The organism is Paraburkholderia ultramafica, assembly GCF_902859915.1.
GTDB classification, from domain to species: Bacteria; Pseudomonadota; Gammaproteobacteria; order Burkholderiales; family Burkholderiaceae; genus Paraburkholderia; species Paraburkholderia ultramafica.
Window position 1 is genome coordinate 1 of record NZ_CADIKK010000012.1, and the last position, 115,343, is coordinate 115,343.

At 62.4% G+C, this 115,343-nt stretch carries 92 protein-coding genes and 3 pseudogenes; 64 read left to right on the forward strand and 31 right to left on the reverse strand.

Annotation, left to right across the window (positions count from 1 at the left end; genetic code table 11):
• Window positions 1–247: 247 nt before the first annotated feature.
• From HV744_RS14170 to HV744_RS14180, 3 genes are all read right to left on the reverse strand, one after another.
• Window positions 248–1,318: a lipocalin-like domain-containing protein gene (locus HV744_RS14170; protein ID WP_246279041.1), complete on the reverse strand. Its 1,071-nt coding sequence runs from the start codon at window positions 1,316–1,318 to the stop codon at window positions 248–250.
• Between the two features lie 302 nt (window positions 1,319–1,620).
• The gene (locus HV744_RS14175; protein WP_175150117.1) at window positions 1,621–4,191 is read right to left on the reverse strand and encodes an FtsX-like permease family protein; all 2,571 of its coding nucleotides are present in this window, start codon (window positions 4,189–4,191) and stop codon (window positions 1,621–1,623) included.
• Entirely contained in the window at window positions 4,181–4,930 is a 750-nt protein-coding gene (locus tag HV744_RS14180) for an ABC transporter ATP-binding protein (protein ID WP_175150118.1), read from the reverse strand. Before HV744_RS14180 ends, HV744_RS14175 begins: the two co-directional genes overlap by 11 nt.
• 685 nt (window positions 4,931–5,615) lie before the next feature.
• Here HV744_RS14180 and HV744_RS14185 point away from each other — a divergent pair.
• The 5 genes from HV744_RS14185 to cyoD all read left to right on the forward strand — a co-directional run bounded on the left by HV744_RS14185 (window position 5,616) and on the right by cyoD (window position 11,366).
• Window positions 5,616–7,175, forward strand: coding sequence for an NADH-quinone oxidoreductase subunit M (locus tag HV744_RS14185; protein ID WP_175150119.1), 1,560 nt, complete (start codon window positions 5,616–5,618; stop codon window positions 7,173–7,175).
• A 368-nt stretch (window positions 7,176–7,543) separates the two neighbouring features.
• Window positions 7,544–8,437, forward strand: a complete 894-nt coding sequence (gene cyoA, locus HV744_RS14190; protein WP_175150282.1) for a ubiquinol oxidase subunit II — start codon at window positions 7,544–7,546, stop codon at window positions 8,435–8,437.
• A gap of 2 nt (window positions 8,438–8,439) precedes the next feature.
• Window positions 8,440–10,425, forward strand: coding sequence for a cytochrome o ubiquinol oxidase subunit I (gene cyoB / locus HV744_RS14195; RefSeq protein WP_175150120.1), 1,986 nt, complete (start codon window positions 8,440–8,442; stop codon window positions 10,423–10,425).
• A complete protein-coding gene (gene cyoC, locus HV744_RS14200; RefSeq protein WP_175150121.1) occupies window positions 10,425–11,033 on the forward strand; it encodes a cytochrome o ubiquinol oxidase subunit III in 609 nt (202 codons plus the stop codon). The genes cyoB and cyoC overlap by 1 nt, the downstream gene beginning before the upstream one ends.
• A complete protein-coding gene (gene cyoD / locus HV744_RS14205; RefSeq protein WP_175150122.1) occupies window positions 11,034–11,366 on the forward strand; it encodes a cytochrome o ubiquinol oxidase subunit IV in 333 nt (110 codons plus the stop codon).
• A 153-nt stretch (window positions 11,367–11,519) separates the two neighbouring features.
• Here cyoD and HV744_RS14210 read toward each other — a convergent pair whose 3' ends face one another.
• Together HV744_RS14210 and HV744_RS14215 are read right to left on the reverse strand one after the other, a co-directional pair.
• Window positions 11,520–13,544, reverse strand: coding sequence for a capsular polysaccharide export protein, LipB/KpsS family (locus tag HV744_RS14210; protein ID WP_246279042.1), 2,025 nt, complete (start codon window positions 13,542–13,544; stop codon window positions 11,520–11,522).
• A 33-nt stretch (window positions 13,545–13,577) separates the two neighbouring features.
• Window positions 13,578–14,726 (reverse strand): glycosyltransferase family 4 protein, encoded by a 1,149-nt coding sequence (locus HV744_RS14215; RefSeq protein WP_175150283.1) that lies wholly within the window; start codon window positions 14,724–14,726, stop codon window positions 13,578–13,580.
• Between the two features lie 153 nt (window positions 14,727–14,879).
• Here HV744_RS14215 and HV744_RS14220 point away from each other — a divergent pair, with 153 nt between their 5' ends.
• The 13 genes and pseudogenes from HV744_RS14220 (at window position 14,880) to HV744_RS14280 (ending at window position 28,299) form a co-directional block, all read left to right on the forward strand.
• A complete protein-coding gene (locus tag HV744_RS14220; protein WP_175150124.1) occupies window positions 14,880–16,046 on the forward strand; it encodes a polysaccharide biosynthesis/export family protein in 1,167 nt (388 codons plus the stop codon).
• A gap of 243 nt (window positions 16,047–16,289) precedes the next feature.
• Window positions 16,290–16,658: pseudogene (locus tag HV744_RS14225) on the forward strand (FkbM family methyltransferase); the annotation flags it as partial.
• Window positions 16,659–16,728: 70 nt separating this feature from the next.
• A complete protein-coding gene (locus HV744_RS14230) occupies window positions 16,729–19,161 on the forward strand; it encodes a DUF4214 domain-containing protein (RefSeq protein WP_175150125.1) in 2,433 nt (810 codons plus the stop codon).
• 261 nt (window positions 19,162–19,422) lie between these two features.
• Complete coding sequence (locus HV744_RS14235; protein WP_175150126.1) at window positions 19,423–20,400, forward strand: glycosyltransferase; 978 nt, start codon at window positions 19,423–19,425, stop codon at window positions 20,398–20,400.
• Between the two features lie 65 nt (window positions 20,401–20,465).
• Complete coding sequence (locus tag HV744_RS14240) at window positions 20,466–21,620, forward strand: glycosyltransferase family 4 protein (RefSeq protein WP_175150127.1); 1,155 nt, start codon at window positions 20,466–20,468, stop codon at window positions 21,618–21,620.
• 120 nt (window positions 21,621–21,740) lie between these two features.
• Window positions 21,741–22,847, forward strand: a complete 1,107-nt coding sequence (locus HV744_RS14245) for a WcbI family polysaccharide biosynthesis putative acetyltransferase (protein ID WP_175150128.1) — start codon at window positions 21,741–21,743, stop codon at window positions 22,845–22,847.
• A 63-nt stretch (window positions 22,848–22,910) separates the two neighbouring features.
• Window positions 22,911–23,672, forward strand: a complete 762-nt coding sequence (locus HV744_RS14250) for a glycosyltransferase family 2 protein (RefSeq protein WP_175150129.1) — start codon at window positions 22,911–22,913, stop codon at window positions 23,670–23,672.
• A complete protein-coding gene (locus tag HV744_RS14255; protein WP_175150130.1) occupies window positions 23,669–24,298 on the forward strand; it encodes a PI-PLC domain-containing protein in 630 nt (209 codons plus the stop codon). The genes HV744_RS14250 and HV744_RS14255 overlap by 4 nt, the downstream gene beginning before the upstream one ends.
• Complete coding sequence (locus HV744_RS14260; protein ID WP_175150131.1) at window positions 24,291–24,923, forward strand: HAD family hydrolase; 633 nt, start codon at window positions 24,291–24,293, stop codon at window positions 24,921–24,923. The genes HV744_RS14255 and HV744_RS14260 overlap by 8 nt, the downstream gene beginning before the upstream one ends.
• Entirely contained in the window at window positions 24,920–25,648 is a 729-nt protein-coding gene (locus HV744_RS14265; protein ID WP_175150132.1) for a glycosyltransferase family 2 protein, read from the forward strand. The genes HV744_RS14260 and HV744_RS14265 overlap by 4 nt, the downstream gene beginning before the upstream one ends.
• Window positions 25,645–25,965, forward strand: coding sequence for a cupin domain-containing protein (locus HV744_RS14270; protein WP_175150133.1), 321 nt, complete (start codon window positions 25,645–25,647; stop codon window positions 25,963–25,965). Before HV744_RS14265 ends, HV744_RS14270 begins: the two co-directional genes overlap by 4 nt.
• A gap of 113 nt (window positions 25,966–26,078) precedes the next feature.
• Window positions 26,079–27,119 carry a GDP-mannose 4,6-dehydratase gene (gmd, locus tag HV744_RS14275; RefSeq protein WP_175150134.1) on the forward strand — a complete coding sequence of 347 codons (1,041 nt, stop codon included), beginning with the start codon at window positions 26,079–26,081 and terminating at the stop codon, window positions 27,117–27,119.
• A gap of 67 nt (window positions 27,120–27,186) precedes the next feature.
• Window positions 27,187–28,299 carry a glycosyltransferase family 4 protein gene (locus HV744_RS14280; protein WP_175150135.1) on the forward strand — a complete coding sequence of 371 codons (1,113 nt, stop codon included), beginning with the start codon at window positions 27,187–27,189 and terminating at the stop codon, window positions 28,297–28,299.
• A gap of 7 nt (window positions 28,300–28,306) precedes the next feature.
• On the opposite strand, the gene HV744_RS14285 is transcribed toward HV744_RS14280, so the two are convergent.
• The 4 genes from HV744_RS14285 to HV744_RS14300 are packed head-to-tail and all read right to left on the reverse strand — an operon-like array spanning window position 28,307 to window position 32,244.
• Window positions 28,307–29,593 carry a glycosyltransferase family 4 protein gene (locus HV744_RS14285; protein ID WP_175150136.1) on the reverse strand — a complete coding sequence of 429 codons (1,287 nt, stop codon included), beginning with the start codon at window positions 29,591–29,593 and terminating at the stop codon, window positions 28,307–28,309.
• A gap of 39 nt (window positions 29,594–29,632) precedes the next feature.
• Complete coding sequence (locus HV744_RS14290; RefSeq protein ID WP_175150137.1) at window positions 29,633–30,286, reverse strand: ABC transporter ATP-binding protein; 654 nt, start codon at window positions 30,284–30,286, stop codon at window positions 29,633–29,635.
• Complete coding sequence (locus HV744_RS14295) at window positions 30,283–31,074, reverse strand: ABC transporter permease (RefSeq protein WP_175150138.1); 792 nt, start codon at window positions 31,072–31,074, stop codon at window positions 30,283–30,285. Before HV744_RS14295 ends, HV744_RS14290 begins: the two co-directional genes overlap by 4 nt.
• 15 nt (window positions 31,075–31,089) lie before the next feature.
• Window positions 31,090–32,244: a KpsE/RkpR family capsule polysaccharide export protein gene (locus tag HV744_RS14300; RefSeq protein WP_175150284.1), complete on the reverse strand. Its 1,155-nt coding sequence runs from the start codon at window positions 32,242–32,244 to the stop codon at window positions 31,090–31,092.
• Between the two features lie 454 nt (window positions 32,245–32,698).
• Between HV744_RS14300 and HV744_RS14305 the strand changes: the two genes are divergently transcribed.
• From HV744_RS14305 to HV744_RS14340, 8 genes are all read left to right on the forward strand, one after another.
• On the forward strand, window positions 32,699–33,907 hold the full coding sequence (locus HV744_RS14305) for a capsule biosynthesis protein (RefSeq protein ID WP_175150139.1): 1,209 nt from the start codon (window positions 32,699–32,701) through the stop codon (window positions 33,905–33,907).
• Window positions 33,900–34,685: an SDR family NAD(P)-dependent oxidoreductase gene (locus HV744_RS14310; protein WP_175150140.1), complete on the forward strand. Its 786-nt coding sequence runs from the start codon at window positions 33,900–33,902 to the stop codon at window positions 34,683–34,685. The genes HV744_RS14305 and HV744_RS14310 overlap by 8 nt, the downstream gene beginning before the upstream one ends.
• A complete protein-coding gene (locus HV744_RS14315; RefSeq protein WP_175150141.1) occupies window positions 34,686–36,218 on the forward strand; it encodes an LTA synthase family protein in 1,533 nt (510 codons plus the stop codon).
• Window positions 36,218–43,894: a type I polyketide synthase gene (locus HV744_RS14320; protein WP_175150285.1), complete on the forward strand. Its 7,677-nt coding sequence runs from the start codon at window positions 36,218–36,220 to the stop codon at window positions 43,892–43,894. Before HV744_RS14315 ends, HV744_RS14320 begins: the two co-directional genes overlap by 1 nt.
• A complete protein-coding gene (locus tag HV744_RS14325; RefSeq protein ID WP_175150142.1) occupies window positions 43,894–44,808 on the forward strand; it encodes a UDP-3-O-acyl N-acetylglycosamine deacetylase in 915 nt (304 codons plus the stop codon). The genes HV744_RS14320 and HV744_RS14325 overlap by 1 nt, the downstream gene beginning before the upstream one ends.
• Before the next feature lie 40 nt (window positions 44,809–44,848).
• A complete protein-coding gene (locus HV744_RS14330) occupies window positions 44,849–46,186 on the forward strand; it encodes an aminotransferase class I/II-fold pyridoxal phosphate-dependent enzyme (protein WP_175150143.1) in 1,338 nt (445 codons plus the stop codon).
• Window positions 46,187–46,211: 25 nt separating this feature from the next.
• The gene (locus HV744_RS14335) at window positions 46,212–46,895 is read left to right on the forward strand and encodes a GNAT family N-acetyltransferase (protein WP_175150144.1); all 684 of its coding nucleotides are present in this window, start codon (window positions 46,212–46,214) and stop codon (window positions 46,893–46,895) included.
• Window positions 46,896–46,971: 76 nt separating this feature from the next.
• A complete protein-coding gene (locus HV744_RS14340; RefSeq protein WP_175150145.1) occupies window positions 46,972–48,402 on the forward strand; it encodes a mannose-1-phosphate guanylyltransferase/mannose-6-phosphate isomerase in 1,431 nt (476 codons plus the stop codon).
• A gap of 104 nt (window positions 48,403–48,506) precedes the next feature.
• On the opposite strand, the gene HV744_RS14345 is transcribed toward HV744_RS14340, so the two are convergent.
• The 3 genes from HV744_RS14345 to HV744_RS14355 all read right to left on the reverse strand — a co-directional run bounded on the left by HV744_RS14345 (window position 48,507) and on the right by HV744_RS14355 (window position 52,484).
• Window positions 48,507–48,752, reverse strand: a complete 246-nt coding sequence (locus HV744_RS14345) for a hypothetical protein (protein ID WP_175150146.1) — start codon at window positions 48,750–48,752, stop codon at window positions 48,507–48,509.
• A 296-nt stretch (window positions 48,753–49,048) separates the two neighbouring features.
• The gene (locus HV744_RS14350) at window positions 49,049–50,491 is read right to left on the reverse strand and encodes a cytochrome-c peroxidase (RefSeq protein ID WP_175150147.1); all 1,443 of its coding nucleotides are present in this window, start codon (window positions 50,489–50,491) and stop codon (window positions 49,049–49,051) included.
• Window positions 50,492–50,687: 196 nt separating this feature from the next.
• Complete coding sequence (locus HV744_RS14355; protein WP_175150148.1) at window positions 50,688–52,484, reverse strand: phospholipase C; 1,797 nt, start codon at window positions 52,482–52,484, stop codon at window positions 50,688–50,690.
• A 391-nt stretch (window positions 52,485–52,875) separates the two neighbouring features.
• Between HV744_RS14355 and HV744_RS14360 the strand changes: the two genes are divergently transcribed.
• From HV744_RS14360 to HV744_RS14385, 6 genes are all read left to right on the forward strand, one after another.
• A complete protein-coding gene (locus tag HV744_RS14360) occupies window positions 52,876–53,196 on the forward strand; it encodes a YXWGXW repeat-containing protein (protein ID WP_175150149.1) in 321 nt (106 codons plus the stop codon).
• A gap of 376 nt (window positions 53,197–53,572) precedes the next feature.
• Window positions 53,573–54,208 carry an RNA polymerase sigma factor gene (locus HV744_RS14365; protein WP_281363646.1) on the forward strand — a complete coding sequence of 212 codons (636 nt, stop codon included), beginning with the start codon at window positions 53,573–53,575 and terminating at the stop codon, window positions 54,206–54,208.
• Window positions 54,205–54,630, forward strand: coding sequence for a hypothetical protein (locus HV744_RS14370; protein ID WP_175150150.1), 426 nt, complete (start codon window positions 54,205–54,207; stop codon window positions 54,628–54,630). The genes HV744_RS14365 and HV744_RS14370 overlap by 4 nt, the downstream gene beginning before the upstream one ends.
• Entirely contained in the window at window positions 54,627–55,166 is a 540-nt protein-coding gene (locus tag HV744_RS14375; protein ID WP_175150151.1) for a periplasmic heavy metal sensor, read from the forward strand. Before HV744_RS14370 ends, HV744_RS14375 begins: the two co-directional genes overlap by 4 nt.
• Window positions 55,167–55,238: 72 nt before the next feature.
• Window positions 55,239–56,840, forward strand: coding sequence for a DUF1800 domain-containing protein (locus HV744_RS14380; protein ID WP_175150152.1), 1,602 nt, complete (start codon window positions 55,239–55,241; stop codon window positions 56,838–56,840).
• A 5-nt stretch (window positions 56,841–56,845) separates the two neighbouring features.
• Entirely contained in the window at window positions 56,846–58,006 is a 1,161-nt protein-coding gene (locus tag HV744_RS14385) for a DUF1501 domain-containing protein (protein ID WP_175150153.1), read from the forward strand.
• A 59-nt stretch (window positions 58,007–58,065) separates the two neighbouring features.
• Here HV744_RS14385 and HV744_RS14390 read toward each other — a convergent pair.
• Window positions 58,066–58,281: pseudogene (locus tag HV744_RS14390) on the reverse strand (flavin reductase family protein); the annotation flags it as partial.
• Here HV744_RS14390 and HV744_RS14395 point away from each other — a divergent pair.
• On the forward strand, window positions 58,226–58,696 hold the full coding sequence (locus tag HV744_RS14395; RefSeq protein ID WP_175150154.1) for a cupin domain-containing protein: 471 nt from the start codon (window positions 58,226–58,228) through the stop codon (window positions 58,694–58,696). The pseudogene HV744_RS14390 and the gene HV744_RS14395 overlap by 56 nt on opposite strands.
• A gap of 109 nt (window positions 58,697–58,805) precedes the next feature.
• Here the strand turns inward: HV744_RS14395 and HV744_RS14400 are convergent, their stop codons facing one another.
• Window positions 58,806–59,177: a BON domain-containing protein gene (locus HV744_RS14400; protein WP_175150155.1), complete on the reverse strand. Its 372-nt coding sequence runs from the start codon at window positions 59,175–59,177 to the stop codon at window positions 58,806–58,808.
• Window positions 59,178–59,555: 378 nt separating this feature from the next.
• Here HV744_RS14400 and HV744_RS14405 point away from each other — a divergent pair, with 378 nt between their 5' ends.
• A complete protein-coding gene (locus tag HV744_RS14405; RefSeq protein ID WP_425497722.1) occupies window positions 59,556–60,392 on the forward strand; it encodes an IclR family transcriptional regulator in 837 nt (278 codons plus the stop codon).
• A gap of 10 nt (window positions 60,393–60,402) precedes the next feature.
• On the opposite strand, the gene HV744_RS14410 is transcribed toward HV744_RS14405, so the two are convergent.
• On the reverse strand, window positions 60,403–62,208 hold the full coding sequence (locus HV744_RS14410) for an acyl-CoA dehydrogenase (RefSeq protein WP_175150157.1): 1,806 nt from the start codon (window positions 62,206–62,208) through the stop codon (window positions 60,403–60,405).
• Between the two features lie 266 nt (window positions 62,209–62,474).
• Between HV744_RS14410 and HV744_RS14415 the strand changes: the two genes are divergently transcribed.
• The 4 genes from HV744_RS14415 to HV744_RS14430 all read left to right on the forward strand — a co-directional run bounded on the left by HV744_RS14415 (window position 62,475) and on the right by HV744_RS14430 (window position 68,212).
• A complete protein-coding gene (locus HV744_RS14415; RefSeq protein WP_175150158.1) occupies window positions 62,475–63,248 on the forward strand; it encodes an SDR family oxidoreductase in 774 nt (257 codons plus the stop codon).
• A 90-nt stretch (window positions 63,249–63,338) separates the two neighbouring features.
• Window positions 63,339–64,562, forward strand: coding sequence for an acyl-CoA dehydrogenase family protein (locus tag HV744_RS14420; protein WP_175150159.1), 1,224 nt, complete (start codon window positions 63,339–63,341; stop codon window positions 64,560–64,562).
• A 258-nt stretch (window positions 64,563–64,820) separates the two neighbouring features.
• Window positions 64,821–66,545, forward strand: coding sequence for a long-chain fatty acid--CoA ligase (locus tag HV744_RS14425; RefSeq protein ID WP_175150160.1), 1,725 nt, complete (start codon window positions 64,821–64,823; stop codon window positions 66,543–66,545).
• Complete coding sequence (locus tag HV744_RS14430) at window positions 66,542–68,212, forward strand: class I adenylate-forming enzyme family protein (protein ID WP_175150161.1); 1,671 nt, start codon at window positions 66,542–66,544, stop codon at window positions 68,210–68,212. Before HV744_RS14425 ends, HV744_RS14430 begins: the two co-directional genes overlap by 4 nt.
• Window positions 68,213–68,320: 108 nt before the next feature.
• On the opposite strand, the gene HV744_RS14435 is transcribed toward HV744_RS14430, so the two are convergent.
• The 5 genes from HV744_RS14435 to HV744_RS14455 all read right to left on the reverse strand — a co-directional run bounded on the left by HV744_RS14435 (window position 68,321) and on the right by HV744_RS14455 (window position 72,904).
• A complete protein-coding gene (locus tag HV744_RS14435) occupies window positions 68,321–69,505 on the reverse strand; it encodes an ABC transporter substrate-binding protein (protein WP_175150162.1) in 1,185 nt (394 codons plus the stop codon).
• Window positions 69,506–69,582: 77 nt separating this feature from the next.
• Complete coding sequence (locus tag HV744_RS14440; protein WP_175150163.1) at window positions 69,583–70,290, reverse strand: ABC transporter ATP-binding protein; 708 nt, start codon at window positions 70,288–70,290, stop codon at window positions 69,583–69,585.
• On the reverse strand, window positions 70,277–71,041 hold the full coding sequence (locus HV744_RS14445) for an ABC transporter ATP-binding protein (RefSeq protein ID WP_175150164.1): 765 nt from the start codon (window positions 71,039–71,041) through the stop codon (window positions 70,277–70,279). Before HV744_RS14445 ends, HV744_RS14440 begins: the two co-directional genes overlap by 14 nt.
• On the reverse strand, window positions 71,034–72,044 hold the full coding sequence (locus HV744_RS14450) for a branched-chain amino acid ABC transporter permease (protein WP_175150165.1): 1,011 nt from the start codon (window positions 72,042–72,044) through the stop codon (window positions 71,034–71,036). Before HV744_RS14450 ends, HV744_RS14445 begins: the two co-directional genes overlap by 8 nt.
• The gene (locus HV744_RS14455; RefSeq protein WP_425497723.1) at window positions 72,041–72,904 is read right to left on the reverse strand and encodes a branched-chain amino acid ABC transporter permease; all 864 of its coding nucleotides are present in this window, start codon (window positions 72,902–72,904) and stop codon (window positions 72,041–72,043) included. Before HV744_RS14455 ends, HV744_RS14450 begins: the two co-directional genes overlap by 4 nt.
• Window positions 72,905–73,358: 454 nt before the next feature.
• Here HV744_RS14455 and HV744_RS14460 point away from each other — a divergent pair, with 454 nt between their 5' ends.
• A complete protein-coding gene (locus HV744_RS14460) occupies window positions 73,359–74,126 on the forward strand; it encodes a class II aldolase/adducin family protein (protein WP_175150167.1) in 768 nt (255 codons plus the stop codon).
• 99 nt (window positions 74,127–74,225) lie between these two features.
• Here HV744_RS14460 and HV744_RS14465 read toward each other — a convergent pair whose 3' ends face one another.
• Entirely contained in the window at window positions 74,226–75,317 is a 1,092-nt protein-coding gene (locus HV744_RS14465) for a porin (RefSeq protein ID WP_425497718.1), read from the reverse strand.
• 698 nt (window positions 75,318–76,015) lie between these two features.
• On the opposite strand from HV744_RS14465, the gene HV744_RS14470 reads away from it, so the two are divergent.
• A complete protein-coding gene (locus tag HV744_RS14470; RefSeq protein WP_175150168.1) occupies window positions 76,016–76,327 on the forward strand; it encodes a DUF4148 domain-containing protein in 312 nt (103 codons plus the stop codon).
• A gap of 44 nt (window positions 76,328–76,371) precedes the next feature.
• Here the strand turns inward: HV744_RS14470 and HV744_RS14475 are convergent.
• Both HV744_RS14475 and HV744_RS14480 read right to left on the reverse strand, forming a co-directional pair.
• A pseudogene (locus tag HV744_RS14475) lies at window positions 76,372–76,551 on the reverse strand (LysR family transcriptional regulator); the annotation flags it as partial.
• Between the two features lie 85 nt (window positions 76,552–76,636).
• Window positions 76,637–76,918 carry a hypothetical protein gene (locus HV744_RS14480; protein ID WP_175150169.1) on the reverse strand — a complete coding sequence of 94 codons (282 nt, stop codon included), beginning with the start codon at window positions 76,916–76,918 and terminating at the stop codon, window positions 76,637–76,639.
• A 291-nt stretch (window positions 76,919–77,209) separates the two neighbouring features.
• Between HV744_RS14480 and HV744_RS14485 the strand changes: the two genes are divergently transcribed.
• Window positions 77,210–78,340 carry a VIT1/CCC1 transporter family protein gene (locus HV744_RS14485; RefSeq protein WP_175150170.1) on the forward strand — a complete coding sequence of 377 codons (1,131 nt, stop codon included), beginning with the start codon at window positions 77,210–77,212 and terminating at the stop codon, window positions 78,338–78,340.
• A gap of 53 nt (window positions 78,341–78,393) precedes the next feature.
• Here the strand turns inward: HV744_RS14485 and HV744_RS14490 are convergent, their stop codons facing one another.
• On the reverse strand, window positions 78,394–78,699 hold the full coding sequence (locus tag HV744_RS14490) for a hypothetical protein (RefSeq protein ID WP_175150171.1): 306 nt from the start codon (window positions 78,697–78,699) through the stop codon (window positions 78,394–78,396).
• Window positions 78,700–79,030: 331 nt separating this feature from the next.
• Between HV744_RS14490 and HV744_RS14495 the strand changes: the two genes are divergently transcribed.
• From HV744_RS14495 to HV744_RS14515, 5 genes are all read left to right on the forward strand, one after another.
• Entirely contained in the window at window positions 79,031–79,177 is a 147-nt protein-coding gene (locus tag HV744_RS14495) for a hypothetical protein (RefSeq protein ID WP_175150172.1), read from the forward strand.
• A gap of 491 nt (window positions 79,178–79,668) precedes the next feature.
• Window positions 79,669–80,847, forward strand: coding sequence for a quaternary amine ABC transporter ATP-binding protein (locus HV744_RS14500; protein WP_175150173.1), 1,179 nt, complete (start codon window positions 79,669–79,671; stop codon window positions 80,845–80,847).
• Window positions 80,840–81,742, forward strand: coding sequence for a choline ABC transporter permease subunit (choW, locus tag HV744_RS14505; RefSeq protein WP_175150174.1), 903 nt, complete (start codon window positions 80,840–80,842; stop codon window positions 81,740–81,742). Before HV744_RS14500 ends, choW begins: the two co-directional genes overlap by 8 nt.
• A gap of 7 nt (window positions 81,743–81,749) precedes the next feature.
• Window positions 81,750–82,748 carry a GlxA family transcriptional regulator gene (locus HV744_RS14510; protein WP_175150175.1) on the forward strand — a complete coding sequence of 333 codons (999 nt, stop codon included), beginning with the start codon at window positions 81,750–81,752 and terminating at the stop codon, window positions 82,746–82,748.
• Window positions 82,749–82,840: 92 nt separating this feature from the next.
• Window positions 82,841–83,776 carry a choline ABC transporter substrate-binding protein gene (locus tag HV744_RS14515; RefSeq protein WP_175150176.1) on the forward strand — a complete coding sequence of 312 codons (936 nt, stop codon included), beginning with the start codon at window positions 82,841–82,843 and terminating at the stop codon, window positions 83,774–83,776.
• Between the two features lie 109 nt (window positions 83,777–83,885).
• Here HV744_RS14515 and HV744_RS14520 read toward each other — a convergent pair whose 3' ends face one another.
• Window positions 83,886–84,968, reverse strand: a complete 1,083-nt coding sequence (locus HV744_RS14520; protein ID WP_175150177.1) for a GlxA family transcriptional regulator — start codon at window positions 84,966–84,968, stop codon at window positions 83,886–83,888.
• A gap of 342 nt (window positions 84,969–85,310) precedes the next feature.
• Between HV744_RS14520 and HV744_RS14525 the strand changes: the two genes are divergently transcribed.
• From HV744_RS14525 to HV744_RS14550, 6 genes are all read left to right on the forward strand, one after another.
• Window positions 85,311–86,705, forward strand: a complete 1,395-nt coding sequence (locus tag HV744_RS14525; protein WP_175150178.1) for an L-serine ammonia-lyase — start codon at window positions 85,311–85,313, stop codon at window positions 86,703–86,705.
• 76 nt (window positions 86,706–86,781) lie between these two features.
• Window positions 86,782–88,026, forward strand: coding sequence for a sarcosine oxidase subunit beta family protein (locus tag HV744_RS14530; protein WP_175150179.1), 1,245 nt, complete (start codon window positions 86,782–86,784; stop codon window positions 88,024–88,026).
• Between the two features lie 9 nt (window positions 88,027–88,035).
• Window positions 88,036–88,362, forward strand: coding sequence for a sarcosine oxidase subunit delta (locus HV744_RS14535; protein ID WP_175150180.1), 327 nt, complete (start codon window positions 88,036–88,038; stop codon window positions 88,360–88,362).
• Window positions 88,359–91,361: a sarcosine oxidase subunit alpha family protein gene (locus HV744_RS14540; RefSeq protein WP_175150181.1), complete on the forward strand. Its 3,003-nt coding sequence runs from the start codon at window positions 88,359–88,361 to the stop codon at window positions 91,359–91,361. Before HV744_RS14535 ends, HV744_RS14540 begins: the two co-directional genes overlap by 4 nt.
• On the forward strand, window positions 91,351–92,007 hold the full coding sequence (locus tag HV744_RS14545; protein ID WP_175150182.1) for a sarcosine oxidase subunit gamma: 657 nt from the start codon (window positions 91,351–91,353) through the stop codon (window positions 92,005–92,007). Before HV744_RS14540 ends, HV744_RS14545 begins: the two co-directional genes overlap by 11 nt.
• Window positions 92,008–92,085: 78 nt before the next feature.
• A complete protein-coding gene (locus HV744_RS14550; protein WP_175150183.1) occupies window positions 92,086–92,349 on the forward strand; it encodes a hypothetical protein in 264 nt (87 codons plus the stop codon).
• Between the two features lie 91 nt (window positions 92,350–92,440).
• Here the strand turns inward: HV744_RS14550 and betA are convergent, their stop codons facing one another.
• From betA to betI, 3 genes are read right to left on the reverse strand one after another with little or no spacing between them, the layout of a single operon-like run.
• Window positions 92,441–94,126, reverse strand: a complete 1,686-nt coding sequence (gene betA, locus HV744_RS14555; RefSeq protein ID WP_175150184.1) for a choline dehydrogenase — start codon at window positions 94,124–94,126, stop codon at window positions 92,441–92,443.
• Window positions 94,127–94,138: 12 nt separating this feature from the next.
• Window positions 94,139–95,608 (reverse strand): betaine-aldehyde dehydrogenase, encoded by a 1,470-nt coding sequence (gene betB, locus HV744_RS14560; protein WP_175150185.1) that lies wholly within the window; start codon window positions 95,606–95,608, stop codon window positions 94,139–94,141.
• Window positions 95,609–95,638: 30 nt separating this feature from the next.
• Complete coding sequence (betI, locus tag HV744_RS14565) at window positions 95,639–96,226, reverse strand: transcriptional regulator BetI (RefSeq protein ID WP_175150288.1); 588 nt, start codon at window positions 96,224–96,226, stop codon at window positions 95,639–95,641.
• A 239-nt stretch (window positions 96,227–96,465) separates the two neighbouring features.
• Here betI and fdhA point away from each other — a divergent pair, with 239 nt between their 5' ends.
• Window positions 96,466–97,665, forward strand: coding sequence for a formaldehyde dehydrogenase, glutathione-independent (fdhA, locus tag HV744_RS14570; RefSeq protein WP_175150186.1), 1,200 nt, complete (start codon window positions 96,466–96,468; stop codon window positions 97,663–97,665).
• A gap of 155 nt (window positions 97,666–97,820) precedes the next feature.
• On the opposite strand, the gene HV744_RS14575 is transcribed toward fdhA, so the two are convergent.
• On the reverse strand, window positions 97,821–98,816 hold the full coding sequence (locus HV744_RS14575) for a GlxA family transcriptional regulator (protein WP_175150187.1): 996 nt from the start codon (window positions 98,814–98,816) through the stop codon (window positions 97,821–97,823).
• 432 nt (window positions 98,817–99,248) lie between these two features.
• On the opposite strand from HV744_RS14575, the gene HV744_RS14580 reads away from it, so the two are divergent.
• The 10 genes from HV744_RS14580 to HV744_RS14625 all read left to right on the forward strand — a co-directional run bounded on the left by HV744_RS14580 (window position 99,249) and on the right by HV744_RS14625 (window position 111,770).
• Window positions 99,249–100,523 (forward strand): serine hydroxymethyltransferase, encoded by a 1,275-nt coding sequence (locus HV744_RS14580; RefSeq protein WP_175150188.1) that lies wholly within the window; start codon window positions 99,249–99,251, stop codon window positions 100,521–100,523.
• An 18-nt stretch (window positions 100,524–100,541) separates the two neighbouring features.
• Complete coding sequence (locus HV744_RS14585) at window positions 100,542–101,513, forward strand: dipeptidase (RefSeq protein ID WP_175150189.1); 972 nt, start codon at window positions 100,542–100,544, stop codon at window positions 101,511–101,513.
• 52 nt (window positions 101,514–101,565) lie between these two features.
• Window positions 101,566–102,102 carry a DUF5943 domain-containing protein gene (locus tag HV744_RS14590; protein WP_175150190.1) on the forward strand — a complete coding sequence of 179 codons (537 nt, stop codon included), beginning with the start codon at window positions 101,566–101,568 and terminating at the stop codon, window positions 102,100–102,102.
• Window positions 102,103–102,159: 57 nt separating this feature from the next.
• Window positions 102,160–104,223 carry an NADH:flavin oxidoreductase gene (locus HV744_RS14595; RefSeq protein WP_175150191.1) on the forward strand — a complete coding sequence of 688 codons (2,064 nt, stop codon included), beginning with the start codon at window positions 102,160–102,162 and terminating at the stop codon, window positions 104,221–104,223.
• A gap of 2 nt (window positions 104,224–104,225) precedes the next feature.
• A complete protein-coding gene (locus tag HV744_RS14600) occupies window positions 104,226–106,139 on the forward strand; it encodes a (Fe-S)-binding protein (protein ID WP_175150192.1) in 1,914 nt (637 codons plus the stop codon).
• Between the two features lie 4 nt (window positions 106,140–106,143).
• Window positions 106,144–107,316 (forward strand): electron transfer flavoprotein subunit alpha/FixB family protein, encoded by a 1,173-nt coding sequence (locus HV744_RS14605; RefSeq protein ID WP_175150193.1) that lies wholly within the window; start codon window positions 106,144–106,146, stop codon window positions 107,314–107,316.
• Window positions 107,313–108,107 carry an electron transfer flavoprotein subunit beta/FixA family protein gene (locus tag HV744_RS14610; protein ID WP_175150194.1) on the forward strand — a complete coding sequence of 265 codons (795 nt, stop codon included), beginning with the start codon at window positions 107,313–107,315 and terminating at the stop codon, window positions 108,105–108,107. Before HV744_RS14605 ends, HV744_RS14610 begins: the two co-directional genes overlap by 4 nt.
• Window positions 108,108–108,180: 73 nt before the next feature.
• Window positions 108,181–109,494 carry an aromatic ring-hydroxylating oxygenase subunit alpha gene (locus tag HV744_RS14615; RefSeq protein ID WP_175150195.1) on the forward strand — a complete coding sequence of 438 codons (1,314 nt, stop codon included), beginning with the start codon at window positions 108,181–108,183 and terminating at the stop codon, window positions 109,492–109,494.
• 33 nt (window positions 109,495–109,527) lie between these two features.
• The gene (locus HV744_RS14620; protein ID WP_175150196.1) at window positions 109,528–110,775 is read left to right on the forward strand and encodes an FAD-binding oxidoreductase; all 1,248 of its coding nucleotides are present in this window, start codon (window positions 109,528–109,530) and stop codon (window positions 110,773–110,775) included.
• A 137-nt stretch (window positions 110,776–110,912) separates the two neighbouring features.
• Window positions 110,913–111,770 (forward strand): glycine betaine ABC transporter substrate-binding protein, encoded by an 858-nt coding sequence (locus HV744_RS14625; RefSeq protein WP_175150197.1) that lies wholly within the window; start codon window positions 110,913–110,915, stop codon window positions 111,768–111,770.
• 130 nt (window positions 111,771–111,900) lie between these two features.
• On the opposite strand, the gene purU is transcribed toward HV744_RS14625, so the two are convergent.
• Window positions 111,901–112,776 carry a formyltetrahydrofolate deformylase gene (gene purU, locus HV744_RS14630; protein WP_175150198.1) on the reverse strand — a complete coding sequence of 292 codons (876 nt, stop codon included), beginning with the start codon at window positions 112,774–112,776 and terminating at the stop codon, window positions 111,901–111,903.
• Between the two features lie 433 nt (window positions 112,777–113,209).
• Here purU and HV744_RS14635 point away from each other — a divergent pair, with 433 nt between their 5' ends.
• A complete protein-coding gene (locus HV744_RS14635; protein WP_175150199.1) occupies window positions 113,210–114,358 on the forward strand; it encodes a porin in 1,149 nt (382 codons plus the stop codon).
• A 23-nt stretch (window positions 114,359–114,381) separates the two neighbouring features.
• On the opposite strand, the gene HV744_RS14640 is transcribed toward HV744_RS14635, so the two are convergent.
• Window positions 114,382–115,290: a LysR family transcriptional regulator gene (locus HV744_RS14640; RefSeq protein WP_175150200.1), complete on the reverse strand. Its 909-nt coding sequence runs from the start codon at window positions 115,288–115,290 to the stop codon at window positions 114,382–114,384.
• Window positions 115,291–115,343 lie beyond the last annotated feature (53 nt).

Here is a 115,343-nt window from a genome sequence, read left to right on the forward strand (position 1 = left end):
CGTGAAACGACTCCACGCCGATGATAGTGCGGATTGCCCGTGTGAAAGTAGGTAATCGTCAGGCTCCCCAGCAGCAAGCACAAACCCCACCTGACCCGGTGGGGTTTTTGCCGTTTACGCGTGCATGAGAACCGCGCACATCTCATTTCACGCGTACATGCGATTCGCGTGCCGGTTGCCGCGCCCACATTCCCCGAAAAACAGAAAGCGGCCGTGAAAGCGCCTCTCACGGTTCCTCCTCCGGTCTTCAGTTCTTCCCGACCCGCAACGCGTTCGCGTAACCGGTCAGCTCCAGATAACCCCGTCCCACCTCCGCACCTTCGCGACTCACCCGCACCGCACCCTCCCAGTACACCGCGCCGGTTGATTGCCGTGAATCGAGCTCCTGATCGTCCATCAGCGGATCGAGTTGCCACATCAGCGCGCCCGTCTTAACGGTCATCGAGACAGGATACGAAGTGTTAGTGCGCGGCGAGCGCCATGTGCGAACCGGCGTAAAGTCGACCTGATCGGGGCCGAACGTCATCACCCGGCCAGCGGTGTTGCGAAGGGCGGCATGTGCCCACATCGCGTGTCCATCGCGGCTACGCACCTTGAACGCCATCAGGGCCGAGCCGTCAGTGAGGTTGGCGCCCAGCCAGTCCCATCCGACCGCATTGGTGTCGAGCAGCGTGCTCGACCACTCGTGATCCAGCCAGGCCATACCAGTCACCGCAGTCTCGCCGTGCGATGAACTCCCCACAGCGTTCGGACGTACCACGCTGCCAGTCACGCGTAATTGCGGCTCGCTGTAGTAATAGCTCGCCTGTTCCGGCCGCGGACCTTTGCGCGAATAGCCGCGTTCGCCCTGGATCAGCGGCGCTTGCGTCGGCGTCAGCGTGAGATGCAGCGAGAATCCGTTCGCATCGACATTGACGTCGTAGTGACCGTCCGCAGCGCGAATGATTTTCCATGCGTCGAGCTTGACGTCAGTAGTGGACGGCCGCGCATAAACGAGCCCGAAACCTTGACGGGCAATGCGCTGATCATGAGCGAGGTGCCCGAGAGCAGGATCGCTTAACGCGGCATGTGCAATGATCAATTGCGAAGGCGCGAAAGCACTCGGATCGGCGGCGTCGTGACCCGTTGCCGAGCGGAAAAAAGTGATCTGAAAGCCAAGCGGTTGATTGTCCGGTGTCGTGAGCCACCCCGTCGCATACCACCACTCGGTGCGAAATGCCGCGTGCGCGCCACTGTCCTGCGGCAGCGCGATCGGGTGGTCTGGCGTGACCGCTGCGAATTCGGCAGGCGCGGCGAATCCGGACGACGCAGCGAGCATGCCGACGCAAAGCAGGCAGCGAAGGCGAGGGCGGAATCGCCCCAGACTTGTCACGCCGCGAAGGCGAGGGCGCGATCGCCACAAACTCGTCATGCACGCGAAAGCGGTTGTCGACTCGCACGGCAGCTCGCGCGGCGGGACCGCCTTAACGTAAGCGGCGCTTATCTTCCGCACTGCGAGCGCAACCCGAGGCGCGAGTCGATGCAGCGTGACGCAAGATCCGCGGGCCGCATCAAAGCACGCTATCGCGTTGCGCATCGACTCATCAGCCAAATCAGCCAACTCACGCGACCAATGCCACATCACCAATCCTCCTTCACCGCGCGCACCGCATCCACCGACACCGCGCCGCGTCCCGCGATCACCGCCGTCGAGCACGACGACGCCAGCATCACCAGCGCGACCGTACCGAGCACCGTCCATGGCACGTGCAGCGACATGCTCCAATGAAACGACTGCGGATTGACGACGAACACGAGAATCAGGCTGATCGCAAATCCGAGCAGGAAGCCCATCGCGATGCCGCAAGCCGTGAGCATGCCACCTTCGAGCGCAAGGATCGCGAGAACCTGCGTGCGGGTCACACCGACGTGCCGCAGCATGCCGAACTCGCGGGCCCGCGCGAGTGTCTGCGCAGAAAACGTCGCCGCGACGCCGAACAAGCCGATCACGATAGCGACCGCCTCGAGAAGATAAGTCACCGCAAAACTCCGATCGAAGATCACCAGCGTACGCGCGCGAATCTCGCCCGGTTGCGACAGGTCCAGCGACGCGCCGAAGGGCAGTGCACGCAGCCCGGCAATCACACTTTCAACGCGCGTCCCCGGCTGAATGGTAATGGCGACATCGGTCGCGCTCGTGTCGGCGGTCAGGCGCCGGTAGTCGGCGAGCCGTATCTGGATCGCGCCGCTCTGCCGCACGTAATCGCGCCACACGCCGGCCACGACGAACACATGGCCGTTGTCGCCAAGCGGCAACTGCACACGCTGACCAAGCCTGTATCCATACAGATCGATCATTGCTTCGGATACCCAAACAGGTGTTTCGTTGCTACGAAGCTCGGAGGGCGACAGTACCGTGCCAGTCATCTGCAGTTTCGCACCCGGATCGGCAGCGTCAATTTCACGCGCCAGCACGGCAACGTCCGGCCGCGCGGGATCGAGCGTGAGACGCGACGTGCGGGCAAGCGCGGCGTTCTTGATGCCGGGCACGGCTGCCAGCAGGCTTTGCTCGCCGGGCCGCAAGCCACCGGTATCGCCGTTCGGTGCCACCCGTACGTACAGATCGGCGTAGAGCAGATGAACCAGCCAGTCTTCGACGGACACGCGGAAGCTGGCCACCATGATCGCCATCGCGACGATCAGCGCGAAGCTCGACAACACGCCGCCCATTGCGATCGACGCGTGGCCCGGCGCATTCGCGAGGCGCGCCAACGCGAGCGTACTGGCTGCGCCCGCGTGGCGTCGCGCGGCGAACGCACGGCTTGCCGCGCCGAATATCAGCGCAGTCACACGCGGCATCAGCGCGATCCCGCCGACCAGCAGCAGCGCGACGGCGGCATAGCCGGCAATCGGCGCGTCGAACCACGGCGGTAACTGTGTGAGAGCAGCCGCGGCCAGCAGGCAAATCAAAGCGGGCCAGGGCGTGGCGAGCCGAGCCAGCGCGCCTTCTTCGGCGCCTGCCTTGAGCGCCGTCGCGGGTCTTGCGCGTGCCGCTTCCAGCGCGGGCGCAAGGCTGCCCAAGACCGACACCGCGATGCCGAGCGTCAGAAACAATGCGCTAGCCAGCGGTTCGAAACCGACCTGCGGTTGCACGCCGGGAAAGTAGCCACCGCCCAGGTCGCTGCCGAAAAAGTGCAGCGCGCCGCGTGCCATCGCATAACCCAGCGCGAGCCCGGACAGCGAGCCGAGCAGCCCCAGCAGCGCGCCTTCCAGCAGGATCTGACGCAACAGCTGGCCGCGCGTCAGTCCGAGCACGCGCAGCATCGCGAACTGCGCGCGACGCCTCACGACCCCCAGCGCCTGGGTCGAAAATACCAGGAACGCGCCGGTGAAGAGCGCGACCAGCGCGAGCACATTCATGTTGATCCGATAGGCGCGCGACAGACGATCGGTGCGGCTTTCGGCGTCGCGCGTTTCGGCGACCACCCACTGATTGCCAAGCCGCGCTTGCAGATCGCGCTTGAAGCGTTCCCGGTCGACGCCGCGCTCGAGCTGCACGTCGATGCGCGAGAGCTTGCCCACCTTGCCGAACTTCCACTGAGCGGCGGCGATATCCATCACCGCGAGCCGCTGACCCGGGCGGGTCCTCACGAGGCCGCCCGCGACGCGCAAACGGACGATCGACGTGCCGCTTTGCAGCGCCACGTCGTCGCCGGTTTTTACGTTCAGCCATTGCTGGGCAGCCGACGAGAGAAACACCGTATCGGACGCGAGCGTATCGAACGGACGGTCCGGCGACGGCACGCCCATCAGATCGGGCGCAATCCTGCTTGCCTTGAACACGTCGATGCCGAGAACCGGCAGCGCGGCGTTCTGGCCCGGCACGCTGACGTCGAGTGCGAGCACGGGGCTGGTCAACGCCACACCAGCTTCAGTCGACAGACGTGGATAGATGGACTCGCCGAACCAGGGCTGTGCGCCGCGCACTTGCAGGTCGGCTTCGCCGGAGAGACTGCGGGCCGCCGCCGAGAATTCGTTGAAGGCCGCGCTGTTGATCAATTGCACCGCGTAACCGAGCGCGACGCCGAGTGCAATCGTCGCGATGGCAACCAGTGCGCGTCCACGATGACTGCGCCATTCGGAGCCCAGCAGCCAGCGCGCGAGCACGCGATGTCCCCGCGTGCGTAGCAGTGGGCGGAAATCAGCGCGCATCGTCGGCTGAGCGTGCGGGGGATCCGCGCGCGAGATGCTGGCCGGAAAGCGCGCGCTCGACGGAGGGCTCGTGCAAACCGCCGTCGCTCAGAATCAGGATGCGGTCGGCAACGGCCGCCGCGGCTTCCGAGTGCGTCACCAGGATCGTGGCCGCGCCGGTTGCCTTGCTCTGCGCGCGAAACAGGCCGAGAACGTCGTGTGCGGTAGCGGGGTCGAGGTTGCCCGTGGGTTCGTCGGCGAGAATCAGTTTGGGACGATGCACGAGCGCTCGCGCAATCGCGACGCGCTGCAGTTCGCCACCCGAGAGTTGCCGCGGAAAGTCATCGCCGCGGCCGCTGAGGCCGACCGCCGCGAGCATGTCGAGCGCGCCGAAAGTGGGCAGATCGTTGAGCAGCAGCGGCAGCGCCACGTTCTGCGCGAGCGTCAGATGAGGCAGCACGTGAAAAGCCTGGAAGACGAAGCCGAGTTTGCGCCGGCGCAGACGCGTCGCCGCATTGTCGTCCAGCCGCGCGACGGCGCTGCCGTCGATGATCACGTCGCCGCTATCCGCGCTGTCGAGGCCGGCGATCAGATTGAGCAGCGTCGATTTGCCGACGCCCGAGTCGCCCATGATCGCGACGAATTCACCCGGCCCGAGTGTGAAGTCGAGCTGCGCGAGCACGATGCGGCCCGCGCCGTACTGCTTGCTCAGCCCACGGCATTCGAGTGCGGGAACGACAACTTCGTCACGAAGCGCCATGCGGTATCCGAAAAGTTTGGCGGGCGTTGGGCGGTGTCCGGGCAGACGGATTGAGTGTGCTCTGTCGCGTGCAAGTCCGCCGGCGAACCGCCGAAGTATATTCGGCTTCTGTAAGGCGCGCGGAAGCGGCGCGCGTCGCGTGGCCGTGAACCGGGCAATCTGGCAGCTGAATAAAGCAGCCTTTTTCAGGCGGCCGCCACCGCTAATTTAGAGTGCCGGACCAAAAAAATTTTCTGTTCGCAAACGGACGAAATTCTTGCCTGCGGCCCGAAATCGGCGTTCAGCGGAGCGCCTGCGCCCGCATGATCTATTCGAGCGCGAAGCGTGGACGGAACCGCTCACGCAACGGTCGCTAATTCGCGGCCAATTGTTATCTTCTGTTTGTAAAATTGCTTGCATATATTGAGCGCAAATGAGTTTGTGCAAATGCACATTTTTATGCGTTCCGCAAGCTTGTGTGCGGCAACAATATATTGTCGAGCGCGTTGCAGCGATGTTGCGCTGCAAAAGTATTCTTATCTTGGTAATCTCCCACCCTTGATCATTCGACTGCGGGTAAACGTGTAGCGGGGACCACCGCTTGCACGTCAATTTCAGCGAAATCCGGCTTACATATCCATTTCAATGCCTTCTGTTTTGAAGGCATTGAAGCGGCGTTTTGTACTTCAAGTTTTTGACAGAGCACATGCCATTGCCTCTTCTTAGCCTTCTCATCTGGATCCCTATTGTCGCCGGGCTCGTCGTTTTGCGTGGCGGATCTGACGCGGCGCGTAGTCGCACCCGTTGGCTCGCGCTGACCGGCGCGGTTGCAGGCTTCCTGCCGGTGATTCCGCTGGTCGCGAATTTCCGCAACGACGTCACGTCGATGCAGTTCGTCGAAAACGTTCGCTGGTCGCCGACGTTCGATATCGCATGGCATGTGGGGGTGGACGGGATTTCGCTTTGGCTCGTCGCGCTGACCGCGCTCACCACGATCATCATCGTGGTCGCGTCGTGGGAATCGATTACCGAGCGCACCGCGCAGTACTTCGGCGCGTTCCTGATGTTGTCGGGCTTCATGCAGGGTGTCTTCACGTCGCTCGACGGCATGCTGTTCTTCATTTCGTTCGAAGCGACGCTGATTCCGCTGTATCTGCTGATCGGCACGTGGGGACACTCGAACCGCTCGTACGCCGCGGTCAAATTCTTCTTCGTGTCGTTCCTCGGCTCGCTGATGATGCTGATGTCGATGCTGTACCTGTATAGCCAGACGCACAGCTTCGACCTCGCGCTGTGGCGTGAAACGCACCTCGGCACGCTGCCGCAGGTTCTGATCTTCCTCGGCTTCCTCGCTGCGTTCGGCGTGAAGGTGCCGATGTGGCCGCTGCATACGTGGCTGCCCGACGTCCACCTCGACGGCCCGACCGGCGCCGCCGTGATGATCGGCATGCTGAAGCTGGGCGGCTACGGTCTGCTGCGTTTCGCGTTGCCGATCGCCCCGCAAGCGAGCCACTTCTTCGCGCCGATGATGATCACGCTGTCGCTGATCGCGGTGATCTATTCGAGCCTGCTGGCGCTCGTGCAAACCGACATGCGCCGCCTGCTCGCGTATTCGACGGTGGCGCACATGGGCCTCGTGACGCTGGGTCTGTTCGTCTTCAACCGCATCGGCCAGGCCGGCGCGATCGTGCAGATGCTGTCGTACGGCGTGGTGTCCGGCGCGATGCTGCTGTGCACGGGCATGCTCTACGACCGCACGAAGACCGCGTCGATCGCCGAGTACGGCGGCGTCGCCAATACGATGCCGCGCTTCGCCGCGTTCGTGATGCTGTTCTCGATGGCCAATATCGGCCTACCGGGCACGTCGGGTTTTGTCGGCGAGTTCATGGTGCTGATGGGCGCGATCCGCTTCAACTTCTGGATCGGCGCAATCGCCGCTTCGACGTTGATCCTGAGCGCGGCCTACACGCTGTGGTTGTACAAGCGCGTGATCTTCGGTGCGATCGCCAATGCGCGCGTCGCTAAACTGAAGGATCTCGGCAAGCGCGAATTCGCGCTGCTCGGCGCGATGGCGTTGCTGGTGCTCGCGATCGGCATCAATCCGAAGCCGTTCACCGATGCGATCGATCCGTCGGTCGGCACGCTGCTCGCTCAATCGGAGCGCTCGGCTCATCCTTCGGACGACTCGGCGCCGGCTGACGGTGGCGGGCATCTTCAGGCAGCGGCGCCCGCCCCGCTCGCTGCCGCGGTCCGCACGCCGGGCTGAATGCGGAAAGTGTGGTGCAAATGCAGCATGCGCGTTCACGAATGCTGCTTTGCTCACGCGTCTTCACGCATCGACTTCAATTCCTTGCAAGCATCTTGAGCGGCGTAACGATCCAGGTCATGCCGCGTTTTAGCGCTTTTTTAAGGGACTTTTGTGATGCGTCAAGTTTTAATTGCTTTGCAATAGAGCATTGCAAACCGCCGCTTGCGCGCAACGTGTGCGGCAACGTGTCGCACACGTTGCGACGCAATAGATCTTTGCAAAATCGAGGGTTTATCGTCGTCTGGCGTGCCCCTACTATGCGAGCGCTTATTAAAGGAGAGCCGTCGAATGACGTTCGTTGAAGTCGTAAAGAAGAGGCAATGGATATGAAAGGAAGGACTCTGCGAGGGTCGATAAGTTTCCTTTCCGCCGGCCTCGCGTTGTTGCTCTCGGGTTGCAGCAACCTCGATATCTTGAATCCGAAGGGGAGTGTGGGACTGGCGGAACGTGATCTGATTGCCACGTCTGTCTGGGCCATGCTGATCGTGGTCGTTCCGGTGATTGCGCTGACGCTGCTGTTCGCATGGCGTTATCGCGCGTCGAACAAAAGCGCTGAATACCGTCCGAAGTGGGTTCACTCGACCGGTATCGAAATCGCCGTCTGGACGATTCCGACGCTGATCATTCTGTTCCTGGCCGTGTTGACGTGGAAGAGCACGCATGAGCTCGATCCGTATCGTCCGCTCGAGTCGCAGGTCAAGCCGATCAACGTCGAAGTCGTCGCGCTCGACTGGAAGTGGCTGTTCATTTATCCCGACCTCGGTATTGCGTCGGTGAACCAGCTGGCGATCCCGGTCGGCACGCCGGTGAACTTCCTGATCACCTCCGACACGGTGATGAACTCGTTCTTCATCCCGCAGCTCGGCGGCCAGATCTACGCGATGGCAGGCATGCAAACGCGTCTGCATCTGATCGCGGACGAAGCCGGCGACTACGCCGGTACCTCGGCCAACTTCAGCGGCAAGGGCTTCTCGGACATGAAGTTCCGTACGCTCGCCAAGTCGCCGGAAGAGTTCAACGCATGGGTTGCGAAAGTGCGCGCGTCGTCGGACACGCTCAGCATGGACCGTTACCACGCGGTATCGGAGCCTAGCGAGAAGGATCCAGTGCGCTACTTCTCGACGGTTGATCCGAAGCTCTTTCACAACATCATCGCCCGATATAACAACGGCAACGTCATGGACAACATGAAGGATGCCAACTGCGGGCCGAAGGGATAAGCATGTTCGGAAAACTCTCACTAGACTCGATTCCGTACCACGAGCCGATCATCATGGTGACGGCCGCGGGCATCGCTATTGGCGGTGCGCTGGTCCTGGGTCTGATCACCTATTTTGGCAAGTGGCGTTACCTGTGGACCGAGTGGCTCACGTCGGTCGACCACAAGAAGATTGGCGTGATGTACATCGTGCTTGCGCTGGTCATGCTGTTCCGCGGCTTCGCGGACGCGATCATGATGCGTACCCAGCTTGCGCTGTCGTATAACGCGCCCGGTTTTCTGCCGCCGCATCATTACGACCAGATATTTACCGCGCACGGCGTCATCATGATTTTCTTCATGGCGATGGTGTTCATGGTCGGCCTGATGAACCTGATTGTGCCGTTGCAGATCGGTGCGCGCGACGTGGCTTTCCCGTTCATCAACTCGCTGAGCTTCTGGATGACGGCTGTCAGCGTGATCCTGATCAACATCTCGCTGGTGATCGGTGAATTCGCGCAGACCGGCTGGCTGGCTTACCCGCCGCTGTCCGAATTGCAGTTCAGTCCGGGTGTCGGGGTCGACTATTACCTGTGGAGTCTGCAGCTCTCCGGTGTCGGCACCTTGCTGACGGGCGTGAACTTCTTCGCGACCATCGTGAAGATGCGCGCGCCGGGCATGACGTTCATGAAGATGCCGGTGTTCACGTGGACCGCGCTGTGCACGAACGTGCTGATCATGGCGTCGTTCCCGATCCTGACCGTCACGCTCGCGCTGCTGGGTCTGGACCGCTACCTCGGCATGCACTTCTTCACGAACGATGCCGGCGGCAACGCCATGCTGTACCTGAACCTGATCTGGGCCTGGGGTCACCCCGAGGTGTACATCCTGATCCTGCCGGCGTTCGGTATTTTCTCGGAAGTCGTGGCGACCTACGCGAAGAAGCCGCTGTTCGGCTACAAGACGATGGTGTGGGCGACCTGCGCGATCATGGTGCTGTCGTTCCTCGTTTGGCTGCACCACTTCTTCACAATGGGCTCGGGTGCGGACGTCAATGCGTTCTTCGGTATTGCAACGATGGTGATTGCGATTCCGACCGGTGTGAAAGTGTTCAACTGGCTGTTCACGATCTACAAGGGCCGTCTGGAATTCACGACGCCTATTCTGTGGACCATCGGTTTCATGGTCACCTTCACGATCGGCGGTATGACCGGTGTGATGTTGGCGATTCCGGGCGCGGACTTCATGCTGCACAACAGCCTGTTCCTGATCGCTCACTTCCACAACGTGATTATTGGTGGCGTGGTGTTCGGGTATCTGGCCGGTTTCAACTACTGGTTCCCGAAGGCGTTCGGCTTCAAGCTGAACGAGAAGTTGGGCAAGGCAGCGTTCTGGTTCTGGCAGATCGGCTTCTGGGTTGCGTTCACGCCGCTGTACGTGCTGGGCTTCATGGGCATGACGCGCCGTCTGAATCACTATGACAATCCGGATTGGCATCCGTGGCTGGTCTTCGCTGTGTTCGGCGCGGTTTTGATCGCTATCGGCATTGCTTGCCAGGTGTTGCAGTTGTACGTGAGTATCCGCGACCGCAATTTGCCGGAAAACCGTGACTTCTCGGGCGATCCGTGGAATGGCCACACGCTGGAATGGGCAACGAGTTCGCCGCCGCCGGTGTACAACTTCGCGATCATCCCGACGGTGCACAAGCTGGACGCGTTCGCCGACATGAAGTCGCAAGGCAAGCAGGCGAAACCGGTGTATCGCGACATTCACATGCCGTCGAACACGTCCGCGGGTCTGCTGGTGGGTCTGTTCTCACTGGTGCTCGGTTTTGCCGCTGTGTGGCACATCTGGTGGCTGGCGATCGTCGGCCTGGTCGGCGCGATCGGCACCGTGATCGTCTACAGCTTCCAGAAGAACGAAGGCTATTACATCCCGGCCGCCACGGTCGCGGCGATTGAAGAAAAACGCTCCGGCGCCCGTGCGCAGGTCGCGTTGGAGGTGGATTGATGTCAAACAACACTCTTACGGCGGACTCGCATCACCACGATGCAGATCACCCGCCGTCGCATTCGGTATTCGGCTTCTGGCTGTACCTGATGACCGACTGCATCATCTTCGCGGCGCTGTTCGCGGTGTTCGCGGTGATGCAGCATCAGTTTGCGGGCGGTCCGAGCGGTAAGGATCTGTTCGAGATTCCGGGCGTCGCGCTCGAGACGACGATGCTGCTGCTGAGCAGTATCACCTACGGATTCGCGATGCTGGGCGCACACAAGAACCGCAAGGGCGCATTGCTCTTCTGGCTCGGCGTGACGTTCCTGCTGGGTCTCGCGTTCCTCGTGCTGGAACTGCGCGAGTTCTCGCACCTGATCGCCGAAGGCGCAGGTCCGGGCCGCAGCGCGTTCCTGTCGTCGTTCTTCACGCTGGTCGGCACGCACGGTCTGCACGTCACGTTCGGCCTGCTGTGGATGGTGGTGCTTGCCGTCCAGGTGTTGGGTCACCGCGACCTGACCGAACGCGACATGATTCGCCTGACGTGCCTGAGCCTTTTCTGGCACTTTCTGGACGTCGTGTGGATCGGCGTCTTCACCTTTGTCTATCTTGCGAGCGTGATCTAAATGGACCATAGCCATAACGCACACTCGGGTGAAGGTCACGGCAGCCTCGGCAGCTATATGACGGGTTTTGTTCTCGCCGTCATCCTGACTGTCGCGGCGTTCGGCCTCGTGATGACCGGAACGTTGACGGGCCAGAACGCGCTGTTCGCAATTGCGGGCCTCGCGTTCGTGCAGATCATCGTGCACCTGGTGTTCTTCCTGCACATGAATACGTCGTCGGCGCAGCGCTGGAATGTGACGGCGTTCGCGTTCACGGCGCTGACTGCTGTGATCGTGATCGGCGGCACGTTGTGGGTCATGCATAACGTCAGCATGAATATGATGTCGCGCTAATGCGCACAACGCTTTAGGCTGGAAAAAAGCCCCGCAAGATGGAAATCTTGCGGGGCTTTTTTTTTGTGTTTTTTTGCGTCTTATTGGCTGTGGTGGTGATTGTCTCCGGCTCGCGCCGCGCACGCATTCGCCGTGCGGGAAGACTTTCTTATTTCACTCCGAGCAACGCGTGAGCTTTTGCTGAAAGCGCCATGCCGCATGCAGGAGTCCGTTGCGAGTCCAGCGAATTGCCTTGAGTAGTGGCCGCATCCGGTTGCCGCGCACCTTTTCGAGCGGCCGTGCGGCTTGCGGCGCGAGCTGTTCGACTACGGCCTCCGGTGTTGTGAAAAGACGCGTGTTCCAGTCGAAATAGAGCGGGTAGCGCAACAGCACGCCCGCGCACAACATGTCCAGCGTCAACGTGCGATGCCGCCATGGCACCGGCGCGAGCGCGTCATGTGTCAGTCCCCAGCCGGCATAGAACGGCAGCCCGTACGTGAAGACCGCCTTGCCGCGCAATAACGCGTCGAAGCCTGCGAGCGACGACAGCGTGTGGACTTCGTCCGCGGCGTCGACGAGCGACAGCAGGTCCGCTTCGGTGTCGACGATATCCGCGAGTTGTTGCGCGTCGATCAGGCCATTGCGATTGCCCGAAAGAACATCGGGATGTGGCTTGTAGACCACGAATGAATCGGGACGCAGTCTGCGCACTTCGCGCAGCAGCGCATCGGCGGTGCCGATCGCGCGCGTGCCCAGGCGAATCGACGCATCGTCGGCGACCTGACCGGGGACCAGTACCACCTGCTTGCCGGCAGGCGCGGTCCAATCGGGGCGATGGCGGCCGAGGTTGTATTTGGTGACGCCGAGTTGCACAACTTTGCTGCGTAACGCCGCCGCGCGAGCCAACTCTGCTTCGCTGAACTCGGTGTCGTTGAGCAGCACGCTGAGATCGCTCGGCTGGCTGGCGTCGAAGTAAAGGCCGCGGCGATCGATCACCTGGCTGCGCGGAGCGATCATGTCGGAGCCAAGGCCCGTTGAATGAAAGAAGCCGTCTTCGATTCTGACGCGGCGCACTTCGGGGGCAAGGCCGTCCGCGCTGCGCGCGCCCCACAGTACCGCGCATTCGTGTGCTTGCACGGATTGCGGCTCGTGTGTCCAGCGTAGTGCGGTGTCGCCGGCGCTGATGTATGGCGTCGCGAATGGGCGCTTCCACCACTGGAAGCGGATTGCCGCCACCTGTCGCAGATCGGCGAAGCGTTGTTGGACTGCTTGCTGCAACTCGATGCTGTCGAGCAGATCGTCGAGCGTGCCGGGCGCGTGCGTGGCCGGATTCAGGTAGCGGGTGAAGCGCAGGAACACCACGTCGAATAACACGGCGAGCGTGGGGCGGGCGGTGCGGTTCGGCAAGGGCAGATCGTCATCGGTCAAGCCCCAGCCGGCGTAGTACGGCGCGCCGAACACGTGCACTGGCACGTTGGCAAGCAGTGCGTGCATGCCCTCCGACGCGCCCAACGTATAGACGTGATCGACATGATGCAGCGCGGCGCACAATGATTCGTGTTCGGCGATACGACGGGTGCCGGGTGGCATGGCGTCGACCGATGCGGAAAGCCAGTGCCCGCTGCCAGGGTCATTCGATCGCGCGATCCAGAATTCGGCTTGCGGATGGGCCTTACGCGCGGCTTGCAGCATTCGCGTGAAGGCCTGCCGCGAGTTGCGTGTTGGGATGGCGCCAAGCCCATTCGATCGTGCGCGCTCGTCGATCAGCAGGACGCGCGTTGTGCTTTTGGTTTCAAGCAATGCGGCGGGGCAGGCAGTTTGCGATTGACGCAGCGTCGATGCCTGGTTGCGTGCGAACCGCTGCATAAGTCGCTCGACGTCTACCTCGGGCGAAGTGCTGATGTTGCGGTCATGTTCGAGCGCAGTGGCAAGCGCCGAATTGAGTGCTGTGGCAAACGCCTCGGCGCTGGCATCGGTAACCGGCACGCAGAGCCACGACAGCAACGGCGTGCCTGCAGGGCCGCGTGACCAAACCGGTCCGGGCCACGCAGCAGTCACACGCTTGCTGCATACGCGAGCGAAGCGCAGTGCGACGCGCCCGTGCCACCGATCAATCCACAGATGTTCTGAACTTTCGCGGAACCCGCTTAGCGTGCGTGAGCCGCGTGTGAGGCTGCGCAGATCGATCGCGAGGCTCATGGGCGCTTTGTTTCCAGCGACGCGTTGCTTCATTTAACGCAGCGTCTCAAGAAAGCCGTCGACGTGCTCGAAATGCTCCGCCCAGGTCGGTTCGCGAAAACGTTCGATGCGCGTCAGCTGCGCATCGCGCTCGGGGCTATTCGCACAAGCGTATGCCTGAATGCGGGAGAGCCAGCCGGGGCCGTCGAGCGGGTCGAGGTAGTCGGGAATGTCGTCCGCGATTTCGTGAAAGACATCGAGATCACTCGCGAGTACCGGTACTTTCAACGCGAGCGCTTCGGCGAGTGGCATGCCGTAGCCTTCGACGAACGACGGAAATAGCAGCGCCTGTGCGTGCTGCAAATAAGCGTGCAACTGTTCGTCGGAACAGTGCGCTTCTTCTATCACGACGCCCTTCAGATTCTCGCAGCGCTCCAGCATGTCGACGACGTTTTCACATTCCCAGCCGCGGCGGCCGATCACGACAAGCTTCGGTGCCGCCGCGCCGAGTTGTTCGACGAGACGCCGCCAGACGTGCAGGATGAACCAGTGGTTCTTGCGCGGCTCGATGGTGCCGAGCATGACGAAGTAAGGTGTGGGCAGAGGGCGCTCGGCGAACGGGCGTTGCGTGACGCCGGAGGCGAGGCGTGCGACGACGGTCGGCGGCAAAGGAAGATTGGCGCGCCGCGCTTCGGCTGCGAGCGAGTCGAGAGTGGCCTGGGAGTTCATGATTAACCCGCTCGCGTGCTTCAGCGCCGTGTGCATGCGGTGCCGATGCGTTGCGTCGACGCCTGGGCGGCAATACTCGGCGTGGGTGAGTGGGATTAAATCGTGGACCATGAACACGGGGCGAATTTGGCGTTGTGCCATTGCGCTGTAATAGCGACTGAATTCCATCCCGTTGTGACTTGTGTGCAACAGAATTCCGCTGAGTCTTGTTTCTCGCAGGCGATTAAGGCACGCGCGGGCGACTAATGCGCGAATAGCATTTCTATTACATGCGGGTGAAAGAAGTGCTGCAAACGTTTGCAGCGAGTCTCGTTCGCTTAATACCGTGGAAAAACCGCGCTCGCTGAGAACTGCGCGCGCTTTTTCGCCGTACTTCTGAATATATGCGAGGCCGACGCGGTCCACGCCCGTAGGCAAAAGCCCGTCGTAAAGGCGCGTGAGGAGGCGTGTGACGTCCAGGAAGAGGGTTGGCACGAGAGTGTGAGTCGATTTGTTAGCTGGCGCGCAGAATTTTCTGAAATTTCTGGTGTGGATTTTTTGACTACAGCGTGCCATTCTACCCGAGTGCATGAGACAATTCGCGCCGAGGTTTTACTCGCTAACTTTTTTTGTCAAAAGTAGTTATAAATGCCGCGTCTGTCTCGTTGTACTGTTTTCACCGCAGTCGTCTTTGGGGCGATTTCACTTGGCGGGTGCTCGAGCATTCCGACTTCCGGGCCTAGCCGTTCGCAAATTAGCAGCGCTGGAGCGGCCGCAAATCCGGCCGGTATCCAGATTGTCGATGTCACGGACGACGTCGCGCGCAAGCTCTTTGCAGAACGTAGTGTCGGCGATTTCTCGGCTACGCTGGGCAATAGCACCTCGTTCCAGCAGCAGCTAGGTGTCGGCGACACGATTGAAGTGTCGATTTGGGAGGCGCCTCCCGCGACGCTCTTCGGCGCAGCGCAAATCGATTCGAAAGGCGGCACGACAAACGCGCGTGTGACCGTTCTGCCGGATCAGACGATCGATGGCGACGGCAAGATCAACGTGCCATTCGCAGGTGAATTGAGAGCGGTCGGCCGTACGCCGAATGAGTTGCAGCGAGATATTGCTTCGCGCCTGAAGAATATCGCTCACGATCCGCAAGTGCTGGTGAAGCTTTCGCGCAACGCCACATCGTATGTCACCGTGGTGGGTGACGTCGCGAGTAGCAACCGGATGGCGCTGAGCGCGCGTGGTGAGCGTTTGCTCGATGCGCTGGCAGCCGCGGGAGGCGTGAAGCAGCCGGTCGACAAGATCACGATTCAGGTGACGCGTGGCGACACCGTGGCTTCGTTGCCGCTCGAGACGGTGATTCGCGATCCTCGCCAGAATGTGCCGCTGCATGCTGGCGATGTGGTGACGGCACTGTTCCAGCCGTTCAGCTTCACGTCGCTCGGGGCGACCGGTAAGAATCAGGAAATCAATTTTGAGGCACAGGGGATCACGCTTGCGCAGGCGTTGGCTCGCGCAGGCGGTCTGGAAGATTCGCGCTCGGACGCACAGGGCGTGTTTATTTTCCGACTCGAAGATGCGAAGGCGTTGCCATGGCCGAATACGCCTGTGCGTACTACGGCGGACGGCAAGGTGCCGGTGGTTTACCGCGTGAATCTTCGTGACCCGAACTCGTTCTTTGTGGCGCAGAGCTTCATTATGGATAACAAGGATCTGCTGTATGTGTCGAATGCGCCGATCGCCGAGGTGCAGAAGTTCTTGAATGTGGTGTTCTCGGTGGCGTATCCAGTGATTACGGGAGTTCAGACGTTTAGGTAAGCAGAGTAAGCGTCTTTCCACATCCGTCAAGTGCTGACGGCGAACGCGCACGTTGCGATAGGTAAGAGCAAAACGGCGTGCGTGTTTCGTGCAATCTGACTTGCGTGGTGTCGACACTGTAAGCTTGCGCACCGCCTTCGGGGATGCCATGTGTAACTGTTTTTTTGACTTCGGTTTGGCGATTTCTGCGTGTTCGCAATTGCGATGCCGCGCCTGTTTGCGTCTGATTTTGCGAGTCGCGCCATGAGCATTACGTCCTATGCGCAGAATTTCGAAGACGTTATGCTTTGGCGGGCGGTAGGGCATGTCGAGCACGGCCGATATATTGATATTGGTGCCCAGGATCCGATCATCGATTCGGTTTCACTCGCGTTCCACGAGCGTGGGTGGCACGGGGTGCATGTCGAACCGACGTTTCACTATGCCCAGTTGCTCAGAGAGCAGCGGCCTGGCGATACGGTTATTCAGGCTGCGGTTGGAGATAGTTCAACGCTGCTGCCGTTCTTTGAGATTCCTGGTATAGGCATCTCGACGGCAGATGCCAAAATTGCGGAGCAACATCGTCAGCGAGGGTTCGATATTCGTGAAGTCACCGTACCCTGCATTACGCTAGCCGATTAAACATTGGCGTCTTATCAAACCAATCAATCAAGCAATTTCGGTGGGTATTCGGAAAGTAAAAATGTCAAGCAATCCCTTCGCTGGCGCAGCGTTCGATCTGAGTTCATTGTTGTCGACGGACGATATCCAGTTTATCGAAAGCTCTTATTTCACGTTGTTGAAGAGGGCGCCTGATATCGACGGAATGAACTATTATCTCGCCCGTTTGCGCAATGGCGCGCCGAAAATTCAAATCCTTGCGCAACTATCTAATTCTGGCGAGGCGCGGGCGACTGGCGTTGATCTCCCCGGGCTTAAAGAGGCTATCCGCATTTATGAGCTTACGCGATTCCCTATAGTCGGGCGTCTGCTCAGGCCGGTATTCAGGCTCGATAGCGGCGCAAAATCGACTTTCGTTAGCCAGTACGCAAACGGGAAGTCCACGGCCAAAGGAATCTTTACGCGGGCAAAGTATTCTCCGGAACAAAAAAGGGAAACGTCGGTAGCTCAGCAGGGCACGACGGCTCCTGCTGCGGCACTGGAACTCGACAATTCGTTGAAAGAACTGCTGGGCAAGTCATCGGAAGTATTCTGGGCTGGTGATCGTCCTCCCCTTGGTTGGATGAAGTCGAGCTCTCGCATCTATAATCCGAAGTCCGATTTTCGACTTCCCGCTGAGTTTCACCAGAGCTTCGATGTGGTCTATCTGACGGAGCGCGATCTTGGCTCTATTAAGGCGTGGCCCCTCGTAGTCGATGAAGCACTGCGGTTGCTTGCGCCCGGCGGGAAATTGCTGATTCGCATGTCGAATACGGCATTGCTAACTATTTTTGAACTCAAAAATCTTATCGCGGAATGGGGTGATACGAAGATTGTCTTCGAACATACCTACGATGCCGGGTCATGCCTGTTCGCGGTAGTGAACACTCGCACGATTCGCCGCACAAATGACCTCGCCGGGTTCTCCTTCGGTGTGGTAACCGACGGCAAGCGTCCAGAGTTATTACGAGCTTTCATTGAGAGCGTGGAAAACGTCGAACGTGTCGCCGGTCAGACGGTGGAGTGCATTGTCTGCGGGCCGGAGTCGTTGAAGACCGACTTGGGTGAGACATACAAGCATGTGACGTTTGTTCGTCAGCCCGATGAATTTCCGACTCTCGGCTGGATCACGAAAAAGAAGAACCAGATTGTCGATGCCGCTACGACTGAAAATCTGGTCATTGCTCACGATCGCTACACGATTCCGTCGGATTTCATCAAGAATCTCAGCGCGTACGGTTCCGACTATTCTGTTCTCGTTTGTCGGCAATCTCGGCCGGATGGTCGCAGGATGCCAGATTGGGTTACGTTGGGGGGTGAATGGTCGCTTACGTCACCGGCGACGCTTGAATACGGAGATTGGTCACGTCACGTTTTCATCAATGGCGGAATCATGATCGCCAAAGCGGAAGTGTTGAAACGTGTGCGCTGGAACGAACTCCTGTTCTGGGGGCAGGCCGAGGACGTCGAACTGACGCGCCGCCTCCGTGCCGCCGGCTACGTGGCTCGTCTTGCGAGAAATGTGCACGTCATATCGACGACGATGCGTAAAGGCTTGATGGACGGCTTTGAGGCGATGCCGGTGGTTGGCGACAAGCATATGGTGCCCGGTGGCGGCAATCCCACTGCGGAACAGACCACCCCGGCGGTTGGTTTTGGAAGGAAAGTCAATTTTGGCGGCAAATGGGGGCAAAAAGCAGTCCAGATGGGGGTCTACGTGGACTCCGCCTGGGAAGTGAACGTAGAAGCGATTGTCCTCACGGCTGAGACATACGGCGAAATCACATTCAAGCTACCCGTGACGCCTACTGATGCGATCCTTGTTCAGATTGAGGTCGAGGACACTCAAGTTCTGCCCACCATCCTGGCAAACGACGTCCCTGCGACGGTGACGCCGATGTCCGGAACGCTGTTGCGCGTCGAATTGCCGAGAGAGGTATTTCTCACGAACAATATTTTGCGGATGCACTTCCTTGTGCCTCGTGATGAAATGAAGCTCCGCCACATTCTGGTAGAGCCGCCGCCTATCGTCCGCACGCCGCAGGCGGAAGGCAAGCAGTTGTTTTCTAGCGGAGGAACTGGCATTGCTGCGCTGGGTTCGGGTTGGTCCCAGCCGGAACCGTGGGGCTGCTGGATGCTAGGGGATGAAGCGCAACTCGTTCTTCACTCCAACTACCCGGGATGCGACCTGGTCGTCGAGGGCTACGCCAAAGGGTTTGTAAGACCTCCCGCGTCAAGGACGGTAATCAGTGTGACAGTCAACGGAATGGCCGTGGGCCATTTCGCCCTCAACGCGAGTTTCGACGATCAGCCGTTCCACTTTAGTGTGCCGAAGGAGCTATTGAACCGAACTGCAGTACTTCGAATTTCGTTTACCCCTCAAGATCCTTGTTCTCCGCAAGAAATCGGCATGGGCTCGGATCCGCGGCTGCTAAGTCTTGGACTGGTAAGCCTTGAGGTCTTCAAAAAGTCGTAAAGAACGATCAATAACTTAGACAGTCCTGGTGGCGTCGCCTTCCTGCAGGCACTACCAGCAAATCGTCCAGGAACTTAGAGGGTGGTCATCATTAGGACCTTATTTATTGTAGAACCGGATTTCTTGAGCCTTCACGTCGGAGTAAGGCGAGTCATTCTCTACTACGCGGGGAAGCTTGAAAGTCGCGGTTGGCGCGTAACATTCGGCGCGCCGAAAGAAGGAAAGATATATCTGGGACGCTTTAGTGCAAGGACAAAGTCTGTGAAAACGCAGGCTTCGCGCGGCCCTTATTGGTCTTCGCGATCGGGTGCTTCCACCACCGGCGCATCGATGGGCAAGACAGAACAGCCTTTTGCCGTCGAATGGACTTCCGAAACGATCAATCCGGATGATTTTGACGTTAACGTGGTGACCGCGCCCTGGATATGTGATTTGGGTGTTCCGCCTATGCCGCGCGTGGTTGGCATCGTCTATGACCTCGTACCGAATTTGCTGGCAACTGCTTGTCTGCGTTTTCCAAACGAGTTGGACGTCTACGACTTCGCTCGACAGCACGATCTGGGATTCCGGTACTACCTCGCAAATGCGGAGCGGGTAGTGTGCATCAGTGAATCCACGCGGGTGGACTTCATGAATCTCTATCGCACTGCGGATCAGGTGCCATCGACCATCACGGACATTCCTTTCGAATGCCAGGCCACCACGCTAGCGGGTTCGGCAACGCGGACCGTCTTGCTAGTGAACGTGCTGGATTGGCGTAAGAATCTCAAGAACATCGAATTGGTCCTGACGGCGGCGGCAAAGCTGACCTCTTTCCGTTTGAAAGTAGTCGGTAAGGAACGGATCAGCATTAACGACGCTTTGCGCTTCTTCTCAAACATGGAACGGTTGGGGCTCGACGTGGAGTGGCATCGCGATATCGACGACGAGGTATTGGCTAGCCAATACGCCCAAGCTTCGGTCCTGTTATTTCCATCTGTGTATGAGGGACTTGGATTGCCGATTCTGGAGGCCCAGGAGTACGGTGTCCCGGTCATTACATCTAACGTGTCGTCATGCTCCGAGGTCAACATGAATGCGAGCATCTGCTTCGATCCAAGTGACGTGGCTGGTATGACGGCCTCGTTGGTCGACATTGTGAACGGAAAATCTGGTGTGCTTAGTGGAGCATCATTGAAGGCTACTCTGGACAAGTACCTTGCGTCGAATTGCCGTCCGGTAGAAGCGTTTACATTTTAATGGCCCGTCAGCGCTAACCTGAAGGCGTTGTGCCTGACGGAAGGCCGGTATCTTCTTCGAACGAAATGAGCAATTCCAAGCTTAAGAACATCAGAATTTCCATTGTTTGTCCGTGGTTTCTGCGAGGTGATGCCGTTGGGCATTCTGCGAATGACTACTACAATGCATTGCGCGAAACCGGCTTTAGCAATGTGCGTGCGCTCGGCGTTCGCAACGATTTTCCGGACATGAACTTCGAGCTGTGTGAAGATGCGAAAAGTCTTGAGGAGAATCGTTGGTTCAGGCAATCGGACTTGATTGTTTATCATTTTGCGATTCATCACGAACTTTTCGAGGCGTTGGGCAACCCGAAGAAGACGGGAAAACATGTGGTGTGTTTTCATAATGTAACGCCAAAGCACCTGATGCCCAAACGGATTTGGGATGTGATTGACAGGTCGTTTGCGCAAATAGCGCTGTTCAAGAACGCTGATGCCATCTGGGTCGACAGCCGGGAAAACTCGGAAGAATTAACTCGACAAAGCATCAAGGATCTGCCGTTCATTGAGTTGCCGATAGCTGTTGATCGTCCCGCGATCGGCGCTCTGGAAGACAAACCCACCCGACAAATCGATTTAATGTGCGTTGGACGGTTCTTTTCGTCGAAGGGCATTCTGGACATTGTCGATGCCCTTGCGAAAGTGAAGAGAATGACGAATCGGCACTTCGTTCTGCGACTCGTGGGTAATACCGACTTCTCAGACCCGGAGTACATTCGGGAAGTCAAGGAAAGAGTGTGTCTGTACGGACTCGGGGAAAATGTCGACTTCATCGGCAAAGTCGACGAGGTGACATTGGCGCGAGTCTTCCGGCAGTCTCACGTTCTGGTTTCCGCTTCGTATCACGAGGGATTTTGCGTGCCGGTTATCGAAGGGTTGCGGGCCGGCATGATCCCTGTGACGTATGACGCGGGCAATTTGCGTTGGATTGCAGGAGGGCGTGGACGTACCGTCACGACCGGCAATGTCGATGGCTTGGCGGACACGCTGGTTGAGATCATTGAAGGCGTTGCCGAATCCTTTGATGATCCAGCGGCCCCGGTTTTGCCGTTGGACGGTGGTATGAAGTCGGCTCAGCAATTCTCGAAAGATGCTAAGACTTACGCCTCAAGTTTCAGCTTTGACAATTTCACGGGAAGATTGGAAAGAGCAGTTACGCATGTGTTTGAGACGAATGCTTAACGATCGCGCCCTGCGGTGGGATCTCATTTGACAGGGTGCGTGGCTCCCGCTTTCGATTGACATTGCGTGAATCGATGCAGCAGATATTGACTGGCAAGCTCGAAAAGTCAGGTACAAATTTTGAAAATATACATACACGCAAACTGTCAAGGTGGCGCGCTGGCAAAGCTGATGGCCGAGACTCGGCCGAATGATGTTCAAATCAAATATCGAGAAGTTTTCAGCGTAGATGTCAACACGGAATTTGAGAGCTTCAAGTCGGATATTGAGGAAGCTGACGTCATTATCTCGCAGCCTGTGGCGGATAACTATCGGGATGTGGAATGGCTGGCTACGGATTGGATAAGGAAGAATAGATCGCCGAAATCCCGGCTGATCATATTTTCGGCGGTCTATCACCGTGGTCAGATTCCCCAGTGCTTTCCGCTCAGAGATCTCTATGACGGGCGCCTTGCTTATCATGATGCCCACGCGATCGACTACTTTTTCGCCGGAAAGGACGTCAGCGAATTCCTGCGCGATACGCAGAGAAGCGATTTCTTTCCTCCCGACTTTGTTCGATCGGAAGCGTTTCTGACGACGAGAGAACTGCTTCGCCGTGAGAGGGCCGCTGGCTGCGATGTGATGGTTTCGGACATCATCGAGGCGTACTCAACCACAGACCAACCATTATTTACCGTTAACCATCCGTCGCGAGCTGTGTTGGCGACGCTTGGCAATCGCATGCTAAGCCTTCTTGGCATCGAATGGCGAATCTCACTGACCGGACCTGAGGTTCTCGACCAGATCGTTATTGCTCCCTATCTGTCGACCGCGTTGGCGCTGGGACATGAGGGGACCGGCCTGCGCCTCGATGAAATGCGCTCTGCAAATATTTGGGAAAGTCGCGCCGAATATTTTGCTCAAGTATTCGATGCTTATAGGTCGATTGGCGCAGACAGGCTTCGGGAAGCGATTTTGAAACACGGCGAGCTCACGGCCTATTTGCAGCGGTTCAAGCGATCCAAAGGTGTCGTTGATTTCGAAGATCAACGAAAACTCGTTGAATCGCTGTACACGACATTCCTTGGCCGCGATCCCAATTCTGGCGAGGTGTTGCATCACTTGAAGTCATTGGAATTGCGAGGTTTTGACGCAGTGGTGAAGACGTTTCCTACGTCGACGGAGTTTCATAAGGCAGGAGGTGGCAAGACTCTCGACACAAGGTTTCCTTTCAACGGCGACTAATTTTGTGTGTTAGCGCGGCAAAGAAATATCTCCTAGAAGAGACAATCGATCTGGATTAATAGAATGCTCAATATAGTGATTCCCATGGCGGGGGCCGGCAGTCGTTTTGCAAAAGCAGGATACGTGGACCCGAAGCCACTGATTCGCGTTCACGATGTTCCAATGATCAGACTGGTGATCGAGAACCTCCGTCCGACGGTGGAGCACCGGTTCATCTTCATTTGCCAGGCCGAGCACATTGCTGCTTACGGGCTGAAGATGCGGCTCGAGGCATGGGTGCCCGGATGTAAGATTATTGCCCTGAACGGCATAACGGAAGGGGCCGCGTGCACAGTGTTGGCGGCAAAGGATCTTATCGATACCGACGAAGCACTGATGATCGCCAACAGTGATCAATACGTAGACGTTTCCATTGACGCCTATGTGGATCAACTACCGGTGCACGCCCTCGACGGTCTGATTATGACCATGACAGCAGATGACCCGAAATGGTCCTTCGTCGGTTTCGATGAAAACGGCAAAGTTTCGCGGGTGGTGGAGAAGGAAGTTATCTCAAGCGAAGCTACCGTTGGAATCTATAATTTCAGACGAGGTTGCGATTTCGTGCGCGCGGCGGAGTCGATGATCGCTAAAGACCTTCGTGTTAATGGCGAGTTTTATGTCGCGCCGACTTATAACCAGCTGATTGAGGAGGGTCAACGGATTGGCGTTCATAACATTGGAAGTGAAGGTGCGGGTATGTATGGACTTGGCATCCCTGCCGACCTCGACACTTTTCTGGCGCATCCCGTCTCGAATCGCGCAGTGCAAAAGGTGGCATCATGATAGTACTCAGTCATCGAGGCTACTGGCAGGATGCCAAAGAGAAGAACCGAGAGATCGCATTTTGTCGTTCCTTCGATCTCGGATTCGGCACGGAAACGGACATTCGGGACAGAAACGGGTCGCTCGTCATCTCGCACGACATGCCGACCGGAGATGAAATCTCGTTTTCCGATCTTCTTCGAATTCTGAGAAACCGTGACTTGCCTTTGGCACTGAACATCAAGGCTGACGGTCTCGTCGGAGCGCTAAGGGAGACCCTGATAAGCAGATCTCTTGGCAAATGGTTTGTATTCGACATGGCCGTACCGGACATGCGGGCTTATCTGGAGGCAGGTATTCCTGTATTTACGCGAATGAGTGAAGTCGAAAGGCAGTCAGCCTGGTTGGAGCAATCGGATGGCGTATGGCTCGACGCATTCTCAGACATTTGGTACGACGCCCGTACGATTGAAACCCTATTGCGTGCCGGTAAGAAGGTTTGTGTCGTTTCATCCGAGTTGCATGGCCGAGACGCCGAGGCGCAATGGCATATGTTACGTGAATTGCCGACACATCCTGATCTGATGCTGTGTACCGACCATCCAGAGAAGGCAAAGAAATTTTTTGGAGACCGTTTAAATGATTAAAGCTGTAATTTTCGATATGGATGGGGTCCTTATCGAGGCAAAAGACTGGCATTACGACGCGCTCAATAGGGCACTGCGTCTGTTCGGGTTTGAAATCAGCCGGTATGCGCACCTGACCACCTACGACGGTCTGCCGACGAGCAAGAAGTTGGAAATGTTATCTATCGAGAGTGGTCTGCCGCGCGAACTGCACGGGTTCATCAACGAGATGAAACAGGCATACACGATGGAGCTGGTCCACTCACTGTGCAAGCCGCGCTTCGTTCACGAGTACGCGCTGTCAAAGTTGAGCGCGATGAACTACAAGCTGGCCGTCGCGTCGAATTCGATTCGGCAGAGTATGGAGGTGATGTTGAAAAAGGCGCGTCTGGATGTCTATCTCGACCATGTCATGTCCGCCAGCGACGTCAAGCAGGGCAAGCCGTCTCCAGAGATCTATCTGAAGACGATTGAGCGTCTGGGTCTTGAGCCTCATGAGTGTTTGATTGTCGAAGACAACGAAAATGGTATTCGTGCTGCAACTGCTTCAGGTGCGCACGTACTTGCAGTTCGCGAAGTTGAAGACGTCAACATTTCGAATATCCTTAGTCGCATTCGGCAGGTCAATGAGGGCACACGTGCATGAATATTTTGATTCTGGCCGCCGGTGGCGTTGAATTGCATGATGGTGACTATCCTCTTTGCATTGCTGAAATCGACGGTAGGCCACTTCTCCAGTGGGTGATTGATGCTTGCAGCGGAATTCGCGGCGCGAAGTTCATCGTTGCGTTGCGCGAGCAGGACATCCGGCGTTATCACCTTGGCAACATGGTCGGCCTTCTCGCTCCGCGCGCGACAGTTCTTTCCGTGCCGGAAAATACACAAGGCGCGGCGTGTACAGCGTTACTGGCTACACCGCATATCGATACGGACGATGAACTGCTGATTCTGAACGGAAACGACTTGCTGGAAGCGGACTTTAGCGCCGTGGTTTCGGATTTCCATCACCGTGATCTGCATGCTGGGACTGTCACGTTTGCTTCCGTACACCCGCGCTACTCATACGTACGTTGCGGTGAAGATGGGCTGGTTGTCGAGGCCGCCGAGAAGAACCCCATCAGCCGCGCGGCAACCGCAGGCTTCTACTGGTTCAAACGCGGTACGGACTTTGTTCGGGCAGTCCAGAACATGATCCGAAAGAACGCGTCTGTTAACGATCTTTTCTACATCTGCCCATCTCTTAACGAGTTGATCTTGGAACAACGACGCATCGGTACATACACGGTGGAGCAGAATCATTATCACCCAATGAAAACACTGCAGCAGGTATCCCAGTGTGAAAGTCTGATTCTTCAAAGGCGTGCGGAATGAATAGCGCAAAACTGGATGACATGGTAAAGGGGTGGTTTGTCGGTGCGTTTTCACCAACTGCTTATAGCACGGACAATTGTGAGGTTGCGGTCAAGCGCTACAAGGCGGGCGACAAGGAAGGCGCACATTACCATAAGGTGGCCACGGAAATTACGCTTGTAATGTCAGGAAAGGTCCGGATGGCTGGAAAAGAGTGGGGAGCGGGTGACATCGTCGTGCTTGAACCAGGCGATGTGACGGACTTTGAAGCGCTAACTGATGCAGTCAACGTTGTTGTCAAGACGCCAGGTGCGCTCAACGACAAGTTCGTTTTGTAGAGCTTTGGTTCCGCATGGTTAACCTGTGGGCGACGCAGTATGTGTCGGCAGTAAAAAACTTCGCTTACTAGCATTTCCCGAAAAAATCGATTGGAATTGGGCATCTGAGAGCCATGAATAAGAATGTTGCGGTGGTTACTGGTATCACGGGGCAAGATGGGGCATATCTCGCTGAACTTCTGCTAAACAAGGGCTACGTTGTGTACGGAACGTACCGGCGCACGAGCTCGGTGAACTTCTGGAGAATTGCCGAGGTGGGTGTTTCGGAGCATCCGAATTTGCATCTAGTCGAATACGATCTGACCGATCTTTCGTCAAGCATTCGCTTGCTTCAACAGTCAGGGGCTACAGAGGTTTACAACCTTGCGGCTCAAAGTTTTGTCGGCGTATCGTTTGATCAGCCTGTGACGACAGCCGAGATCACGGCGATTGGTCCGCTTAATCTTCTGGAAGCAATCCGAATCGTCAATCCGGCGATTCGCTACTACCAGGCAAGCACGTCGGAGATGTTTGGAAAGGTGCAAGCGATTCCGCAGGTGGAAAACACACCATTTTATCCGCGTAGTCCGTACGGTGTTGCCAAGCTGTACGCACACTGGATGACGATCAATTACCGTGAAAGTTACAATATCTTCGGATGTAGCGGTATTCTTTTCAATCATGAATCCCCGCTTCGCGGTCAGGAGTTCGTTACGCGTAAAATTACTGACAGCATTGCCAAGATCAGTTTAGGCAACCTGTCAACGCTTGAGCTCGGCAATCTTGACGCGAAACGTGATTGGGGTTTTGCCAAAGAATACGTCGAAGGCATGTGGCGCATGATGCAGGCAGACCGACCCGATACCTATGTGTTGGCCACGAACCGCACTGAGACTGTTCGGGACTTCGTTTCCATGGCCGGCAAGGCCGCAGGCCTCGACATCCGATGGGAAGGTCATGGCGAGAACGAAGTTGGCTATCACGTATCTTCCGGAAAGACGATTGTCAAGATCAACTCGAAGTTCTACCGACCTGCTGAGGTTGAATTGTTGATTGGCGACCCCGCAAAGGCACGAACTGAACTGGGCTGGGAGCCTAGGACTAATCTGGAGCAGTTGTGCCAGATGATGGTGGAAGCAGATATTCGTCGCAACAAGAGCGGATTCTCGTTTTGAGCATGATGAATACCTCGCGGATCGGCGTTGCGGAAACTGCAGGAGAGGTAATGCTGGAGAGTGACGGGTGAAGTTAATCCTTTCAGTGGATGCTTTGGTGCCACCACTCACTGGCATCGGGCGTTACACGTGGGAGCTTGCGCGCTACTATCAGTCGCGGGATGGACGTGTCGACTCCGTGAGGTTTTTTCGTGTTAATGAGTGGGTTGCCGACCCTGCGAACATGTTGCGGATACCTGCGCTTCGCAAGAAACAGGGATATTTCCGCCGACAGATACCAAAATGGTGGCGTGCATGGGCGTTACGTAGACAAATGGCTGACGCCGTTTTTCACGCGCCCAACTACTTTTTGCCTGAATGTGTGGATTCGGGAATAGTGACTGTTCATGATCTCTCTGTATTCAAGTATCCGGAAACCCATCCGGTGCAGAGACGTCGACATTTCGAGGTTGCGTTCGGCTCGACGCTTGCGCGTGCCAATCACATCATTACAGACTCCGAGGCGATCAGGCTTGAGGTGGCGGAATTTTTCGGCTGGTCAATGGACAAGATTACGGCCATACCGTTGGGCGTTAGTGGAAAGTTTCGACAAAGATCGGAATCGGAACTCGCTGGGTCGCTACGGGACCATGGCCTTGTTTACGGAAACTATTCGTTATGCGTATCTACCTTGGAGCCGCGCAAACGGGTGGATCAACTAGTCCGCGCCTACAGCCGTCTGCCAGCCACATTGCGGCAAAGGTTTCCGCTGGTGCTCGTTGGTAGCAGGGGGTGGCTGAGTGATGATCTGCATACCGATCTGGAACGCGGTGAGCGGGAAGGGTGGCTTCGCTATCTGGGATTTGTGCCTGAGGCGCAGCTGCCTTTCTTATATGCTGGTGCACGTGCGTTCTTTTTTCCGTCAACCTATGAGGGTTTTGGACTGCCTGTGCTTGAAGCGATGGCGAGTGGTGTGCCGACATTGACGTCCAACAGCTCTTCATTGCCAGAAGTAGCGGGCGACGCAGCGTGGCTCGTTCGATCTGACGACACTGATGCGCTAATGGATGGTATCAAAAGTGTCCTGCTGGATGAATCGTGGCGAACAGCGGCAGTAGCGCGCGGTCTACGTGTTGCGGGACGGCGAAGCTGGGAGGCTTGCGCGCGTCAGACCTTTGAACTCTGTCGTAGTTTCGCCTGAATGCGCGTCATGCAAGATCGGCAAGCAAATGCTTGAGCTGTTCCGCACTTTCAGACCAGGTTAGACGTTGCATTGCTTCGCTTGAGGGCGCCTGGCGAGTTGCCAAGCGCGCAAGCCATTCGTTTATTTCTGGGGCAAGCTCCGCTCCTGATCTTGCGGCGAAATAGGTTGCATGTTGCTCCGCGACTTCTCGGAATACAGGTATGTCACGTGCGAGGATCGGCAATCCAAATGAGGCTGCCTCGATTAGCGGCAAGCCAAAGCCTTCGGCTTCTGACGCGACGATAAGACCATCAACCGATAAATACATTTCCGATAACTCGTCGTCAGTCGCGCCGCTTTGCCAAATAAGGTGCTTTCCCCATTGCTGGTGGGTACGCAAGCGCTCAACCAGATTTTCGACATGCCAACCCATCTTGCCGATGATCACGAGAGTGGCGCTGCAGCCATTCGCCCAGAGGATGTCGAACGCATCCAGCACTAACGTGTGACCCTTGCGGGGCTCAAGCGTGCCGACCATCATGACCGTTTGCCGTAGCGAATTCTGACTGGATACGGACAAGCCGGCGGGGAGGCGCATCTGGAGGGGGCTTGCGTGGGTGTGCAAATCTGCGCCTAGATGAAACCACCGAACGGCTAGGTTATGCGCGGCTGTTCCCAGTTTGTCATCGAGCCACGTTCGAGTTTCTTCGGCGACGGTACGGGAAATGCAAAAGACGGCGTCCGCGTGAACGCTCAGTGTCTGCAACCAAAGCCGAAATGACTTCTGTGCGACGGTCGTGAACCACTTCGCGCTAGTGAGAGGAAGCAAGTCGTAGACTACAAAGCATAAACGGACGCCCTGACCACGCCATTTAAGCAGATCGGATTGTCGGCGAGGAATGATTCGACCGGCTAGATCCAGCCCGAGGAAGATATCTCCTTCTGTGACGCGGATGCATTGATCTGCTACCAATGGCTTGACGCCCCTCAGTGAGCAGAGGTACGCGTCCGCATATTCGTATGTTCGTCTGCGGGTAGCCCGGACTGGGCGAACTTCGAATCCGTCGGGAGGCGCGGCAATGAGACGAACGAGCAATGAACGAACAGCGCGCTGAATGCCAGTGCCGGCATCGTGCGAAGCGATGACTGACACGTCGACAAGCAATTGCCGCTGCGGGTTTTGCGCGATGCGTTCGAAAGTTGCCGCTTTGCTGCGGTGGCCAAGTACCAGATTCCGGGCGACTGCCAGTAGTCGCTGGGATCCTAGAATGATGGCGAGCCGGAGCAGAGCCAATTGGAGTTGATTGCTCAAGCGATGTCTCCGAAGAGGCGGATCATTGCCGTTCCGGGGCTAGCCGGCGCTTTCTTGGTAGAAAGCGTAGGCTTCTTCAATATTCTCGAACGTGTGCAGTTTGCCACGCACCAAAACGGCGGCACTGTCGCAGTGCTCCCGTATGTACCCGGCGTCGTGACTGACAATAATCAAGGAGCGGTCGGTGCGCTTCTCGAAGAGTTCTTGGTGGCACTTCGCATGGAAGCGGCTATCGCCGACGGCGATGATTTCGTCGATCAGAAAACAATCGAATTCGATTGCCATCGAGATAGCAAACGCCAGTCTCGCGCGCATGCCAGCGGAGTAGGTCTTTACAGGCTCGCGCAAGTAGTAACCTAGTTCGGAGAACTCTTGGACGAACGGTTCGGCAGCCTTTGCGTCGGCGCCATAGACTCTGCAGATGAAGCGCAGATTATCCATGCCCGTCAGACTACCCTGAAAAGCACCACCGAATGCAAGGGGCCATGACACGCTCATATCACGCAGAATTCGCCCGGAGGTTGGCAACTCCGCGCCGCTAATCATCCGGATAAGGGTAGATTTACCCGCGCCGTTTCGACCGAGAATTCCGATGTTTTCGCCTTTGGCAACGCGCAGATTGACATCGTTAAGTACTCGCTTGCGTCCCTGCCGGGTATGATAATCCTTGCAAAGTTTCTGCAGTTCGATCATTCCGGCTCCACACGTTTGCTTGCGTCGGCTACGAGGAACAGTCCGCAAACCAGAAGCGTTAGATCTGAAAAGATCATATACTCGACGTCATAGTGCGGCTTCACGAGTGAACCAAAGTAGCCACCTCGCAACATTTCCACTCCGTGCACCATCGGCAGCAGAAGGGCTAGTCTTTGCACTCCCTCTGGTAGCCAGTTCACCATGAAAACTGCGCCGGAAAGGGGAAACATCAGATATGCAATGGTGTGCCAGACACGTTCCACGACTTCGCTTCGCTCGCTTAGCGCTCCAATGGTCAGTCCCATGCCGGTTCCGAAAATGCACAGGAACAGCCAGCCGAAGATCATCAGCGAAATATTTGCGGGCGGCGCCATCATTCCCAAGGTGACAAAGAAAACGGTAAGAAACAGAAATGAAAGCGAGGCGCCAGTTACCTCGAGGATAATTCGAGAAAAGAACAAGTCGATTACGCGAACATTGCGGTGATACAACAGGCTCTGATTTGGCATGATTGCAAGCGAGCATCGGTTCGCACAATTTCGCCATACAAGGACCGACGAATATCCCGTCACCGCAAACGCCGTAATGGGAAGGTTGGACCCATGGACCGACTTGGATGCTGTCCAGAGTGCCGTGATGCCGAGGGTGAACACCATTGGCTCGAAGAAGACCCAGAGAAATCCGATGTTGTGCCGTCCATAACGAGTAAGGATCTCGCGCATCAGGAGCGCCCCAACTACGCGCAGCTGAATCTTCATCGATCTGATGAGCGGGGTGTTATGTTGCATGGTTGCCCCAATTTGTCAGTCGTGGTGCTCGCGGACGCCAGCGAGCAGCAAGCTCAGAACGCCCCAAACGAGCATTCCCAACGCAAACACTTCAAAAATCGATTTCAGTCGTTTCGGTTCGATTGCGATGTCAGGCGTATTTGGCTCAACCAGTCTTTCCAGATAAAGCTGCTTTCGTTGGGCTTCAGAGCGCGCGCTTTCAAGTGCCGCCATGGCTGACGCCAATTGTTTGTCGGCAAATTGTGAGTCGAGTTGCAGCCGCGCGTAAGCCGCCGCCTTGTTCGACAGAGAGTTCTTTCCTCCCGTCACGCCACCCGTTGCCGCTTCAATCTGCTTTTGAAGTGTTGCAATACTGGTCTTCAGAACAGGAATTTGCGGGTTTTGCGGGGCAATTGATTGCAATTGCATCAGTTGCGTCTGTGCCGCAAACATTTGAGTCTGAAGCGCAGTCACTTGCTGCAACTGCAGTGCAGATTGCTTTTCCGGATCGAACACCGTGTACGAGTCTCGGTACGTCGCTAGCGCCGCAGCCGCATCCTTGGCCTTGGCAGCTGCTATGTCAACTTCGTGCTGGGCAAATTGAACCGTGTCCGTAGCAGCACGTTTGTTCATGCGGTTGACCAGGCGCTCACTCATTTCAAGTAGCGTCTCATTGATTTTCTGAGCGTCTTTGGCGGTATAGCCGCGAACCTGCAACGTTGTAATGGCCGACGTCGAGTCAAGATCAACCGAGACAATATGCTTGCTGTAATATTTCCACAGCGCTTCGAAGCTGTCGTCTAAGCTTCGGGGGAAATGGCTCAAAAAATCGCCGTGGTTACCATATGCGTCCGCAATATAGTCGTTTTGGTTCAGTTCCTTGAGGGCGTCGCGCGACTGAATGTAATCGATCACCGGATAAGTGTCGTCTTGCGCGCGGGAAAATCCGGTGCCTTGCAGCAGGGCGCCCACCACGCTCGTCTGGCTTTGCCGTTGTGGGCTGCGAACGACGAAGCGGGACTCCGAGACGTAAACGTCCGATGCGATCAGCCCGAAATACGCAATCGCAATGGCAGTCGGGCCGACGACAGTCAACGCAAAGATGCGATTAACTCCCTTGATTCGTTCGACCAGCCCTTTCTTTTTCCCCGAGGGCGGCAGCGCCGCGTTGTTGCTAGATACTGTTTCCAACGTCTTATCCAACTTGAATGGTTCTTTCAATTCCCTTGTCGCCGGCCGAGCGAACAGAGGGAAGAACGGAAGCGCCCGCAAAGTGTTTGCGACTAAACAGGCCGCAAACGTTTTACGTGAGCCAATACGAATCCTTACGCGATGTTTTTGCCAGGATTGCAAACGCGTTTTATGCTTGGCAATCCTTACGTGGAAGATATCGACGTACGCCTACCCGATACAGCGAGGCCGGCCGATTATAGCCACCCGATATGGCTGGCGCCATCCACCTTCGTATCCTTCCAACAAATTTCTTAAATTTTCGTAACTTTGCGATTTTTTACCTTGCGATGTTGTATTCTTCGGTCCTTGCTTAAGACCAGCAGCTACTATTCAAACGATTCCGAGGTTTCCGGGGGAGGGCGCGGCACATTGCGTTCTGTTGGAATGCTCGGGCCGCTTTCGAAGCACTCACATGCACCGCTCTTTTCTCGCCCTGCAAGGCACGGCGTCTCCGTTTTTCAGTCGCCTTGCTACCGCATTGCGCGAGCGCGGTCACGCCCTACGTCGTGTTAATTTCTGTGGTGGCGATCTGTCATACGCTGGTAATAGTGATGCGTGGAATTTTCGCGGACACGTGGGCGAGTTATCCGATTGGTATCTCGATAAAATGAAATCGAGCAGTTTTACCGACGTAATAATGTTTGGTGACTGCCGCGAGATCCACCGCCCGATACACCCAATTGCACGAGCCAACGGCCTGCGTGTCCACGTGTTCGAAGAAGGCTACGTCCGCCCCCATTGGCTGACACTGGAAAAACACGGCGTAAATGGCCGCTCGCAATTACCGCGCGATCCCGCCTGGTATTTGGATCAGCGCCGTTTCACGCCGCCAAGTCCAGTCGGTCAACCCACCGGCTATAACCTCTACGAACGCGCCTTCCACGACATCCGTTATCGCAGCGCCAATACACTATTCGCGTTGCGCTTTCCGCATTACCGCAGCCATCGTCCGAGAAACGGCTTCTTCGAGTACTCGGGACTGGCCGCTCGCGCATTGCGCAAACGCAAACATCATTGCAATTCCGACCAAGTCACTCGCGACCTGCTCGAAGCCGGTCACGCGTACTACATCTTTCCGCTGCAACTGAATTCGGATGCGCAGATCGTCGTCCACTCTCCGTTCGACAGCGTGCGCGAAGCCATTGCAAAAGTAATGACCTCGTTCGCTCGTCACGCACCGGCGGACAGTTGGCTCGTGATCAAGAACCATCCGCTCGACACAGGTCTGATCGACTACCGCCGTCACGCCGAGCGACTCGCGCGCGATCTCGGCATTAATGAGCGCATGCGCTTCATCGACGCCGGCCATCTACCGACGCTGCTCGACCACGCACGTGGCGCAGTGGTAGTAAACAGCACGGTCGGCTTATCGGCACTGCATCACCGTCGCCCGTTGATCGCGCTGGGCACTTCGATCTACAGCATGCCGGGCCTGACGTGGCAGGGCTCGCTCGACGATTTCTGGCAGCACGGCGAGCCGCCTGACATGAATCTGTACCAAGCCTTTCTGGACTACGTCGTCCACCACACCCAAATCAACGGCGACTTCTACACCCGCACTGGCATCGCGATGGCCACAGCCGGCGCGGTGCAACGTCTCGAGGCGGCCGCGCATGCTTAACGCCGCTGCGCGCCACATCGTCATCACCGGCGCAAGCGCGGGGCTTGGCCGCGCGCTCGCGCAGACCTATGCGGCACCAGGTGTGGTCCTCGGCCTGATCGGCCGCGATGGCGAACGTCTCGAAGCGTCAGCACAAGCCTGCCGTGCAAAAGGCGCGAAAGTAGAAACAGGCCTGATCGACGTGCGCGACGCTGAAGCGATGCAAACCTGGCTACACCGTTTCGACGACGCGCACGCCATCGACCTGCTAATCGCCAACGCCGGCGCCGCCAGCACGCTCGGGTCCGCAACCGATTGGGAAGAACTCGAACGCACGGCCGCAATCGTCGACACCAATTTCTACGGTGCGATGCACGCGGCGCTGCCCGTCATCGCCCGCATGCGCGCACGCAAGCAAGGCCAGATCGCGCTAATCAGTTCGCTCGCGGCGCTGCGCGGCATGGCGATTTCGCCCGCCTATTGCGCAAGCAAGTCGGCGATCAAAGCATACGGCGACTCAGTGCGTCCGATCCTGTCGCGCGACGGCATCCGCATGTCGATCGTCTTGCCGGGTTTCGTGAAGACCTCGATGAGCGACGTGTTCCCCGGCGACAAACCGTTCCTCTGGTCAGCGGACAAAGCTGCCCAACACATCCAGCGCAAACTGAAAGCGGGTTGCGCGGAAATCGCTTTTCCGGGCCTGCTCGCTTTCGGCATGCGTCTTCTGCCGTTGCTGCCCGCGGTATTGGCCGATGCGATTCTCGGCGGCCTGTCGTATCTGCCGCGCGAGGAGCGTTGAGTGGACGCAACGCTCGCGCTCAGTTTCGCGGCCGCGGCCGGCCTCGCGCTTCTGCCTGAAGCGATTGCGATGCCGCGCGCATCGTTGCGCCGTTCGCCGGTTGCGTACGCGTTGCACGTCGCTGCCATCGGGTTCATCTGTTTGTGCGTGTTGCTGCTCACAGGCCGCGTGAGGTTCTCGGCATTCGTCGCGATCGCATTGGTCGCGCTGCTGGCCAGCGTGAGCAATGCCAAGTACGCGTCGCTGCGCGAGCCGTTCGTCTTCACCGACCTGAGTCTCTTCAGCCAGCTTTTTGCACATCCGCGTCTTTACTTGCCGTTCGTCAGCGCGGGCACGGTGGTGGCGATCGTGATCGGCGTCGTCGTGGTGGTCGAGGGTTTCATCGCGGATAAGCCGCTCGCGCACAGGCCAGTCGGCGCGCTTCTAACCGCTGCCTGCGCCTGCCTCACAGCAGCCTATCTCTGCGCCGCACGCTTGCCGCTCAAGCTGAACGCCGTCGACGATCAAAAGCGCCACGGCTTCTTCGCGGTCTTCGTCGCCTATCTGCTGAACGGAATGAAGCCGGCCACGGCGCGGCGGTTGCGCGACGTATTAGCCTCCGGTCCTTTCGCGAGCGGTGTGCCGCAATCGGCACCCGACGTGATCCTGATCCAGAGCGAGTCGTTCTTCGACGCACGGCGTCTTTCCGCGTCGATCGACCACTCCATCCTGAGCCACTTCGACACCGCGCGCCGCGAGTCGGTCCAACACGGTGAATTGACGGTCCCCGCATGGGGCGCGAATACGATGCGCACGGAGTTCGCGGTACTGACCGGCGTCGATCAGACGCAACTCGGCTATGCGCGTTTCTATCCGTACGCGTTCGTCCGACGAGCATGCACGTCGCTCGCCTCATGGTTCAAACACGGCGGCTACCAGACGCAGGCGATCCACCCGTACTACGCGGATTTCTTCGGCCGCGAGCGGGCCTTCAAACATTTGCAGATCGACCGTTTCGTCGACATTGCCGCCTTCGCCGACGCGCCGCGCGCGGGGCCGTACGTGTCCGATCAGGCGGTCGCGGACGCGATCGTCAAAGCGCTTGGCGAGCCGCGCGACAAACCCGCGTTCATCTTCTCGATGACGATGGAAAACCACGGCCCGCTGCATCTGGAGCAGGTCGAGACAGGCGAGGGCGCCGCGTTCCACGCGCTCGGCGACGACGCGCGCTGGCGCGATCTGACCGCCTATCTGCGCCACCTCGCCAACGCCGACGCGATGCTCGGCCAACTGCTCGGCACGCTGCGCGCGCGGGGTCGCGATACGGTGCTGTGTTTTTACGGCGATCACGTGCCGGCGCTGCCGCACGTGTACACCGAACTCGGCTGCGAACCGTCGCGCAGCGACTACTTCATCTGGCGCAACTACGGTGACGCGCCTGCAACCCGAAAAGATCTGTGCGCCGAGCAACTCGGCGTCGCCCTCGTTCGGACTCTCGAGCCGGCCATGCCGCGCGGGACGCCGGCGCGTACGCTGCACCCAACAACAGAATGATGACCAAACAGATTGCGATTGTGGGGATGGCTTGCCGCTTCCCCGGCCATGTCCACGGGCCCGAAGATTTCTGGGCATTGCTGCGCGACGAAAAAGACGCGGTGACCCAGGTGCCGGCCGAGCGTTTCGGCACGGAGTTTTATCAGCATCCGTCCAAACGTGAAGCGGGCAAGAGCTATACGTTCTCCGCTGGCGTACTCGACGACGTCGCCGGCTTCGACGCGGCCTTCTTCGGCATTTCACCGCGCGAAGCGCAGCAGATGGACCCGCAGCAGCGCCTGCTGCTCGAACTCGCATGGGAAACCTTCGAGGACGCGGGCGTGCGTCCGCGCGACATGGAAGGCAGCAATTGCGCGGTCTACGTCGGCGTCGCGAGTCCGGACTACGGCAATCGTTTCGTCGACGACCTGAACGCGGTCGATCCGTATTCGGCGACCGGCAACACGCTGAGCATTGCATCGAACCGTCTGTCGTATCTGTTCGACCTGCGCGGGCCGAGCGTGTCGGTGGACACTGCGTGCTCGTCGTCGCTGGTCGCCTTGCATCAGGCGTGTCAGGCGCTGCAATCGGGCGATGCCGAGATGGCGCTCGCGGGTGGCGTCAATCTGCTGCTGCATCCGTTCGGCTTCGTGACGTTCTCGAAGGCGTCGATGCTGTCGCCGCGCGGCCGTTGCCGCGCGTTCGACGCGAGCGGCGACGGTTACGTCCGCTCCGAAGGCGGCGCGCTGGTGATGCTGAAAACGCTGGAGCGCGCATTGGCCGACGGCGACACGATCCACGCGGTGATCGCCGGTTCGGGCGTCAACTCGGACGGCTATTCGCAAGGCGGCATCAGCGTACCGGGCGCGGCCACCCAGGCGGCGTTGCTGCGCACCGTGTATGACCGCGCGGGCGTCGATCCGCGTTCGCTCGCCTATGTCGAGGCGCATGGCACGGGCACGGCGGTCGGCGATCCGATCGAAGCGCGCGCGTTGATGGAAGTCGCGTCGGCGGGGCGGCCGATCGACCGGCCGTTGCTGATCGGCTCGGTAAAGACCAACGTCGGCCACCTTGAAACCGCGTCGGGCATGGCGGGTTTGATGAAGGCGATCCTGTGCCTGAAGCATCGCGCTGTGCCGAAGACGCTGCATTTCGAAACGCCCAATCCGGCGATCGATTTCGTCGGCGGCCGGCTGCGCGTCGTGGATCGTCTGACACCGCTCGACAGTGGCACGGAGCCGCTCGTGATCGGCGTCAACTCGTTCGGCTTCGGCGGTACGAATGCGCATGTCGTGCTGCGCGAAGCGCCCGCAGCAACCGCGGCCACTGCTACGGCTGCTGCCGCTACTCAAGCCGAATGCGAAACGGCGCCGCTGTTGCCGCTCATCCTGTCGACCCGCTCCGCAGCCGCGCTGCCGGAACTCGCGGCACGCTACCTGTCTTCGCTCGATAACGGTACGCCATGGAACACGCTGGCCGCCAACGCGGCGCATCGCCGGCAGTGGCTCAAGCATCGCGCGATCGTCGCGCCGTCGACGCTTTCTGAAGCACGCGCCGCACTCGGTGCGCTGGTCGCGCCGACGCCCGATCACACCGAGCCGGCACTCGTGCAGGGCGATACTCCCGGCGACGACACGCGTCTCGCGCTGGTGTTTTCCGGCAACGGCTCGCAGTGGACCGGCATGGGCAAGCAGTTGCTCGAACAGGAGCCGGTGTTCAGCGCGGCGCTCGATGAACTCGATGCGTTGTGGTGCGCCGACGGCAGTCCGTCGCTCATCGATGTGCTGCGCGAAGGCGTGAGCGCTGAGCGTCTCGCGGCGACCGAGCACTCGCAGCCGTTGCTATTTGCGATTCAGGTCGGCGTGGTGCGCGTACTCGAAGCACGCGGCGTCGGTTATGACGTGTGTCTCGGCCACAGCGTCGGCGAAGTCGCGGCGGCGTGGGCGTCGGGTGCATTGACGCTGGCGCAGGCCGTGCATGTGATCAAGATCCGCAGCCGGGCTCAGGCGAGCACGCGCGGCACGGGCCGGATGGCCGCCGCCGGTCTCGGCGAAAGCGCGATGCGCGCGCTGCTGGCGCAACTCGGCGTGGACGCCGTGGTGGAAATCGCGGGCGTGAATAGCCCGCAAGCGGTCACGCTGGCCGGCCCGCTCGGCGCGTTGCAGACGCTCGAAGCCGCGGTGAAAGAGAGCGGCCGCTTCTTCCAGATGCTGGACCTCGACTACGCGTTCCACAGCCGTCAGATGGACCCGATCGAGCCCGGCGTGCTGGCTGGCCTCGCGGATCTCGCACCGAGCGCCGCGATATGCAGCTTTGTGTCGACGGTCACGGGCGCCGAACTCGCGGGCACCGATCTCGACGCGAACTACTGGTGGCGCAACATCCGCGAGTCGGTTCGTTTCGGCGATGCGGTCGCGCAGGTCGCGCAAATGGGTGTGCGTCTGTTCCTCGAAATCGGCCCGCATTCGATTTTGCGCACCTACGTGACGCAAACGCTCGACGACGCGCGCGTCGTCGGCCGCTCGCTGCCGACGCTCAAGCGCAATCACGACAGCGCGCAGATGCTGGATCACGCGATCTACGCGATGATCGCCAACGGCGCGCGTGTCGACGCCGAATGCTTTGCTCCGTCGAGCGCACGCGTGCCGCTGCCGTCGTATCCGTGGCAGCACGAACATTATTGGCTCGGCCCGACCGCCGAGGCGTACAACCTGGTCAATCGTCGCCGCGAACATCCGCTGCTCGGTTATCGTCTGCATGAGCATGCGCTCGCGTGGGAAAACCAGCTCGATCCCGCCGGTTTGCCGCTGCTGGCCGATCACGTGGTCGATGGCGGCGCGGCGTTCCCGGGGGCGGGCTACGTCGAGATGGCGCTGGCCGCCGCGCGCGTGCATTTCGGCACGGCAAGCTGCGCAGTCGAGAACATCGAAATCCGTTTGCCGGTCGTGTTTCAGCCGCAGCATTCGAAGCTGTTCCGCTTCACCGTCGATGTGCGTACCGCGAGCTTCACGATTGAAACGCGCGATCGCATGTCCGACGAAGCGTGGTCGCTGAACGTCACCGGCCGTTTGCTCGCGAGCGGCTGCGCGCTGGGCGCGGACACCGAAGCGGCCACGCTGCCGGCCACGACGCTGATCGATCTGCTTGCCCGACCGGCCATGTCGGGCGACACGCTGTATGAAAGCACCGCCGCGATCGGCCTGAGCTACGGCCCGGCGTTCCAATGGGTACGCTCGGTGCACGTCGATGCCGACGCCGATATCGCGCTTGCTGAAGTGGAAATGCCCGCGGTGCTCGCGCAATCCGCAACGGCACACGACGCATATTCGCTGCATCCGGCGCTGATGGACAGCGGTTTCCACCCGCTGTTCGCGCTGCTCGCGTCGCCGGATCGGGCGCAGATCGAACACGCGGCTTATGTGCCGGTGCAACTTGGCCGCATCGATTATTTACGCGGCGACGCGATCCGTTATGTGATGGCGCGGATCGAGCGGCGCAGCCCACATTCCGTGGTCGCGTCGTTCGAGTTCGCCGATGAGCAAGGCACGATCGTCGCGCGGCTCGGCGCCTGCCGTTTCCGCCGCGTCGATCTGATGGGCCGGCGTCAGCAGGCGCCCGGACGTTACGCGTATATCGTCGAAGCGAAGCCGCTCGCCGGCGACTTCAACGCGCGCAGCTTGCCCGAGCCGGCTGCGTTGCTCGACGATGCCGCCGCCGCATTGGCGACGCACGAAGACCAGCCGCGCCGGCAGTCGCATCTGACTGAAATGCTGCCACTGCTCGACGTGCTTGCCGGCGCCTACGCATTGCAGGCGCTCGACGCGTTGAACGTGTTCGCGCAGGCAGCGCTGCCGGATTGCGCACACCCCGCGCTGCTCGCACGGCTGGCGCAGATGGTCGTGGAAGACGGTCTTGCGCGTCGTGACGGCACGCGCCTCGTGCGTGACGCCGAGGCCTGCGCGAGCCTGCCTGGTATCGACGAACTGTGGCGCGAGCTACTCGCGCAATCACCCGCGCACGTCGCCGAACTGACGCTGCTCGCGCATTGCGGCGCGGCGTTGCCCGCTGTGTTGCGCGGCGAAGTGAGTGGCGCGCAGATTCTGCCGCCGTCGCGCAGCAGTCTGGTCGAGCATTTCTTTGAGGCATCGCCGACGTGGTCGCATGTCAATGCGTTGGCCGGCGCATGCCTGCATCGCGCGATCGAAGGATGGAGCGAGCCGCGCCGTCTGCGTGTGCTCGAACTGGATTCGCCGCTGAGCGACGTGCTGCAACCACTCGCGATCCATGTGCCGGTGTCGCGTTGCGACTACACAATTGCGGGCACGCGTGAGCAGTTGAGCGGTTTCGACGCGAGCGAGCATCCGTCGATCCATATCGCCACCGTCGAGTTCGGCGACACGCCGCGTCTGTCCGGCATCGAGGCGGGCGAGCGCTACGACGTCGTCGTCGCGAGCCACGTGCTCGCCGCGCAGAGCGAGCCGCGCGCACTGCTTGCCGCGTTGCGCGGCTGGCTGGCGCCGGGCGCACTGGTCGTGATCGCGGAGCCGCGCAATAGCCGCTTCGCCGACATCGTGTTCGATCTCGACGCGGACGCCGCGCATGCCAACGCGCGCCGCGCGGCATGGTTGTCGCCGCTGGCGCTGACGCAACATCTCGAAGAGGCGGGCTTCGAACAGATCACGCGGCATACGGAGCAGGGTCTCGATCTCGAAGGCGCGCCCACGTTGCTGGTGGCGCGCGAGCCGCTCGCGAGCGTGGCCTCGGCCTCGACTTCGACCGATACCGCAAGCGAAGCAGCCGAAGTGCGCACGCCGCCCGCGCATTGGTCGTTGCTGTACGCGGCGCAAACGGTGGCCGACGATACGCTTGCCGTCGCATTGCAGGCCGCCGGCCACACGGTGTCGAGCAGCACGCTGCAAGCGTTGCGTCACGACATGAGCAAGCTGGCCGGACCGGCCGGGCGCGCGCATCACGTGGTCTTCATCGCGCCGGATCAACATCTGTCCGCCGACGCGGACGGCGCCGAAGTGATGCACGTGCAGCAGCAGACCACGCTCGCACTCGCGCAACTGGTGCGTGATCTCTCGGCGGTGGCCGGCGTGATGCAGCCGCAACTGTGGATCGTCACACGCGGCGGCGCGCCGGTCGCCACGCCGTTCGCGGATGCCGCGTCGCTGCGTCCCGAGCAGGCTGCGATGTGGGGGCTCGGCCGCGTGCTGGCCAACGAGCATCCGGAACTGTCGTGCCGTCTGATCGACGTAGCGGTGGCGGGACGCGACGCGGCTGCGCTGCTGGCGCGTGAACTGCTCGCGTCCGATGGCGAAGAAGAAGTGCTGTTGACACCGCAGGGCCGCTACGTGCCGCGCATGTTGCCTGCGGCGAGCGCGGTCTTGCGTAGCACGGCGGCCACGCCGGTGCGTGCGCAAAACGAAGCCGCGGTGCTCGGCTTCGCGTCGCCGGGCTCGTTGCGCAACCTCGAATGGTTCGCGCTGCCGCAACGCGAACTCGCGGCGGACGAAGTCGAAATCGAACCGGTTGCGACGGGCCTGAATTTCCGCGACGTGATGTACGCGATGGGCCTGCTGTCCGACGAAGCGGTGGAAAACGGTTTTGCTGGAGCAACGATCGGCATGGAGCTGTCGGGGCGGATCGCACGCGTCGGCCGCGACGTGCAGCGTTTTGCACCGGGCGATGCGGTGCTCGGTTTCGCACCCGCGTCGTTCGCGAGCCATGTGCGCACCAAGGCCGAGGCCATCGCGCACAAACCCGCGCGCCTCACGTTCGAAGAAGCGGCCACGGTGCCGACCACCTTCTTCACCGCGTACTACGCGCTGTGCGAGCTGGCGCGTCTGCGCCGCGGCGAGCGCGTGCTGGTGCATGGCGCGGCGGGTGGCGTCGGGATCGCGGCGATCCAGCTCGCGCGTCACCTCGGCGCGGAAGTCTTCGCGACGGCGGGCAGCCGCGAGAAGCGCGAATTCGTGCGCCTGCTCGGCGCCGATCACGTGTTCGATTCGCGCAGCCTCGCATTCGCCGATGAAATCCGCGAGCGCACGCAAGGCGCCGGCGTCGATATCGTGCTCAATTCGCTGGCCGGTGAAGCGATGGTGCGCAGTATCGACACGCTGCGTCCGTTCGGCCGCTTCCTTGAACTCGGCAAGCGCGACTTCTATGAAAACAGCCGCATCGGGCTGCGGCCGTTCCGCAACAACATCAGCTATTTCGGCATCGATGCGGATCAATTGATGAGCGCGCTGCCGGACCTGACCGCGCGTCTGTTCGAACAGGTGATGCAGCTGTTCGCCGATGGCGTGCTGCATCCGCTGCCGTATCGCGCGTTTCCGGCCGAGCGGGTCGAGGAAGCGTTCCGTCACATGCAGCAGGCGCGGCAGATCGGCAAGATTCTCGTCACGTATCCGGACGGCACGCCGAACCCGGCGCGCGCGACGGGCACCGCTGCTACGCTCGAACTCGATCCGGCGGGCGCGTATCTGATCGTCGGCGGCACGGGTGGACTGGGCTTTGCCACCGCGCGCTGGATGATGTCGCGCGGCGCGCGACATCTGACGCTCGCGAGCCGTTCCGGCACGCTCGCGCCGGAGCTCGCGGAAGAAGCCGCGCGTTGGCGCGAAGCGAACGGCACACAAGTGCACACGGCCGCCTGTGACGTCACCGACATCGCCGCACTCGACGCGTTGCTCGCCGACATCGCGCAACGCGGCACGGCGCTGAAGGGCGTGCTGCATTCGGCGATGGTGATCGACGACGGCCTCGTGCGCAATCTCGACAACGAGCGTTTTGCCGCCGTGCTCGCGCCGAAACTGGCCGGCGCGTGGAATCTGCACCGCGCCACCCGTGACGCGAAGCTGGACTTCTTCGTGGTCTATTCGTCGGCGACGACCTTCCTCGGCAATCCGGGGCAGTCGAGCTACGTGGCGGCCAACAGCTTCCTCGAAGCGCTGATCGCGCAGCGGCGTGCCGCCGGTTTGCCGGGCACTTACATGGCATGGGGCCCGCTCGACGACGTCGGTTTCCTCGCGCGTAATGCCGAAACGCGCGAAGCGTTGCAGGCGCGCATCGGCGGCCTGTCGATCACGTCGGCTGAAGCGCTCGCCGCGCTCGAACGTGCGCTGGTCGAAATGAACGCGGGCGAGGCGGTGGTGCGGCTCGACTGGCAGGCGCTTGCGCTCGGCATGCCGGCGGCGCGCGCGCGTCGCTACACGGAACTGCACGCGCGCGGCAGTCACGAACCGGCGCGCCAGGGCGGCGTGCAGATGCGCGAACAAATCGCTGGCTTGCCGTTCGCGGACGCGCTGCATCTCGTCGAAGAAACCTTGCAGGCGCAGATCGCACGCATCCTGCACATGTCGCCGGAAAAAATCGAAACCAGCCGCTCGATCCTCGACATGGGGATGGATTCACTGATGGGAATGGAGCTGGGGATGGCCGTCGAAGAGAGCTTCCAGGTCAAGCTGTCGATCATGACGATGGCCGAAGGCGCGACGGTGCACTCGCTCGCGCAACGCATCGTCGAATCGATCCAGACGCAGGACGACGCGGCCGAGCCGAACGGCGTTGCGGCGCAGGTGGCGGCGGTCGCCGCGCAACATGCGCTCGACGTCGGCGCGCATGCGCTGGCTGACGTCGCCGATGCGCTGTCGGCCGCGTCGGCGCAGACCGTTGCGACGGAGCTCGTCTGATGCGTGCGCCCGCGGGCTGGAGCAAGCGCGAAGGCACGCTCGCGCGCGCGTTGACGTTGAGCGGCCATGGCCTGCATACCGGCCGCCGCGTGAACGTGCGCATTCTTCCGGGCGACGCGAGCAGTCCGCGCGGCATCGTGTTCCGGCGCGTGCAGGGCGGCCGCGTACTGGCGGAACTGGCCGTGAGTCCCGCGTTGCGGCACGGCCAACCGCTCTGCACGATGCTCGAAGCCCCCGGCGGGATCCGCGTGCGGACGGTCGAACATCTGCTGGCGTCGCTGCTGACCTGCGAGATCGATCGCGCGACGGTCGAACTCGATGCCGAGGAAGTGCCGATTCTCGACGGCAGCGCACAGCCGTGGCTCGACGCGATCCGCGCATGCGGGCGGATCGAGTTGCCGCACGCGAAGCGCTTCATTCGCGTGCGGCGCGCCGTGAAGATCGCCGATGGCGCGGGCACGCGCGATGAACGCAGCATCTCGATCGAACCGTCGTCCGTCTATGAAGTGGCCGTGCGCAACGACCTGAAGGGTTTTGGCGAATTGCGCTGGGATGGCGCGCTGACGCCCGCGAGTTTCGCCGGCGAGATCGCGCCGGCGCGTTCTTATGGACGCGTCAAATGGGCGATCCCGGCGATTCTCGCGGGCTACGTGCGCGGCATGCCGATTTTGCGCGGCGCACGCCTGTCGTGCACCGCTGCGATCTTCGGCAACCGGGTGCTGGGCGGCATGCGCGTACCGGACGAATTCGTGCGGCACCGCGTGCTCGATCTGGTCGGTGACATGGCGATGGCCGGCGCGCCGTTGCTCGGCCGCGTGAACGCGTTGCGGCCGAGTCACGAAATGAATTACCGGCTCGTCGCCGAACTGCTCGCGACGCGCGACGCGTGGGAATGGGCTGAATTTACCGACTGACCTTCGAGGTCGAGCCGGCACACAGGATTATCGGAACACTATGGGACTGGGCGATCACATCCGCCAGCAACTCGCCGCGAAGGCGTTGATGCGGCAACTGGAACGCGTCTCCGAAGCGGCGCAGACGCCGGGCGCGCCGCTCGCCGCGACGGGTGCACGCGCGGCTCAGGACGCCGAGCGCGCCGCGCTGTGCAGCTTCGAGACGATGCCGGGTTATCAGCAGGTCGAAATATTGCGGCAGATGGGCGAGAAGCTGCAGGTGCAGTCACCGTTCTTTCGCGTGCATGAAGGGATTGCCGGCGCGACGACGCGCATCGGCGGCGCCGAGTATCTGAACTACGCGAACTACAACTACCTCGGGCTGGCCGGCGATCCGCACGTCGGCGCGCGGGCGAAAGAAGCGATCGACCGCTACGGCACGTCGGCGTCGGCGAGCCGGATGGTGGCCGGCGAACGGCCGGTGCAGCGCGAACTGGAGACGGCGCTCGCGTCGTTCTACGAGGTCGACGATTGCGTCGTGTTCGTGAGCGGTCACGCGACCAACGTGACGGTGATCGGCTCGCTGTTCGGTCCCGGCGATCTGATCGTGCACGACTCGCTCGCGCACAACAGCATCGTGCAGGGCGCGCAGTTGAGCGGCGCGAAGCGCCTGAGCTTCGCGCACAACGACTGGCAGGCGCTCGATGCGCTGCTCGCGCGTGTGCGGCACGACTACCGGCGTGTGCTGATCGCGATCGAAGGCTTGTACAGCATGGATGGCGATATTCCCGATCTCACGCAGTTCGTCGATATCAAGCGCCGGCATGCGGCGTTTCTTATGGTCGACGAAGCGCACTCGCTCGGCGTGCTGGGTGAGCGGGGCAAGGGCGTTCGCGAGCATTGCGGCGTCGCGAGCGGGGATGTCGACATCTGGATGGGCACGCTCAGCAAGACCCTGGCCGGTTGCGGCGGTTTTATCGCCGGCTCGCAGGCGTTGATCGATATTCTGCGGCATCTCGCGCCGGGGTTCCTGTATAGCGTGGGCCTCGCGCCGGCACTCGCGGCGGCGTCGCTGGCCGCGCTCGAATGCCTGATCGCCGAGCCCGAACGGGTGGCGCTGCTGCGCGCACGCGGCAAACAGTTTCTCGACGAAGCGCGCGCGGCGGGCCTCGATACCGGCAAGAGCGCGGGCTATGCGGTCGTGCCGATCATCACCGGCAGCACGCTAAAGGCGGCGCAATGGGCCAACGCGATGTTCGCGGACGGCATCAACGTGCAGCCGATTTTCTATCCGGCAGTCGAAGAGAAGGCGGCGCGTCTGCGGTTTTTCATCTGCTCGACGCACGAGCCGGAGCAGATCAGCCGGACCATTGCGGCGCTCAAGCGCCTGCCTCGCTAACGAGAACGTAAAGAGAAGACATGTCATGTACGCCGTTGAACCCGCGCGCGCCGAAGCGCTCCGTCGTGACCCCGAGCCGCGCCCGTTGCGCTTTCGCCCCGCGAGAGCGGAAGATGCCGAGGCTTGCGCGCCGCTGATTTTCGCATCGGGCGTGCGGGAGTTCGGCTTCTTTCTCGGTGAACCGGTCGACTGGTGCATCGAGTTTCTGGTGTTCGCGTTCGCGTCGAAATTCGGGCGCTTCTCGTATCGGCGTCACCGGGTTGCGGTTACTGGTGTCAATCAGGTGGCGGCGGTGCTCGCGGTGCACGACGGCCGCAGCACGTGGTTCGACGATCCGCATATCGCGCTGATGCTGCTGCTGTTTTTCGGCGTGCGCCGCACGATTCGTATGTTGTTGCGCGGGCTCGTGCTGGAGAGCGAATTGCCGGCGCCGAAGTCGTCGCAAACGCTGATCGCCCATTGCGCGACGCGCGAGACGATGCGCGGCACCGGGGTGTTCAGTGCGCTGTTCACGAACGCATTGCATGCGGGCTCGATGGATGGCGACGGTGGCCGGCAGATCGTACTGGATGTGCTGGTGAGCAATACGCGTGCATACGATCTGTATCGACGCTTGGGGTTTGTCGAATTGCCGCGCCATGGCCCGGTCTCGCCGCGTTTGCCGCGCGAGCTCGAATCGGTGCGGATGGGGTTTGTGGGAAGGGGTTGAGAGGCTCCGTTCGACGCGCGGCATTGACGGCGCGATGCAATTAACTCAAGAAAAAACCTAAAAAGGAATGAAGACCATGCAAATCTATCCAGTGATTCTTTGCGGCGGCAGCGGCACCCGGCTGTGGCCGATGTCGCGCGGTGGATACCCGAAGCAATATCTGAAGCTGACCGGGGAAAACACCCTGGTTCAGCAAACCGCGCTGCGCCTGCGCGGAATTCCCGACATCGCCGCGCCGATCGTCGTCACCAACAACGAGCAGCGCTTTCTGGTGGCCGAACAGTTGCGCCAGGTCGACGTGGCGTCGTCGGCGATCGTGCTTGAACCAGCCAGCCGCAATACGGCCCCGGCGATTGCCGTGGCCGCGCTGTTGGCGATGCGCGATGCGCCGGATGCGTTGCTTCTGGTGTTGCCGTCCGATCATGTGATCGCTGGCGAAGCCGCCTTCGTCAAAGCGGCCGAGGCCGCCGCGCAGATCGCCAGAGACGGCTACCTGGTCACCTTCGGGATTGCGCCGACCGAGCCGCATACGGGCTACGGCTACATCCGTGCCGGGGCACCGCTGGTCGACGGCGCACAGACGTTCGCAGTCGACTCGTTCGTCGAGAAGCCGGATGCCGATACCGCCCAACGGTTTATCGAAGAGGGCCGCTACTACTGGAACAGTGGCATGTTCATGCTGAAGGCTTCCACTTACATGGAAGAACTGCGCCGCCATGAGCCGGAAATCGCGCTGCAGGCCGAGCTTTCGCTGAACGCCGCGCAGCGCGACCATGACTTCGTGCGCCTCGACGCGCAAGCCTTCTGCGCGTGCCCGAACATTTCCGTCGACCATGCGGTGATGGAGAAGACGAAGCGCGCCGCCGTGGTGGCGGTATCGGATCTCGGCTGGAACGACATCGGCTCCTGGACTGCGCTCGCCGACATCGCCGGGCGCGATGCGCAAGACAACGCATTGATTGGCGACGTGCTCACCGATGCGGTGACGAATTCGTACATTCGCGCTGAACACCGGTTGGTGGCGGCAATCGGTCTGGACAACGTCGTGATCGTCGAGACCGCCGACGCCGTGCTCGTCGCGCATCGCGATCAGGCGCAGGACGTCAAGAAGATCGTTGCCCAATTGAATGAAATGGGCCGCCACGAATCCGTCACTCACCGCCGCGTGGTGCGACCGTGGGGCTCGTATGAAGGCATCGACAGCGGTGATCGCTTCCAGGTCAAGCGCATCGTCGTGAGTCCGGGTGCGCAACTGAGCTTGCAGATGCATCATCATCGCGCTGAACACTGGATCGTCGTGAAGGGCACCGCACTCGTCACCAACGGCGACAAGGAAATCATCCTGACCGAGAATCAGTCGACGTATATCCCGCTGGGGATTACACATCGGTTGCTGAACCCGGGCAAGATTCCGCTGGAGTTGATCGAGGTACAGTCAGGCGCCTATCTTGGCGAGGACGATATTGTTCGTTTCGAAGACACCTATGGGCGTGTAGCCAAGGCGTAATGGCGCGCGCCGTGCGATGACGCGTGCAAAGCAGGCAACCCGGCCATGTCGTGCGAGACATGAGCGGGGCCTGCTTCGCTGTTTCGCATGTCGATGCGCTCCGCCTACAGCGGCACCACATGCCCCGGCTGCAAAGGCAGGTTCCTGTAGGGCATGATGGTCGGTCCGCAACCGATATGAATTGGCGGAAGATCGCCCCAGCCGCGTCGGATCAAAGCCGGCATCGTTGTGCCGGGATTCTCCACGGGTATTTCGGGCGTCACCTTGGCGATGCCGCCGCGCACGGATTGAGACGCCGCACGGTCGAGCGCGTCGGACCGGGACAGGTCATTGAGGATCAGGGTGGTCATGGTGGATCTCCGACAAGGTTGGATGGGCAATGAGCCCGGACATGGCCGCGCTCAAGCGTTCCAGTCGCACACACCATGCCATGCAGCGCAAAGCGGCACACGCGCGTCATCTTACGCAGGCTCGTGCGCGAAAAGTGACCGCTACGAACCAACTGGCGACGCGCCGGTGTCGTTGCGCCGCCGACATTTCTGCAAGGGCAGGGATAAAGATCGCGGAACCGGCAAGCATACCTCACCGGCTCGCGCCCCACCGCTCAAAGGCTGTGCGCACACCCCCTCGCGCGAAGCTCGAAAGCTCAGTCCTTATACCCGTCGCTCAGCGTTTTCATGAACGCGATGATGTCCTGAATATCCTGATCGGTCATCGCGGGCTGGTCGCCGAACTTGCGATCGAGCGGCGCGTCAGTGGCATCGACGTTGGCGTGATACTGCGGCGGCAGATCGTTGTACTTTTGCACCTTGCCCGACGCATCGCGAGGATAGATCTTCTCGGGCGCCGTATTGCGCAGGTTGTAGAAGTCCATCACCTGCTTGAGGTCGTGATACACGCCGTTATGGAAGAACACCTTGCGCCCGGCGACATTGCGCAACGTCGGCGTCAGGAACATCCCGCAGTACTGCGTCTGCTTCGCGAGGTCGTCGCGCCATGGACCGCACACGCCCATATCGAAGTACTTCGGATCCTTGTTGGCCGGAATCGCCGGATTGCGCGGCACGCCGAGCGCCTCATACTGCGTGTCGGTGAAGACCGGCGGCAGGCCGTCGCGGCTCGGCTGGCTCAAATGGCAGCCCGCGCAATTCGCCTTGTCCTTGTCGTTGAACAACTGCAAGCCGTGCAACTCGGCATGCGTCAGTCGCGCCTTGCCTTCGAGCCAGTAGTCGTACTTGCTGGTGAACGCATGGAACGATGGGTCCTCGATCTGATAGCGGCCGACCGCGAACATCGCTTCCGAAACCAGCAGGCTCGGATTGCTGACGATCGACGGGCCGAAGATCTGCTTGAACTGATCCAGGTACTTCGTTTGCAGCAGCTTGCGCGCGACGTCTTCTTCGGTCGCGTTGGCCATCTCGACCGGATTCGTCAGCGGCCCGAGCGCCTGGATCTGCAGCGTGTCGGCGCGGCCGTCCCAGAACAGTCCGCCTTGCGGCACCATCGCCGGAGTGGCGGGCGCGGCGAGCGCGGTCTTCTGCGCGCGTTGCATGCCGGCGGCCTGCGTGGCCAGTTGCGTCATATCGACCGGCACGTCGGTATCGCCCTGATCCGGACCGATGCTGAACGGCGCCTGGCGATACAGATACGCGAGCGACGGCGGCGGCCGGTAACCGGCCTGAGTCAGATGCGCGCCGCCGGGCTGGACCGGGAACGCATTATCCGGCGCGTACGAATGCTGCGGCGAGTGACACGACGCGCACGACTGCTGGCCCGAAGCCGACAGCGTCGGGTCGAAGAAAATCTGTTTGCCGAGTAACGCAACCGCGCTCAACGGCGCGGTTTGCGGGCGCATCAAATGCACCGGATTAGGATTCGCGCCGGTGATGTCCTCGACGATCGCGCCGACCGCGGGCGGCATCCGCTCCGGGTACACGAGCGCGTAAGCACACAGGACGGCCACCGCGAGCACGATGCCGGCCGCGCTCCACGCAAGCAGCCTGAGCCACGAGCGGCGTGTGATGACGGGGCCCGGCTCGCCGCCCGCGGGCAGAGGCGGCCGCATGACGGCGTCTGAAGGATGATTCATGGCGTTGACAGGTAGTTCGATCGGATCCGGTAAACAGGAAAATCGAGCCAGCACGTTTGCACTGGCTCGATCCCAACTACAGTTCGTCGCGTCTCGCGCTCGTGCTCACGCGCGCTCCGGGTCGCGATGCAGGCCGACGGCGGCTGCATCGCGCAAGGGCCAGGCCGGAGAGCAGAGCGCTCGCCACGGCGGCCGGTCAGATGGCCGGCGCTGCCGACAGCTTGATGCCCAGGTTCTGATCCAGATACAGCGGCGGATTGTTGCCGGAGCCCGAGAAGTTGAACATGTTCATGATGCTGCCAGCGCTCGCGTCGAACGAACCGTTGCCCAGGCGTTGACCGCCGAGCCAGTTGTCCTCGATGAACTTCACGACGGACGCCTGGGTGATCGGCGTATCGTCGACGAAGTTGACCTTCGCCCACGGCGACACCACGATAAACGGCGTGCGCGTACCCGGGCCGCAACGGCCGTTCACCGCGCCGCCGTTCACGCCTTGCGGCTGCACTGCGCCCGCTGCCGTGCACTGGCCCGCCGCGCTCAGGTTGTCGCTGCCCGCCACCGTCTTGCCGCCGGCCGATTGCGCCGTGGTGGAGTCGAACGACGAGCTCGTCGGCGCCTTGTAGCGATGGTCGTACCAGCCGTCCGAATCGTCGTACGCGATGATCACGGCGGTGTTCTTCCAGTCAGGCTGTTGCTGCAGGAAGTTGATCACCTTCGTGACGAACGCCTGTTCATCGATCGGGTCCGAGTTGCCCGGGTGGGCGTCGCCGACTGCCGTCGCCTTCAGGAAGCTCACCGACGGGTAGTTGCCCGCCTTCACCGCGGTGAAGAAGTCGTCGGTGTCGTACTGGTGGTGAACCGGCGTTGCGGTGTTGTCGAGCGGATCGGTCGCGCCGATCACCGCCACCGACGACGGCCGCGTGTGCGCGAAGTTGGCCGTGCTCGGGTAGTACTGGAACCACGCGTGATGCTGCACGTAGTCGGCCTTGGTCGCGTTCAGCACTTGCGAGAAGGTCGAGCGTGCGCAACCGGTCGTGCCGTTCGCGTTGACGGTCTGCAGATTGAAGCCGCCCATGAAGCCGCCCCACGTGAGGCCCTTCGCGTTGAGCAGATCGCCGATGTTCTTGTTGTTCGACGACATCAGGCCCGTCACCGTGCTGCCTGCCGCGGTCGTGCAGACGTCGCCGGTCGGGTCGAGGTCGCCGACCATCGTGAAGCTGCCTGCCGAGTCAGGAATCGCGTTGACCGAGGTTCCGCCTGTCACGACCACGCCGTTGTTCTGACCGGACACCACTTCGAGCGCGCCCGGCGTCGACGGACCATACGTGTCCGTGTACGCGTTCTGGTTCATCGCGAAGTTCTGCGCGTAGTTCCACAATGCCGTGACCGTGTTGCCGTCGAAGTAGCCGAGCACCTGGCCCTTCGTCGCAAACGCGCCGGTGCTGCCGGCGATGGTCGAGCCCGATGCCGTGAACAACGGGAACGAGTCCATCGCGCCGTTGTTGTACGCGAGCTGTTCGGCCGCGTACGCGTGGTTCTGGCTCGACGTATTGGCTTGCGCGCGGTCCAGGCGGAACGGCAGCAGGTCGGCGGCCGGCAGGCCGAGACCCGCGATCGCCACGCTGCCGACCGTGCGGCCCGCCGTGTTCGGCGAGGTGGCCAGCGCATTCGGGTTCGCCGCGATCAGGTTGTTGCTGCTGAGGTTGTTGACCGTCGGCGTGCCCGATGCCGCGGTGAATTGCGGTTCGCCGACCGGATTGGAGGCTTGCGGGTAGGTCGCGAAGTAGTGGTCGAACGAGACGTTCTCGCCGAAGATCACCACCACGTGCTTGATCGGCGTAGCCGTCGCGACGGCGTCCTGTGCCGACACCGCGGCAGTCGGCGTCGACGCGCCCGACGACGTGGCCGCCGGCGAGCTCACGCTATTGCTGCCGCATGCGGCGAGCGTCAGCAGCGCGGCAAACGGAATGGGTAAGAGGGTTCTACGGAACATTTATCTGGCTCCAGATTCGACTTCGCCGGTCAGCGTTTCCATCGACAAACGTTTGGAAGTTCGCTGGGGGATATTTTTAGAATACTGCTTGTGGTGTTACCGCTTAAAACTGCGCGCATTGGACCATTCGATGATTAAGATTTCGGGGCGCGAGCATTACGTTGGCTCTCGATCGCCATTCAGTTGCGTAACCATTGCTATCGTTATGCTGACATCCGGTCTGTCATGAGAGGCGTTCCTGCCGTCACGCATCGCGTATCGCCGCACGTTTTTCCCATACCGTTTGCCGTTTTATTTGCAACGCAAAATTACAGCGACGGATTTCTCGCGCTGCCGCGTTCAAGAAGAAACGGAGCCGCTTCGGGCTCCGCCTCTTATGGGAGAAACCAACATGACATCGACCCGACCGGTCCGCCTTCCTGGTTCCATGCTTGCCGCCGCGCTGTGCTGCGCCGTCACGCTGAGCGCTTCGCCCGCGTTCGCGCAGGTCGTGACCGTCGCGCCGCTGGCGCCACCGCCGCCGCGAGTGGAGGTCGTGCCCGCTCCGCGTGCCGGCTATGCGTGGGATCAAGGCCGCTGGCGTTGGGAGCACGGCCGTTACGTGTGGGTGCCGGGACACTGGCAACCGGTGCGCGTCGGCTATCACTGGGTACCCGGTCACTGGGCGCAGCGTGGGCCGAACTGGCGCTGGATCGAAGGGCATTGGGCGTGAGTGGAGCGTGCTGCGACGCTTGACGACGACGCGCTGTTGCGTTCCCCGCATCTTCCAGCCAGGCAGGTTGCTATGAAATTACTCGTGATGATTTTGCTGGCGGCATCGCTCGCTGGCTGTGTGGTCTACCCGGCACGGCCGGCCTACTATCGGCCCGCGGTCGTCGTATATTGATCGCGACAGGAGCAACGCGCGACACGCTGCGATTCATCGTTCGAGCGTGCTGTTCGACGCGGTGCGTGTGCAACGATCTATCTGTTGAAGGTGAAGCCGGCAGTGAACTGCATCGGAAGGAGCGGGGGCAAGTGAATCACGTTCGTCGTGTGAGGCGATCCGCTGGGCGCGCCGGATTCGAGCGTGCATGGGTCTCATGGCGATGGCTCGAACCACAGTGCCCACGGCCATCCACGCGCCGCAACGAATCCGCGCCCAGGAGCGCCATGCCTTGAGCCCGAGCGAACGCGATCCCGACGCCGAGTTGCTCGAACAGATCGGCCGGCAAGATCCGGCCGCCGTCCGCTCGCTCGTCGCGCGCAAACTGCCGCGTCTGCTCGCGCTCGCGATGCGCATGCTCGGCGATCGTATGGAAGCAGAAGACGTCGCGCAGGAAGTGTTCGTGCGGATCTGGAAACAGGCGTCGCGTTGGCACGAAGGCGACGCGAAATTCGACACCTGGGTGCATCGCGTCGCGCTCAATCTCTGCTACGACCGCTTGCGCGGCCGGCGCGAAGACTTGCGCGACGAACTGCCCGACGAGGTCGATCCTGCCGCGCTGCCCGACGCGCGCCTCGAAGCGCGTGCCCAGCACGAACGGGTCCGCGCGGCGCTCGCCGCGTTGCCGGCGCGGCAACGCGAGGCGCTGGTGCTCAGCTACTACCAGGAGATGTCGAACCTCGACGCCGCCGCCCTGATGGGCATCACGGTCGATGCGTTGGAAAGTCTGCTGGCTCGCGCGCGCCGCAATCTGCGCGCTCAACTGGCCGGCAGCGGCCTTAGCAAGGACAAGTCATGACGCCCGAAAGGTTTAATCAGATCGTCGAAGCCTACGGCGCCGATCCGCGTCGCTGGCCGGCACAGGAGCGTGCGGCGGCGCAGACATGGGCGCAGTTGCATCGCGCCGAAGCCGACGCCGTGCTGAGCGACGCGGCCGGCATCGACGCGTGGCTTGCCGCCGACAAAATCGATCCGCCGGGCGCGGCTTTGCAGCAGCGCATCGTCGAGCGCGCGCCGCTGCGGCAGCCGGTGGATCGTTCCGGCCGGCGGCGGCTGTGGTGGTCGGGCGCGGCGGTCGCCGGGGTCGGGTTGCTGGGCGGCGTGGCCGGCGCGTTCGCGGTGTCGTTCTTCGTGCTGACGGAGAGCGTGCCGCCGGTACACGAGTCCTCTTATCTAACTTCGAGCTTCGGTGGAACAGCCGCCGATTGGAGCGGCGAATGAACGGCCGGTCGTGGAAATTCGTGCTGGTGGCGTCGCTAGTGCTCAACGTGTTTTTGATCGGCGCGATCGTCGGTGGTGCTTATCAATGGTTCGCGGCGCGCAGCGCAAACGCGCCGCTGCTTGCGCAGCAGCGCACGGCGCTGCGCTTCGCGGCGCAGACGCTGCCCGCTGAGCGGCAGGAAGCCTTTATCGACGGTCTGAAGAATGCGCGCCGCGAGGGACGGCAGTTTGCGCGCGATGGCCGCGAAGGGCGCCGCGAGGTGTTGCGTCTGCTGGCGGCGCCACAGTTCGATCGCGCGGCATTGGATGCCGCGCTGGCCCGCACGCGCGCGGCCGACAGCAGCCTGCGCGCGCAGGTGGAAGGCAGCGTGGCGGATTTCGCGGCGACCTTGTCGCCCGAGGAGCGCATCCGGTTCGCCGATAGCCTGAAGTTGAGCGGACAGTGGCGTGAACCACAGCCAGCGGCGAATGCGCGGAATCAGCCGAACCCGGCGAACCCGGCGAACCCGGCGTCGGGCGAAGCTACGGGCGATTGAAAAAGACCGACGCCGGCGACGGATTGTCGAGTGACGGCCGTTTAACGAATATCCAATGCAGCAGAGGGTGGTATGGCCAACTCACCGAACCTGAATGCCGCGGCGATTGCGCTGAACCGCTTCGGCCTCGGCGCGCGTGCCGACGACACGCCGCCCGTCGATCCGAAGGGCTGGCTGCTCGCGCAGTTCGAGCAGTATCAGCCGCGCCCGGCGGCGTGGGCAAGCCAGCCTGACGCGGTGGCGTTGTCGACCGAACTGGCGCAGCAGCGCATGCAGATCAATCAGCAGGCGCGGCAGAATCCGGGCGAGGGTGCGGGCGCCAATCAGGCGGGCGCGCGGATCACGGCGCCGGGCAGTGCTCAAACGAACGTTCAAACCGACGCTCAACCAGGCCTTCAGGCGAACCAGCAAACCAACCCGCAAACCAGCGCCCAAGCTCCCGCTCAAGCCAATAGCCAAATCGCCAAACAGGCCGAACGAAAAGCCCTGCGTGGCGAAATACTCGACATGTACCGGGCGTCGGTGAACGCGCGCGTGACAAGCGCACTGACCACGCCGACGCCCTACATCGAACGGCTCGTGCATTTCTGGGCCAACCACTTCGCGGTTTCCACCGAGAAGCCCGGTGTCGCCGCGCTGGCGGGTTCGTTCGAAGCGGAAGCGATCCGCCCGCACGTGCTCGGCCGCTTTGAAGACATGCTGGTGGCGGTCGAACGTCATCCGGCCATGCAGCTGTTTCTCGATCAGACCCGTTCGGTCGGACCGGACAGCATGGCGGCGCTGCGCGCGGCGCAACGCAACCCGGAGCGCAAGCGCGGTCTGAACGAGAACCTGGCGCGCGAGATCATGGAGTTGCACACGCTCGGCGTGCGCAGCGGTTATAGCCAGGACGACGTCACCGAATTCGCGCGCGCGCTGACCGGCTGGAGTCTCGCCGGCAATGCGGGCAATGCGGGCAACCTCGGCAATCCTGGCAACGCGAACCGCCGCGGCCTTCAGCAGAACGCCGCGCCCGGCACCTTCGTGTTTCGCGCGGCGCTGCACGAGCCCGGTTCGCGAACCATCATGGGACGCCGCTACGACCAGCCCGGCGAAGAGCAGGCGCTCGCGATCCTGCACGACCTCGCGAGCGCGCCGGCGACCGCGCAGCATATCGGCGTCAAGCTGGCCCGTCACTTTGTCGCCGACAATCCGCCGCCCAGTGTGAGCGAGCATCTCGCGAGCGCGTTCGAGCGCAGCGGCGGCGATCTGCCGACCGTGTACCGCACGTTGCTCGACACGCCGCAAGCGTGGTCGCCGACAGCGGTGAAGTTTAAAACGCCGTGGGAGTGGACCATTTCTTCGATGCGCGGACTCGGCTGGCAGGACCTCGGCAATCTGCAGAGCGCGCCGATCCTCACGCAGCTCGGCCAGCCGGTGTGGCGCCCGGGCTCGCCCGCCGGTTACGACGACATCGCCGCGAGCTGGGCCGCGCCCGATGCGCTGGTGCGTCGTGTCGAGGTGGCGCAGCGTTTCGCCGCGCGGGTCGGCGACCGGCTCGACGCTCGCGCGCTCGGCCAGACCTTGCTGGCCGGATCGCTCAGCGCGCCGACGGCCAGTGCGGTATCGCGCGCGGAAAGCGCGTCGACCGCGATCGCGCTGTTGCTGGTCTCGCCGGATTTTCAACGGAGATGAATGCCATGCTGTCACGCCGCCAGTTTCTGAGCGTCGCCGCTGCCGCTGCCGGTGCGGGTATGGGCGCGCTGCTCGTGTCGCCGCGCATCGCGTTCGCGAGCGTCGCCACCGAGCGCCGTTTCGTGTTCGTGATCCAGCGCGGTGCCGCCGATGGTTTGAACATCGTCGTGCCGTACGCCGAACCCGCGTACGCGACACTGCGCGGCGCGCTCGCGATCGATACGTCGAACGCGCCCAGGCTCGACGGCACCTTCGCGCTGCATCCGGCGCTGGCGCAAACCGCCGCAATGTATGCGAACCATCAGGCGCTGTTCGTGCACGCGGTGGCGTCGCCGTATCGCGACCGCTCGCACTTCGACGGGCAGAACGTGCTGGAAACCGGCGGCGCGTCGCCGTATCAGTTCAAGGACGGCTGGCTCAACCGGCTCGTCGCGCAGTTGCCCGCCACGCGGGAGAACGCGATCGCGTTCGCGCCGACCGTGCCGATGGCGCTGCGCGGCCCGGCGGCGGTGACCTCGTATGCGCCTTCGGCGTTGCCGCAGGCGCCCGACGATCTGCTCGCGCGGGTCTCGCAACTCTACGAGCAGGACGCGCAATTGCGCCCGCTGTGGGAATCGGCGATGACGGCGCGCGGGCTTGCGGGTGACGCCGGTGCGCGTCAGGATCCGGCGAGCCTCGGCAAGCTCGCCGCCGGCTTTCTGTCACGCGACGACGGTCCGCGGATCGCGATGATAGAAACCGGCGGCTGGGACACGCACAGTGCGCAGAACGCGCGCCTTGCCAATCAGTTGAAGGCGCTCGACACGATGCTCGCGGCGTTGCGCGACGGCATGGGCCCGTTGTGGAGCAGGACCACGGTGCTGGTGGCGACGGAGTTCGGCAGGACTGCTGCTGCGAACGGCACGGGCGGCACCGATCATGGCACCGGCTCGGTGGCGATGGTGCTGGGCGGTTCGGTGCAAGGCGGGCGCGTGATCGCCGATTGGCCTGGTCTTGCGCCGCGCGAGCTTTATGAAGCGCGCGATCTGAAGCCGACTACTTCGCTCGATGCATTGATCGCAGGCACGGCGAGTGAGAGTCTTGGGCTCGATCCTCAGCGTACGGCGGCGGCGCTATTTGGGCAGGCGGGGGCGGTGCGGCCGTTGACGGGAGTTGTGCGGGTGTAATCGCGGCTGAAGCTCGCCCAACGTACGCATGCGATCTCATCACCGAAGCGCAGGTTCTCCTACCCGGCCGACGCAGCAGCAAGCGCACCCGCTTCAACCGCATGCGTCGCGTGCACCGAGCGCTCACCAACCCGATGATATCGGCGCCCGTAGTAAATCAGCGCGTCCCCAGCGGCATGCGTATGCGCGGCCTTCACCGCGCAGAAAAAGACCGTATGCGTGCCGACTTCCGTCACCGATTCGATCTCGCAGTCGAGCGACGGCGAGGCGAGTCCTACCGCGACGGTGCTCGGGCGTTTGTCGGGGGCATTCGGGCTGACCTTGTCGACCTTGCTGGCGCTCGCCGAACAGACCGGCGAGCGGCTCGTGCGCCGTGCGGACCAGGCGCTCTGGCAGGACCCCGAAACGGGCTATACGCGGCGGCGGATTTCACCGCCTACCGGCGGCGTGCTGGAGTTGCTCGAGATCGAGCTGCCCGTGGGCGTGAAGGTGCCTTACCCGTCCGATGCTTTTGTGTTTCAGCATCAGCAGATCTGGGTCACGCAAGGAGTGTTGACGTTTCGGGAGGGCAGCCAGACTTACCGGCTCGAAGCGGGGGATTGTCTGCAACTCGGCGCACCGGTCGAGTGTGAGTTCCTCAATGCGGGCGACGAGGTCTGCTGCTATGTTGTCGGCCTCGTTCGACGCTGAGGATTCCAAATACCAGGACAAACGAGGACAACGGGCGGCACCCCACGCGCGCGGTTCGCGGCTAGCGGCGCCATCCGTCGTCATTCGACCAGGCTTTGGGCGTTCAACCTCAACCGCCTCCGCCTCCGCCCTGCACGCCAAGGGTGAGCCGGTTGGTCACCGACGTCACGCCGGGAACCCCTTTTGCCACGTCCGCCGCCTGCTGGATCTGTCCTCCGACGGGCACCGATCCAGTGAGTGTCACCGCGCCGCCGCGCGCGCGGACAAACACGTTCGACACGTTAAAACCCGGTGTTTTCGCCAAAGCCCGCCGCACAGTCCGACCTAGCGCGCGGTCCGCCTGCTTCGTCGACTTTGCGCCGGTAGCCGGCGCCGCCATTTCGCCCGATGCCATCGCGGCGCTGGCCTGGGCATAGGCGCTAGATGCGGTTGCCACACACAATGCAATACCGAGCGCCTTCAAAAGATTGACTGTTTTCACGTTTTCTCCATCCTCGATAGGTTGATGTCGCTGAGCTGCATGCAAAAAACCGCGCGCTGGGGAGCATGTGCTGGCTCACGAGGAGCGCCTGTCTTGTAGAAGAGTGCCGCTGGCGCGCTCCCGGCGCGCTTAAACAATACTCCAGCCAACGCGCTCATGCTGGAAAAACTGGTGTGGGTGTTGCGTCGCGTAACACGTGCGTGGTCGCGGGCTTCACTCGTCAACAGTCCACACTAAATGTGTTCGACGAATCAGACTATAATTCCGCGGCCCGGATCAGCCTCGATCCGAGGTCACGGTTTGTCCTTCAGATGCAGCCGTTTCGCGGGAGCGCGTTCCGTTTTGAGCAAAACCCATCACAGCCCGGCCGACGATCCGATCGGCAGCCCGAGCGTCGACGCTGGATCGGCGCGCGCGCCTGTCCTCGCAACCCGAACGGCGCACGAAGCGCACAAGGACGACCGCCACTTCGTCACGGCGCTCGCCCGCGGGCTCGAAGTGCTGGCCTGTTTTCGCTCCGGCGACAAATCGCTGAGCAACCAGGAACTGGCGTTGCGTTGCCGGCTGCCCAAATCGACGGTCTCGCGCCTGACTCACACGCTGACGCTGCTCGGCTATCTGATCCATCTGAAAGAGAGCGGCAAGTACCGGCTCGGCACGGCGTCGCTCGCGCTCGGCAGCGCGATGCTGGCACGCCTCGACGTGCGCAAGATCGCGCGGCCGGTGATGCAGGAACTCGCCGACATCTCCGGCGCCACGGTTTCGCTAGGCACGCGCGACCGGCTCTCGATGATCTACGTGGAAAATTGCCGGGGCTCGGTGGCGCTCACATTGACGCTGGAAGTCGGCTCGCGCATTCCGGTCGCGACCTCCGCGATCGGCCGCGCGTGGCTCGCGGCGATCCCCGAACACGAGCGCCTCAGCTTCATGGAGCAGGTGCGCGAGCTTGATCACGTCGCGTGGCCCAAGACGCGGCGCGGCATCGAGCAGGCGCTCGACGACTACCGCACGCTCGGCGTGACGACTTCGTTCGGCGACTGGCAGAAAGACGTGAACGGCATTGCGCGCGCGTTTCAGCCAGGCGGTGAATTGCCGATCATGGCGATCAACGTGGGCGGCCCGTCGTTCAAACTCTCGAAGGAATTCCTGCTCGACGAAGTGCGGCCACGCCTGATCGACGTGGTGACGCAACTCGAAATCGCGCTATCGCATTGAGCGGCCGCGCTCAGAACCATGGCGGCGCCATCTCGAGCGTGGTGTCGTCGAGACTGCGCAGCGTTGCGAGCATCAACGCGACGCGCGGCAATTCCCAACGGAAGAACCACTGGCACGCGTGCAGCTTGCCGCGATAGAAGTCCGTGTCCGTTTCGCTGCGCGCGTCGGGTAGCGCGGCGTTCGCGACAATCGCCTGCCTCAGCCACGTCCACGCAATGACGATATGACCGAATGCTTCGAGAAAAGCATTCGCGTTGGCGAGCGCACGTTCGGTTTCATTGGCCAACGTGGGCAGCAAGGCTTCCACCGTGCCGGTCAGGTCGCGCCATGCGTTGCCGAGCGCGTCCGCGTGAACCTGCAGCGGGGCATGGCTGCGCGCCGCTTCGATGGTTTGCAGTATCTCGCGCGCCAGCAGCCTGAGCGCGGCACCCTGTTTCATCACGACCTTGCGGCCCAGCAGATCGATTGCCTGAATGCCGTGCGTGCCTTCGTGAATCATGTTCAACCGGTTGTCGCGATAGAACTGTTCGACCGGGTACTCGCGCGTATAGCCGTAGCCGCCGTGAATCTGGATCGCGAGGCTATTCGCTTCGAGGCACCACTGCGACGGCCACGATTTCACCACTGGCGTCAGCAGGTCGAGCAGCAGGCCCGCGTCGGCGCACGCGGCGTCGCTCTCGCCGGTGTTCTGTTCGTCGACGAGGCGCGCCGCGTACAGGCATAGCGCATAAGCGCCTTCCACATAGGCCTTTTGTGCGAGCAGCATGCGGCGCACGTCCGCGTGTTCGATCAGCGGCAATTGCGGATCGAGCGGATTCTTGTTGTCGGGACGGCGTCCTTGCGGCCGCTCGCGCGCGTAGTCGAGCGACGCCAGATAGCCGCGATAGCCGAGCATGACCGCGCCCAGACCCACGCCGATGCGCGCCTCGTTCATCATATGGAACATAGTGGCGAGACCGTGATGCGGTTCACCCACCAGCTCGCCGATACATGCGCCGTGTTCGCCGAACGACAGCATCGTCGACGTCGTGCCGCGCCAGCCCATCTTGTGAATCAGCCCCGTCAGCGCGACGTCGTTGCGCGCGCCGAGGCTGCCGTCGTCGTTGACGTGGAATTTCGGCACGGTGAACAGCGAGATGCCTTTGACTCCCGGCGGCCCGCCCGGAATGCGCGCGAGCACCAGGTGAACGATGTTCTCGCTCAATTCATGATCGCCGGCTGAAATAAAAATCTTGTTGCCGCGAATCGAATAGGTGCCGTCGTCGTTGAGCGTGGCGCTGGTGACGAGATCAGACAGGCTGGAGCCCGCCTGCGGTTCGGTGAGCGCCATCGTGCCGAACGCGCGGCCTTCGAAAAGCGCCCTCAGGTACTTGCGTTTTTGCGCCGGGCTGCCGAAGCGCTCGATCACGTTCGCGTTCGCGGTGGTCAGCATCGCGTAAGACGAAGTCGCGATGTTGGCGCTCTTGAACAGCGACAGGCAAGCAAACGAAATGACCGACGGCAACTGCATGCCGCCCCACTCATAGTCTTTGCCCGCGGCGAGGAAGCCGGTGGCGCGCAACGCGTCGAGCGCGTCCTTCACTTCGGGCGGCAGCGTGACCCGTTGACCGTCGAATTGCGGTTCGTGCTCGTCCGCCAGCCGGTTGTGCGTCGCGAACTTTTCGACGGCCACCGCGTGCGCGGTTTCGAGCGCGGCGTTGAAGGTCTCGCGGCTGTGATCGGCATGGCGCGCGCGCCGTGTGAGCGTCTCGGCCTCGAGTACTTCGAACAACTGGAAATCCAGATCACGCGTGTTGATGATCAGCGCATCCTGCATGGAAGAAGACCCGTTCAAAAGTAAGCCGCTATGCAGAACAACTACGTGGGACGCGGCGAAAACGCGTCCTTGCGTATGGGCACAGCTCGGTTGAAAAGCGCGGTATGCGGGTAAGTCCCGATGATCCGCCCGGCGTTGATGCGTGTCAGTTTATAACGAAAGTGAATGAGCGTGCTTTTATTTACACGTCGAATTTCGGCACGTATGATGGTCGGAAAATATGGAATCCAAATCTGCATAGCAGAACAAACTGGAGGAGCGACGCAATGTCTGTGAAAGACCTGTTTCAACTGGACGGCAAAGTTGCCTTGATCACCGGAGGCTCGCGCGGACTCGGCCTGCAAATGGCCGAAGCGCTCGGCGAGATGGGTTGCCGCGTCGCGATCACCGCGCGCAAGGCCGATGAACTCGCCGAAGCGAAAGCGCATCTGCAAAGCCGCGGCATCGAGGTGCTGACGGTGGTGAACGATCTGCAGCGCTTCGAGGGTATCCCCGGCCTTGTCGATGAAGTGCTCGGCCTGCATGGCCACATCGATATCCTGGTGAACAACGCGGGCGCGACCTGGGGCGCGCCGGCCGAAGACTATCCCGACGAAGCATGGCACAAGGTGATGAACCTGAACGTCAACGCGCCGTTCTTTGTCGCGCGCGAAGTCGGCAAGCGCAGCATGATTCCGCGGCGCGCGGGGAAGATCGTCAATATCGCGTCGGTGGCCGGGCTGAAGGGCTCGCCGCCCGGCATGAACACGATTGCGTACAACACGTCGAAGGCCGCGGCGATCAATTTCACGCGGGCGCTGGCGGCCGAGTGGGGCAAGTACAACATCAACGTCAACGCCATCTGCCCGGGCTTTTTCCCGTCGAAGATGTCGGCGGGACTGCTCGACAAACTCGAAGGCACGATCGTCGCGCGCACGCCGTTGCAGCGTCTGGGCGGCGATGAGGATCTCAAGGGCCCTGTGGTGTTTCTCGCGAGCGAAGCGTCGCGTCACATTACGGGCCAGTATTTCGCGGTGGACGGCGGCTCGATCATCGTCTGAGTCCGGGCGCACCGTTGCATGTCAAAACGCAGCGCGATCGGCACATCGCGCGAGCGCGCTGCGCTTACGTAAAAAACAAGGAGACGCCGCATGGATTTTCAGCACTCGGACAAGGTCAAGAGTTTGCAGAAGCGCCTGAACGCTTTCATGGACCAGCACGTCTATCCGGCCGAGGCGGTTTTCGACGCGCAGATGGACGCCGCGCGCGAGTCCGGCAATCGCTGGCAACCGGCGCCGGTGATCGAGCAACTGAAGGAGAAGGCGAAGTCCGCCGGTTTGTGGAACCTGTTTCTGCCCGAGTCGAAATACGGCGCCGGGCTCACGAACCTCGAATACGCGCCGCTGTGCGAAATCATGGGCCGCTCGCATATCGGCGCGGAGCCGTTCAACTGTTCCGCGCCTGACACCGGCAACATGGAAACGCTGGTGCGTTACGCGAGCCCGGAGCAGCAACAGCGATGGCTGCTGCCGCTGCTCGACGGCACGATCCGTTCCGCGTTCGCGATGACGGAGCCGGAGGTGGCGTCGTCGGACGCGACCAATATCGAGGCGCGCATAGAACGCGACGGCGACCACTACGTGGTGAACGGCCGCAAATGGTGGACCTCGGGCGCGAACGATCCGCGCTGCAAGATCCTGATCTTCATGGGCAAGTCGAGTCCGGATCATACGAACCGGCATCAGCAGCAGTCGATGATTCTGGTGCCGATGGAAACGCCCGGCGTCAAGGTGCTGCGCCATCTGCCGGTGTTCGGCTACGACGACGCGCCGCATGGCCACGCGGAAGTCGCCTTCGAAAACGTGCGCGTGCCGGCGGGCAACATGCTGCTCGGTGAAGGGCGCGGCTTCGAGATTGCACAGGGCCGGCTCGGACCGGGGCGCATCCATCACTGCATGCGCCTGATCGGGCGCGCCGAACGGGCGCTCGAAGCGATGTGCCGCCGCTCGCTCGAGCGCGTCGCGTTCTGCAAGCCGATCGCGGACCAGGGCGTGACGCGCGAACGGATCGCCAATGCTCGCATCATGATCGACCAGACGCGTTTCCTGGTGCTCAATGCCGCGCACAAGATGGACACGGTCGGCAACAAGGACGCGCGCCAGGAAATCGCGATGATCAAGGTGGCCGCGCCGAGCATGGCTTGCCAGGTGATCGATTGGGCAATGCAGGTGCACGGCGGCGGCGCGGTCAGCGACGACTTCGGCCTCGCGCGCGCGTACGCGAGTTCGCGCACGCTTCGTTTCGCTGACGGTCCCGATGAAGTGCATCGCAATGCGATCGCGAGTATGGAGCTTGGGCGTCATCTCGGGCGGTGACGACGCGTGAGGTCTAGCCGCGCCGTACGTGATGAGGCAAACGCGAAATCAGGCGCGGAGCCACATTCAAACGCGCCCGACAGTAAAGCAGCAACTATCCTGCATGGGACCAGAGTAAGAGCTTTGCATGGGCCCGGAGTAAGTGCTAAAGCACTAACTCCGGCCGACAGCTAAAGGCGCTAACTCTGGTCACCGCACAAGTGCATGGGACAGGAGTGGGCGCTAAAGCGCCGACTCCTGTCGACACTGGAGACGCCTATGAACGAACGCCATCATCCACATTGGCCGCCACAAGTGCCGCTGCATCTGACGCTGCCGCAAACCAACCTTTTCTATAACGCCGAAGTCTCGGCGGCGCGCTTTCCCGACAAGCCGTTTATCGTTTTCTACGACACGCCAGTCTCGTTCGCCGAGTTCAAGGACGAAGCCGAACGGATCGCGGGCTTTCTGCAACGGGAGTGCCACGTGAAGGCGGGCGACCGTGTGCTGCTCTACATGCAGAACAGTCCGCAGTGGATCATCGCTTACTACGGCATTCTGCGAGCGAACGCGGTCGTGGTGCCGGTCAATCCGATGAACATGAGCGCCGAGCTCGCGCACTATGTCGAGGACAGCGGCGCGACCACGATCATCGCGCCGCAGTGTCTGTTCCCGAACGTCGAGCCGCTGATCGGCAACGGGCCCGGCCAGGGGCTCGAGCACGTGATCGTCGCGACGTATAGCGATTATCTGAAGCGGCCAGCGCCGATAGCCGTGCCCGAATTCGTCGCGGCGCCGCGCAAGACGTTCAATATCGACGGCGTCACCTCGTGGCAAAGCGTGCTCGAACGCCACATCGCACCAGGCCCGCTGACCACCGGCGCCGACGATCTGTGCGTGATGCCCTACACGTCCGGCACCACCGGCAGGCCGAAGGGCTGCATGCACACGCACCGCAGCGTGATGAGCACGCTGCTCGGCGGCTGTGTCTGGTTCGCGGCGCCGGCGGACGGCGTCTATCTGTCGGTGTTGCCGTTTTTCCACGTGACCGGCATGCAGGGCGGCATGAACTGCGCGGTCTATTCCGGCGCGACGATCGTCGTGTTGCCGCGCTGGGATCGCGACGCGGCCGCGTTATGCATGCAGAAATATCGCGTCACCGCGTGGCAGTCGATCTCGACGATGATGGTCGACTTTCTGTCGAACCCGAGGCTCGGCGAATACGACCTGTCGAGCCTGAGCGGCGCGCGCGGCGGCGGCGCGGCGATGCCGGACGCGATTGCGAAAAAGCTCAAGGCGCTGACCGGGCTCGATTATGTCGAAGGCTACGGCATGTCGGAGACGATCGCCGGCACGCACATCAATCCACCGCATCGTCCGAAACCGCAGTGCCTGGGCATTCCCGTGTTCGACGTGGACTCGCGCGTGATCGACCCGATTACGCTGCAAGAGTTGCCGCAAGGCGAGACCGGTGAGATCGTCGTCAACGCGCCGCAGGTGATGCAAGGCTATTGGCGCAATCCGAAGGCAACTGAAGAGGCGTTCATCGAACTCGACGGCAAGCGTTTTCTGCGTACCGGCGACCTCGGGCATATCGACGAAGACGGTTATTTCTTCATGACCGACCGCCTCAAACGGATGATCAACGCTTCGGGCTACAAGGTCTGGCCGGCCGAGGTCGAAGCGCTGATGTACCGGCATCCGGCGATTCACGAAGTGTGCGTGATCGGCGTGAAGGACGACAAGCGCGGCGAGACCGTGAAGGCGCTGGTGGTGCCCGACGCGGCGCATGCGGGGATGATCGGCGCGCAGGAGATCATCGACTGGGCGCACGAGCAGATGGCGGCGTACAAGGCGCCGCGCATCGTCGAGTTCGTCACGTCGCTGCCGAAGTCGGGCAGCGGCAAGATTCTGTGGCGCAAATTGCAGGAAGAGGACGCGGCGCGTACGGCCGCGGCCGGCGGCGGCAACGAACGCAACGGCAGTGGGGGCGCGGCGCAATGACATGGCTTGAAACCCTACTGGACGAACCGTTCGTCTGCATCACCGACATGCTGCGCCGCTTCGGCAAGGAGCGCGGCGAGCACCCGGCGCTGATCTGCGGCGGCGAAGTCGTCAGTTACACGGCGCTCGATGCGCGCGTCGACCGTTTTGCCGCCGCGTTGCAGCGCGACGGCATCCAGCCGCGCGATGCGATTGCGTTGTGCGCGAGCGCGTCGGTGGACTACGCGGTCGCGTTTCTCGGCGGCTTGCGCGCGGGGGCGGCGGTCGCGCCGCTCGCGCCTTCGTCGAGCGCGGCGAGCCTCGTCAGCATGATCGGCAACTCGGACGCGCGGCTGCTGTTCGTTGATGCCGAGGTCAAGCGTCTGCTCGAACCGGTCGCCGCTGAAATCGGCGCGGTGCCGATCGCGCTGGACGCGCACCCGGGCAGCACCGCGCTCGCCGCGTGGCTCGCGCCGCAGGGCGCCACGCCCGCAGCGGTCCCGATCGATCCGGCGTGGCCGTTCAACATCATCTATTCGTCCGGCACCACGGGCACGCCGAAGGGCATCGTGCAGTCGCACGGCATGCGCTGGGCGTACGCGGTGCGCAGCATTCAGCGCGGCTACGGACCCGACGCGACCACGCTGATCTCCACACCGCTGTATTCGAACACGACGCTCGTCAGTTTCATGCCGACGCTGACCTTCGGCGGCACCGTCGTGTTGATGCCGAAGTTCGAGGCCACCCGTTATCTGGAACTGGCACAGCAGTACCGCGCGACGCACACGATGCTGGTGCCGGTCCAGTATCAGCGCCTGATGGCCCATCCGGACTTCGACCGCTACGACCTGTCCAGCTTTCAGGCGAAGTTCTGCACCAGCACGCCGTTCGCGGCCAGCATCAAGGCGGACGTGGTGCGCCGCTGGCCCGGCCGGCTCACCGAGTACTACGGGATGACCGAAGGCGGCGGCTCATGCCAGCTGGAGGCGGACGAATGGCCGACCAAGCTGCATTCGGTCGGCCGGCCGATGGATGGGCACGACATCCGTCTGATCGACGAACTCGGCAACGAGGTGGCGGCCGGTGAAGTCGGCGAGATCGTCGGCCATTCGCCGGCGATGATGACCGGCTACTACCGGCAGCCCGACAAGACCGCGCAAGCGCAGTGGTACGACCCGAGCGGCAAGCGCTTCATTCGCACGGGCGATATGGGGCGCTTCGACGAGGACGGTTTTCTGACGCTGCTCGATCGCAAGAAGGACATGATCATTTCGGGCGGCTTCAACGTGTATCCGAGCGATCTGGAGGCGCAAGTGAGCCAGCATCCGGAGGTCACGGAGGTGGCGTGTTCGGTGCTTTGTCCGTACTTTGTTCCGACCGGGATTGCGCAAGCGCATCGCAACCGTCCGTCCGAACTCGCCAACGACACGCCGCCGACCTTGTCGCAACGCGTGTCGCGCGCGCTGAGCGAGAAGGCGGTGAGTTCGGGGAAGATCAGCGCACAGGAGGTCGCGGCGATGGTGTTCGATGCGGTCCGCGACGAGCAGTTCTATATCTTCTCGCATCCGCACGCGCTCGGCGCAGTGAAAACCCGCTCGGAAGATATCGTGTCGCCGCGCAATCCGACCGATCCGTTCGTCGAACGGCCGCACGTGCGCGAGCAGATTATCGAAGCGTTGAAGGGGTGAAGAGAGGGGCGGGGAGCAGGCAGGCTTCGCGCTCAAAACTTGCGAGCTTCAAGTAGCAAAGGCGCCATGAACATTCACGGCGCCTCTTCTATGCGTTACTGAACACTATCACTTCGCCGCAGTCAGCGAACTCAACGCCGCCGACTTCAACTGCCCACCCTGAACCACCGCCGCGAGCGGATTGCCGATCACGAAGCCGCCGCGTTCATCGACCCCCGTCACGCTTTGCGGATTGTTCTGCGGCGGCAGTGCCTTCACCGCCTTGTCGAACTGATTGCGGATCGCGCTCGCGTCGCTGACGCTGCCGGCCAGTTTCATCGCGAGCGCCGTCGCGTAGACCGCCGTGTAGTTCAGCGACACTTCCTGGCTCGGATCGCGCCCGCCATGACTCTTGCGGAATCGTTCGACGAAGGCCTTTGCGTTCGGCGTGTCTTCGCTGGCGAGCGGCAGCACGCCGATCGCCCCGTTCAGCGGCGCATAGCCGTTCGTGACCTTGGCCACCTCATCGAGCTTGGCCTGATCCATCACGATGAAGCCGCCCTTGAAGCCCAACTCGCGCGCCTGCTGCGCCACCAGGCCGGTCGGCTCGGACGGCCCGCCGATAAACATCACATCGGGCTTGGCCGCGAGCACGCGGCTCACGCCGCTGTAGAAATCGGTCGCGCGGTTATACGACATGGCGTTGTCGGCGACGATCGTGCCGCCGGCCGCTTCCCACGCGGGCTTGAACGCCGCGACCCAGACCTTGCCGTAGTCGGTATCGGTGGCGGCCAGCGCGACCTTCTTGCCGTAAGTCGCCATTTCATACTTGATGAACGAGTTCAGATATGACGTGAACGCGGGCGGAATCCGCACAGTCAGCTTGTTGCCGCGCTCGCTGATCTGCGGGACGCTGGTGTACGACAGCAACAGCAGCTTCTGCTGCTCGTTGCTGGTCTGCACCGCGAAGCCGCCGCCGGAATGCGGCACGAGCACCACTGCGGCCTGCTGTTCCTGCGCGAGACGCCGCGCGTTGATCGCGGTTTCGCTGGGGTTGTACTTGTCGTCGAGCGGGACGATTTCGAATTTGATCTTCTTGCCCGCGACTTCGATGCCTGCCTGATTGACGTCGGCGGCGGCCATCTGCATGCCGTCAAGCACTTCCTGGCCGTACTTCGCCGCGCCGCCACTCAAGGGGCCGGAGAAGCCGATGTGCACCACCTGCTGCGCCATCGCGGCGCCGGCGCTCATCAGTGCGGTCGTGGCGATGGCCGCAAGCAGTCCAGCGCGGCCGCGCAAGCGTTTGTTCGTCATATGTGTGTCCCTCCGGGAATGATGGAATGGTTAAATGCGCCGGCGCCCATGACGTGCCCGGCAGTGCATCGAATGCGTCAGCCGCCGACGTACACGCGCCGGATCGCTTCGTTGTTCATCAGGCTCGTGTGATCGCCTTCGAGCACGATGCGTCCGTTCTCGATCACATACGCACGGTGCGCGATCTTCAGCGCCGCGAACGCGTTCTGTTCGGCGAGCAGCACGGTCGTCCCCGCGCGATTGATCTGCTGGATCACGTCGAAGACCTGCTTGACCACCAGCGGCGCGAGACCGAGCGACGGTTCGTCGAGCAGCAGCACCCTGGGCCGCGCCATCATCGCGCGGCCGATCGCGACCATCTGCTGCTGGCCGCCCGACAGCGAGCCGGCCGCATGGTCCTTGCGTTCGGCCAGCAGCGGAAACAGCGCGAACACCTGATCGAGATTGCGCTGATTGCCGGCCTTGTCGCCGCGATGCACGTAAGCGCCGAGCGTGAGGTTCTTCAGCACCGACATGCCGGGAAACAGCTTGCGTCCCTCGGGGCACTGAATCACGCCGCTGCGCACGATCTGCGCGGGCGTCATGCCGAGCAGCTCGCGATTGCCGAAGCGCAGGCTGCCGCTCGCCGCGCGGCGCAAGCCGCTGGTTGCCAGGAAGATCGAGCTTTTGCCCGCGCCGTTGGCGCCGAGCAGCACGACCAGTTCGCCGTCGTCGGCGTGCAGGTTGATGCCGTCCAGCGCGCGAAAACTGCCGTAGTCGAGCGCGACGTTGTCAAACTTCAGCATGCTCGCTCCCCAGGTAAGCGTCGATCACAGCCGGGTTCGCGCGAATCTCGGCGGGTGTGCCCTCGGCGATTTTCTTGCCGTAGTTCAGCACCATGATGCGGTCCGCGAGCTTCATGATCATGTTCATCTTGTGTTCGACGAGGCACACCGTCACGCCGTGTTTCACCAGCTTGCGGATCAGCTCGGCGAGGCCCTCGGTCTCTTCCGGATTCACGCCGCCGGCCGGTTCGTCGAGCAGCATCAGGCTCGGTTCGGTGGCGAGCGCCAGCGCGACGGCCGCGCGTTTGCGCTCTTCCTGCGAGATGTCGCCGGCCATCCTGGCGGCCATCGCCGACAGGCCGACGAAGTCGAGCGCCTCGCGCGCCTTGTCGCGGCAAATGCGTTCCTCGTGCTTCAGCCGCTGCGAATGCGTGAGCACGTCCCACAACCCGGAGCGCGTGCGCAGACGGTGGCCGACGATCAGGTTGTCGAGCACGCTGGCCCGGTCGAACAACGCGGTGGACTGGAACGTGCGCGCGACGCCGAGGCGCGCCATCTGATCGGCGCCGAGCTTCGTGACGTCGTGACCTTTGAAGCGGATGCGGCCCGAACTCGGCAGATGGGTGCCGCTGATCAGATTGAAGAAGGTGGTCTTGCCCGCGCCGTTCGGCCCGATGATCGCGTTGATCTTGCCGGCTTCGATGTGCGTGCTGACGTCGTCGACCGCGACGAGACCGCCGAAGCGCTTGCTGAGCGAGTCGATTTCAAGCATGACCGTCGCCTCCGGTGGGTTGCGGCCGGCGCGCGGCCATCCCGCTCGCCGGCGCCGAGCGTTGCGAGCGCCGGACCTTCCTCGCCAGATACAGACCGACGATCCCGTTGGGCAGGAAGATCACCAGCAGAATCAGGATCGGCCCGAACACGACGAAGCGGTACTCCTGCAGAAATTGCAGGTACTGCGTGAGCCACGGGATGATCAGCGCGCCGAGCAGCGGACCCGCGAGCGTGCCGATGCCGCCCACCAGCATGTACATGGTCATGTCGAACGTGTGTTCGACGCCGGCGAGGTCCGGGCCGAGAAAGCGCACGGCGCCCGCATACAGTCCGCCCGCGAGCCCCGCATACACGACCGACAGCACGAAGGCCAGCACCTTGTTGCGCATCAGGTTGATGCCGAGCGACTGCGCGAGTCCGTCGCTATTGCGGATCGCCATGAAGGTTCGGCCGAGCAGCGAGTTGACGATGCGATGCATCAGCCACACGCCGAGCACCAGAAACGCGAACACCAGGTAATAGAGCGCGCGCGGACTCTCGAACGACACGAGGCCGAAACCCGAGGGCGCCGGAATGCCGATGATGTCCGCCACGCCATGCGTGAGACCGTCCCATTTCTCGATGACGAGAAACATGATGTAGCCGACGCACAGCGTGAAGATCGAAAAGTAATGGCCGCGCAGACGCAGCGACACGAGCCCGACCAGCGCGCCGAGCACCGCGGCCACCACGCCGGACGCGATGAACGCGAGCCAGAACGGCACCTGATGATCGACGGTCAGAATGCCGACCGTGTACGCGCCGACTGCCATGAAACTGCCGTGCGCGAGATTGAACTGCCCGGTGTAGCCGGTGATCAGGTTCAGCCCGACGGTGGCCAGCGCGAAGATGTATGCGGTGGACATCACAGTCAGCATGTAGTCGTTGGTGGCGACGAAAGGAAACACCAGTCCGAGCACGAACAGCAGCGTCCATCCCCGTTTGCCCTCGAATAATTTCATGATGCGCGCAGTTCCCTGGTGAAGAGCCCCTGAGGACGAACCGACAGAATCACCACCAGCAGCACGAACGCGATGATGTCCTTGTAATCGGTTGAGATATAGAACGCGCCGAAGCTCTCCGCCATGCCGATGATCAGGCCGCCGACGATCGCGCCCGGCACGCTGCCCATGCCGCCGAGAATGATGATCACAAAGGCTTTCAGAATCACCAGCTGGCCCATGGCCGGATAGACCAGGTTGATCGGCGCGTAGAGCGTGGCGGCCACCGCGGCGAGCAGACCCGAGATGCCGAAGGTGAGCATGGTCACCTTGTTCGCGTCGATGCCCATCAGCGACGCGCCTTCACGGTCCTGCGCCATCGCGATGATGCTCGAGCCGATCACCGTGAATTTGAGGAACAGTTGCAGCAGCACCACCAGCGCGAACGCGGCGCCGATGATCAACAGGCGCTGCAACGGCGCGCTCACGCCGCCCAACTCGACGATGCCCGCGTAAGGCGTGGGCATGCGGTGAAAATCGGCGCCCCAGATCGCCTGCGCGCCGGCTTCGAGAAACAGCAGCAGGCCGATCGCGGCGATCATCGGATGCAGTTCGGAGGACTTGCGCAGCGGATGGAACACCAGCCGCTCGGCGAGGATCGCGAGCACCGCGACCGCGAGGCCGGCCCCGATCATCGCGAGCCAGTAGTTGAGGCCGAGCCGGTTCATCAGGTAGAACGACACGAACGCGCCGACCATGTAGAACGCGCCGTGCGCAAAATTCGGCACCGCGAGAATGCCGTAGACCAGCGTGAGGCCGAGCGCGACGAGGCTGTAAATGCCGCCCAGGGTCAGCCCGTTGAGGACTTGCTGCAAAAACATATCCACGCTTTGACACCCTCCAACTAGGCACGTGGCGTGAGCGCGACCCTGGCTTCAGGGGAGGCCGCGCCAGGCGCCTGACTTGCGGACGGGACAACAGCCGCTGCTCGAACCAGACGACGGTTGCCAACGGTTGAAAACACGCCTTTGCGGCGTAGACTTCTAAACGCGATATGCAGTGGTGCGGGAGAAATTTGGCACGGGCGTTCGCTTTGCGTCAATAGGGTTTTGCATTTGCATGTTCTGCATTGCAGATTATTAGGGAAGTCACTTAGATGGCTGGCGACGCGCGTCGACCGCTTCGATGCGCGTTGCGCGAATGCAGGGAGAGGCGCGCCTTGACTTGCATTCGGCCCGGATCGACGGCTTGCGAACAGTGCGGCATAGCGAGCACGCGCGTGCATCGCGAAGCGACTGTCCCCACGCAGTGTCTCTGCTCTCATCAAGGTCCCTCATGAACTCCACACTCGACATTCCCAGTGTTCGCCAGATGGTGTCGCCAGAAGAGTGGCAAGTCCGCGTCGATCTCGCGGCCGCGTATCGGCTGGTCGCGCTGTTCGGTTGGGACGATCTGGTGTTCACGCATATTTCGGCGCGCGTGCCGGGGCACGAGCATGAGTTTCTGATCAACCCGTATGGGCTGTTCTTCGAGGAGATCACCGCGTCGAGTCTCGTCAAGGTGGATCATCAAGGACACCCGGTCATGCCGACGCCGTTCGACGTGAATCCCGCCGGCTTCGTGATTCATAGCGCCGTGCACGAGGCGCGGCCCAACGTCAATTGCGTGCTGCATACGCATACGGCCTATGGCGCCGCCGTTGCCGCGCAACAGGACGGCTTGTTGCCTTTGTCGCAGCAAGCGGGCTTCGTGCTGACGAATCTCGCGTATCACGACTACGAAGGTGTCGCGTTGCGTGACGCGGAGAAGGCGACGCTCGTCGCCGACCTCGGCAGCGCCAATTTCATGATGCTGCGTAATCATGGTTTGCTGACCTGTGGTCGTTCGGTCGCCGAAGCATTTCAGGCGATGTATCTGTTCGAAACGTCATGCCAGATTCAGATCCTTGCGCAGGCAGGCGGCAAACTGATCGAAGTGCCGCAATCGATCATCGCGACGATGGGCGAGCAGGCGCGCGAAGTGAGTAAAGGCAAGGGCGCCGATCTGGTGTGGCCGGGCTTGCTGCGCCGTCTGACGCGGCGCAACCCTGGCTTCGACCAGTAGGCAGCGACGCGAACGCGAATACGACCGCGCGCATCACGCTGCGCGCCGCTCATGCGGCGCATCGGCCTGCTGTGTCCGGCATCGGCTGGAACACCCCGGCTAGAACGTATGGCGGATGCCGACACTCGCACCGGCCGTCGTGCCGGTCGGGAGGTTCAGCGCGTTGTTGACCGAGAGCCCCGTGTGCATGCGGCCGTGATTGGTCACGAAGCCGACCTGCCCATACGTCAGGGTCGCCTTCGACAGCGAATACGTCAGCCCGGTCGACGCCAGCACCGAATTGTTCGACGACTCGTTCGCGTCGCGCGTGACCCACACGCCCGCGTCGACGTTCAACGCCGGCGTGATGTGATAGCTCGCGCCGCCTGAATAGACGCGATTGTTGAACGAACCCGCCACCTTGTACTGCACGTACGAGGCTTTCACCGTCAGATTGTTGAATACGTAGCTCGCGCCGAGCGCGCGGCCGTTGAATTCGACCACGCTCGGCACCGGGATCGACGCCGCGCTGCCGCCGGGATTGCCGCTGTAGAGCGCGGCATCGACCGTCAACGAACCGAGGTGGTAGCGCAGGCTCGCCGAGTACTGGCGGCCCGCCTGGAAATCGCCGGCGGCGCCGCCGAGCGCCAGCAATGCGCTGGCCTGCAGCCCGGCAATTTCCGGCGACGTGTACGAAATGCCGTTGGGGTTGAACATGCCTGTCACATAGACGTTGTTCAGGTAGGTGATGAGACCGCTGCCGAAGTACGACATCTCGCGCGGGTCGAAGTCGTACACCGCGAGGAAGAAGGGTGAGAACTGCAAGCCGGCCTTCACCGTGCCGTAGCGGCTGTTCACGCCGACCCAGGCCTGGCGGCCGAACAGGTTGCCGTTCGAATTGTCGAACCCGCCGTTGGCGACGCTGAAGCCGCTTTCGAGATCGAAGATCGCCCGCATGCCGCCGCCGAGATCTTCGGCGCCGCGCATGCCGAAGCGCGAGCCGGACAGGCCGCTGTCGGTGAACGAGTATTGATGGCCGGCGCTCTGGCCGTTTGCCGGGTTGAGCGTCTTGTTGGTATAGAGCAGCGACGCGTCGACGACACCATACAGCGTGACGCTGCTTTGCGCGTAAGCGCTCTGGGCCGGGCCCAGCGCGCACGCGCCCATCAATCCGAGAAAGACTCCAACCCTGTTGCGATGACTTGCCTGCATGCTGCGTGTCTCCTTGTTTTTGGAATCGAGTGAACTGGTGAAGTAGGTCTGGTGCTGCACGGTTCTGGCGATCTGTTGCGCGTTGCGTTCTTTCGATGGACGACAGCGAGCCGTCGCAATCTGATCAGGGATGCGAAATATCGGGTCTGCTGGTATGCGCCTGAGTTGAATGCGCGTCGCCTCGGGGTCTCCTGATTGCGGGGCGGGTCAGCGCTGGGGCACGCTCATCGATCGCGTGCTTGCGCACAGGATGCAGGCGCAATTTGGCACGACCGTTCGTGCTGTGTCAACGGGAAAAATCATGGATTGGACTGCAATGCAGGCTTGAATAGGGAAAACACCTGGCGAGGGCTCCCAGCCTGAATTTTCAGATAAGCACTTGTAATAACGGGAAATAGTTCGATCGGTCGAGTTTGAATCTGTCCGCAATGAGCCATTTGATGGTTCTGCATAGCAGAACTAACGCCGGATTGGATCAGCGCCCGTTGCGTAAGGCTTGGTCATCTCCACCCCGTATCGCGAGTTGCAGCCGATTTTCCACCCCGCATTGCAACATCCGCTTGTTCAAATCGCGCAATTTGCCTGTAAGCTCTAACCGGCGAGTCCATGCCGAAGATCGCGTGTGGCTCGCCACGGTGGATAGAGATTCGCAGACAGGCTTCAATGCTATTGCCAACTTTCCAGAGGGGATATCAGATATGAAGAGCTTTGCCATTAAACGAATCATGCTCGGGGTTTCGGTCATCGCTTTGGTGGCAGGCAGTATTCCGTTTGCCGCCGCGCAGGACGCTAGCGAGGTCTCGGCTGCCCCACAAGGCAAGCCGAGCGGCGCGAAGCCGACCAAAGCCGAGCGCAAGGCGGCCCACAAGGAGGCCCGCGCGAAGAAGAACGCCGAGTTGAAGAAGCTCGAAGATGCAGGCTACCAGCCGGCCGCGAACGACCCGAACTATCCGAACAAGCTGCAGCAGGCGGAGAAGAAGGCCGGTGTGGGGGCAGCCGCAAGCCAGTAACCGATAGAAGAGAAGCAGACGCTCGGCGCGATGCAGTCCGGTTTTCAACGCGCGCCGGGCGTCTCGGCCAGCAAGTCGACGAACGCCTTGACCCGCGCGGTGATCTGTAACTGCTGCGAATACAGCGCGGAGATGTCCGCGCCCGGCGTGCGATAGTCGGGCAACAGATGGGCGAGCCGGCCAGCGGCGAGATACTCCGCGATATCCCACTCCGCCCGCATCAGAAAGTCGAGTACGTTGCTGTCTGGCGCGGGCCTGCTTGCAACTCGTAGGCCGCGCGCCAATGCGATGGCGCCGACATGCGGCTCATCAATGATCGAACAGCCGCGAGTTCTTGCCGACGAAATGCACGGCTGACGATTGCGACGATCCAGTACCAGGCGCACCGTAGCCCGAGTTATCGCTGTAGCCCGAGCTGTTGCGCGAAGACTGCTGATAACGCATGCCGGCCTCGTTGTTTTGCATGTGCTGCATCGACGCAGCGGGCGCTGTCGCCGTGTCGTTCATCGGCGTATTCATTTGTTGCGCGAACGACAAGGTCGGGATAGCGACGATCGACGCGATGAGCATGACATGTCTGAGTACTTTCATGAGGATTCTCCGAGTGTGTGTTGAAGCCGCGCCAGCCTGTTCGGTCGATGCGTATGGACAGAATAAGCAGTCTTCCTTAACTTCTCCTTAGCGGGGATATCACGCACCGATCTGTTTTTCGACGCATCGAAACGACACCGAAATGACATCGAAATGACATGACACACGTACTGAACGGTGATGAGAACAGCAGGCGTTCTCGCTCGAGACGTGCTTTCGGGGCTTTACGATTGCTGTGCCTGAATCAGTTACGATTTGAGGTGAGCAAAGCGACCGGCAGGGGGCGTCACCATGGCAACACGGCATGAAGTCAAGCGCTACAAGGCGAATCTCTCCGACGAGCTTCATAGCGCCGCGCTGTATGAGGCGCTCGCGAGGGTCGAGAAAGACGACACCCGCAAGCAGGTCTACAACGACCTTGCCCAATCCGAGCGCGAACATGCGCAGGTGTGGGCCAACAAGCTGAGGGCCAACGGGGTTCGGCCGAAGGGCTCGGGCCATGCGGTGAAAACGCGCCTGATGAAAGGGCTGGTCCACGTGTTCGGCGCGGACTTCGTGCTGCCCACGCTCGCCGCGGCCGAATACGCGGACCGCAATAAATATCACGGGCAACCGGACGCGGGCCGCATGTCGGCCGACGAGCATCATCACGCGGCCGTGGTGCAGAAGCTGGCGCGCGGCGGGGGCGATCCGAACCTGTCGCAAGGCGCGCGGATCGCCGCGGCGGAGACGTGGCACCAGGGCGCGTCGTCAGGCAACGATCTGCGCGCCGCCGTGCTCGGCGCCAACGACGGCCTCGTGTCGAACTTCTGCCTGATCATGGGCGTGGCCGGCGCGGGCACCGGCAACAAGGCCATTTTGCTGACGGGGCTGGCCGGGCTGATCGCCGGCGCGTGCTCGATGGCGCTCGGCGAGTGGCTGTCGGTGACGAATGCGCGCGAACTGGCCAGCACCCAGATCGCCAAAGAGGCGCAGGAGCTGGAAGAACAGCCGGAAGCGGAAGAGCACGAGCTCGCCTTGATCTATCGCGCGAAGGGGCTCGACGCGAGCGAGGCCAAACTCGTGGCCTCGCAAATGATGCGCGACAAGGACAAGGCGCTCGACACGCTGACGCGCGAAGAACTCGGGCTCGACCCCGCTGAGCTGGGCGGCAATCCGTGGTCGGCGGCGGGGGTGTCGTTTTGCCTGTTCTCGGTCGGCGCGATTTTTCCGGTGATGCCGTTTCTGTGGACCCACGGCTTCAGCGCGATCGTCCAATGTATCGCGTTGAGCATGCTTGCGCTGGCTTCGATCGGCGTGTTCACGTCGCTCTTCAATGGGCGCAGCGCCGGGTTCTCGGCGCTGCGGCAGATCATCATCGGTCTGATCGCCGCGGCGTTCACATTCGGCGTGGGGCGGCTATTGGGCGTGTCGATCTCGTGATCGCGGGCGCGGCGCTGGCGGCAGCGCCGCATGCCGCCGCCAATGCAGATGTGTCAGTCTTCGTCCCAGCCGCGGCGCTCGCGCCGTTCGCGTTCGTGCTCATGATGGCGCCACTGCCGTTCACGCCACTCCTGGCGCTCATGCCAGTCGCGCTCGCGCCAGTCCTCGGCGTAGCCGTAGGCGGCCACCGGCGCGGGCGCATAGACGACCGGCGGCGGCACTTCATAGACGGGCTGCGCGGGGACCAACACCGGCCCCGGAATGCCAATGCCGATACCCACATCCACGTGCGCGGATGCCATTGAGGAAGCCACCAACAGCGCGCCGCCCGCAATCACTGATAGCAAATTCTTGTGCATGATTTTCTTGTCGCCCGAGGTGAGTGGCGATGACAGTGAAGATGGAGCGCAGTTTAGGCAGCGCTGAGCAATGCAGGTGCAAGAGGGATGCGATTTTGGTAACGCCAGGTAACGGTGCGCGGCCTTAAGGTTGCCATAATGATTGGCGTGCAGGATACGCCGTTTTGGACCGTCGGCATCCCTTCAACGCGCTATTGTGCGGCGTTGCTGGCGGCCCGAAGCGGCAACGGATTGCCGTCGATACGGCGATCGATACGACAAATGACAACGGCAAACAACAACGCAAACAATAGCCGACACGCACCGTGGACATTTTTGTCAGCGGGCATTCATGACTGGGGGAACAATGGGCTTTTCTACCGAAGTTTGGGCGCTTGCGCGTCTGTGCTGCATGTACCCGGTGCTGGGCGGAATGGCGATCTGGTATCTTTCGCGCGCCGACCGTCTGCTGGAGGCGGTACGCGGCCGCCACGAATGATCGACGTCGCCGGCGCGCGGGTCCGTCGCGATACCCGCGTCGCATAGCGCCACGCTGCTGCACAACCGCAAACGCAAACGCAACCGCAACCGCAACCGCAACCGCAACCGCAACCGCAACCGCAACCCCCCGACACCCCGCCGCACCCGCACTTTTGCGCACCGCGTCAGCGCCACTTGCTCTGGCGCGACATCCCCGGCCAGACCCTTCGCCTCCGCTAAACCCTTACCCAACAAGGCTCCCGCCGCCCGCCGGCGGCCCGTGCGCGGCGCAGGTGTCGCATTTCCTCATGTGGTTGTCGCAAATAGTCGGCAACGCGTACTTTTTTCTGGCAACTATGTATGCACAGCGCGGACGGTCGTCCGCCACGTCAGCAAGTATCTTGCATGGGACTGGAGTAAGAGCTTTGCATGGGCCCGGAGTAAGCGCTAAAGCGCTAACTCCGGCCGACAGCTAAAGCGCTAACTCCAGTCGACAGAGGAGAGCATTCAATGAATTCCCCGAAAGTCGTGGTCGAAGGGTTGTGCAAGGTGTTCGGCACCAACCCGAAACAGGCGATCGCCATGCTGGCCAGCGGCGCAACGAAAGAGGAGGTGTTCGCGCGCACGGGTCAGATTGTCGGCGTCCACAACGTATCGTTCGAAGTGAAGGAAGGCGAGATCTTCGTGCTGATGGGCCTGTCCGGCTCCGGCAAGTCGACGCTGATTCGCCTGATCAATCGGCTCGTCGAACCGACGGCCGGCAAGGTGCTGATCGACGGCCGCGACGTCGCGGCCGTGCCGCGCTCGGAACTGACGGCGCTGCGCCGCAAGGACATGAGCATGGTGTTCCAGTCGTTCGCGCTGATGCCGCAGCGCACCGTGCTGTCCAACGCGGCGTTCGGGCTCGAAGTGGCGGGCGTCGGCCGCAAGGAGCGCGAGCAGCGCGCCATGAGCGTGCTCGAACAGGTCGGCCTCGCGCCGTTTGCGGAAAAGCTGCCCGCCCAGCTCTCGGGCGGCATGCAGCAGCGCGTGGGGCTCGCGCGGGCGCTCGCGGTGAACCCGTCGCTGATGATCATGGACGAGGCGTTCTCCGCGCTCGATCCGCTCAAGCGCAAGGAAATGCAGAACGTGCTGCTCGATCTGCAACGCGAACAGCAGCGCACCATCCTGTTCGTGTCGCACGATCTGGAAGAGGCGATGCGCATCGGCACGCGCATCGCGATCATGGAAGGCGGCAGGGTGGTGCAGATCGGCACGCCGCAGCAAATCATCACCAACCCCGCCGACGATTACGTGCAGGCGTTCTTCGAAGGCATCGACACCAGCCGTTATCTGACCGCCGGCGATCTGATGCAGACCGACGCCGTGCCGCTACTGCAGCATTCGCCGCAGATCGATGCGTCGAGCGTCGCCGCCACGCTCAACGGCAGCGCCGACTACGCGTTCGTGGTCGACCGCGAACGCAGGATTCGCGGCTTCGTGTGCCGCGATGCGCTCGGCAGCGCGTCGCCGCAGCTCAACCGGATCGAGTGCATCCGCCGCAGCACGCCGCTCGACGACGTCGTCGAACGCGTGGTGGCGAGCCGCGCACCGTTGCCGGTCGTCGAAGCGGACGGCTCCTACTGTGGTTCGATCAACAAGACGAACGTGCTGAACGTTCTTACGCGCCATCGAGGTTCCCATGTCTGAAATCATTCCACTTGGCGCCTGGGTCGATCACGGCGTTCACTATCTGCTCGACCACGACGCCAAAACGTTCGACGCGATCGGCAAGGTCATCGAGAGTTTTGCCGCGCTCGTCGAGCATGGCTTGCAGTCCGTGCCGATGTGGGCACTGATGGCGTTTTTCGTCGGCATCGGCTTGTGGCGGGTGGGCTGGCGGTTCGCGCTGTTCACGCTGCTGGCGATGCTGCTGATTTACGGCACCGGCTTCTGGGATCAGATGGTGATCACGCTCGGGCTCACGCTGTCGTCGACCGTGATCAGCCTCGTGCTCGGCGTGCCGCTCGGCATCTGGACCGCCAAGAGCCGCACCGTCGAGATGGTGGTGCGACCCGTGCTCGATCTGATGCAGACCATGCCCGCGTTCGTCTACCTGATTCCGGCCGCGATGCTGTTCGGCCTCGGCCGCGTGCCGGGGATCCTGTCAACGGTGATCTTCGCAATGCCGCCCGCGGTGCGGCTGACGTCGCTCGGCATCAAGCACGTGAACCGCGAGATCGTCGAAGCGGGCCAGGCGTTCGGCTGCACGCCGTGGCAATTGCTCTACAAGGTGCAGTTTCCGAATGCGCTGCCGTCGATCATGACCGGCGTGAACCAGACCATCATGATGGCGCTGTCGATGGTGATCATCGCGTCGATGGTCGGCGCGGGCGGGCTCGGCAACGACGTGCTGGCCAGTATTCAGCGGCTCGATATCGGGCTCGGCTTCGAAAGCGGCCTCTCGGTGGTGATGCTCGCGATCATTCTGGACCGCATCACCGAAAGCTTCGGCCGCGCGCCGGGCATGGCGCGCGCACCGCTGCTGTCGGGCTTGCGCAGCGTGATGAAGGTGCGCCGCGCGCCGACCGCGCAGCACGGCTGAGGCGCCGATGAAGCGCGACGCGCTCACCCCCGTCGAGCCCCAGGCCGATGCGCCGCTGGCCGGGCTCGCGCATGTCGGCTTTCTGACGCTGCCGAACTTTTCGATGATCGCGTTCACCAGCGCGGTCGAGGTGCTGCGCATGGCCAACTACGTGGGCCGCGCGCAGCACTACCGGTGGTCGGTCATCACGCCGGACGGCGAGCCGGCGCGCGCCAGCAACGGCATCACGGTGAAGCCCACCACGACGCTCGCCGAAGCCGGGCTGCCGGACGTGCTGTTCGTCTGCGCCGGCTGGCATGTGCGTGATTACGTCGACGACGCAGTCGTCGCGTTGCTGCGCGACGTGGCCGCGCAGGGCATTCCGCTTGGCGGCATCTGCACGGGACCGTATGCGCTGCTGGCCGCCGGCCTGCTCGACGGTTATCGCGCGACCGTGCATTGGGAAGACATGTCGCCGTTGCACAAGAGCTACCCGCACGTGCGTTTCGCCGACGAACTGTTCGTGATCGACCGCGACCGGATGACCTGCACCGGCGGCACCGCGCCGCTCGATCTGATGCTGAAGCTGGTCGGCATGCGTCTGGGCCATGCGGTGGCGGCGCAGGTCTCCGAGCAGTTCATCGTCGAACGGATTCGCGGCTCGACCGACTATCAGCACATTCCCGTCGACGCGCGGGTCGGATTTTCACGCGCCGAGCTGATCGAAGTGGTGCGGCTGATGGAAGCGAACATCGAGGAGCCGTTATCGCTCGACGAACTCGCGCGGCTCGTGCATCTGTCGCAACGTCATTTGCAGCGCATGTTCAAGATGTTCCTGAGCGTGTCGCCGACGCACTACTACCTGACGCTGCGTTTGCGGCGTGCGCGTGAGCTGCTGCGCAATACGGACGCGTCGATTGCGCGGGTGACGGCCGTGTGCGGCTTTCATTCGCCGTGTCATTTCAGCAAGGCTTATCGCGCGCAGTTCGGGCATGCGCCGAGTGTCGAGCGGCGGCTGTCGTCGTAAATGCGCGGGTTTAGGAACATCGGTCTGAACAAACCTGTTCGGTCAAACCAGTCGAGTACCCGTCACCCGAATCCACCACCCGAGGGAACGCCATGAAACGTTTGTGGGCTGCGTCATTGTGCGCGCTGTCTGTGTCGTCCGTGTTGGCCGCGGAACCCGCCACCTGCCGCAACGTCCGCTTTGCCGATGTCGGCTGGACCGATATCGCGGCGACCACCGGCCTCGCGTCGACACTGCTCGAAGGGCTCGGCTACAAGCCGACCAAGACCATCGCGTCGGTGCCGATCACGTTCGCCGGCGTGAAGAGCAAGCAGATCGACGTGTTCCTCGGCTACTGGTCGCCGACCATGGACCCGATGATCGAGCCGTTCAAAAAGGGCGGCCAGCTCACCGTGCTGCCCGCGCCGAACCTGACCGGCGCGAAATACACGCTGGCGGTGCCCGATTACACGTATCAGGCGGGCATCAAGACGTTCGCCGACATCGCGAAGAATTACGACAAGCTCGACGGCAAGATCTACGGGATCGAGCCGGGCAACGACGGCAATGCGGAGATCAAGAAGATGATCGACAGCAATCAGTTCGGGCTCGGCAAGTTCAGACTGGTGGAGTCGAGCGAGGCGGGCATGCTGGTCGAGGTGAACCGCGCGATCCGCGACAGGAAGCCGATCGTGTTTCTCGGCTGGGAGCCGCATCCGATGAACGTGCAGATGAAGATTGACTATCTGTCCGGCGGCGACGCGGTGTTCGGTCCGAACTACGGCGAAGCGAAAGTGCTGACGGTCGTGCCGACCGACTACTCGACCCGTTGTCCGAACGTCGCGAAGCTGGTGTCGAACCTGCAGTTCACCACCGACATCGAGAACCACGTGATGCTGCCGATCATGAACAAGACCGATCCGAACAAGGCCGCGCGCGAGTGGCTGAAGGCGAATCCGGGCGTGCTGGACAAGTGGCTGGCGGGCGTGAAGACGTTTGACGGCAAGGATGGGTTGCCGGCGGTGAAGGCTTATGTAGCAGGAAAGTGATGGTTTTTTGCCTTCGCGTTGCCTCTGCGGCGCGAAGGCTGAATGCCAGCAGCTCACAGCGAAGACCCGACCGTGAAGCCGCGTTGAATCTGCGTTCAAGCGGCCCGCGTCAAATCGCCTGCGCCCGCCCCGGAAACGTCTCGTCATAGCCCGAGCCGTCCGCCACTTCCGCCGCCGTGCCACGCTGCTCGCGATACATGACCGGCGGCAAGCCGAACTGCTTGCGGAACTCACGGCCCAGATGCGATGCGTCGGAAAAGCCGCAACTCGACGCGATGTCCGCGACGGTCTTGTCCGAACTCGTCAGCAGCCACGCGGCGGTGCGCAAACGCACCTGCTTCGCGTAGGCCTGCGGCGCCTTGCCGGTTTGCGCCTTGAAGAGCCGTTCGAGCTGGCGCGGCGACAGGTCGAGCTTGCGCGCCAGTTCATCGAGCGACAACGTACGGCCGACGTGCTGTTCCATCAGCAGGATCGCGCGCTTGACCTTCGGATGCGCGGCGGGCGCGAGCCCCGGCGGATGCGGCTGCGGTGCGTTGCCTTTCTGCATGTCGTCGACCAGCAGGATGCGCAGCGCCTTCTGCACCGTGGCGGTTTCGAAATGGCGCAACAGGATTGCCGCGGCCACGTCGATCGACGCGCGTCCGCCGGAACACGTAATGCGCCGCCGGTCGATCACGAAGAGGCGATCGGCGACCAGCGCTTCCTCATTCACCGACGGAAAGCGCTCGATGAAATCCCAGTAGTGAAACCAGCTCACGCAGATGCGGTAGCCGTCGAGCACGCCCGCGCGCATCAGTGAGAACACGCCGGTGCACATGCCGACCAGCGTCGCATCGGTAGCGGCCGCGCGGCGGATGAACGCGAGCGTCGCGTCGCTCGCGGCCGGCCCGGAATGCAGCAGGCCGCCGACCACCACCACGTAGTCGAACGGCTCGGCGTTGTCGAAGGTCTCCCATGGCGTGATCTGGATACCGCAGCTCGCGCGCACCGGTGCGAGGGTTTCCCCTAGCACGCTCCACGAGCAGCGCACGGGTTTGCTGAAATCGCCTTCGTCCGCGGACAGGCGCAACAGGTCGACGAAACCCGAGAACGCCGTCAGCGTGAAGTTCGGCAGCAGGATGATGCCGAAGCGGATGCGCTGCTTCGAAGTGCCGTCGATCGATTGAAGGGGAAGCGGGTCAGCGGAATTCATGCGTGCAGCCAGCAAGGAAAGGTGGAAATGGGTGCAGTCAAGCATAGCACTGGGGATCGAGGGCGCTTTATTGGGCAGCTTCTTTGCGCGGCTCGTCGGGGCATGTCGCGACGCCGCTACTTCGCTATGTCGTCATCGCTGCCATACCAGCTTCGCCAGCCGCAACGCGCGCGCCTGTCGAAAATGCGTCAGAAGTCATCGCAAACACGCCGCCGCGCTTTGCGGGCCGCCCGCTTGACGCCACTATCCCACTGTCATGCCGTTTTTATTCTATCGATTCAAACCGGCGTGCGGTGCAATAGAGGCTAATCCACCCAGGCATCGCAACGCACAAGGCACGCCATGAACGTCAGCGTTTTTGATCTGTTCAAGATTGGTATCGGTCCTTCAAGCTCGCATACGGTCGGGCCGATGATCGCCGCATGCCGCTTCGCTTCGCATATCGAAGACGCGAACCTGCTCGGCTTCGTGCGCCGCGTGAAAGTCGAACTGTACGGTTCGCTCGGCGCAACCGGCAAAGGGCATGGCACGGACAAGGCGGTGCTGCTCGGGCTCGAAGGCAATCTGCCCGACCAGATCGACCCGGACCTGATCGAGCCGCGGCTGCGGGCGATCCGCGAGACGAAGCAACTGGCGCTGCTCGGCAAGCATCCGGTAGGCTTCGACGAGCGCGAACACCTCGGCTTCTTCCGCAAGCTGATGCCGGGCGCGCCGGGCTCGGGCATCGTGCACCCGAACGGCATGCGCTTCCAGGCCTTCGACGAGAACGGCCAGCTGCTGGTGGAGAAAGAGTATTACTCGATCGGCGGCGGCTTCGTGGTCAACCGCGAAGGCGATCGCGTGAACGGCGTGCGTGCCGGTGCGGAGGTGCCACATCCGTTTCGTACCGGCGACGACCTGATGCGCGTGTGCCGCGAAACCGGCTTGTCGATCGCGCAGGTGACGCTGCGCAACGAATGCGCGACGCGGCCCGAGCACGAAGTGCGCGAAGGCCTGCTGGCGCTCTGGCGCACGATGTCCGCTTGCGTCGAGCGGGGCTGCAAGGTGCGCGGCGAGTTGCCAGGCCCGATGCACGTGAAGCGCCGCGCCGCCGATCTGTGCGCGCAATTGCGCTCGCGCTCGGAAGAGTCGCTGCGCGATCCGCTGTCGATGCTCGACTGGGTCAACCTGTATGCGATGGCCGTCAACGAAGAAAACGCGGCGGGCGGCCGTGTCGTCACCGCGCCGACCAACGGCGCGGCCGGCGTGATTCCGGCGGTGCTGCATTACTACGTGAAGTTCATGCACGCGTCGAGCGACGCGGGCATCGTCGACTTCCTGCTGACCGCCGCCGCGATCGGCATCATCTACAAGGAAACCGCATCGATCTCCGGCGCCGAAGTGGGCTGCCAGGGCGAAGTGGGCGTCGCGTGCTCGATGGCCGCCGCGGCGCTCGCCGCCGTGATGGGCGGCACGCCGACCCAGGTGGAGAACGCCGCCGAAATCGGCATGGAGCACAACCTCGGCATGACCTGCGATCCGGTCGGCGGGCTCGTGCAGATTCCGTGCATCGAACGCAATGCGATGGGTGCGATCAAGGCGCTGAACGCGGCGCGCATGGCGATGAAGGGCGACGGCCAGCATTACGTGTCGCTCGACAACGTGATCAAGACGATGCGCGAAACCGGCGCCGACATGAAGACGAAATACAAGGAGACGTCGCGCGGCGGGTTGGCCGTGAACGTCATCGAGTGTTGAACCCGCTTTGAACCTCGCTTTGAACCCGTTACGAAGCAACCAGCATTAGCACCGACAGCACCGACAAGGACCAACGATGAACCGCTATTCGATATTCAGCCTGTTGCGCAACGGGATGTCCTATCACGAGAACTGGGAGCGACAGTGGAAGAGCCCCGAGCCCAAACGTGAATACGACGTCGTGATCGTCGGCGGCGGCGGGCATGGTCTCGCCACCGCGTATTACCTTGCGAAAGAGCACGGCGTGCGCAATGTCGCCGTGCTGGAGAAGGGCTGGATCGGCGGCGGCAATACGGCGCGCAATACGACCATCGTGCGCTCGAACTATCTGTGGGACGAATCGGCCGCGCTCTACGAAAAAGCGATGAAGCTGTGGGAAGGGCTCTCGCAGGATCTCAACTACAACGTGATGTTCAGCCAGCGCGGCGTAATGAACCTCGCGCACACGCTGCAGGACGTGCGTGACACCGAGCGCCGCGTGAACGCGAACCGGCTGAACGGCGTGGACGCCGAGTTCCTCACACCCGAACAGATCAAGGAAATCGAGCCGACGATCAATCTGAACAGCCGCTATCCGGTGCTCGGCGCGTCGATCCAGCGGCGCGGCGGCGTGGCCCGGCACGATGCGGTGGCCTGGGGCTTCGCGCGCGGCGCGGATCAGGCGGGCGTCGACATCGTGCAGAACTGCCAGGTCACCGGCATTCGCCGCAACGGCAGCCAGGTGGTCGGCGTCGATACGACGAAGGGCTTCATCAAGGCGAAGAAAGTGGCGGTGGTGGCGGCGGGCAATACCTCGACGCTCGCCGACATGGCCGGCGTGCGCCTGCCGTTGGAGAGCCATCCGTTGCAGGCGCTGGTGTCCGAGCCGATCAAGCCGGTCGTCAATACGGTCGTGATGTCGAACGCGGTGCACGCGTACATCAGCCAGTCCGACAAGGGCGATCTGGTGATCGGCGCGGGCGTCGATCAGTACACGGGCTTCGGGCAGCGCGGCAGCTTCCATATCATTGAAGGCACGCTCGAAGCGATCGTCGAAATGTTCCCGGTGTTCTCGCGTGTGCGGATGAATCGACAGTGGGGCGGCATTGTGGATGTGTCGCCGGATGCGTGCCCGATCATCAGCAAGACCGATGTGAAGGGGCTGTACTTCAATTGCGGCTGGGGTACAGGTGGCTTCAAGGCGACGCCGGGTTCGGGCTGGGCCTACGCGCACACCATCGCGAAGGATGAGCCGCATCCGTTGAACGCACCGTTCTCGCTTGAGCGGTTCTATACCGGTCATTTGATTGACGAACATGGCGCTGCGGCCGTCGCCCACTAGGAGAATCACATGCTGCTGATTGAATGCCCGTGGTGCGGACCCCGCGCCGAAACCGAATTTTCCTGCGGCGGCGAAGCGGACATCGCCCGTCCGCTCGACACCGACGAACTCACCGACAAGGAATGGGGCGACTACCTGTTCATGCGCAAGAACCCGCGCGGCGTGCATCGCGAACAGTGGCTGCACACGCAGGGCTGCCGCCGCTGGTTCATCGCGCAGCGCGACACGGTGAGCTACGAGATCCAGGGCTACGAGACGTTCGAGCGTCCGCTGCTCTCAATGGACGGCAACGACGCCAAAGCGCAAGCGAAGGCACAAGAGGGCAAAGCATCATGAGCCAGAAAGACCGACTGCCCAACGGCGGGCGCATCAACCGCGCGATTGCGCTCACCTTCACGTTCAACGGCGTCAAATACCAGGGCTACCAGGGCGACACGCTGGCCTCCGCGCTGCTCGCAAACGGCGTGCACTTCGTCGCGCGCAGCTGGAAGTATCACCGGCCCCGCGGCATCGTGACGGCGGGCGTCGAGGAACCGAATGCGGTCGTGCAACTCGAAACCGGCGCATATACGGTGCCGAACGCGCGTGCGACCGAAGTGGAGCTGTACCAGGGACTCGTCGCCACCAGCGTGAACGCGAAGCCGAGCATCGAGAAAGACCGCATGGCGATCAACCAGAAGTTCGCACGCTTCATCCCGGCGGGCTTCTACTACAAGACCTTCATGTGGCCGCGCAAATTCTGGCCGAAGTATGAAGAAGTGATCCGCGACGCGGCCGGTCTCGGCAAGTCGCCCGAGCAGCCCGACGCGGACCGCTACGACAAGTGCTTTGCGCATTGCGACGTGCTGGTGGTCGGCGGCGGCCCGACCGGCCTCGCGGCCGCGCATGCCGCGGCGTTGTCCGGCGCGCGCGTGACGCTGGTCGACGATCAGCCGGAACTCGGCGGCTCGCTGTTGTCGTGCCGCGCGGAGATCGACGGCAAGCCCGCGCTGCACTGGGTGCAGAAGATCGAAGACGAATTGCGGCAAATGCCCGACGTGAAGATCCTGTGCCGCAGCACCGCATTCGGCTATCAGGACCACAACCTCGTGACGGTGACGCAGCGGCTCACCGAACATCTGCCGGTCTCGCAGCGCAAGGGCACGCGCGAACTGCTGTGGAAGACCCGCGCGAAACGCGTGATTATCGCGACCGGCGCGCACGAACGGCCGATCGTGTTCGGCAACAACGATCTGCCCGGCGTGATGCTGGCGTCGGCGGTGTCGACCTATCTGCATCGCTACGCGGTGCTGCCGGGGCGCAACGCGGTGGTGTTCACCAACAACGACGACGGCTATCAATGCGCGCTCGACCTGAAGGCGGCCGGCGCGCAAGTGACGGTGGTCGATCCGCGTGCGGGCGAATCGAAGGGCACGCTGCCCGCGCTCGCCCGGCGCCATGGCATCAAGGTGATGAACGGCGTGGCCATCACGGCGGCGCACGGCAAACTGCGCGTCGCGTCGGTCGACGTGGCGTCGTATTCGAACGGACAGGTCGGGGCGCAGCAGGGCGAGTTGCCGTGCGATCTGCTGGCGATGTCGGGCGGCTGGAGCCCGGTGCTGCATCTGTTCGCGCAATCGGGCGGCAAGGCGCACTGGCATGACGACAAGGCCTGTTTCGTGCCGGGCAAGGCGATGCAGGCGGAGACGAGCGTCGGCGCGTGTGCGGGCGACTTCACGCTGGGCCAGGGCATCCGCTTTGCCGTTGATGCGGGCGTCGAGGCGGCGCGCGCCGCCGGCCACATCGTCGCGCGGCCCAATCCGGTCCAGGTGGCCGAACTGGCCGAGGCGAAGATCGCGCCGCTGTGGCTGGTCGGCGGCCGCGAGCTGGCCACGCGCGGGCCGAAGCAGTTCGTCGACTTCCAGAACGACGTGTCGGCGGCGGATATCTTCCTCGCCGCGCGTGAAGGCTTCGAATCCGTCGAACATGTGAAGCGCTACACGGCGATGGGCTTCGGCACCGACCAGGGCAAACTCGGCAACATCAACGGCATGGCGATTCTTGCGCAGGCGCTCGGCAAGACGATTCCCGAGACCGGCACCACGACCTTCCGGCCAAACTACACGCCGGTCACGTTCGGCACGTTTGCCGGCCGCGAGCTGGGCGAGTTTCTCGACCCGGTGCGCAAGACGGCGGTGCATGAGTGGCACGTCGAAAACGGCGCGGCGTTCGAGGATGTCGGCAACTGGAAGCGCCCGTGGTACTACCCGAAGGCGGGCGAGGACCTGCACGCGGCGGTCGCGCGCGAATCGCTCGCGGTGCGCACGAGCGTCGGCATTCTCGACGCGTCGACGCTCGGCAAGATCGACATTCAGGGCCCCGACTCCGCAAAGCTGCTGAACTGGGTCTACACGAATCCGTGGAGCAAGCTGGAAGTCGGCAGGTGCCGCTATGGCCTGATGCTCGACGAAAACGGCATGATCTTCGACGACGGCGTGACCGTGCGTCTGGCCGATCAGCACTACGTGATGACCACCACCACCGGCGGCGCGGCGCGCGTGCTCACCTGGCTCGAACGCTGGCTGCAAACGGAGTGGCCGGACCTGCGCGTGCGGCTCGCGTCGGTCACGGATCACTGGGCCACGTTTGCCGTGGTCGGTCCGAACAGCCGCAAGGTATTGCAGAAGGTCTGCCAGGACATCGACTTCGCGAACGCGGCCTTCCCGTTCATGAGCTATCGCGAAGGCACGGTGGCCGGCGCGGCGTCGCGCGTGATGCGCATCAGCTTCTCGGGCGAACTCGCGTATGAAGTGAACGTGCCGGCGAATGTCGGGCGCGCGGTGTGGGAAGCGCTGATGGCCGTGGGCGCCGAATTCGACATCACGCCGTACGGCACCGAAACGATGCACGTGCTGCGCGCGGAGAAGGGCTACATCATCGTCGGCCAGGATACGGACGGCTCGATGACGCCGTACGACCTCGGCATGGGCGGGCTGGTCGCGAAGTCGAAGGACTTTCTCGGCAAGCGCTCGTTGACGCGCTCGGACACCGCGAAGGCAGGGCGCAAGCAACTGGTCGGACTGCTCGCGGACGATCCGTCGTTCGTGATACCGGAAGGCTCGCAGATCGTCGCCGGTCCTTTCCAGGGTGATACCGCGCCGATGCTCGGCCACGTCACGTCGAGCTACTACAGCCCGATCCTGAAGCGCTCGATCGCGATGGCGGTCGTGAAGGGCGGTCTCGACAAGATCGGCGCAACGGTCACGATCCCGCTCTCGAGCGGCAAACAGATCGCCGCCAAGGTCACCAGTTCGGTGTTCTACGACAGCGAAGGAGCACGTCAAAATGTGGAATGAAACAGGGGGAATGGTGACGGTCGTGGATCGCACTGTCGGCGGAAAAACGGGCGTGTGGCAGGAGTCGCCGCTGGTGGGCGCGGGCGCGTTGCTGAAGAAGCATCAGGCGACGGCGTCCGCTGCATTCAGGTTGAACGAGCGGCCGTTTCTGGAACTCGTAACCGTGCGCGGCGACACGCGCGACGCGGCGTTCGTGAGCGCGGTGCAGAGCGTGATCGGCTGCCGGCCGCCGGAGCAGGCGAACACCGTCGCCCGTGGCAACGGCTATGACATGATGTGGCTCGGTCCGGACGAGTGGCTGGTGCGTTCTGCCACCGCGCACGACGCCACGCGCACCGCGCCGCTGCAGGCGAAACTCGGCGCCGCGTTGAGCGGCGTGTTCGCGTCGGCGGTGGATGTCGGCAGCGGCTATACGGTGCTCAAAATCTGCGGCACGCGCACGCGTGACGTGCTCGCGCGCGGTTGCCCGCTCGATCTGCATCCGAAGCTGTTCGGCGCAGGGCAATGCGCGCAGAGCCATTATTTCAAGGCATCGATGACCTTGCTGCCCACCGGCGCGGATAGCTTCGACATCGTCGTGCGCCGCAGCTTCGCGGACTACTTCGTGAAGATCATGCTCGACGCAGCTGATCCCTTGTTGTCGTAACTCATGTCGTCACGCGCGGCGAGCGGTGTTCGCACGCACCGCTCGCGGCTCATCCGACTCTCGCAGCCACTGACCGCCATGACGTCGACGCGTCTAGCCACCGCGCGCCTCACCGAGCGCGCGTGTCACGAAGGCGATGCCGATGCCGCGCTCGCATTGCTCGATCAGAGTATCGTGCTGCGGCACCGGCGCATCGCGCTGATCCGTTATCTCCTTGCGCAACAGCTCGGTGCGCCGTTGCAGGCGCGCCATCACGAATACGTCGAGAAAATCGCCGCACGCCTGAGTGCGGACACGCTTGCGCGGATTGCCGGCGCCGCGCGTGCGCGACTGCGGGCGTAACGCGCGCTGGCCGCGTGACCGGAGCGAAGTTCTTGCCGGCGAGCATGACGATCCCCACGCGCGCCAGGCGGTTCATATTCGAGCGGCGGATTTAAACCGTAGTCGCCTGACGCTTTCTCGAAGCCATCCCATTCGCGACGAAGTACGGCGTATCGATACGCGCCAGCGCTTCACGTCCGCGAATCCGGTCGGCGATCTTCTCGGCCAGCATGATGGTCGGCGCGTTCAGATTGCCGGTCGTGATCCGCGGCATGATCGACGCATCGACCACGCGCAGCGCTTCAATGCCGTGCACGCGGCCCTCGTCGTCGACCACGGCCATCTCGTCATAGCCCATCTTGCACGAGCACGACGGATGAAACGCCGTTTCCGCGCGCATCCGTACGAAGCTGTCGAGCTGCTCGTCGGTGCTCAGCTCGGCGCCGGGATTCAGCTCGCGTCCGCGATACCGGTCGAGCGCCGGCTGCCGCATGATTTCGCGCGTGATGCGAATGCCGTCGCGGAACTCGCGCCAGTCGAGCGGATCGGCCATATAGTTGAACAGGATGCTCGGGTGCGCGTGCGGATCGCGCGAGGTGAGTTTCACGCGGCCACGGCTCGGCGAACGCATCGAGCCGACGTGCGCCTGGAAGCCGTGCATTCTGATCGCATTCGAGCCGTTGTAGTTGATCGCGACCGGCAGGAAGTGATACTGGAGATTCGGCCACGGGTCGTCGTCGCGCGTGCGGATGAAGCCGCCCGCTTCGAACTGGTTGCTCGCACCGATACCCGTGCCGTTCAGCATCCATTCGAGTCCGATCGCAGGCTGGTTCCACCACTGCAGTGCAGGGTAGAGCGACACCGGCTCCTTGCACTCGTACTGGATATACATCTCCAGATGGTCCTGAAGATTCTCGCCGACCCCGGGCAGGTCGTGGACGAGCGGCACGTCGAGTTCGCGCAGCCAGCTCGATCGACCGACGCCGGAGCGCTGCAGCAATTGCGGCGACGCGATCGCGCCGCTGCACACCAGCACTTCGCGGCGCGCATGCACCTTGACCGCATAGCCATCGTGCAGATACGTGACGCCGACCGCGCGCTTGCCCGCGAACAGCACGCGATCGGTGATCGCATGCGTGACGATCGTCAGATTCGGCCGCGCCTTCGCGCGATCCAGGTAGCCGCGCGCCGTGCTCGCGCGCCGGCCGTTGGCCGTGACCGTGCGATCCATCGGACCGAAGCCTTCCTGCTGGTAGCCGTTCAGATCGTCGGTGCGCGCAAAGCCCGCCTGCACGCCGGCCTCGACCATCGCGGCGAACAGCGGATTGTTACCCGGCTTGCTGGTGCTCACATGCACCGGCCCGTCGCCGCCGTGATACGCGTTCGCGCCGATGTCGCGCGTTTCGGCCTTGCGGAAATACGGCAGGCAATCCAGATAGCTCCAGTTCTCCAGGCCCGGGCGCGCGGCCCAGCCGTCGTAATCGAGCGCATTGCCGCGGATGTAGCACATGCCGTTGATCAGCGACGAGCCGCCGAGCCCCTTGCCACGCCCGCATTCCATCCGGCGGTTGTTCATGTGCGGCTCGGGTTCCGTTTCATACGCCCAGTTGTAGCGGCGTCCTTGCAGCGGATACGCGAGCGCGGCGGGCATCTGCGTGCGGAAGTCGAAGCGGTAGTCGGGACCGCCCGCTTCGAGCAGCAGCACGGTCACGTCCGCGTCTTCGCTCAGGCGCGACGCGAGCACATTACCCGCCGAGCCCGCACCCACGATGATGTAGTCGTATTCATTCGAGGCCATCGCCGCCACTCCTTAGAACACCGGTTGATACGCGCCGAGTTCGACCTGCACGGACTTGATGCGCGTGTAGTGTTCGAGCGTGGTGATGCCGTTTTCGCGGCCGACGCCCGATTGCTTGTAGCCGCCCACCGGCATTTCCGCGGGTGATTCGCCCCACGTGTTGATCCAGCAAATGCCGGCTTCCAGCCGATGAATCACGCGATGCGCGCGCGCGAGGTTCTCGGTGACGACGCCCGCGGCGAGGCCGTATGCGGTGCGGTTCGCGCGCGCGATCGCTTCGTCCTCGTCGTCGAACACGAGGATGCTCATCACCGGGCCGAAGATTTCTTCGCGCACGATGCGCATGTCGTCATGGCATCCGGTGAACACGGTCGGCTCGACGTATTGGCCGCGGCTGAAGTGCCCGTCGGTCAGGCGCCGGCCGCCCGCCAGCAGCCGCGCGCCTTCCTGCACGCCGCTTTCGATGTAGCCGAGCACCTTGTGCAATTGCGCGGTGCTCGCGAGCGGGCCGAAGTTCGTGTTCGGGTCGGTGGGCGCGCCCACGCGAATGCGCTTGACCCGCGCGAGCATCAGCACTTCGAATTGCTCAAGCACGCTGCGTTGCACGAACACCCGCGTGCCGTTGGTGCAGACCTGGCCCGCGCTGAAGAAGTTGGCGCTCATCGCGATGTCGGCGGCGCGCTCGAGGTTGGCGTCGTCGAACACGAGCAGCGGCGACTTGCCGCCAAGCTCCATCGTCACCTCTTTCAGCGATGATGCGCCAGCCATCGACATCACCTTCTTGCCCGTTTCGACGCCACCCGTAAATGAAATCTTCGCGATGTCCGGATGCGCGGCGAGCATCGCGCCGACCCGGCCATCGCCCTGCACGACATTGAATACGCCTGCCGGCACGCCGGCTTCGGTATAAATCTCAGCCAGTTTCAATGCTGACAGCGGCGTGATTTCGCTCGGCTTGAAGATCATCGCGTTGCCGGCCGCGAGCGCGGGTGCCGACTTCCAGCACGCGATCTGGATCGGGTAATTCCATGCGCCGATGCCCGCGCACACGCCGAGTGGCTCGCGGCGCGTATAGACGAACGACGAGGGCCGCAGCGGAATCTGCTGTCCTTCGATCGCGGTGGCCAGCCCCGCGTAGTACTCGATCACGTCCGCGCCGGTGACGATATCCACTGCGAGCGTCTCCGCAATCGGCTTGCCGGTGTCGCGTGTTTCGAGCGCGGCGAGTTCGTCGTTGCGCTCGCGCAGCAGTTCGACCGCGCGGCGCAGAATGCGCGAGCGCTGCATCGCCGTGAGCGCCGCCCACTCGCGTTGACCGGCTTGCGCCGCTTGCACCGCGCGCTCGACGTCGGCCGCCGACGCCTGCTGCATGCTCGCGAGCGTCTCGCCGGTGGCGGGGTCGAGCGTGTCGAAGGTTTCCCCGCCGGTCGCGTCGACGTAACCGCCACCTATGTACAGACGTTGCGTTGCGAATACCGCCATGACCTGCTCCTTTCTAAAAACGCTGCCGGCTTAGTCGCGTGCCGCCAGCATCAGATCGATATAGTCGTTCGCGACGCGCAGCGCCGCTTTCGTGTCGAACGGCTCGCCTGACAACGCGCCGCGCAGCCATAAGCCGTCGATCAGCGCCGCCAGTCCGCTCGCCGCTCGGCGCGCCGCCGCGCGCGGCAGCGCCTTCGAAAAATCCGCGCACAGGTTCGAGTTCAGGCGGCGCGTGTTCACGTATTGCAGCCTCCGCAAGTGCGGCTTGTGCATGCTCTCGGACCAGAACGCGAGCCAGGTTTTCATGACCGGGCCGCTGGTCTGCGCGGTGTCGAAATTCGCGGCGACGACCGCGCGCAGCTTCGAGCGCGGGTCCGCCTTCGCCGCGCGGCGCCGGCTCGACGTGGCCTGCCAAAGATCGCGCAGCACGTGACGCATGGTGGCTTCGAGCAGGCCGTCCTTGTCGCCGAAATAGTGGCTGACGATGCCGGTCGAAATGCTCGCGCGCTGCGCAACCGAAGCGAGCGTCGCGCCGGCGAGACCGGTCTGGTCGATCGTGAGCAAGGTTGCGTCGATCAGTTGCGCGCGACGGATTTCGCGCATTCCGAGTTTGGGCATGGTGCTGGGGTTGGCTTTTGGCGTCGGCGGCGGGCTCACGGCAAGCCCGGCCGGGTAGGTTCGATAGCGCATCGTAGTTTTTTTATATTGAACGGTCAATCAATAAAAACGGGCCTGTCGTTTCCAGCCAAACTCATGTCGTGTTCGCTGCATGTCCTTTGTTGCGGCGCGCGCTACGCTCGTTGAACGGCGTGGCACGCGGAGTCGCTCACGCCGCTCACAAGACATGGAGACAGACAATGAGCAGCAATCGCGGCGTCGTGTATCTCGGGCAGGGCAAGGTGGAAGTGCAGTCGATCGACTATCCGAAGATGGTCGATCCACGCGGCCGGTCGATCGGCCATGGCGTGATCCTGAAGGTGGTGAGCACGAATATTTGCGGCTCCGATCAGCACATGGTGCGTGGCCGGACGACCGCCGAAGTCGGCCTCGTGCTGGGTCACGAGATTACCGGCGAGGTGATCGAGGTGGGCCGCGACGTCGAAACACTCCAGATCGGCGACCTGGTCTCGGTGCCGTTCAACGTCGCGTGCGGACGCTGCCCGACCTGCAAGGCGCAGCATACCGGCGTGTGCCTGAACGTGAATCCGTCGCGCGCGGGCGGCGCGTATGGCTACGTGGACATGGGCGGCTGGATCGGCGGCCAGGCCGAGTACGTGATGGTGCCGTACGCGGACTTCAATCTGCTGAAATTCCCCGACCGCGCGCAGGCGATGTCGAAAATCCGCGACCTCACGTGCCTGTCCGACATTCTGCCGACCGGCTATCACGGCGCCGTGATGGCGGGCGTGAAGCCCGGCGCGACCGCTTATATCGCGGGCGCGGGGCCGGTGGGCATGGCGGCGGCCGCGTCGGCGCGCCTGCTGGGCGCAGCTTGTACGATCGTGGGCGACATGAACGAGGCGCGCCTCGCGCATGCGCGCAAGATGGGCTTTCAGACCATCGACCTGTCGAAGGACGCGACGCTCGGCGAGCAGATCGAGCAGATTCTCGGCAAGCCCGAAGTGGATTGCGCGGTGGACTGCGTCGGCTTCGAGGCGCATGGTCACGGCAGCAGCGGCTCGCATGAGGAAGCGCCGGCAACGGTCCTCAACTCGCTGATGGAAATCACCCGCGCGGCCGGCGCGATCGGCATTCCGGGCCTGTATGTGACCGACGACCCCGGCGCCGCCGATGCCGCCGCGCGCAAGGGCAGCCTGAGCATCCGCTTCGGACTGGGCTGGGCCAAGTCGCACTCATTCCATACCGGGCAGACGCCGGTGATGAAGTACAACCACAATCTGATGCAGGCGATCTTGTGGGACCGGTTGCCGATTGCCGATATCGTCAACGTGACGGTGGTGTCGCTCGATGACGCGCCGGAAGGTTATCGGCAATTCGATGGAGGCGCGCCGAGGAAGTTTGTGATCGACCCGCATGGGTTGCTGAAGGCGGCTTGATGGTGTGCTGAAGCGTGAACTGAATCACGATCACGTCAAACGCGCCGAGCGGTTTTCCGTTCAGCGCGCTTATTTTTTCAGCCGTGGGTAGCGAGGAGCGGGTCGTACAGGGGACACGCAAGCGACGCGACTCAAGCATCGCCCTAACGCGCGCCTCAAGCCGCCATCACCGGCGCCGCGGCCAGCGACGGCGCCTGCTTGCGCCTTTCACGCGTCGGCGCCGTGCCGAACGCATCGCGATAGCTCTTCGAGAAGTGGCATGCGGACTGGAAGCCGCACGCCATCGTGATATGCATGATCGACATATCGGTTTGCAGCAGCAGCTCGCGGGCGCGCCGCAACCGCAGCGTCAGATAGTAATGCGTGGGCGTCATCCCCAGGTGCTCGCGGAACAGCCGCTGCAACTGCCGTTGCGACATCCCCGCGAGGCGCGCGAGTTCTTCGCGTGACAGCGGCTCTTCGATGTTGTTCTCCATCAGCGAGATCACTTCGAACAGCGACTTGTTGGCCGAACCGAGCCGCGCGACCAGCGGCATCTTCTGTTGCGCGCTGGTGTCGCGCACATGTTCGACGATGAACTGTTCGGCGATCTGCGTGACGCGCGCCGTGCCGACGCGCGGTGCGATCAGGTTCAGCATCATGTCGAGCGGCGCGACGCCGCCGGTGCAGGTGACGCGATCGCGATCGATCACGAACAGCTCTTTCAGAAAGCGCGTATCGGGAAACTCTTCCTTCAGCGCCGACATGTTCTCCCAGTGAATCGCGCACGCATAACCGGCCAGCAAGCCGGCGCGAGCGAGCGCGTAGGTGCCGGTGCACAGACTGCCGAGCACGCTGCCCATCCGCGCGAAACGGCGCAATGCGGACAGGTGAGCGGGGGTGGTCGCGCGCTGCACGTCGATGCCGCCGACCACGAACACGATGTCCGGCTGGCCGACGCATTCGACCGGGCCGGTGTCGACCGCCAGGCCGTTGCTCGCGGTGACCGGACCGCCATCGGGGCTCACGATCGACCAGCGGTAAAGCGTTTGTCCTGTCAGGTAGTTCGCCATGCGTAGCACTTCGATCGCGTTGGTGAACGCGATCATCGTGAAGTTGGGAACCGGCATGAACGCGAAGTGCGACAACGATGCCGTGCGATCGGTGGACATGGGGGAATGATTCCTTCGAATCTGTAGTGTCGCGTCGCCATGGGGAGCGGCGAGTCTTCTAATTTTGAGTACTAGCGCAACTCCCATGCCATCAGGCTAAACCCTCGGTTGCGGGCCACCAGGCTTGGGTCGCTGAACAAACGGCACCAGAACGGAGCCGCTAACGCCATTCATCGGCACTCGAACGGCGCATGACGATCGACCGCAGTGCAGCCACGCGCGGCGTTTCTTAAGCAGTTACCGCGCGGCTATTCACAGCACGCCCTCGCCGACTTGTCGAAAAAGGACGCGTATGGCGGAAAAGGCAAAGAACGCGTCTGAATTCATAAATTGGCGCGCGAGGCGAACGTCAAGAATAGACCCATGCAGACCGGTATTGGCAGTGCATCAGCGCCGCTTCCGGCCCTCCGTCAACGACCCCACGGACCTTCCATGTCGAACCCGAATCCTTTCTTCGCAGACTCGCTGACCACGCACGATGCGGCGGTGCGCGGCGCCATTTTGAAAGAGCTCGAGCGCCAGCAGTCGCAAGTCGAACTGATCGCGTCGGAAAACATCGTGTCGCGCGCAGTGCTCGAAGCGCAAGGCTCGGTGTTGACCAACAAGTACGCGGAGGGGTATCCGGGCAAGCGTTACTACGGCGGTTGCGAATACGTCGACGTGATCGAAACGCTGGCACTCGATCGTATCAAGCAACTGTTCAACGCGAAGTTCGCCAACGTGCAGCCGCATTCCGGCGCGCAAGCGAACGGCGCGGTGATGCTCGCGCTGGTCAAGCCGGGCGACACGGTGCTCGGCATGTCGCTCGACGCGGGCGGCCACCTGACCCACGGCGCGAAGCCGGCGCTGTCGGGCAAGTGGTTCAACGCGGTGCAATACGGCGTCAAGCGCGACACGATGCTGATCGACTACGAGCAGATCGAAGAACTCGCGCAGCAGCACAAGCCCGCATTGCTGATCGCCGGCTTCTCGGCTTATCCGCGTGCGCTGGATTTCGCACGGCTGCGCGCGATTGCCGACGGCGTCGGCGCGAAGCTGATGGTCGATATGGCGCATATCGCCGGCGTGATCGCGGCGGGGCGTCACGCGAATCCGCTCGGGCGTGCGCACGTGGTTACGTCGACCACGCACAAGACCTTGCGCGGTCCGCGCGGCGGCTTTGTGCTGACGAATGACGAGGAGATCGCGAAGAAGATCAACTCGGCGGTGTTCCCCGGCTTGCAGGGCGGCCCGCTGATGCACGTGATCGCCGGCAAGGCGGTCGCGTTCGGCGAGGCGCTGCAACCTGGCTTCAAGACCTACATCGACAACGTGCTCGCGAATGCGCAGGCGCTGGGCGACGTGCTGAAGGCGGGCGGCGTCGATCTGGTGACGGGCGGCACCGACAACCATCTGCTGCTGGTCGATCTGCGGCCCAAGGGTCTCAAGGGCAATCAGGTCGAGCAGGCGCTGGAACGCGCCGGCATCACCTGCAACAAGAACGGCATTCCGTTCGACACCGAAAAGCCCACGGTCACCTCGGGCATCCGCCTCGGCACGCCGGCGGGCACGACGCGCGGCTTCGGCGCGAGCGAGTTCCGCGAGATCGGGCGGCTGATCGTCGAGGTGCTCGACGCGCTGCGCGATTCCCCCGAAGGCCACGCCGCCACCGAACAACGCGTGCGCCGCGAGATTTTCGCGCTGTGCGAGCGCTTCCCCATCTACTGAGAACGCGTGGAGCAAACGATGAGCACATTGCACGACAACAGCATCATCATCGACGGTCTGAACATTTCGAAGTTCGAGCGCTCGGTGTTCGAGGACATGCGCAAGGGCGGCGTGACCGCGGTGAACTGCACGGTCTCGGTGTGGGAGAGCTTCCAGAAGACCGTCGACAACATCGCCGAAATGAAGCAGCAGATCCGCGAGTACGGCGAGATCCTGACGCTCGTGCGCACCACCGGCGACATCTTGCTTGCGAAGAAGGAGAACAAGACCGGCATCATCTTCGGCTTCCAGAACGCGCATGCGTTCGAGGACAACCTCGGCTATATCGAAGCGTTCAAGGATCTCGGCGTGAACGTGGTGCAGCTTTGCTACAACACGCAAAACCTCGTGGGCACCGGCTGCTACGAGCGCGACGGCGGCCTGTCCGGTTACGGCCGCGAAGTGATCCAGGAGATGAATCGCGTCGGCATCATGGTCGATCTCTCGCATGTGGGCGGCAAGACTTCTTCCGAAGCGATCGCCGCATCGAAGAAGCCGGTGTGCTACTCGCATTGCTGCCCGTCGGGGCTCAAAGAGCATCCGCGCAACAAGAGCGACGAACAACTGAAGGAGATCGCCGACGCGGGCGGCTTTGTCGGCGTGACGATGTTCGCGCCGTTTCTCAGGCGCGGCCCGGACGCGGCCGTCGACGACTATATCGAAGCGATCGACTACGTGGTGAATCTGATCGGCGAAGACCAGGTCGGCATCGGCACGGACTTCACGCAAGGCTATAGCACGGAGTTCTTCGACTGGATCACGCACGACAAGGGCCGTTATCGCCAGTTGACGAACTTCGGCAAGGTCGTGAATCCCGAAGGCATTCGCACGATCGGCGAGTTTCCGAACCTGACGGCCGCGATGGAGCGCGCCGGCTGGAGCGAAACGCGCATCAAGAAGATCATGGGCGAAAACTGGGTCCGCGTGTTCGGCGAAGTCTGGAAGGTCTGAGCCTTCAATCACCCAATTGCACCCACCAGCACACATCAAGCGGAGTCTCCCCATGCAGCCCCAACTGCCTATCGACGTCGATGCGAACACCGGCGTCTGGACCACCGACGCATTGCCGATGCTGTACGTGCCGCGTCACTTCTTCACGAACAACCACACCGCCGTCGAGGAAGCGCTCGGTCTCGACACTTATGCGGAGATTCTCTACAAGGCCGGCTACAAGTCCGCGTACTTCTGGTGCGACAAGGAAGCCAAACAGCAGGGCCTGGCCGGCATGGCGGTGTTCGAGCATTACCTGAAGCGCCTGTCGCAACGCGGCTGGGGCCTCTTTACGATCACCGAAGCCGATCCGTCGAGCTCGCGCGCTCGTATCGAACTGCATCATTCGTCGTTCGTGCTGGCGCAGCCGGGCAAGGTCGGCAAGCTCTGCTACATGTTCGCCGGCTGGTTCGCGGGCGCGATGGACTGGGTCAACGACACCGCGCCGGATGCCGCGCGCAAAGGCCCGCCGTCGCATTCGAAAGAAGCGCGCTGCGCGGCGGAAGGCCACGAACACTGCGTGTTCGAAGTGTCGCCGCTCAAGTCCTGACGACACACAGCCGCACGGCAAAGCGCAACAAGCCTATTCATTCCGAGGTCGATCGCGATGCGTTACCCGAACCTTTTCAAGCCTCTCACGCTGAACCAGCTGACTTTGCGTAACCGCATCGTCAGCACCGCGCACGCGGAGGTCTATGCGGAACCGGGCGGCCTGCCCGGCGACCGCTATATCCGTTACTACGAAGAGAAGGCGAAGGGCGGCGTCGGGCTCGCCATATGCGGCGGTTCGAGCCCGGTGTCGATCGACAGTCCGCAAGGCTGGTGGAAGTCGGTGAATCTGTCGACCGACAAGATCATCGACCCGCTCGCGCGGCTCGCCGAAGCGATGCACACGCATGGCGCGAAGATCATGATTCAGGCCACCCACATGGGACGCCGCTCGGCGTTTCATGGCGAGCACTGGCCGCATCTGATGTCGCCGTCGGGCGTGCGCGAGCCGGTGCATCGCGGCAACGCGAAGATCATCGAAGTGGAAGAGATTCGCCGCATCATCGACGACTTCGCGGCGGCCGCGAAACGGGTCAAGGATGCGGGCATGGACGGCGTCGAAATCTCGGCGGCGCACCAGCATCTGATCGATCAGTTCTGGAGCCCGCGCACCAACTTCCGCACCGACGAGTGGGGCGGTTCGCTTGAAAACCGTCTGCGTTTCGGCACCGAAGTGTTGAAGGCGGTGCGCGCGGCGGTGGGCGCGGATTTCTGCGTCGGCCTGCGCATGTGCGGCGACGAGTTCCATGAAGACGGGCTCGATCACGAGCAACTGAAGGAAATCGCTCAGGCGATGAGCGAAACCGGCCTGATCGATTACCTCGGCGTGATCGGCTCGGGCGCGGACACGCACAACACGCTCGCCAACTGCATGCCGCCGATGGCGCTGCCGCCCGAGCCGTTCGTGCATCTCGCGGCCGGCATCAAGTCGGTGGTGAAGCTGCCGGTGATGCACGCGCAAAGCATTCGCGACGCGGGCCAGGCCGAGCGGCTGCTCGCCAGCGGCATGGTCGACCTGGTCGGCATGACGCGCGCGCAGATTGCCGATCCGCATATGGTCATCAAGATCCGCGATGGCCGCGAGGACGAAATCAAGCAGTGCGTCGGCGCGAACTACTGCATCGACCGCCAGTACAACGGACTCGACGTGCTGTGCGTGCAGAACGCCGCGACCTCGCGCGAAGCGACCATGCCGCATGTGATCGCGAAGACGCGCGGGACCAGGCGCAAGGTCGTGGTGGTCGGCGCGGGTCCGGCGGGACTCGAAGCGGCGCGCGTCGCGAAGTCGCGCGGTCACGACGTGGTGCTGTTCGAGAAGAACGACTACGTGGGCGGGCAGATCATGCTGGCCGCGAAAGCGCCGCAGCGCGAGCAGATGGCGGGCATCGTGCGCTGGTTCGACATGGAGACGAAGCGCCTCGGCGTCGACCGGCGTCTCGGTGTCGCCGCCGACGAGAAAACCATCATGGCCGAGAAGCCGGACATCGTCGTGCTCGCGACGGGCGGCTCGGCGTTCACGTCGCAAGTCGCCGCGTGGGGTGTCGAAGACGGTCTCGCGGTGAGTTCGTGGGATGTGCTGTCCGGCAAGGTCGAGCCGGGCAAGAACGTGCTCGTGTATGACGGCGTCAGCACGCATGCGGGCGCGGGCGTCGCCGATTTCATGTCGAGCCGCGGCTCGAACGTCGAGATCGTCACGCCGGACGTGAAGGTTGCCGACGACGTCGGCGGCACCACGTTCCCGATTTTCTACCGGCGCCTCTACGCGCAGGGCGTGATCCACACGCCGAACTACTGGCTCGACAAGGTCTACGAGGAAGACGGCAAGAAGATCGCCGTGATCCGCAACGAGTACACCGAGGAGCAGGAAGAGCGCGCGGTCGATCAGGTGGTGATCGAAAACGGCAGCACGCCGAACGACCAGCTTTACTGGACGCTCAAGCCGGAGTCGGTGAACCGTGGCCAGGTCGACGTGCACAAGCTGTTCGCGTCCGAACCGCAGCCGTCGCTCAGCGAACAACTCGGCAACGGCCGCTTCCTGCTGTTCCGCGTCGGCGACTGCATTTCGATGCACAACATTCACGGCGCGATCTACGACGCGCTGCGTCTTTGCAAGGATTTCTGACGATGAGCCCCGTGTTTGTCATCACCGTCCTGCTGTGGGTGTCAGTAGCCGGTCTCGCATTCGCGCTGGCCAAACGTGCCGCTTACTGGCGCGAAGGCCGCGCGACCGCGGCGGGCGCCTACGGCTGGACCAATCTGCTGGCGATTCCGAAGCGTTACTTCGTCGATCTGCATCATGTGGTGGCGCGCGATCCGTATATCGCGAGGACACACGTCGCCACTGCGGGCGGAGCGATCCTCGCGATGGCGCTGGTGTTCGTCAACTACGGCCTGGCGATCTACTCGCCGTGGCTCGACAAGCTGATCTTCCTCGCCGCGCTCGTGATGCTGGTGGGCGCAGTGTTCGTCTGGCGCCGCCGGCATGGCGCGAAGGCGGTGCCGGCGCGGCTCTCGCGCGGCCCGTGGGATCATCTGCCTCTGCTGCTCGGGTCGTTTGCGCTCGGCCTCGCGCTGTTCATCGTGCTGCCTGCGGCGGCGATGTCCGGTGCGCTCGCGGTTGTCGTCGCGCTGCTGATCGCAGCGGGTGCCTTCACGATGACGTTCGGCGCGGCGCGTGGCGGTCCGATGAAACATGCGCTCGCCGGTCTGCTGCACCTTGCGTTTCATCCGCGTCAGGAGCGCTTTGCCGAACGCCACGACCAAGACGCCGTGCCGCCCACCGCATTGAAGGCGCCGCTGCTCGACGCGAAGGACTACGGCGTCGGCAAGCCGGTCGAATTTCGCTGGAACCAGTTGCTCGGTTTCGATGCGTGCGTGCAATGCGGCAAGTGCGAAGCGGCCTGTCCCGCGTTCGCCGCGGGCCAGCCGCTCAATCCGAAGAAGCTGATTCAGGATTTGGTCACCGGCATGGTTGGCGGCACGGATGCCGAATACGCGGGCAGCCCGACGCCTGGCATCGAGATCGGCAAGCATGCAGGTGCGCCTGGCAAGCCGCTGATTTCGAGTCTGATCGAAGCGGACACGCTGTGGTCCTGCACCACCTGCCGCGCCTGCGTGCAGGAGTGCCCGATGTTGATCGAGCACGTCGATGCGATCGTCGACATGCGGCGCAATCAGACGCTGGTCGAAGGCAAGGTGCCGGGCAAAGGGCCGCTCACGCTCGCGAATCTGCGCGAGACCGGCAGCGCGAATGGCTACGACATCGGCGCGCGTTATGACTGGGCGGTTGATCTGCAGGTGCAGGTCGCACAGCCGGGGCGTCACGTGGACGTGCTGCTGATCGCCGGCGAATGCGCGTTCGACATGCGCTATCAGCGCACGCTGCGCGCGTTGGTCAAGGTGTTGAACCGCGCGGGTATCGACTATGCAGTGCTGGGCGGCGTCGAAACCGATACCGGCGACACGGCCCGGCGTCTCGGCGACGAAGCGACGTTCCAGCAACTCGCCCACAAGCTGATCGGCACGCTGGCGCAGTACTCGTTCGGCAAGATCGTCACCGCCGATCCGCACGTGCTGCATAGCCTGCGCAACGAGTATCGCGCGTTGGGCGGCTTCTACGAAGTGCAGCATCACACGGCGTTGATCGAGGAACTGGTCGCGGGCGGCAAGCTGGCGCCGCGCGCGGTCGCCGCGTTCGCGGAGCGCAAGATCACCTATCACGACCCGTGCTATCTGGGCCGCTATAACGGTGAGACCGAGGCGCCGCGCCGGCTGTTGAAGAGCATCGGCATCAAGGTGGTGGAGATGGAGCGCAACGGCATGCGCGGGCGCTGCTGCGGCGGCGGCGGTGGCGCGCCGTTGACCGATATTCCTGGCAAGCGGCGCATTCCTGACATCCGCATCGACGACGCGCGCGCCACCGGCGCGGAGATCGTCGCGGTGGGCTGCCCGAATTGCACGGCGATGCTCGAAGGCGTGGTGGGGCCGCGTCCGGAAGTGCTGGACGTCGCCGAACTGGTTGCTGCGGCGCTGGAGTAACGCGATGAACACGCTCAAACGAATCGATCCGCGCCGTCCGTTCACGATGACGGCGCAAGGACTCAAACGCATCACGCTCGGCGTAACGGGCGTGGCGGGTGTGATGGAATTCAACGCGCCTGGCGCTGCGCATCGTGGTGAGCCGCCGAAGCCGCGCCGCACGACCGGCGTGCCGCAACACGTGCTGCTGGTAGCCGTGCACGCTGACCGGGGCGCGCTGGACGACCATGCTCGCCAGACATTGGCCGCTGCCGCGTTGGTCGCCGACGCGACGACCGAAGTCGTGCTGCTGGTGTTCGGCGAATTCAGCGGCGACGCCGCCGCGCTCGGCGCCGACAAATTGATCGGGTTGCCGATGTTCGACCGCCGCACGTTCGCGCCGCTCGATGAATTGAACGCGCTGGCCGCGTGCGTCGCGGCTTATGCACCGGTGCATATCTTCCTGCCCGACAACGCGACCGGCGACGGCGACCTCGGCCGCCGTTATGCGGCGGCCGCCAACGCCAGCGTCGCGACGCACGTCGTCGAGATCGATGCCGCGCATGTGGCCGCCTATATCCACGCGAATACGGCGCTCGCCGCGCGTACATTGCCCGAAGTGGTACTGCTCGCGCCGAATGCGGTCGAGCCGAAGCTGCCGTTTGTCGGCGCCGGCGAGCAGGTGGTGTGGCGTTTCGACGGCGCCGCCGCTGCGGCGCGAGCCGTCATCCGCGATCTCGGCATCGAGGAAATCGACGCGGCGCAACTGGCGCTCGAAGAAGCGGATTTCATCGTCTCGGCGGGCAACGGCGTGAGCGACGTGCCCGCGTTCGAGCGGTTGGCGGCCACGCTGGGCGCGGCGATCGGCGCGAGCCGCGTCGCGGTGGACGACGGCAAGTTCACGCGCGACAAGCAGATTGGCGCGACCGGCAAGACCGTCGAGGCGAGCGTGTATATCGCGTTCGGGATTTCCGGCGCTGTACAGCATCTGCAAGGGATCAAGGATTGCCGCCATGTCATCGCGGTGAATCTCGACGCCAGCGCACCGATCGCGAAGCGCGCGAATCTGACCGTGATCGCTGACGCGCAGGAAACCATCGCGGCGCTCAACGAAGCGGCGGGCGCGGCGCGCACTGCGCGCGGCACCGGTGCTGGATGGTTCAACTCAACCGCTGTCGCTGAAGGAGCGCTCGCATGAAGATCGCCGTGCTGGTTTCGGTGGGCCGCCATCCGGTCAGCGGCACCGCGCGCTACAGCCGCAACGACGCCGCCGCGCTGACGATGGCGCTGTCGCTCGCCAAAGCGCACGACGCGACACTCGACGTGCTGCACGCGGGCGATCCGGCAAACCCCGCGTTGCAGGAATATCTGGCACTCGGCGCGCGTGCTGTCGAAGTGCTTGAAATTGCAGACACGCCCGCATCGCAGGCCGACGCGGTAGCGCTGCTCGCCGCGCGTCTGCGGGGTTACGACCTCGTCTTGACCGGCACTCGCGCGGAAGGCGCGTTCGACAGCGGCATGCTGCCGTATCGCGTCGCCCATGCGCTGGAGATTGCGCTGGTCGGCGCAGCCGTCGACCTGAGCTTGCGCGACGGCTGCGCGGAAGTCCGTCAGTTCATGCCGAAGGGCGTGCGCCGGCGCGTCGAAGTCCAGTTGCCGGCGCTGATCGCGGTTCATCCGCTGGCCAACGCCGCGCCGACTTACGCCTATGCACGACTGCGCGAAGGCTCGGTGGTCCGCCTGGCCGCTTCGCAAAGCGCAACAACTTCGCACGCACGCAACCCCGACGACCACGCGTGGTCCGTCCGTCCCGCGACCGCCAAACCGGTGCGCCTCGCCGCCGCCGAGAAGCGTTCCGGCCACGCCCGCATGCTGTCGGCGACGACGACCGAAAGCCGCGGCGGCAGCGTCGTAATTGAAGGGAGTTCCGTCGAAAAAGCACAAGTGATCCTCGCGTATTTGCGCGAGCATCAACTTGTGGATTACTGAATTCCGGTTCGGGCCAGCATGCGACCAGGAGGGCCTGGCGCGGCGCCAGACGTGATATGCAACGGAGCAAACAATGAAAGTTTCGGCAGACGTTCGCGCAATGATCGAGCGCCGCAAGAAGAATTACACGCTGGAAGCGCCGTTCTATACGAGCGAGGCGATCTTCGCGCTCGACATGGACGCCATCTTCCGCCAGCACTGGATTCAGGTCGCGGTGGAACCGGACGTGCCGGAACCGGGCGACTACATCACAGTGGAGATCGGTCAGGATTCGATCCTGATCGTGCGTGACGACGACATGCAGGTGCGGGCGTTCCACAACGTGTGCCGCCATCGCGGCGCGCGTCTGTGCAATACCGACAAGGGCTCGCTCGGCAACATCGTGTGCCCCTATCACAGCTGGACGTACAGCCTGAACGGAGATCTGATGTTCGCCGAGCACATGGGTGAGCAGTTCGATCGCTGCAAACATAGCCTGAAGTCGGTGCATGTCGAGAATCTCGCGGGCCTGATTTTCATTTGCCTCGCCGAGCATCCGCCCACCGACTTCGCCGTGATGCGCGCGGCGATGGAACCGTATCTGCAGCCGCACGATCTGGCCGGCTGCAAGATCGCGGCGTCGATCGACATCATCGAAGAGGGCAACTGGAAGCTCACGATGGAGAACAATCGCGAGTGCTATCACTGCGTCGCGAACCATCCCGAACTGACGATTTCGCTGTACGAATACGGCTTCGGCTATCAGCGCACGCCCGCCAACGAAGAAGGCATGGCCTCGTTCGAGGAAACCGTCGCGCGCCGCACCGCGCAGTGGGAAGCGATGCAGTTGCCGTCGGCCGAGATCGACCGGCTTGCGGATCTGGTCACCGGCTTTCGCACCCAACGCCTGCCGCTCGATCGCGACGGCGAATCGCAAACGCTCGACGCGAAGGTCGCGTCGAAGAAGCTGCTCGGCGGTTTCGAGCAGGCCGATCTCGGCGGCCTGTCGTTCTGGACCCAGCCGAATTCGTGGCATCACTTCATGAGCGACCACATCGTCAGCTTCTCGGTGATTCCGCTTTCGGCGGGCAAAACGCTGGTGCGCACCAAGTGGCTCGTGCACAAGGACGCACGCGAGGGGATCGACTACGACGTCAGCAATCTGACCGCCGTGTGGCGCGCGACCAACGATCAGGACCGCACACTCGTCGAGTACTCGCAGCGCGGCGCGACCAGCAGCGCGTATGAGCCGGGTCCGTATTCGCCGTTCACCGAGGGCCTCGTCGAGAAGTTCTGCGAGTGGTACATCGGCCGTCTCGCGGATTACAGCAATGCACCGCAAACCCATGACGCCGGCGATACCGCGCCGGCTTCGCACGGCGAAAAAGTCGTGTCCTTCATGCGCTGAGCGCGACACCGCAACCAGGAGCGGGAGAAAACCATGATGCGCGATCAGGCGACGTTTCAGCTCGGCACCGAGCCGGCCCCACAGCGCGCCGCGAGCCGTGTCACCCAGCCGCGCTTCTGGGAGACCTTGCCCGCGCGCTGGAACAGCGATGCCGACGACACGCTGGTGTGCTGCCAGGTGCGCGACGAAACGCACGACGTGAAGAGCTTTTTCTTTCGCGCGCCGTCCGAACGGGCGTTCGTGTTCGAGCCGGGCCAGTTCATTACGCTGGAGCTGGAGATCGACGGCGAAGCGGTCAATCGCTGCTATACGATCTCGTCGCCGCCGACCCGGCCGCATACGATCTCGATCACCGTGAAGCGCGTGCCGGGCGGCACGGTGTCGAACTGGCTGCACGACAATCTGCATGCGGGTATGCAGGTTCGCGTGCTGGGGCCGTCCGGCGAGTTCACCTGTGCGCGGCATCCGGCGCGCAAGTTCCTGTTTCTGTCGGCGGGCTCGGGCATCACGCCGCTGATGTCGATGAGCCGCGCGCATCACGAACTCGGCGAAGATAGCGACATCGTGTTCGTGCATAGCGCCCGTACACCGGACGACATCATCTTCGCGCGCGAGCTCGATCTGATCGCGTCGAACCAGGCGCATTTCCGCACGGCATTCGTGTGCGAGCGCATCGGCGCGCGCACCAACTGGCCGGGCGTGACCGGCTTTCTGACCTTGCCGCTGCTCAAGCTGATCGCACCGGATTTTCTGGAGCGCGAGATCTTCACTTGCGGGCCCGCGCCGTATATGCAGGCGGTGCGCAAGCTGTTGGACGAGGGCGGTTTCGAGCGCAGCCATTATCACGAGGAAAGCTTTTCGTTCGAGACGGTCGGCGAAGTGGCCGCGCAATTGACCACGCTGCACGTCGCGGATGTATTGCAGCACGCGAGCGCGCCTGCCACTGCGGAGAGTATTGTCGAAACGCGTGCAGAGGCGGCGGGTTTCGGACCCGCGCGCGCACCGGTCGAGACGGAAACCCGTTTCAAGGTGAGCTTCGCCAAAAGCCATCGCGAGATCGAATGCGGCAGCGGTCAGCATGTGCTCGACGCGGCGAAGAAGGCGGGTGTGCGGTTGCCGGCGTCATGTACGCAAGGCATGTGCGGCACCTGCAAGGTCAAGCTCGTCTCCGGTGAAGTCGCGATGAAGCACGCGGGCGGCATTCGTCAGCGCGAGATCGATCAGGGCATGGTGCTGCTGTGTTGCAGCAAGCCGCTGACCGATCTCGTCGTTGACAAGTAAGACGAGAAGCAACACCAGAACCGCAATCGAAGTCGCGTGCGGACAACTGGATGTCGCAAATCAACGCTACCCGGTAATTCTGGCTGGCGATTCTAAATGCTCAATGGGTTGTTTTGACGGCAAACGGGAGAACGGCGATGAGACTGATCAGGAAGATTTTCGTGGCGAGCGCTTTGGGCGCGGCGCTGGCGGCAAGCAGTGTGAGCGTGTCGGCCGAGACGAAGCCGACCATCAAGATCGGCTACGTGGAAGGCTGGGACGATAGCGTCGCGACCTCCAACGTGGCTGCACGCGTGATCGAAAAGCGCCTCGGCTATCAGGTGCAACTCGTGCCGGTGGCGGCCGGCGTGATGTGGCAAGGCGTGGCGCGCGGCGACCTCGACGCGACGCTGTCCGCGTGGCTGCCTATCACGCACGGCGCGTACTGGAACAACTTCAAGGAGAAGGTGGTGGACCTCGGGCCGAACTTCAACGATGCGAAGATCGGCCTGATCGTGCCGGACAACGCGGATGTGAAGAGCGTCGGCGATCTCGAGGCGAAGAAAGCGGAGTTCGGCTCGCGCATTGTCGGCATCGATGCCGGTGCGGGCGTGATGCAGAAAACCACCGAGGCGATCAAGGCCTATGGGCTCGACTATCAGTTGATGCCGAGCTCGGGCAGCGCGATGACCGCAGAACTGGCGCGCTCGGAAGCGGCGAGCAAGCCGATCATCGTGACTGGCTGGAAGCCGCACTGGATGTTCGCGAAGTACAAGCTCAAATTCCTCGACGATCCGAAGAAGGTGTTCGGCGAAGCGGAGCACGTGGATAGCGTGGTGAATCCCGAGCTCGAGAAGAAGGCGCCGCCGGTTGTCGCGTTCCTCAAGAAGTTTCAATGGAAGCCGGGCGAGATCGATAGCGTGATGCTGGCGACGCAGAATGGCGAGAAGCCGACCGCCGCCGCCGATGCGTGGATCAGCGCGCATGGCGATCGTGTGGATAGCTGGGTGAAGTGATTGCGGTGATGAACACCGTGCCCGTGTGAATGGATTGCCGCTTTGCGCAAGCAAGCGGCAATTCCAAAGCAACTCCAAGGCATCTCCAAAGAAAGCGCCGCTTTTCAGCGGCGCTTTCCGCTTACTGCACTTACTGCAGCACGACGGTCCGGTCGCCGTTGATGAACACCCGCCGCTCGACGAACGCCTTGACCGCCCGCGCCAGCGTGATGCATTCGACGTCGCGTCCGGTGGCGAGCAGCCGCTCCGGGCTGTACGAATGATCGACGCGCTCGACGACCTGTTCGATGATCGGGCCTTCGTCGAGATCGTCGGTGACGAAATGGGCGGTGGCGCCGATCAGTTTGACACCGCGCGCATGTGCCTGGTGATAAGGCTTCGCGCCCTTGAAGCCGGGCAGAAACGAATGGTGGATGTTGATCGCGCGCGCCGCCAGCGCACGGCTCGTTTCACCGGACAGGATCTGCATGTAGCGCGCGAGAATCATCAACTCGGCGCCCGAGGTCTCGAACAGATCGAGCAAACGCGCTTCCTGTTGCGGCTTTGTCTCGGCGGTAATCGGCAAATGATGGAACGGCAGGCCGTGCTGTTGCGCGAGCGGTTCGAGATCGCGATGATTCGAGCCGATGCCGACGATATCCATCTTCAACTCGCCCATCCGCCAGCGGAACAGCAGATCGGCGAGACAGTGTTCGAGCTTCGAGACCATGATCAAAACCTTCGGCCGGGTGCCGACGTCGTGCATCGCCCAGGTCATCCGAAAGCGCTCGGCGATCGGTGTGAATTCGCGCCTGAGCGCTGCGACGTGCAGCGTTTCGTCGCTATCGACACCGTGAAAGACGCAGCGCACGAAGAAGCGTTCGCTGAGATCGTCGTCGAACACGGTCAGTTCGTCGATATAGCAATGATGCCGGTCGAGAAAGCCGACGACGGCGGCAACCTGGCCCGCCGCGCTCGGACACGCGACGGTGAGAACCAGTTGAGCGGGACGGGAATCGGCGGACATGCGCTCTCCACATAAACGATAGGGCGACGCCGCGGGGCGCGGCATCCATCATCGCAGTAGAGCAAATTGGGGGGCGGGCGGATAGAAGCTAACCGCCGTCGCGCTGGAACGGGAACGTCAGCGCCCGGTTGGCGTGCTGATTCGGACGGTGGTGTTCCGCACGATGAAGTCGGAGCGACTGTCAGGTCGCTACGCGACAGATTCATGGCGCTTTAGCTCGATTCGCTATAGATCTGGACCCGTATTCTTGAGCCGTCGATGCAGGCCTCGCAGATGATCGCGTGCAGTGCGGCTCGCGTCTATCCGTTGCAATCAGTCTCAGCCGGTTTCGAACTGCCCGTCGGGCGAGAAATGCCGCGCGTACCGCGACGACGCGCAGCAGGGATCGCTTTATCCAACGAAATACACAGGCAAAGAGCAGGGGGAGTGTCAAATGAAGAAGAAAAATGCCGTCGGCCTTTCTCGACTCACTCTTGCGGCCAGCGCCGTTTGCATGCCGGCTGCCGTTCATGCTGAAAGCAGCGTCACACTGTATGGCATTCTGGACGCCGGCATCACCTACGTCAGCAACGCGGGCGGCGCTCACCAGTTCAAATTCGACGACGGCATTTCGTACGGCAACCGGATCGGCTTCAAGGGTGAAGAAGATCTCGGCGGCGGCTCGCAGGCCGTGTTCGTCCTCGAATCGGGCTTTCACCTGGGCAATGGACAATTGGGGTTCGGCGGCGCTCTATTCGGACGGCAGGCTTACGTGGGTTTGAAGAACGACTGGGGCACGCTGTCGCTTGGCAACCAGCTCGACATGACCGAAGAGTTCGTCTACCTGTACAACATCTCGGCGTGGGCGAGCGGCTATGCGATCCATCAGGGCGACTTCGACCGGATGAACGGCGACCGGCTGCCGAACTCGATCAAGTTTCTATCAAACGATTTTTCAGGCTTTACGTTTGGCGGCATGTATTCGTTCGGCAATACCGCGGGCGACTTCCATGAGAAGAGTGCGTGGAGTGTCGGCGCGCACTATGAACACAACGCGTTCAACATGGGCGCCGCCTATACGCAGTTGAACAACCCGTTCGGCATCTATGCGTTCGATCCGTTCGCGATGATCGGCGTCCATACCTTTCTCGGCCAGCCCACCGTCTCCGTCGATCCGGCGACCGGCGAGATAACGAGCCTGTATAGCTCGTCGCCGTTCCCGGTCGACAAGCAAGGAGCGTTTGCGGTCGGCGCGGCCTATACGATCGACAAGTTGATGCTGAGCGGCAACTTCACTTATACGACCATCAAGGGCTTCGGGCAGACCTCGCATATGCAGGTCTATGAAGGCGGAGCCGCGTACACGTTCACGCCTGCGCTGGTGTTATACGGCGGCTATCAGCACACGCGCTTCGAAGGCAACCACTGGAACCAGGGCTCGCTCGGGCTGCATTATCTGCTGTCCAAACGCACCGACGTTTATATCTCCGGCGACTATCTGCGTGCATCGGACGGTGTGAATGCGGTGATCGGCTACAGCTTCACGCCGTCGAGCTCGAACACGCAGGCCGACGTGCGGATCGGGATGAGGCATTCGTTCTGACAACGCGTCAACGGATCACCGCATCATGCGGCGCCCGCAAGCCGCTTCTTGAGCGTTTCGATCAGCGCGCGCACTTTCGCCGGTGGATGGCTGGTGGGTGGAAACACGGCCTGGATGCTCGCGGAATCGGCCGCCCATGCGGGCAGCAGGCGGATCAGTCGTCCGGCCGCGATATCGCCGCCAATCGAAAAATCCGTCAACAGGCCGAAGCCGCCACCCGCGAGCGTCGCCGCGCGGCACGCGTCGGCGGTGTTGGTCAGAAGCGCATTTTCGCACCGCACGCTTTCGGTTGAGCCGTCGTCGTGCCGCAAGTCGAGCGTCAGCGGATGCGGCAACACCGTCAATGCGCAAAGGGGCAGTGCCGACAAGTCGGCCGGTGTCCGCGGCTTGCCCCATGTGTCGATGAACTGCGGACTGGCGACGAGCCATTTGACGAAACTGCCGAGTTTCACCGCCCGGTAATTCGAGTCCGCAAGCCGGCCGAGGCGGATCGCGACGTCGATGCCGTCCGCGATCAGATCAACGTATTGATCGCTGCAGAGCAATTCGACCTCGAGTTGCGGATTCGTGCGACGCAGTTCGACCAGCGCGGGCGCAACGACCAGCGCGCCATAGTCGATCGGCGAACTGACGCGCAACATGCCGCGCACGGGCGCCGTTTCTCCGCTGACCGCATTCAGCGCTTCTTCGGTGGCACGCAGAATCTTCACGCTCGCTTCGTAGAACGCGCGGCCCGCTTCCGTCACGCCGAGCCGGCGCGTCGTGCGCACCAGCAGGCTCGCGCCCACTTCGGCTTCGAGCCGCTGCATGTGCGTGCTGACCATCGTTTTGGCGAGCCCTAGCCGGGCAGCCGCGGCGGTCAGCGAGCCTGCGTCGATGACCGCGACGAAGATCGCCAGACGGTTCAGGTTTACGTCGCGTACGTCGGCCATGGTCGATTGTCCACCTTCGATTGAATCTGTTTCCCGGATTATCAGGCTTCCGC

Coding starts and splice junctions, on each gene's coding strand:
- HV744_RS14575 (WP_175150187.1), bottom strand. CDS start 98,816: ATGTCCACCGATCGCACGGCATCGTTGTCGCACTTCGCGTTCATGCCG.
- HV744_RS14350 (WP_175150147.1), bottom strand. CDS start 50,491: ATGAATCATCCTTCAGACGCCGTCATGCGGCCGCCTCTGCCCGCGGGC.
- HV744_RS14545 (WP_175150182.1), top strand. CDS start 91,351: ATGTGGAATGAAACAGGGGGAATGGTGACGGTCGTGGATCGCACTGTC.
- HV744_RS14520 (WP_175150177.1), bottom strand. CDS start 84,968: ATGAATTCCGCTGACCCGCTTCCCCTTCAATCGATCGACGGCACTTCG.
- HV744_RS14250 (WP_175150129.1), top strand. CDS start 22,911: ATGCTCAATATAGTGATTCCCATGGCGGGGGCCGGCAGTCGTTTTGCA.
- HV744_RS14490 (WP_175150171.1), bottom strand. CDS start 78,699: ATGCACAAGAATTTGCTATCAGTGATTGCGGGCGGCGCGCTGTTGGTG.
- HV744_RS14375 (WP_175150151.1), top strand. CDS start 54,627: ATGAACGGCCGGTCGTGGAAATTCGTGCTGGTGGCGTCGCTAGTGCTC.
- HV744_RS14290 (WP_175150137.1), bottom strand. CDS start 30,286: ATGATCGAACTGCAGAAACTTTGCAAGGATTATCATACCCGGCAGGGA.
- HV744_RS14550 (WP_175150183.1), top strand. CDS start 92,086: ATGACGTCGACGCGTCTAGCCACCGCGCGCCTCACCGAGCGCGCGTGT.
- HV744_RS14530 (WP_175150179.1), top strand. CDS start 86,782: ATGAACCGCTATTCGATATTCAGCCTGTTGCGCAACGGGATGTCCTAT.
- HV744_RS14270 (WP_175150133.1), top strand. CDS start 25,645: ATGAATAGCGCAAAACTGGATGACATGGTAAAGGGGTGGTTTGTCGGT.
- HV744_RS14230 (WP_175150125.1), top strand. CDS start 16,729: ATGTCAAGCAATCCCTTCGCTGGCGCAGCGTTCGATCTGAGTTCATTG.
- HV744_RS14495 (WP_175150172.1), top strand. CDS start 79,031: ATGACTGGGGGAACAATGGGCTTTTCTACCGAAGTTTGGGCGCTTGCG.
- HV744_RS14320 (WP_175150285.1), top strand. CDS start 36,218: ATGACCAAACAGATTGCGATTGTGGGGATGGCTTGCCGCTTCCCCGGC.
- HV744_RS14600 (WP_175150192.1), top strand. CDS start 104,226: ATGAGCCCCGTGTTTGTCATCACCGTCCTGCTGTGGGTGTCAGTAGCC.
- HV744_RS14365 (WP_281363646.1), top strand. CDS start 53,573: ATGGCTCGAACCACAGTGCCCACGGCCATCCACGCGCCGCAACGAATC.
- HV744_RS14260 (WP_175150131.1), top strand. CDS start 24,291: ATGATTAAAGCTGTAATTTTCGATATGGATGGGGTCCTTATCGAGGCA.
- HV744_RS14480 (WP_175150169.1), bottom strand. CDS start 76,918: ATGAAAGTACTCAGACATGTCATGCTCATCGCGTCGATCGTCGCTATC.
- betI (WP_175150288.1), bottom strand. CDS start 96,226: ATGCCCAAACTCGGAATGCGCGAAATCCGTCGCGCGCAACTGATCGAC.
- HV744_RS14325 (WP_175150142.1), top strand. CDS start 43,894: ATGCGTGCGCCCGCGGGCTGGAGCAAGCGCGAAGGCACGCTCGCGCGC.
- HV744_RS14425 (WP_175150160.1), top strand. CDS start 64,821: ATGAACGAACGCCATCATCCACATTGGCCGCCACAAGTGCCGCTGCAT.
- HV744_RS14380 (WP_175150152.1), top strand. CDS start 55,239: ATGGCCAACTCACCGAACCTGAATGCCGCGGCGATTGCGCTGAACCGC.
- HV744_RS14640 (WP_175150200.1), bottom strand. CDS start 115,290: ATGGCCGACGTACGCGACGTAAACCTGAACCGTCTGGCGATCTTCGTC.
- cyoC (WP_175150121.1), top strand. CDS start 10,425: ATGTCAAACAACACTCTTACGGCGGACTCGCATCACCACGATGCAGAT.
- HV744_RS14635 (WP_175150199.1), top strand. CDS start 113,210: ATGAAGAAGAAAAATGCCGTCGGCCTTTCTCGACTCACTCTTGCGGCC.
- HV744_RS14580 (WP_175150188.1), top strand. CDS start 99,249: ATGTCGAACCCGAATCCTTTCTTCGCAGACTCGCTGACCACGCACGAT.
- HV744_RS14605 (WP_175150193.1), top strand. CDS start 106,144: ATGAACACGCTCAAACGAATCGATCCGCGCCGTCCGTTCACGATGACG.
- cyoD (WP_175150122.1), top strand. CDS start 11,034: ATGGACCATAGCCATAACGCACACTCGGGTGAAGGTCACGGCAGCCTC.
- HV744_RS14595 (WP_175150191.1), top strand. CDS start 102,160: ATGCGTTACCCGAACCTTTTCAAGCCTCTCACGCTGAACCAGCTGACT.
- HV744_RS14255 (WP_175150130.1), top strand. CDS start 23,669: ATGATAGTACTCAGTCATCGAGGCTACTGGCAGGATGCCAAAGAGAAG.
- HV744_RS14585 (WP_175150189.1), top strand. CDS start 100,542: ATGAGCACATTGCACGACAACAGCATCATCATCGACGGTCTGAACATT.
- HV744_RS14460 (WP_175150167.1), top strand. CDS start 73,359: ATGAACTCCACACTCGACATTCCCAGTGTTCGCCAGATGGTGTCGCCA.
- HV744_RS14430 (WP_175150161.1), top strand. CDS start 66,542: ATGACATGGCTTGAAACCCTACTGGACGAACCGTTCGTCTGCATCACC.
- HV744_RS14450 (WP_175150165.1), bottom strand. CDS start 72,044: ATGAAATTATTCGAGGGCAAACGGGGATGGACGCTGCTGTTCGTGCTC.
- HV744_RS14175 (WP_175150117.1), bottom strand. CDS start 4,191: ATGCGCGCTGATTTCCGCCCACTGCTACGCACGCGGGGACATCGCGTG.
- HV744_RS14210 (WP_246279042.1), bottom strand. CDS start 13,544: ATGAGCCTCGCGATCGATCTGCGCAGCCTCACACGCGGCTCACGCACG.
- choW (WP_175150174.1), top strand. CDS start 80,840: ATGTCTGAAATCATTCCACTTGGCGCCTGGGTCGATCACGGCGTTCAC.
- HV744_RS14360 (WP_175150149.1), top strand. CDS start 52,876: ATGACATCGACCCGACCGGTCCGCCTTCCTGGTTCCATGCTTGCCGCC.
- HV744_RS14335 (WP_175150144.1), top strand. CDS start 46,212: ATGTACGCCGTTGAACCCGCGCGCGCCGAAGCGCTCCGTCGTGACCCC.
- HV744_RS14610 (WP_175150194.1), top strand. CDS start 107,313: ATGAAGATCGCCGTGCTGGTTTCGGTGGGCCGCCATCCGGTCAGCGGC.
- HV744_RS14345 (WP_175150146.1), bottom strand. CDS start 48,752: ATGACCACCCTGATCCTCAATGACCTGTCCCGGTCCGACGCGCTCGAC.
- HV744_RS14265 (WP_175150132.1), top strand. CDS start 24,920: ATGAATATTTTGATTCTGGCCGCCGGTGGCGTTGAATTGCATGATGGT.
- HV744_RS14455 (WP_425497723.1), bottom strand. CDS start 72,904: ATGTTTTTGCAGCAAGTCCTCAACGGGCTGACCCTGGGCGGCATTTAC.
- HV744_RS14180 (WP_175150118.1), bottom strand. CDS start 4,930: ATGGCGCTTCGTGACGAAGTTGTCGTTCCCGCACTCGAATGCCGTGGG.
- HV744_RS14240 (WP_175150127.1), top strand. CDS start 20,466: ATGAGCAATTCCAAGCTTAAGAACATCAGAATTTCCATTGTTTGTCCG.
- HV744_RS14620 (WP_175150196.1), top strand. CDS start 109,528: ATGATGCGCGATCAGGCGACGTTTCAGCTCGGCACCGAGCCGGCCCCA.
- HV744_RS14170 (WP_246279041.1), bottom strand. CDS start 1,318: ATGCTCGCTGCGTCGTCCGGATTCGCCGCGCCTGCCGAATTCGCAGCG.
- HV744_RS14330 (WP_175150143.1), top strand. CDS start 44,849: ATGGGACTGGGCGATCACATCCGCCAGCAACTCGCCGCGAAGGCGTTG.
- HV744_RS14465 (WP_425497718.1), bottom strand. CDS start 75,317: ATGCAGGCAAGTCATCGCAACAGGGTTGGAGTCTTTCTCGGATTGATG.
- HV744_RS14410 (WP_175150157.1), bottom strand. CDS start 62,208: ATGCAGGATGCGCTGATCATCAACACGCGTGATCTGGATTTCCAGTTG.
- HV744_RS14500 (WP_175150173.1), top strand. CDS start 79,669: ATGAATTCCCCGAAAGTCGTGGTCGAAGGGTTGTGCAAGGTGTTCGGC.
- HV744_RS14295 (WP_175150138.1), bottom strand. CDS start 31,074: ATGCAACATAACACCCCGCTCATCAGATCGATGAAGATTCAGCTGCGC.
- HV744_RS14305 (WP_175150139.1), top strand. CDS start 32,699: ATGCACCGCTCTTTTCTCGCCCTGCAAGGCACGGCGTCTCCGTTTTTC.
- HV744_RS14220 (WP_175150124.1), top strand. CDS start 14,880: ATGCCGCGTCTGTCTCGTTGTACTGTTTTCACCGCAGTCGTCTTTGGG.
- HV744_RS14525 (WP_175150178.1), top strand. CDS start 85,311: ATGAACGTCAGCGTTTTTGATCTGTTCAAGATTGGTATCGGTCCTTCA.
- cyoB (WP_175150120.1), top strand. CDS start 8,440: ATGTTCGGAAAACTCTCACTAGACTCGATTCCGTACCACGAGCCGATC.
- HV744_RS14615 (WP_175150195.1), top strand. CDS start 108,181: ATGAAAGTTTCGGCAGACGTTCGCGCAATGATCGAGCGCCGCAAGAAG.
- HV744_RS14625 (WP_175150197.1), top strand. CDS start 110,913: ATGAGACTGATCAGGAAGATTTTCGTGGCGAGCGCTTTGGGCGCGGCG.
- HV744_RS14355 (WP_175150148.1), bottom strand. CDS start 52,484: ATGTTCCGTAGAACCCTCTTACCCATTCCGTTTGCCGCGCTGCTGACG.
- fdhA (WP_175150186.1), top strand. CDS start 96,466: ATGAGCAGCAATCGCGGCGTCGTGTATCTCGGGCAGGGCAAGGTGGAA.
- HV744_RS14420 (WP_175150159.1), top strand. CDS start 63,339: ATGGATTTTCAGCACTCGGACAAGGTCAAGAGTTTGCAGAAGCGCCTG.
- HV744_RS14515 (WP_175150176.1), top strand. CDS start 82,841: ATGAAACGTTTGTGGGCTGCGTCATTGTGCGCGCTGTCTGTGTCGTCC.
- HV744_RS14185 (WP_175150119.1), top strand. CDS start 5,616: ATGCCATTGCCTCTTCTTAGCCTTCTCATCTGGATCCCTATTGTCGCC.
- HV744_RS14310 (WP_175150140.1), top strand. CDS start 33,900: ATGCTTAACGCCGCTGCGCGCCACATCGTCATCACCGGCGCAAGCGCG.
- HV744_RS14535 (WP_175150180.1), top strand. CDS start 88,036: ATGCTGCTGATTGAATGCCCGTGGTGCGGACCCCGCGCCGAAACCGAA.
- HV744_RS14540 (WP_175150181.1), top strand. CDS start 88,359: ATGAGCCAGAAAGACCGACTGCCCAACGGCGGGCGCATCAACCGCGCG.
- HV744_RS14445 (WP_175150164.1), bottom strand. CDS start 71,041: ATGCTTGAAATCGACTCGCTCAGCAAGCGCTTCGGCGGTCTCGTCGCG.
- HV744_RS14435 (WP_175150162.1), bottom strand. CDS start 69,505: ATGACGAACAAACGCTTGCGCGGCCGCGCTGGACTGCTTGCGGCCATC.
- purU (WP_175150198.1), bottom strand. CDS start 112,776: ATGTCCGCCGATTCCCGTCCCGCTCAACTGGTTCTCACCGTCGCGTGT.
- betA (WP_175150184.1), bottom strand. CDS start 94,126: ATGGCCTCGAATGAATACGACTACATCATCGTGGGTGCGGGCTCGGCG.
- HV744_RS14415 (WP_175150158.1), top strand. CDS start 62,475: ATGTCTGTGAAAGACCTGTTTCAACTGGACGGCAAAGTTGCCTTGATC.
- cyoA (WP_175150282.1), top strand. CDS start 7,544: ATGAAAGGAAGGACTCTGCGAGGGTCGATAAGTTTCCTTTCCGCCGGC.
- HV744_RS14440 (WP_175150163.1), bottom strand. CDS start 70,290: ATGCTGAAGTTTGACAACGTCGCGCTCGACTACGGCAGTTTTCGCGCG.
- HV744_RS14590 (WP_175150190.1), top strand. CDS start 101,566: ATGCAGCCCCAACTGCCTATCGACGTCGATGCGAACACCGGCGTCTGG.
- HV744_RS14385 (WP_175150153.1), top strand. CDS start 56,846: ATGCTGTCACGCCGCCAGTTTCTGAGCGTCGCCGCTGCCGCTGCCGGT.
- HV744_RS14370 (WP_175150150.1), top strand. CDS start 54,205: ATGACGCCCGAAAGGTTTAATCAGATCGTCGAAGCCTACGGCGCCGAT.
- HV744_RS14340 (WP_175150145.1), top strand. CDS start 46,972: ATGCAAATCTATCCAGTGATTCTTTGCGGCGGCAGCGGCACCCGGCTG.
- betB (WP_175150185.1), bottom strand. CDS start 95,608: ATGGCGGTATTCGCAACGCAACGTCTGTACATAGGTGGCGGTTACGTC.
- HV744_RS14485 (WP_175150170.1), top strand. CDS start 77,210: ATGGCAACACGGCATGAAGTCAAGCGCTACAAGGCGAATCTCTCCGAC.
- HV744_RS14510 (WP_175150175.1), top strand. CDS start 81,750: ATGAAGCGCGACGCGCTCACCCCCGTCGAGCCCCAGGCCGATGCGCCG.
- HV744_RS14470 (WP_175150168.1), top strand. CDS start 76,016: ATGAAGAGCTTTGCCATTAAACGAATCATGCTCGGGGTTTCGGTCATC.
- gmd (WP_175150134.1), top strand. CDS start 26,079: ATGAATAAGAATGTTGCGGTGGTTACTGGTATCACGGGGCAAGATGGG.